Origin of the sequence: Akkermansia sp. RCC_12PD, assembly GCF_036417355.1 — a bacterium.
In the GTDB taxonomy this organism is placed as follows: Bacteria; Verrucomicrobiota; Verrucomicrobiia; order Verrucomicrobiales; family Akkermansiaceae; genus Akkermansia.
Window position 1 is genome coordinate 749,729 of the sequence record NZ_CP143889.1, and the last position, 115,343, is coordinate 865,071.

Below are 115,343 nucleotides of genomic sequence, written 5' to 3' on the forward strand. Positions count from 1 at the left end.
CTCCATCTTTGCCAGCCGCACCTCCCCCATCAACTACATCGGGGACTTTCACGACGGCGTCAATGACACGGGCTGGATCGTCAATCCCCGGAAAAACCTGCCCGTCGGCACCAACGTCACCGTCACCATCTCTCAAAAAACGGTCCAACCCAAACAATAACCATCATGTTTAAATCCGTACTTTCATTAACTCTGGCCGCCGCGCTGGGCACGGCGGCATTGGGGCAAACCACTCTCACGGCAGTTCCGGGAGAAGCGGCCTCCGCCAAATACGCCTCCATCAAGCAGGAAATCCTGCGCGCCATTGAAAAAGGGAATGAATACCTGAAAAACAAACAGAATCCGGAAGGCTACTGGGCCCAGCCCTCCTACCCGGCCCTGACGGCCCTGGCGGTCACCGCCTATATGCGCGATCCGGAAAACCAGGGCAAGCCCCTCCCAGAATACATCCGGAAGGGATACGACTTCATCCTGAAATCCCAGAAAGAGGACGGCTCCATCTTCAACCGCGGCATGTCCTCCTACAACACGGCCGTGTGCATGATGGCCCTGCTGGCCGCCAACAAGGAGGAATACGCCCCCGCCATCCTCAAGGCGCGCGCCTACCTCATCAAGCAGCAGAACCACTTCGCTCCGGACAACCCCTACAACGGCGGCATCGGCTACGGGGACAAAAAGGCTCCCCCCATTGCGGACCTCTCCAACACCTCCCTGGCCCTGGAAGCCATCTACTACTCCCAGAAACTCGCCAAGGACGGCAAATACGGCGAACAGCCCGACCTGGACTGGAACGCGGCCACGGAATTCATCAACCGCTGCCAGCAAAACCCCGCCGTCAACAAGGAACCCTGGGTATCGGATGACAAATCCCAGCTCGGCGGCTTCGTGTACCGCCCCGGCGTAGCAAGCGCCAAGGATGCGAAAAGCGCCGCCTTTGACAAGGCGGAACCGCCCAAGGCCTACGGCAGCATGACCTATGCGGGCATGCAGTCCCTTATCTACGCCAACGTGGACAAAAACGATCCCCGTGTCAAGCTGGCCCTCAAATGGCTGGAAAACAGCTACAACCTGGATGAAAACCCCGGCATGGGCGTCCAGGGCCTTTACTACTACTACCAGGCCATGTCCAAGGCCCTCAGCGCCCTGGGCATCGACTACCTGACCCTGGAAGACGGCCGCAAGGTGGACTGGCGCGACGAACTGGCCAACAAGCTCATCTCCATCCAGAAAAGCGACGGCTCCTGGGTGAACACCAACAACCGCTGGTGGGAGGCGGACCCCGTCCTGGTCACGGCATACTGCGTCCTTTCCCTGGAGCAATTGTACCACTCCATCCCCAAATAGACGTCCCTTGACGGCTTCAAGAGCCGGGAGGAATTCCATTCCTTCCGGCCTTTTTCATTTCTGGAAATGAACGCCTAAAACAACAAAAGGGTCTTTACTGAATCATTCCCCTTTCATGAACAGCATTGATTCCATCACCATCGCCGCGGCAGGCTGGGGCCTGCTGGTCCTCCGCCTCACCCTGGCCCTGATCCTGTGGCCCCACGGCGCCCAGAAAGTGCTGGGCTGGTTCGGCGGCGCGGGATGGGACGGAACCTACCGGACATTTACGGAAAAAATGGGCATTCCGCCGTTCCTCACCAAGGTGGCCATGCTCACGGAATTCTGCGCCCCCATCTGCCTGGTCCTGGGGCTGTTCACACGGGTAGCGGCGCTGGGAGTCATGATCATGATGATCGTTGCCATGACCAAGCACCTCAAAAACGGCTACTTTGCCAACTGGTCCGGCAAAAAGGCTGGGGAAGGAATTGAATTCCATGTTCTTTACGCCGGAGCGGCACTGGCTCTTCTGCTGACCGGACCCGGACCCTGGTCCATAGACGCGTGGTTCATGAACATCGTGCACGCCATCTTCGGCTGACGGGCATGTCCCCTCCGGGAAGCATAGGACATACTTTCCTGTTCTCAACGCCGCCGCACTCTGGTACTCATAAGGGAGAGGCCGCCCATTTGCGGGAGGCCCTTCCTTTTTTGCCTTCCATCCCCGCCCGCTCATGACCAGCCTGAAAAGAACCAAACTCCGGCAATGCACCAACTGCCTATGCGTTATCAACGGCGTCTGGGAATGGGTGGAGGAATGCGCCCGGGAAGCGGCGGACGAGGAACCCGCCATGCGCGGCATTCTGGACGACGTCTGCCTCTCCCGCAACTCCCTGGCCACCTCCATCTCCGCACGGCTGGCCCGCAAGCTCTCCCGCCGGGACATGCCGCGGGAACTGATCGAGCCCCTCATCAGGGAAGCCCTGGCGGATGAAGAAAGCATTCTGAGCCAGATCGCCCACGATCTGATCGCCATCGTGGACCGTGATCCGGCCTGCCGCACCCCGCTGGAACCCCTGCTGTTCTACAAGGGGTTCCACGCCATCACCACCTACCGCATTTCCCACTGGCTGTGGAAACACGGCCGCACGATCATGGCCCTGCAATTCCAAAGCCTTGCCAGCGAAGTATTTGCCGTGGACATCCACCCCGCCGCCTCCATCGGGTGCGGCATCCTGCTGGACCACGCCACCAGCTTCGTGGTGGGGGAAACCGCCATCATCCGCGACAACGTCTCCATCCTGCATGAAGTCACGCTGGGAGGCACCGGGAAAGAGGAAGGGGACCGCCACCCCATCGTGGAATCCGGCGTTTTGATCGGCGCCGGAGCAAAAATTCTGGGCCGTGTCACCATCGGCCAATGCGCAAAAATCGCGGCCTGCTCCGTCGTGCTGGAAGATGTCCCGCCGCACACCACCGTGGCAGGCGTTCCGGCCGTCATTGTCAATGACTCCGTTCCGGATAATCCCGCGCTGGAAATGAACCAGTGTCTTTGCGACTGACGGCTAACGGATTACGAATTCGCAGCATCTCTCCGAACCAACGCGAAAGTGCCCCTGTTCCTTGATAATGGAGGAGAGAGATATATGACTCAAAAAAAGACCAGCCGTAACGCAACATCCTTCATTTCAATATATTAAAATTTGTAATACTTTGAACGTAAGAATTTTGGATTGAGGCCGGATTCGTAATTCGCATATTCATAAAATATGCATCCAAGATTACCCCTTTCCCTGAAAGCCGCGCTTCTGGCTTCCTGCATTTTCTGCCCCTTCATCACCTCCGCTTCCGTATCTGACGGCAGCCTCGGCAACGTCATGTATGTGGGGGACTCCATCACACACGGCATCAACAGCGGCTCCTACCGCTGGGCTCTGCACAAAATCTTCGCGGACAACGGCATTTCCTACAGTGCGGCGGGCATCAACACCGGCAACTACTCCGGCGGCGTGGCGGCGGGTATCTCCTACGGCGGCCGCGTATTCAACAACGCCCATTCCTCCCAGGCAAGCGCCCGCGCCTATGAAATCGCAGGACGCGCAGATGGTGCCAATTACGGACGCTTCAACGGTTCCAACATTAACAACTGGCTGGGCCTTAGCACGGAAAAAACAAAAGGAGGTACTTACACCGGACAAACGTTCACCGGCACCGCCGCCCCAGGCACCTTCTTCATCCTGGCCGGCACCAACGATCTTCTTTCCGACGGCAACAACGGCACGCTCAACGACCGCCTCTCCACCGTCACACAAAACCTGCTTGGAGACATGGATTCCATAGTGGGAGCCATGAAAACCGCCAATAGCAACGCGGAAATCATCGTCCTTTCCATCCCGTGCTGGACCCAGCACTCCAATGGCAATTCCAATGCGACCCACCAGGCCGTGGCCGACTACAATGAATCCCTTAAAAACTGGGGCCGGGACAAGGACGGCGTTACGGTCATTGACGTCAACCAGGGCATCATTGACGTGGCCTCATCCACCCCCTTCTACGGAGTCAGGTCCATGTTCAACAATCCTGCGGGGGACGGCCTGCATCCAAACGCCCAGGGCGATTTGCTGATGGCGGGAAACCTGGCCAAAGGCATGGGCTACGCGGGACGGTCAGCCGGACAGGAAAGGAAAGCCGCCCACGAGCTGGGCGTCAACTTTGGCCAGACGCCGGCTATCACCCAGCAGGAGCTGACGGCCAAGGGCTTTACTGCCAATAACGTCACCATCTCTAATAACACGATCAACTTCAACAAGTCCGGCAGCAGCACCCTGACCTACAACTGGGGTGCCTCCCAGGGGCAGGACAAAGGCTACACGGTGGATTTCACCCTGCGCCTGGGCAACGGTGCCACAGGCGGCTGGGACACCACAAACAACTTTTCCCTGAATCTGGGCAACGGAACGCTGAACGTCAATGAAGCGTACATCCAGTGGGGCAGCACCATCCTGTACTCCAAGGACATGTCCGCCAACGCGGACTCCATCCGCGTAGCCTACGTAGCGGGGGACAACGCTCACGGACTCAGCGCGGGCTACTACGTCTGGCTGGGAGACGTCCTGATCGGGGAAGCGCAGACGGCGGCAGGGGGCAGCTCCTCCGGCCTCACCTTCAGCTATTCCGGCACGCTGGATGCCATCCTGTCCAATCTGGCATTGGACGGCTCTCTCTCCTACGCTCCCTCCTCCAGCGGCATTACCGGGCCGGAAGCCATTTACCTGGCTCATGGGGGAGCCTCCGCCCTGAAACCGGGCATGATTGAATGGACCACGGACACCGGCGCCACAGCCGTAGCGCCGGCGGGAGCCGACAACACGTACAATGTCCGCAACAGCGCCAACTCCAACATTGCCGTCATTACGGGAACGGGAAGTACCAGACTCATTCATGCCAACAGCGGCGCGTACGGTACTGCGGAAAACCGCCAGGACCTGTGGGTAACGCTGGGGGAAGGCGTCATAAGCGATAACGGCTGGATAGGCGGCCACACGTCAGACGACCTGTACGGGGACATCAACTTGCGCTTTGCGGAAGGTTCCATCGGCAAATCGACCGTCTTCGGCACGGTTAACGCCGGAACCGTCCACGGGGACATTTACCTGGAATTCTCCTCTTCCACCGGAAACTTTGATACCTCCTTCACTGCCGGGGAGGCGGACCGCACCTCCGTAGCGGGAGCCTATGCCACCGCCGTGAACGGAGACATTACCATGGTGTTCAATGACGGCATTTTCTCCCACCGCATCTTCGGCGGGGTTTACACGGGGAGCAAAACCATCTCCGGCTCCACCTCCCTTTACATCAACGGCGGCACGTTCATGAATGAAATTTATGCCGGGAACAAGACGCAGGGAACGATTGCCCAGGGAACCAGCCTGACCATCACGGGCACGAACGCCATTCTGGGCAAGGCTGACGGAGACAACTGGGCGTGGACGCTCCTGTGCGGCGGCAACAAAACCAGCGGCACCATCAACGGAGGCACCACCATCACCCTGAAGGACATTGCCGCCACTGCCGGAGACGGATCCGAACACAAATTTGACAAATACGCCGGCACGATTGACGGCAAGGGTGGCGGGACGGTGAACGGGGAAAAGAAGCTCGTCTTTGACCACTACACCGCCGGCTTCCTGGGAACGCTCCAGAACTTTGACAAGGTGCAGGTCACCGGCAACTCGGATCTCGCTCTGGACAAGGCGCTGGGCGATACGGTCGCCTCCCTGACGGTGGATGCAGGCTCCACCCTCCGGTTCAACCAGGACCAGGGGGCTACGCTGGAGATTACCAACAACGGCACGATTCGCACCTCGCACAACCTGACCCTCAAATCCGCAGACACCGGGGCCGGCACCTACCGGGTGGAAGGAGGCACGCTGGACCTGGCCGGACAGGCCGTCTCCGGAAACATATCCATCTGCGAGGGCGCTCTGGCCAACACGGCAGGTCTGGGAGCCGGCAGCGTCTCCATCTCCGGCATCACCGGAAACATAAGCCTGGGCGGGCTGGAGGGCGGCAAGCTGGGCTCCATCAACATGGGCAGCGGCACCGGCACCATCTCCGGCCTGACGGGCCATGCGGACCTCTCCGGCTCGGACACCCAATTGAGGCTTTCCGCCGCCAACATGGGCGCGGAGGGCACGGGAATCATCCAATTCAATAACGCGGACGGTTCCAGCCTCACGCTGGGAGAACTCACCCTGACGCTGACGGCGGATGCCGTGGCCCGGCTCACCGCTCCCGGAGACTATGCCTTCCACATCACCAACGCCGCTCTTCATGCAGACCCCAACAACATCACGCTGAGCGAATACAACGGCATGGCCTGGGACATTACCCGGACGGAAGGCGGCCGGGTGATCATCTCCTTTGGTCAGCTGGACGCCATGGTCATTGACAGCAACACCGTCAAAAACGTCACCTCCGCCGCCACCCTGGGAGCAACGCCCAGCGTCACCAACAACGGAACGCTCAACATTGACTTGTCCCAGGGGACTGCTCCCCAGGACAAGGCAACCACCATCCGCTACCTGGCCGGCACGGAAGCCGCTGCCCTTCTCAACACGGGCACGGACCATGATGTAATCATCACGCTGCTCAATGAAACCTCCGCAGACCCGGACAAACCCGGCAACACCGCTTACGCAGGCTCCATTCTGGGAAGCGCCCAACTGGTCAAGGACGGAGAACGGAGGCTGACCATTGACGGCAGAATCACCGCCTCCGCTCTGAACGTGCAGCAGGGGGAACTCGTGCTCCAGAACACAAAGGAAAGCTCCATCATCTCCGGCGCCCTGAACGTGGAGCAGGATGCCGCTCTGACGCTCAACTCAGCCTCCCTGGCCGCCGCGGACCTGACGGGCTCGGGCTCCATCACCCTGGCCGGGGGGGGCCCTGCTCACCATCGCCAGGGACACGCTTTCGGACCTGACGCTCAACGCGGCCATCTCCGGGACAGGCACCCTGAAGCTGGACAACTGCAATCTGGTTCTAGGCACGGGCAGCAATCTGGGAGAAAACGTGCTGCTCCATCTGGGCGGCGGCGGCCTGCGCCTGCAGGACGGCTCCACGATCGCCCTGGAAGGCCTGCACCAGGAGCAGGAAAACGGCACGCTCCACCTGGGGGCAAACGGACGTCTGGAACTGGCCTCCAACGACGGGAAAACCTACTCCTTCAAGGGAAACATCACCGGTACGGGCGCCATCGCCCACCGTGGGGAAGGCACGCAGATCATCCTCTCCTCCGGGAACGGCAATGTGGACGTCAGCCATACCCAAGTGGGCGGCCACCTCGTGCTGGGAGACAAGGATCTGGCGGCGGAGGGCACCATCGCCTACAGGGACATCTCCATAGGCAGCAACACCCGGGACGCCTCCGGACTGGACGCCACGGCGGACCTCTCCCTGATGAACAACACCACGGCCAACACGCTCTCCATGGCCTCCAACGGCAAACTCTACCTGGGCGGCAACCCCAGCCAGAGGGCGGTCCGGCTCGTGCTGACCGGCAGCAACGGCGGCGTGGCGGCGGACCTGGCCTCCGGCGCATCGCTGGACCTCACCGTCAACACGGAAACCGTCTCGCACAGCGCCGATGCCCGCTGGGCGGCCATCCAGGCGGAAAACGGCTCCATCCGCATCAACGGAACCTCCCCGTCCATCAACGTCAACATTTACGGCCTCGGCTCCGCGGGGGACTGGGCTATCCTGCCTCAATTCACCATCAACGCCCTCTATGCGGAAAACGGCCTGGTCACGGCGGACGGGGCCAGCTGGACGGCGGACATGGTGAACCTGACCTATGCCGGCTTTGCCAACCTCGTCTATGACATCGGCAAAGTGCTCTCCGGCGACGGCAAGCTCTTCCAGGTCCAATTCACCAAACTGGGGGACAGCCCGCTGAAGGGCTACGCCTCCACGGACAACCAGAAAACCGCCGTGGACAGCCTGTGGGCCGTCACCTCCGCCCCGCAGGACATCAGCCCCGCCATGATGGAATTCCTCAATGCCGTGGGGAACGCCCAGGCCGCCGGTGACACGGGAACCATTCAGTCCGCCCTCTCCTCCTATGCGGGCAGCGGGATTACCGCCCTGCACTCCGCCCAGAAGGGAGCCCTGAAGGACCAGGTGCTGCACCTGAGAAACAGAATCACGCACATGGGAGCCTCCCTGCAATACGTCAACGACGACCTTCCCCGCTTCAACACCTGGATTGAAGGGGAGGGCGGCTACCGCAAGCTGGATGACCGAATGGACGAATCAGGCTACAAGCTCAACACCTGGGGGGGCACCTTCGGCTTTGACGTCACGTGCAGCGACAGCTTCGTGTGGGGCGCGGCCTTCTCCGCCAGCTACGGGGATCTGGACGCCTACAGGGCCAACGGAAACCTGGACTCCTACTACGGCAACCTGTTCTTGCGCCTCCAATCCGGCCGCTGGGCCCACAACCTCATTCTCACCTACGGATGGAATGACGCCACCCTCAACCGCACGGCGGGCGTGGCGGGAACCGACATGTACTCCATGCACGGCAGTACCAGCGGCAGCAGCTGGGGCGCGTTCTATGAAGGCACGTATGACCTGTACCTGAACGAAAACAGGACTTCCGTCTTCCAGCCCCTGGTGAATGGCTCCATCTACAAGAGCCGGATGGACGGCTTTACGGAAACCGGAGGCCTGGGCATGAGCGTGGAGGACATGGACTCCACCTACGGCACGGTGGGGCTGGGCGCCAGGCTCCGCGGGGAACTCTCGGAAAGTCTGATGGGAAGAGCCTCTATGGGCGAACTGCGGGTGCAGGTTGTCCAGAACCTGGGCGACCGGAAAACCACCGCCGCGCTGGCGCCCGTCGGCGCGCCGGGAGCCGGCTTCCGTGTGAACGGGGCCAGGGAAGGCTCCACCGGCGTGCAGATAGGAGCCGGCCTCACCATTCCGGTGGGTTACACCGGCTCGCTCTTTGCGGATGTCAACGCCGACTTGCGCAGCCGTGCCAACAGCCTCAACGGAAGCATCGGTTACAGACTGACCTTCTAATTTAAAAATCTTCGGGGTGTAATTGCAACCGGGGGCATCGCAGTCTTGCTGCGGTGCCCCCCTCTGCATCAGGAAATCTCCTCCGGGCCGGAGCGGACTTCATCCGGCATCCGGGAAGGGTCCTTCACCTGCCCGGTGCCTTCAATCACGTATTTGTAGGAGGTCAGCTCCCGCAGGGCCATCGGCCCCCGGGCATGAAACTTGTCCGTGCCGATGCCTATTTCCGCGCCGAATCCAAACTCTTCCCCGTCGCTGAACCTCGTGGAGCAATTGTGGTACACGCACGCGCTGTCCACGCGGCTCATGAAATAATCGCGGGCCTTCCCGTCCTCCGTCACAATGGAATCGCTGTGGTGGGAACCGTAGCGGTTGATATGCTCCACGGCCTCCCGGACGCCGTCTGCCACCTTCACGGACAGGATGAGGTCTTCATACTCCGTGGACCAGTCCTCCTCTGACGCGGGAACGGCTTCCGGCCCGAAAAACGGCATGCTCCGCCCGCACACGCGGCACTCCACACCACGCTGGCGCATGCGCTCCGCCACCATCGGGAGGAACCGTTCCGCCACGGCAGCGTCCACCAGCAGGGTTTCTGCCGCGTTGCAGACTCCCGGCCGCTGGGTCTTGGCATCGTCCAAAATATTGAGGGCCATCTTCAAATCCGCGGCGGCGTCCACATACACATGGCAAATGCCGTCCAGATGCTTCAGCACCGGAACCCTGGCATACTCCATTACGGTGCGTATCAGCCCCTTCCCTCCCCTGGGAATAATCACGTTCAGGCAGGAATCCAGCTCGCACAACTGCTTCACCTCCTCCCGGCTACCCGAATCAAGAAGTTGGAGGGCGTCCGCCGGAACGGCAGACTCCGCAAGGGCTTTCCGCAGCACTGCCACAAGAACCCTGTTGGTCCGCAGAGACTCGCTGCCGCCGCGCAGAATAACGGCATTCCCGGATTTCAGGCACAGGGAGGCGGCATCACAGGTGACGGAGCCCCTGCTCTCGTAAATAAACCCGATGGCCCCCAGAGGAACGCGCACCTGGCGAATATGCAGTCCATTGGGGCGCGTCCATTCCCGGATGCACTCGCCCACCGGATCGGGAAGGGCCGCTACCTGCTCCATGCCGCGCGCCATATGTTCCACGCGCTCCGGAGTCAGCAGCAGCCTGTCCAGAAACGCGGCATTCCGCCCGTTCTTTCCCGCCTCTTCCATATCCAGGGAATTCTCCCGGATAATTCTCTCCGCGGCTCCCCGGACGCCTGCGGCCATCAGGAGCAGGGCAGCCGTCTTCTCCTGCGGACTCAGGGCTGCCATTTCACGGGAAGCGGCCACTGCCGCGCGTCCCAAGGCTTCAAGAGGATTCTCCATATTCATCACTTCATCCCTTCCTGGCAGGTGCAAAAAACGTTCCTGCGCCCTCCCTGCCGCCTTCCAACAGCAACCCGATGCGTTCCGGATGACGGCCATTCATCATGTAGGTGCCTACCCCGGCATTCACAGCTTCCCGAATGGCCTGGAGCTTGGCGCTCATGCCGCCCATGGAAAAACGGCCCCGGTCCTCCTCCGCAAACGCCAGAACGGCATCCACATCCTCCACCCTGTGGATGATGGCCTCCCGGCTTTCCCCCGGCGGATACAGGCCGTCCACGCTCGTCAGGATGAACAGGGCGTCCGCTTCCAGCATGCGGACAATGTGCACGGAAAGAATATCGTTGTCCCCGAACTTCAATTCCTCCACGGACACGGTGTCATTCTCGTTCACGATGGGAATAATCCCTCCGTGCTCAAACAGGCGCATCACCGTGGCCTGAACATGGTGGCGGCGGCTCTTTAAATCGTCCGCCGTCAGCAAAAGCTGGGCCACATCCACGTCAAAATGGTTGAAAAGATTCTCATACGTCTGCATCAGCCGCGTCTGCCCCACCGCGGCACAGGCCTGCTTGAGGGACAGCTCCTGCGGATAGGACGGAAGCCCCAGTACGGAAACCCCCGCCCCGACCGCGCCGGAACTCACCAGCACCACCTGGTGGCCCTGCTGCATCAAATCCGCCAGGGCGCTCACCAAATGCACGATGGAAGAGCCGTCCAACGTTCCGTTCTCACGGGTCAGCACGCCCGTTCCTACTTTCACTACGATCTTCATGCGTCTGCCGCCACTGTACACCAGACGGTCTTCCCGAGAAAGGAAGAAAAAAACTCCCCCCGGATCGTCTCTCCCTCCAAATGATACGCTGTGGCAAAAGAGGAAAACCGCGCCCTCCTCCGCATCCGGACTCAGGGAAGCGGCAGCATCCTTTCACCGGAACACGCAGGACAATCTAAAATAACTTTTGAGTAACAACGCCTTTTGAAAACGGACTTTCATTGACCCGTGACGCATGCCGCGCCATAGTGGCCATATGATCAGATTCGTCCTTCTTCTCCTGTGCCTGGGCATAGCCGGACTCTCCCCCGTCTTCGCGGAGGAGGGCGCCGCCCCGGCGGACTACGACAAACAGGAAAGAACGAGAACCCTGGCCGTCGGTCAAGACGACACGTACGGCCAGTTGGAGAACAGCATGATCTCGTTCATGGAACGGCATCGCGACGTCCTCCCCTTCCGGATGCAGCCTCGATTCCGGGGAGAAAGCTTTTACTGGGAATTGCCCGCATGCCAGCCCTGGCTTTTCCATGCTCCGTGGCAGGACCAGGACGATCCCCGCGGAATGCAGGAAAATCCCCGCTACATCCTCTTTCCGGTCATTCTATTCCCCAGTGGAACATGGATGGCCGGCCGTTTTTATCCAAAGGGCACGGAACAGGAAATGTACGATGTCCTGAAGCCTGAAGAAGGGAAAAAGAAAAAATGCGTGAACATCTGCATTCCTCCACAAGCCTTCATGAGCTTCGTCCGGGACAGGTTCAGCCATCTGGCGGGGCTTACGCAGAGCAGAATCACGCTGGCCCCCTATCAACCGGAACCGCGGAAGGAAATGCACATCCAGCGTCCGGAACACCCCGTCAACATCCTCCCGGCATTGCCGGATCCGGCGCCCCAATACCAAAAACCGGGCGGAAGCTCCGCATCTGAGGAACTTCCGCCCGGAAAAGGCCAACCGACTACCCCTTGAACATGCCCAGGGCCCTGGCGACGCCCTCCCCGTACTCGGGATCGCACTCCATGCAGTGGTCAATATGGCGCTGCTTGATGAAATCCGGCGCATCACCCATGGCCCGCGCGGTATTGCCGTACAAAGCTTCCCTCTGTTCCGGCGTCATCAGGCGGAACAGGGCGCGCGGCTGGGAATAATAATCGTGGTCGTCTTCATGGAAATCCCAGTGCCAGGCCGCTCCGTCCAACTCAAGCGGCGGCTCCCGGAACTCCGGCTGCTGCTTCCACTCTCCGTAGCTGTTCGGTTCATAACCCAGCGTACCGCCTGCGTTGTCGTCCACACGCATCATGCCGTCACGGTGGTAGCTATGGAATGGGCACCGGGGTGCGTTCACGGGAATCTGGTTATGATTCACGCCCAGCCTGTAACGCTGCGCATCACCATAAGAAAACAGACGACCCTGAAGCATTTTGTCCGGAGAAAAGCCGATGCCGGGCACAATATTGGCCGGATTGAACGCCGCCTGTTCGATCTGGGCGAAATAATTGTCCGGATTCCTGTTGAGCTCCAGCACGCCCACTTCCATGAGCGGATAATCTCCATGCGGCCATACCTTGGTCAGGTCAAACGGATTGAAGGAACACGCCTTCGCCTGCTCCTGGGTCATGACCTGAATGTACATCGTCCAACGCGGGAAATCCCCCTTTTCAATGCTTTCATACAAATCGCGCTGGTGGCTTTCACGGTCCTTCGCGACAATAGCCTCCGCCTCTTCATCCGTGAGGTTCCTGATGCCCTGCTGGGTCTTCAGGTGGAACTTCACCCAGAATCTCTCGTTATCCGCGTTCAACATGCTGAACGCATGGCTGCCGAAACCGTGCATGTGCCGGTAGGAAGCTGGAATGCCGCGGTCGCTCATAACCACGGTCACCTGGTGGAAAGCCTCCGGAAGGGAGGACCAGAAATCCCAGTTGTTCCGGGCGCTCCGCAAATTGGTGCGCGGATCGCGCTTGATGGCGTGGTTCAAGTCCGGAAACTTGAGCGGGTCCCTCAGGAAAAACACGGGCGTATTGTTTCCTACCAGGTCCCAGTTGCCCTCCTCCGTATAAAACTTGATGGCAAAACCGCGGATATCCCGTTCCGCATCCGCCGCGCCCCGTTCCCCCGCTACCGTGGAAAAGCGGACCAGGAGATCGGTCTTCTTGCCCACCTCTGAAAACAGGGCCGCCTTCGTGTACCGGGTGATATCATGCGTTACGGTAAAGGTGCCGAAAGCTCCGGAACCTTTGGCGTGCATGCGCCTCTCCGGAATCACCTCGCGGTCGAAATGGGCCAGCTTCTCCAGAAACCAGACGTCCTGCAGCAGCATGGGGCCGCGCGGACCGGCCGTTAAAACGTTCTGGTTGTCCGGAACAGGAGCTCCGGCTTCGGTAGTTAAATTTTTCGAATCACTCATGCAATATTTTTTATTTAGAATAATTAAAACAAATTTCCAAACCATGTCAATGACCGAATCCCCGGGAAACTGGAAAGAAAAAACCACAGTCCCCAATTTCCCTTTTTCCGGGCTGCCGGATCATCCGGAAACCCTTGCCGGAGACGCATTTTAGACTTTCCATGCAGGGCGGTTCTCGTCATATTGCCCTGGCATGAATCTTGACCTTCTCCAAAAAGCCGCCAACCAGGCGCGGGGCCTTGCCATGGATGCCGTTCACGACTGCGCATCCGGCCACCTGGGCCTTCCCCTGGGGTGCGCCGAAATCGGGGCCGTCCTGTTCGGTGATCTGCTCAACGTCTGCCCGTCCCAGCCCCGCTGGCTCAACCGCGACCGGTTCATTCTCTCCGCGGGCCACGGCTCCATGTTCCTTTACGGCTGGCTGCACCTGTCAGGATTCAACGTCGGCGTTGAGGACCTCAAAAACTTCCGTCACAAGGGCTCCATTACGCCCGGCCACCCGGAATTTCGGGATACCGAAGGCGTGGAATGCACCACGGGACCGCTCGGCCAGGGTATTGCGAACGCCGTCGGATTCGCCCTCTCCGCCAGGCGCGCCTCCGCGCGGTTCAACAAGCCCGGCATGGACATCTTCACCCAGAACATCTTCTGCCTGGCGGGAGACGGCTGCCTGCAGGAAGGGGTGGCCCGCGAAGCGCTCGCCCTGGCCGCCGTGCTGAAGCTGGACAACCTCATCCTCATTTATGACTCCAACGACATCACGCTGGATGCCCCTGCGGAACGCACCCAGCTTGCCGACCCGCGCGCGGTGTATGAAGCCCTGGGCTGGGAGGTGCGCCAAATTGACGGGCACGACTTGAAAGCCGTTGCGGAAGCGGTGGAAGCCGCCAAAGCGGCCAAAAATGGCAAACCCCAGCTCATCGTCGCCAAAACCGTCATCGGCAAGGGCATCCCCGGCATTGAAGGCACCACCAAGGGCCACGGCGAAGGCGGGGCCAGGCTTCTGGAAGAAGCGCATGCCAACTGGGGCATCCCCGCCGGGGAACGCTACTATGTTTCCGAAGACGTCCGCGCCTACTTCAACGACCTCAAGGCCCGGCGGGAAGCCGCCTTCTCCGCCTGGAACGCCATGTACCGGGAATGGCGCCAATCCTTCCCGGAACTTGCCGCGGAACTGGACGCCGGAATGGACGCCTGCGCCAGGGGCGTGGACCCCTCCGTTTCCGACAAGGACATCCCCGCCTTCTCCCCGGACTACAGCGACGCCACCCGTTCCTCCGGCTCCGTGGCCATCAACGCCATCGCGAAGGCCGACCCCTGGTTCCTGACTACCAGCGCGGACCTGTACAGCTCCAATAAAAACTACCTCAACGGCGGCGGAGACTTCTCCGCGGAAAATCCGGAAGGCCGCAACTTCTGGTTCGGCATCCGGGAACACGCCATGGCCTCCATCTGCAACGGCATCGCGTACGACGGCCTGTTCCGCGTGAGCGCCGCCACCTTCTGCGTATTCGTGGACTACATGCGCGCCGCTATCCGCGTGGCCGCCCTGAGCGGACTGCCCGTCACCTACATCCTGACGCACGACTCCGTGGCCGTGGGTGAAGACGGCCCCACCCACCAGCCGGTGGAAACCGTCTCCGGCCTGCGCGTGATCCCCAATCTGGACGTCATTCGCCCGGCGGATCCGGAAGAAACGGCCGGAGCCTGGATGGCCGCCCTGCAAAGGGCCGACGGCCCCACCGCCCTGATCCTTACCCGCCAGAAAGTGGCCACGTTAAACGACATCCCCGTGGAAACGCGCCGCCAGGGCGTGCTGAAAGGCGGCTACGTAGCCCGCCGGGAACAGGACAAGCTGGAAGCCGTCATCCTTGCGTCCGGTTCCGAACTGGAACTGGCCCTGAAGGCCGCGGAACGCCTCGGCAGCGGAATCCGCGTGGTCTCCATGCCCAGCTTCTTCCGCTTTGATGCCCAGCCTGCCGAATACCGGGAAAGCGTGTTGCCCCCCTCCTGCATGAAGAGGGTCTCCGTGGAAGCCGGCGTAACGGGACTGTGGTGGAAATACCTGGGCTGCCAGGGTGAAGCCGTGGGCATCAACCGCTTCGGCTTCTCCGCCCCGGGCAATCAGGTCCTGGACGAACTCGGCATGAACGTGGACAACGTCGTCAACGCCATTCAAAACGTGCTTGCCAGATAAGACGGACGGAATTGCTTCCGAATGCAATTGTCAAAGGCTGTCCTGCCGATGCAGGGCAGCCTTCTCTTCATCCATCCGGCCCATGCGAGCAAACAAGGCAGCCTCCCGCGCCATTCGCAACGGTTCCGTCTCGCCGCCCCGCTTTGAAAAGCTCCAGCCTTCCGTGGCCGGAACCGCAACGGAGAAACACTTTCACGGAAGGCGGAAATGCGCCGCATGAAAAGCCTTGTGCCGCTTACAGCTTGTGCCCGAAGGAATCGCCGGGCTTCAGGGACTTGATCAGCTCCACCAGCAGCTTGATGGTATCTTCCACATCGCTGAGGGCGGCGGTTTCCACCGGGGAATGCATGTAGCGCAGCGGCAGGGAAACCAGCGCGGACGCCACCCCGTTGCGGGAAACGTAAATGCTGTCCGTATCCGTCCCGGTGCGGCGGCCCGCAGCTTCATGCTGGAGATTGATCTTATTCTTGTCAGCCACGATTTCCAGGCGGGCCACCAGATTGGGATGGTTGGCGGTTCCGTGAATGACGGCGGGGCCCTTCCCCAGCTTGATATCCCCGAACTTCCCCTTGTCCAGGCCGGGAGAATCCGTAGCGTGCGTCACGTCTATGCAGATGGCGGCCTCCGGCTGGATGCGGTGGGTAATCATCCCGGCACCGATGCAGCCCACTTCTTCCTGGACGGCGTTGACCAAGGCTACGTTCCAGGCCAGGGGCTTCTTCTGCTTGCACAGGCGTTTGGCTATCTCCGAAAGAACGAAGCCGCTGAGGCGGTTGTCCAGCGCGCGGCAAACCAGCTTGTTCTCATTCATCAGCATGGGGCCGTCGCAATAAACGCCCACGTGCCCCACGCGCAGCCCCAGGTCGGCCACCTCCTTGTCGGAGGAAGCGCCCACGTCAATGTAAATTTCCCAGATCTTGGGCTCCTTCTCCCCACCTTCGCGCAGGTGGATGGCCGTATTCCCCGTAATGCCCATCACTTCCCCCTGGCTGCCCAGGAAGCGCACGCGGCGCCCGCGCGCGATGGCCGTATCCGTTCCGCCCACGCGTTCCACGTACAGGAAGCCCTCCGGCGTAATGTGGCGGATCATGAAGCCGATCTCATCGGCATGGGCCTCAATCATCAGGGTGGGAGCGTTCTCCTTGTCCGCATGGAAGGTGGCCCACGTATTCCCGTAAGTGTCGCACTGGACATCCTCCGTGTACTTCCGCATCTCATCCGCCCAAATGCGCTGGGCGTCTATCTCAAAACCGGAAGGACTGGGAGTCTCCAGAAGTTCCGTTAAAAACTCAAGGCTGTCGTCGCTGATCTTCATATCCCCGTTTATAGCACCGTTCCGGATGCCGCTCAACCGGAAAGAAGGATGGATGCTGCATCTTCAGCAGGGGAATGTACACACAGAAAAGCCCGCATGCCGGGCAGGGCACGCGGGCTCTCATAAATGGGCAAAAATCAGGCCTGAAGCCCCCGGGAAATACCCTCCAGAACGTCAGCCTTCCCCATGATGTATCCGGTGTCCGGATCATGGTACTGCGTGGAATGCACGGAAATTCTGCCGCTTCCGTAAGGATCCGCCTCCTTCGCTATCGGAAGGCGCCCCACGAGGGAAGGAAAGCATGCTTCCGCCAGTTCAAAGGCAGTGACGGGTTCCGGAACCAGATTGACGGCAAAAAGGCCGCATTCCCATGCTTTTTCCACATCATTTACGATGCGGCACATGGGGTAGAGCTGGTGGCGTTCCAGCAGGGCCACGTCCAGTTCGTCCTTTCCTTCCGGCGCATTTGCCAGCAGATCCGCCACGCTCATATCCGCACCCGTTCCGGTGACTTCCGGCAGGTACACGTTGAGCACGCGGCCGAATTTGAGGTTGACGTAATCCCTCAATTCCGCCAGGGCTGAGAGGAAGGCATCTTCAAACTCATGAACCAGCGGGGAATCTTCATTCCCCGTCTCCGGCTGGGTATCGATGCTGGTGACGTAAGTCAGGCGTTCGATTTTCACCTCGTGCAGAATGTCTATCAACTGCCGGACATGGGAAATGAATGCCTCCTCATTCCTTCGGATGGCACGGCGGCCTTCCCACAGGGACGGACAAATGAGAACAGCCTGGCCGAATTCCCGGCCGCGCAGGAGCGGCAGATTCGTTTCGTCAATCAGGTAGTCGAAATACCGTTTTGAGGTCCAGAAAGAACCCAGGGCGTTCGAGGAGCTGATGAATACCGTATCTGTCATGTTGAGGAGGAAGGGTGCTAGGTTGTTGCAGACTCCCGGAACTTATTTCAGGGCGTCAAAGGCGGATTTGAAAAGGAAATAACCCCAGCCCCAGTCTTCATGGGCCGCCCAGTCCTTGTCGTAATGGTGGCGGGGAAGCAGGAAGCGTTCCGGGTGGGGCATCAGGCCCATGGCACGGCCGGTGGCGTCCTGGAGCCCGGCAATGCTGCAGGCGCAGCCGTCGCGGTTGTCCGCATACTGCAGGGCCACATACCCGGCGGCCAGATACTTTTCCGCATCTCCGGGCCTGGTGACCAGGCGGCCTTCCGCGTGGGCGGAGGGCAATTCAAACTCGTCCGGAAGCCCCTGCAGGAACGGGGAATCCTTTGCCACCTTCACCAGCTTGGCCCACAGGCATTCAAAGCGTTCGCTCTTGTTGTCAATCAGGCTGGAGGAAGGAAGGATGCCGAGCTTGGTCAGAATCTGGAACCCGTTGCAGATGCCCAGGATAAGGCCCCCGCCGGCGTGGTGCCTGTGCAGGGCGTCTCCCAGGAAACGTTCCGTTTCCAGCTGCGCCAGGCGTCCGCTGGTAACGTAATCCCCGTAGCTGAAACCGCCGCTGATGACGACAAGCTGGGACTTGGCCACGTGTTCCGGCGCGGCGGTGGCGATGGGCTGGACCTGGGTGGAAAAGCCGACCGTGCGCAGGGCGCGTTCCGTTTCCACATCGCAGTTGGTGCCGGGGTATTTGAGTAAAAGTGCGTGAGGCATGTGAGTAAGTGTCAAATCGTTGTAGGTTGAATGCGGGACTGTTGAAATCAATAGTAGGGGGTGAGTCCGTCCTTCCAGAGTTTCTTGAGTCTGGCAAGTTCGCAGTCCAGAACCTTTTCCCCGCCGCAACAGGTAACTGCAAGGCGTTTTTCCGGAGTTGCGCGCCCGATGCAGGCACAGGGGAAGCCCTCCATGGCCGCCTCAAAATCCGCGGCGAACTCGGGGTCCACCTCCACCAGGATGCGGCCCGTGCTTTCACTGAACAGGGGAATGGCCGGGGACTTCCAGCCGTTCACGGTAGGAATCTTCGTCAGGTCAAGCTGGACGCCGCCCTTGCCGGAAAAGGCCATTTCAGCCGCCGTGACGGCCAGGCCGCCTTCGGAAACGTCGTGGGCGGAAAGAACCAGGCCGGAAGTCAGGGCATTGTAGTACGCCTTGTACAGCTGCATGTTTTTCGCGCAGTCCGTCTGCGGCACCTTGCAGTCGTTCACGCCGTGCGTGCGTGCAAAGACGGAGCCGCCCATTTCATCTTCCGTATTGCCGATGAGGTACAGCAGGCTGTCGTCCCGGCGCATGGAGGAGCCGATGGCGTGGTCCGGGCTTTCCACCACGCCGAAACCGGAACAGAGGAACGTGACGGGCACGTTGATGGGGCCGTCTTCCGTCTCAAAATAATTGTAGAAGGAATCCTTGCCGGAAATGAACGGGGCGTTGTAGGCGTCCGCGGCCCTGGCGATGGCTTTTACGCACTCCACCAGGCGGCCGAGCTCCTCCGGATCTTCCGGATTGCCCATGCAGAAATTGTCCAGCAGGCCGATCTTGTCCGGGTTGGAGCCTACCAGGATAAGCTGGCGCACACACTCGTCCACGGTGCCGGTACCCATGGCGTAAGGATCCGTCTTGCCCCATTCCGGAAGAATGGCGCAGGCCATGGCCATGCACTTGTCCGAGCCGTCGATGTCCACCACGGAACCGTCCTGCGGTGCGTCCGCCGTGGCGCCCGCGAGGGGCTTCAGAATCGTGTTGCCCTGCACTTCATGGTCGTATTCCCGGATGATGGGTTCGCGGGAAACGATGGCGAAATCGCTCATGACGGTTTCCAGGGACTTGCCGAGGTCCTCGTCCGGCATCGGCTGCCCGGTGAGTCCCTGCCCGCTGGTGAACACGGAAGAAAGCTTCTTGACTGGGGCTTCATGCAGCTTGGAATTGTCCAGGCAGCACACCAGTTCCCCCTTGTGCCAGACCTTGAGGATGCCCGTATTGTCCGAATGGCCCAGGACGGTCAGCTCCGTCTGGAAAGTATCCGCCAGCTTCTGGAGTTCCGGCAGGTCTTTTTCCTCCACGGCCATCACCATGCGTTCCTGGGACTCGGAAAGGAAAATCTCCCAGGAAATCAGGCCCGGCTCCTTCAGGGGGGCGTTGTCCAGGAAAATCTCTCCGCCCGTGACGGAAAGCATTTCCCCGGCGGCGGAGGAAAAACCGCCCGCGCCGCAGTCCGTGATGAACACGATCAGGCCGCGTTCGCGCGCTTCCAGAATGAAATCCAGCGTCTTCTTCTCTTCAATCGGGTTGCCGATCTGCACGGCGGTGAAATCCTCCTCATGGGAGGCCTCATCCAGCGCGGCGGAAGAAAAGGTGGCGCCCTTCAGGCCGTCGCGCCCGGTCCGGCCGCCGATGACGATCACCTTCAGGCCGGGGCGCATTTCCTTGAGGATGTCCCCGCGGGGAATGACGCCGGCGGTTCCGCAGAACACGAGCGGATTGTAAATGTAAGTGGGGTCGAACTGGATAGCCCCGTTCACCGTCGGAATGCCCATGCGGTTGCCGTAATCGCGCACGCCGCGCACCACGCCGCGCATGATGCCCAGCGGATGAATGACATCCGGGGCGGTGATGGAGGCGGGGTCCGTGTCCGGAGCGCCGAAGCAGAACACATCCAGGGAGGCGATGGGCTTGGCCCCCTTCCCTGCGCCCAGAATGTCGCGGATGACGCCGCCCAGGCCGGTATTGGCCCCTGCATAGGGTTCAATGGCGGAGGGGTGGTTGTGCGTCTCCGCCTTCAGGCAGACGGCCAGCTTGTCGTCCAGGGCGATGAAGCCGGCGTTGTCATCAAACGCGCTGAGCACGAAGCCCGGCTTGCGTTCCATGATCTTCTCGGAAGGCTTCTTGATGTAAGTCTTGAACAGGCTGTCCACGGTCTCCGGCGCGCCTCCGTTTACGCTGTGGCTGATGGAGGCGGAGAAAATGCGGTGCTTGCAGTGTTCCGACCAGGTCTGGGCGATTACTTCCAGTTCCACGTCGGTGGGGTCGCGGTCCACTTCGCGGAAAATCTGCTGGACGACTTCCATGTCCTCGCGGGACAGGGAAAGCTTCTGCTGCTTGCTGAGCTCAAGCAGCTCGTCGCTGCTCAGGTCTCTCACGGGAACGGTGCGGTAGGTTTTGGCGGACATATTGCTGGGAAAAAGTAGGCGTGAGGGGGAAAAATCAGGCGATGGTCCAGTTGTGGATGGCGGGATTGCAAACGTCCTTGGCGAAGCGTTTGGAAAGGCTCTCCCGGTCCCCCTGGCCGAAAACATACACGCGCTGCGTGATCTTCAGCCCGTCCAGGGTAAAGCCCATATTCTTGCGGCCACGGTAATTCTGCAGGATGGCCTCCTTCTCCAGATCCAGGGCCCCGGCCTTCATGCCGTAGTCGATGGTGAAAAGGGCTCCCGTCAGAATGGGGGCGTCCTGCTCGCTGCATTCCTGGGCAATGGGGTCAACCAGCACGCTCAGGAGGTAGTCGCGGGCTTTCTGCTCGTCTCCGGTGATTTCCACCGTGTACACGCGGCTGCGGCGGAAAGTGAGGCCGGCATTCAGAGGGGTGTAAAGCAGGGCGTCTGCATTGGCTGCGGCCTGGAATCGGCTGATAACTTCAAAATGGAGGGTCATATGGCTCAGAAATGTGGTAAAATGAAAAATGGGGGCCGGCTGGCCGGCCGGCTCCCATGGGGAAAGGCTTGCGGATCAGGCCTTGTGCTGGAGGCGGGAAAGGACTTCCTCATACGCTTCCATCACATTGCCCAGATCCTGGCGGAAGCGGTCCTTGTCCATCTTCTCGCCGGTCTTGATGTCCCACAGGCGGCAGGTGTCCGGGGAAATCTCGTCCGCCAGCACGATCTGGGAGGGATCTTCCGCCAGGCGGCCGAACTCAATCTTGTAATCCACCAGCGTCAGGCCTACCTGCTTGAAAAAGTCGATCAGCACGTCGTTCACGATCAGCGCCTGCTTCTTGAGGAAGGCGCACTCCTCTTCCGTGGCGGCGCCCAGTTCCCGGGCATAATCGTCATTGATGAAGGGGTCTCCCAGATCGTCGTCCTTGTAGGAAAACTCCACGATGGGTTTCTTGAAGGGGGTGCCTTCCTTGACACCCATGCGGCGGCTGAAGGAACCGGCGGCAATGTTGCGCACGATCACTTCCAGCGGAAGAATGGAAACCTTCTTGACGTCGATGTTGATGTCATCCACGTCGGCGACCAGATGAGTCTTCACACCCTTTCCCTCAAGCATTCTGTAAATGAGCAGGGTGATGGCCTTGTTCAGCTTGCCCTTGTTCTCGAACTGGGCTTTCTTGGCGCCGTTTCCGGCAGTGGCGTCATCCTTGTACTCCATGCGGAGGACATTGGGAGTATCGGTCATATAAAGTCTTTTGGCCTTGCCTTCGTAGATAGGTTCCATGATACGTTTTACGCGGGGTTGAATGCGTGCGGGGATGTTACGCCAGACGGTACGCAGGGTCAAGCCGCAACTGGCTGAAGAACACCCCTCCGGCCCGGCCGGGGAAAGGCCGCGCAAAAATGCGGACGGGCGCAGCGGGAAGTCATTTGAAGAAAGTCATTTGAAAACAGCCTGCCGCAAGACAACTGCAGGGTGGAAAACCGGAAAACACGGAACTCCCGGGAATGAACGACAGGTACAGATGCGGAACCTTTCCCAATGAGGTTTGAAAACAGCTCATGAACCTATGAATCACCGGGGCGCCGCAACATGGCTTGACTATTCTTAATCATCTTGACGCGCTCTTTTCTTCTTGTTAGGAAGCCTATTGATGTTCAGGATATTTGCATGCGCCTGGCTGGTATTGGCAATTCCATTTTTCGGACTGGGGGAGGAACCCGAAGATGAAACCTATGTCGTCCTGCGGAGTCCCGCCCAGTATTTTGCAGCGGGATATCATGATTCCTACTATTGGACAGTCCTGTTTCCGGACAATCCTTCATTTTCCTATGCGTGTATCTATCTTCCCTCGTTTAATCGCGAATTTGGTTTTTATCTGGAGGGAAACGATTTGATCTGGGCCAGGGCAGTCGGGCCCTCCAGTGTGCAAATGCTCTCCCAAACGCCCATTGTGGACTTGCAAAGCCAGGGAGCGGACCGCTGCGCCGTTCTGCTGATGTGCCTGCAATTTCCAATTCTGGGGAACATGCTGGAAGGGTGGGACGGCATGACAGGCGGAAGGGAGGAAGATATATTCAGCACCTCTTCCGAAAGGAAGGGCTTGCTTTCCAAATTGCCCCAATACGGGGAATGGCGCATGTTCGCGGCCCGATGGATGGAATCCATGATCAACCCGTTTCTCTACCGGCATCTGTACGTCAAAAGAGGGAAAATAACCTTGAATCCGGCCTTGGCCGATGCTTTGCGGAAAACCTGGGATGAGGCGGTTGAACGGAAAACTTTCGCCATGGACATGTACAGGCAGCTTTTAACCAGGCTTGACGGGGATTATTTCTATTTCCGCGGAGCTTCCGGTCCGGTAGGGGAAGACCTGTGTGAAGGAGAAGGAATGCTGAGGCCCGCGATGAGGGAGCTGGCTTTTGGAATCGTGGACATGGCCATGATGGAGGATTGGAATGCGGAAACGGAGCAATGGCTTATGAATCAATGCGCCAAAATCCGGTGCCATGCCTCGGATTTGGGAGAAGCCCCGCCCCCCATGGTTTCCGAATCCTGGGTGAAAGACTTCTATCGACGGCTTGATGATCAAATGGAAAAGGAACGTGCAGAAGAAAAAATACGGAAGGAGAAAGAGGCCTCTTTGAAAGAGCAGGCGAAAGAGGAAAAGGAAAAAGAACCGGAGGCCGATTCTCCTGCCCATCGTACGAAAGAAGAATATGTACGGGGATTCCGGGAGCGTTTTTTGAAGCCTCTGGACCGGAATCCGCTTTGGAGGGATTTATTCCCGAACGGAACTCAGGGAAAACCGGGAGCATGCTGGGTGGGAAGCAGGGGAATCAGCGGTCTTTACCTGGACGGAACACTCATGGGACGTGCGGAAACCCTGATCAATACCCCCCTGGACATTTATGACGAGTGGTTTTACAATCAAGTCCCGGAAAGGGCATTGTTCCCCTACGACGGCATTCGGGAGCCTGCAGGATATGGCGAACCCAGAGTAAGGCGGGAATGGATCTCCCTGGGAAGGGACTTGAGCCGTTTGCTGGAAGAAACGCTTACGGACATTGCCAAAGGGAAAATGGCCGGCGGAAAAGGAAACAACAACGAGGTGGAGGAAACGAACGGGATGTACTTCGCTCCCTTCTGCATCGTGCGCGGGGCTGACGGAACGGAAAGAATCATGTCTTCTGCCGATGCGGACTTGAAAACTGTAGTCGAATTGATGGAACTGTGGTACACGGCGGATCTCCTGTTCATCGACGAAGACTATCTGCAGGGGATTTTTGAGACGCGCGCCGTCCTGCAGGGAAAAACAGCCCGGGACAGAGCGGCTGAATGTCCCAGGGCAAGCGGCATCTGGAACAGTTGGAATAACCGTTTTCTGTGGAATTGATTCCGCACTGGCGCGCGTATTCAGCCGGTTCACTCTCTTCTGTGCATACACCGGGAATATTAGTCTTGATACCCGTAGGGGCTGGCGTATCATGTGCTTCAGTATGCACGCCGACTTGGAGAAATTGTTGTCTCTGGGGAGAATTACCCCCGCTCTCGCTGAAAAACTTGATTGTATCTCACCTGGCCATTACTGCTTCCACTCTACCTGGGGAGCCGGAAAAGTCATTTCCTGGAACCTGCCGGCCAAAAAGCTGGTCATTGATTTTGAAGAAAATCCGGAACATGAAATCGCGCTGGAGTTTGCTCCCCGCATTCTGGAATTCATCGGTGACGACCACTTCCTGGCCAAGCGCTATGAAGACCCGGAATTCCTGATCTCCCTGGCAGCAGACGATCCTGTGGAACTGGTCCGCCTGACGCTGAAGGGCTACGGCAATTCCCTCACCCCGGAAAAGCTGGAAGCCGCCCTGAAAGGCACCGTTATTGCGGAAGACAAATGGAAAAACTGGTGGGACAAGGTGCGCGCCATGCTGCGCACCAACGTGCAGTTCATGATGCCGACCCGCAAGGGGGAACGCATCACCCTGCGCACCAACACGCTTTCCCGCGCCCAAGCCGCCCTGGAAGATTACGGCAAGGCCGCCGACCTGAAAGCGAAAGTGCGCGTGCTGGATAGCGTCAAAATGGAAAACGTGGTCTCCGAACCGGATGCGGTGAATACCCTGATCCAGGCCGTAAACGCCGACGTATGCAACGGCGGCAGCCTGGCCCTCCAGCAGGTGCTGGAACTGGCCATTCTGCGGGACGACCTGATCGCCGCCGTCAAGAACGCGGAAGCGGCGGAAACTGCCTGCTCCCTTCGCTCCCTTGTGGAAACCGGCATTGAAGACGTGGAGCGCTTCGCGGAAGTGCTCAATTCCATGCCCGCGGTGCGCCAAAAGCGCGTGTATGCCGTGCTTCCGGAAATCTTTGGCGACTCATGGACGGAAAAGGCCTTGGAACTATTTGACGCCAGCGGAGCCCGCGCCGTGGGGGAAATCGCCAAATTCCTCATTGAACAGGGACAGGAAAAAACTTTCATCAAGCACTTGAAGCATTCCCTGCTGCGGCAGACCCTTCCCGCGGAATCCCTCATCTGGATTTGCCGCCAGCGCAATGATGCCTCCAAACCCCTCTTCGGCCTTCCGGTAGGCATTGCCATGCTCTCCCTGATTGAGCAGGACCACATGGATGGCGGCCCCAACCGCATGTTGCGTCTGAAAAACCTGTTCATGGAAGACAAAAACATGATTCAGGAAATGATCAGGAAGCAGGACGTGGCGGAAGTGCGCCAGTTCGCCAAAATGCTGTACAACACATCTGCCTTCTCCGAACAGGACCGCGGCGCACTGATGGCCCGTGTGATCAGCGTGTTCCCGGACCTTCACTCCATCGTACTGGATGCAATGGTGGACACCTCCGACAAACCGGAACCGATCTTCGTCTCCTGGGAAAGCCTGGAAGCGCGCAAGAAGGAACTGGAAGAACTGGTGAATGTGAAAATTCCGGAAAACCTGCACAACAAGAAAATTTCCCGTGCGGAAGGCGACCTTCGTGAAAACGGCGGCTACCAGGACGCCAAGGAAGTGGAAAAAGTCCTCAACCGCCGCCGCGCGGAGCTGGAACATGCTCTGTCCCTGGCCCGCGGCACGGACTTTACCGTAACGGACACCTCCAGGGCGGCCATGGGAACAAAAGTGACGCTCCAGCCACTCGGCGGCGGAGACCTCGTGATATACACCATTCTGGGAGCGTGGGACACAAACCCGGAAAAACACATCGTCTCCTACCTTTCCCAGGTTGGCAAGGAACTGACCGGCAAGAAAGTGGGCGATCAGGTTAAAATCGTTCCCATGGACGGCGACAAAAAGAAGGTGTTCACGATCACCGCCATTGAAGCCGCCTTTTAAGAACGGTCATTCGCCAATTTTCTCCTTCAATCCTCCATGTTTCATGGAGGATTTTTTGTGATATTTTGAATTATATATTGAAAATAAAAAAGTTGGGCTGAAGAAAAAAGTTGGCGCGAATTTGGAATCCGAAGTCAATCTACAATTTTAAGGGGAAGGCTATTGAATAGATTTCTGCCGCTTCTGCGAGCCTCGCAGGCGGGGGAGTGTATGTTTCCCGGCTTCCACAAATAGAGTTATTCCTGAAGCATGGAGAAGGGAAATCCCTCTTCCTTTTTTTATCACCGCGGTTTTCACAAGTGATGCTAATGACCTATTTCCAGAAGATTGTGCTTATCGGCAGAAGAAAATGATTTCGTTGCTTCACCAGGATATGGAATACTGGATCAGCCGGGAGAAACTGGATTGCCTCTCCAAAGAAAACCTGCCGGATTCCAAATTCGTTATAGGGATGTACAGCAAGTAGCTTATTTGTTGTTTTTCATTGATTATCCCCTGCATACTGTGAAGAAGACATTATTTATTTTGACTGCCATGGCTGCGGCAACTGCCGTTGCGGAAGCATCTACAGTCCTGATATCGTTCGGCATCAATTCAGGCAATGACACCTCCGTTGTGAACGGAACCTACCGCGGAGAAACCGGGCAAAAAGTAAATAAAATTTCAACAGGAAGCTCAAATTCCTACACTTCCGGAGCATTGTCAACCACCGGAGGGGAAACTACCGCCATCACCGTCACGACCGGCGGTGTTTGCTGTGGATCAGGTGGCGTGCTGACGGACGTTACCGCAAAAGAATCCGCCCTGGCGGGCCATGACAACAAGTTCTATGATGTCTTTGGCCAGGACATGTCCATAGGCAATCCCATGGGGGGCGTTGTCAACACTGCCGGTTCTGCCAATGGCAACTTCACCATGTCCCTGAACAATCTGTCCGCAGGTACCTACACGCTGACAATGCTGGTAGGCCGCGGAAACGATTACGGGGCAGGCAATACTTCTTCCTTCAGCCTCAGCGGCGATGGCATAGCCAACATTTCGGCCATTCTTGACGATTATTCCACTGGTTCCGGCGCCACGCTGAACGGCTCCACCGTCACAGCCAATACACATACCGGAGACTGGGTGCTGATGACTTACACGTTTGACGTGACGGCCGACAATACCCGGCTTGACATCCTCTCCGAGGGCGGTAGCGGCAGCATCAACACTCTGGCGCTAACCTCCGTTCCGGAACCGGCTACGGCATCCCTGAGCCTTCTGGGGCTTTCCGCCCTGCTTCTGCGCCGCCGCAGAAACTGACTCTGGTTCATCCCATTTTCCGAGAAACAAAAACTCCGTATCTCCTTATACGAGGTACGGAGTTTTCCGTTCGGGACAGAGAATGATACGGCGATTTTTCCGGAAAATCCCCACAGAAAAAATCGGCATAGCCTGCCGGAGACACCGTGTACCGGGAATGGTACCCTGCCTCTCTGCTTTAATATTATCCCCCACAGCCCTCTGCATGCAGGAAAAGGCGCCCCAATTCCAGCAACGGTACAGAACGATAAAACAAAACCGGAAACTCACGATACCCTGCCGCCTTCACGGAAAGGCGGAAAAACAATTCCCTCAATTTTTTGCGTCCAGCGGCCCCCTTTTTCATTGCGGTCCTGCTGCGTATTGACCATGATACGGGCTACCCGGCTCCCTCATGCAGAACCAACGCTTCCAGTACGAAAGAATTATCATCACGGGCGCATCGTCCGGATTCGGGAAGGCTTTTGCCCAGATGCTGGCCTCCTGCACCGGTGAACTGATTCTCGTCGCCCGGAATGAAGAGGCGCTTCAACAACTTGCCGCCGGGCTGGAAGAAAAACATCCCGGACTGAACGCCGCCGCCCTTCCCTGCGACCTGGCGGACGAATCCGCCTTGGGCGACCTGGCTGGCCGCCTTCTGGAACTGCCTGCGGCAAAAACCCTTCTGATCAACAACGCCGGAGCAGGAGACTACGGAGAATTCTCGGAAGGCTCCTGGGACAGAATTCGCACCCTGCTGCGCCTGAACGTGGAAAGCCTCACGCGCCTGTGCCACGCCATGATACCGGGATTGAAAAAAAACGGCGGGGACATCATCAACATCAGCTCCCTGGCGGCTCTGCTCCCCATCCCGGACTTTGCCGTTTATGCGGCCACCAAGGCATACGTTTCCAGCCTGTCGGAAGCCCTGCGGTTGGAACTGAAGGAACACGGCATACGAGTCCTGGCCGTTTGTCCCGGCCCCGTCTCCACGGGATTCGGGAAAGCGGCGCGCCGCCCCGGCTTCACCGGCAACATGATGCCGGGCAGAAACGCCTTTGACACCCCCACGGAAACCGTCGTGAAAGACAGCCTGCACGCCCTGTCCCGCGGACGCGCCAGAGTCTTCCCCGGCGTGAAAATACGTTTGGCGGCCCTGCTGCTGAATGCGGCTCCCCTGGGGCTGATCCGCTTCTTCATGGGCAAACGCCCCCGGAAAGTCCAGCCGTCTCCAACCGAAACCCTCCCTCCCGCGCCATGAAACCCCACCGCCGCGGAATCACCCGCATCACCTGGTTCAAGCTTACGGTCTGCGCCTGCCTGGCCGCCATGGCGGCTTCCCTCTTCACGCCGTATCCGGCCCAGATTATCCGCGCCCTGAAAGGAGAGCCGGAACCGGCGACGGATGCCCCGGACGCCTACCCGCCCCACACTTCCCTGCCCCCGGAACAGCCGGACCAGACGCAAACGGCCGCCCCGGATACTGCCGGACGCCCCGGCACGGCCACGGAAGATGCGCGCCTGCTGTCTCCCTGGACGCCGGAGCGCACCATCGCCCTGCCCCCCGTGCAGTATCCGCCGTTTCCACCAGTTCTGCCCACCAGGCCGTCCACAGGAGCGCTCACGAACATTTACGAGCTGGCCCGTGGCCTGAACTTGAAAACCCAGGCCAACTTCCTGCCCGGCACGCTGGCTTCCAGCGACAAGGAAATCAAAAGCAATTACCAGATGACGCTCACCCTGAACGTCAAACAGCCCCAAGCCCTGACGAAAAAGGAAGATATCCTGAAGCTCAACCCCAAACTGGAGGCCATCCTCCCGGATCTGTCCACCCTGTTCAGCCACGCTCGCATCTCTCCCTACTACGGGCAGATCTACGCCCGCAAACAAACGGAAATCCGCAAAAACCTGGCCTCCCTGACCAAGCTGTTTGACCGCCACAACTTCTATGATACGGAAACCATCCTGGAAATAACCCACCCGGAAACCCGTAGAAAACTGCTGTGGCTTCAAAGTGAAATGGACGTCGTTTCCGACGGGTCGGACGGTGACCGGCTGTCCACCATGCCGGACAAAATCCTGAAAAGTTCCTTCTACCAGCCCAGCACCTCCTACCGCTGGAAAAAGCGCACGGACAAGCCCAATCCCCTGCTCAAGCCCTGGCAGCAGAGGCTGGCTGCCTACAAGGCAAGCCTGGCCAAGGCCCCCGCCGCGGAAAAAGCCGCCCTGCGCAGCAAAATAGACCATGCGGAACGGGTCATTGCGGAACTGAAAAGGTACAGCTTCCTGATCTCGGAATACGATCCCTTCATCGTAGTCCCTCTGGGCGTCGTCAACCAGTCTTCCCCGTTCTCCCCGCAATTCGGCGATTACGCCGTCGTCATTGTGGACGGCAAATTATACCCGGCCCTGGTGGGGGACGCCGGCCCCCGGTACAAGACGGGGGAAGGCTCCCTGCGCCTGAGCCGGGAAATCAACCCCAAATCCGGACCTTACAGCCGCCCCGTCTCCGATCTGGTGGTGAGCTACCTGATCTTCCCCGGCACCGCGGAGCCGGAAGCCGGACCGCCCGACTATGAAAAACTCACGGCGAAATGCCGGGAACTGCTCAACGACATAGGCGGCATGGGAGACGCCTTCAAACTCCACCAGTGGGAAGACCTGCTTGCTCCCAAGCCGCCTCCCTCTTCTCCCTCTCCCTCCGCTTCCGACAAGGAACCGGAAACCACGGCAAAAGACGGAAAAACGGCTGCGGACAAACCGTCGGAAACTCCTTCTTCCACATCTTCCCCCACGCCTTCCTCCACATCCGCACCTGCGGCCCCCTGACGTGCAGGCCGCCCGGACTACAAGGCTTCCTTCCAGGAAAACAGAAACGCCTTCCACATCCGGGAATACACCCTGCCGCGCGTAATCTTCACCTTTCCGGAAGAGGGAATTTCCCGGTGTTTCAACAAATCCAGCGTATCCAGCCCCAGCCACGCCGGAAGCACCGTGGAAAAACGCAATCGTCCGTTATGCAGGGACTCCGCATAAAACACGCCTTCCTTCAGCCACAGCTCCGCCTTTTCCAGCCACGTTTCCGCATCGTCTCCGGGCAGATAGCTTCTCCCGCGGGAGAAATCCTCCTCCCGGTCGCGGAGAATATTCACCAGCTGCAGCCCCATTCCGTAATGGACTCCCCACCGCAAAAGCACCTCTTCCGGCTGGGTGCTGAACGCATCGCCAAGGACAAGGAGGCCCAGCCTGGTCCAGAACTCGCCCACGCATCCGGCCACCATGTAGGCGTAATGTTCCAATTGTTCCGGACAAATGACGGAGGGATGCTCCACAAAATATTCCAGGTCCCACGCCTGTCCCTCCACAATCGTAGCCAGAACGTTCCGCACCAGCATCTGCTCCCGCGGCGGCAGGGCTTCCAGCAGGGCCAGACATTCGGGAAAGCGCGCTAGAAGTTCCCCCTCCCCCCGGTGCTTCTGCACGGAAGACAGCACGCCCAGCCGGCCGAAGCAGGTTGCGGCCGCCTCGTGGGAGGCATCCCCTGCCACAGCCGCGCCCATCATCTTCAGCAGGGCCAGCCTCTCCTTCAAATCCATATCCACCGTGTCCGCCACCGTATCCGTGGCGCGCGCCAGCAAATAGCCCACGGCCACGCCGGGCCGCATTTCGCAGGGCAGAAAGCGCATGCTCAGGTAAAAGGACCGGGAAACGGCGGATAAAAGCTGATGGAGGCCCTTCATAACTTTTGCAGGCCCAGCCTGTGCATCTTGTAATGGAGTACCCGCGGAGAAATGCCCAGTTCCCGGGCCGCCGCGGACATGTTGCCCGGGGAGCGCTTCAGCGCGGCCACAATCAATTCCCGTTCAAAGGAATCTACCATCGTAGGCAAATCAGCCTGTTCCTCCCCTCCGCGGGAATTCGGAGCGTCGCTGCTGGGCATCTGGAGGGAGGCGGGCAGATTGTAGCCGTAAATGCAGTCGTCCTGCGCCGTGATGACGGCGCGCTCCACGCAATTCTCCAGCTCCCGGACGTTGCCCGGCCAGTGGTAGGCCATGAGCATGTTGATTGCCGGGGTGGAAAGGCGCGTGATATGCTTGCCGTACTTGAGGTTGAACTTGGAAAGGAAATGCTCCGCAAGCAGCATGATGTCCCCCTTGCGCTGGACCAGGTCCGGCATCACGATGGGGAAAATATTCAGGCGGTAATACAAGTCTTCACGGAATTTGTTTTCCGTCATCAGCTCTTCCAAATTCCGGCTGGTTGCGGCAATGAAGCGCACGTCGGAATGCAGTTCCCGGTTGCTGCCCACGCGGGAAAAAGTCTTCTCCTGCAAAAAGCGCAGTAGCTTCACCTGCATTTGCAGGCTCAAATCCCCGATTTCATCCAGGAAGAGGGTTCCTCCATCCGCGGCCTCCGCGCGGCCAATGCGGCGGCTGGTGGCTCCTGTGAAAGACCCTTTTTCATGCCCGAACAATTCGCTTTCCAGCAGATTCTCCGGCATGGCGGCGCAATTCATCGTAATCAGCGGCTTGTCCTTCCTGGCGCTCAGATTCACCACGGCGCGTGCCACCAGTTCCTTCCCCGTTCCGGAACTGCCGCGGATCAATACCGTGGCGTCGCTGGGGGCCACCTGCCGTATCTGCTCATACACCTGGAGCATGGGGCGGCAATTCCCTATCAGCTCGCCGGGATTGCTCGTCAGCAATTCGCGCAGCTTTTCGTTTTCCGCCATCAGGGCCTCCCTTTCCTCGTGGGCCTGGAGGCATGCCGCCAGGGCATCCCCTACAATGTTCCCCACAATCTGCATCAGCTTCAAGTCCCGCTCCAGATCCGTCTCCGCATCAACGGAACGGTCAATGCTCAAGGTACCGATCACCTGCTGCAAATGAATAATGGGCACGCAGATGAACGCCACCTTTTCCCCGCTTTTGCGGGTGCGTGTGCGGTTCAGGAACCTGCGGTCCCGGGAAATATCCTCGATCACGTGGGGGCGGCCCGTTTCCGCTACATGGCCCGTAATGCCTTCGCCCACGTGGTAGTGGCCACGCTTCATTTCCTGTTCGTCCAGCCCGTGGGAAGCTTCGATCATCAGGTTGTTCCCGTGGCGGATGGTGAAGGTGCCGCGCAGCATCTTCATGCGGCGGTAAAGAATATCAAGGATATGCTGCAACAGAACCGTTCCGTTGCGCTCGTTGACGATTGCAGAACTGATCTCCTGCAACACGATCATTTCCAAATCGGGAGACTTGTTCATGCCATTCATGCAGCCCGTAGCTGTCCGGATATTAACCGGGCGCATGCGTTCAACCAACCTTTTTTCGTGCAACGGGTTTCCCGTGAAAGGGAAAAATAAAATCAATTATCACATTCATTATTGAACATCAACATGGAATAATACCGTCACAAGCATGACAACATAATTACAAAATTGTAATATTGCGCTCCGGCACCACCCCGTGTCAAATAGGTTCCGCCCCGGAAGACTCCCGTTTCATCATTTCCGTAATCACCTGGAACAGGGCCGTACGGTACAGCACGCCATCCAGATGGCCGTCCGCCTGGCACACGACGGCGGCAGCGGACAGATGGTCCTGCTCAAACAGCTTGAGGGCATCCGTCAGGTGTGTATTCCCGTCCAGCACGGGAGCGCCCGGACGGATCAGGTTCCCCGCGGACGGAAGATTCCCGCCAGGACCGGGGTTCCACTTCTTCCGGATACCCGGCACATCGCCCGGATAAATGGTCCCCAGGTAGGTACCGTCCTGCTTCACCACGAAAATCAAATCCCCCGGATTCTTCAGCATCAGGGAGGAAACTTCTTCCAGAGAAGCTTCCGGAAGCACCTGCGGCACCACATGCCGCGCCAGATCATGCACATGAACCTGCGCCATGGGCAGGTTCACCACGGAGGCGGTGCTTCCGGACAGGCTGGCGGCGTACATGGAACGCGCCCGGATCAGTTTGCTGGTTCCGTAGGCGCTCACCACGCCAATCAGCAGCGGGTAAATCATCTGGCCGCTCATGGAAAACTCCACCACCATTACCAGCGCCGTCAGCGGGGCCTGGGCCGCCGTGGCAAAAAAGGCAGCCATGCCCACCATGGCATACGCCACAGCGTGATTGCCCTCCATGCCCATGAGATTCATCAGGGTGCTGAAAATAAACCCTACCATGCTCCCGACAAACAGGGTGGGCGTCATCGCCCCGCCCACGGTACCGCAGCCAAACACCACCGCCACGGCGCTCACCTTCACCGCCAGCAGAATCAGCGCCTCCTGCGTCCCGTAATCCTCATGCACCAGTCCCGTAATCAGAGCCTGCCCGTTGCCCACCACTTCCGGGTAAAAGCAGGCCAGAACGCCCACCAGCAGCCCGGCGGCCAGCAGACGCACGGGCAGCAGGGACTGGCGTCCGTTCAAATACTTGTTGGACACATCCAGCAGGGCCACCCAGCCCTTGGCCGCCACGGCGGCCAGCACTCCCAGCGCCACGCACCACAGGGACTGGGAAAACATCGTGAAGCTCTCAAACGGAGAACTGTAAAGGGGCGAGGGATCTCCCAGCAGGTGCAGCATCAGGAAACCGGTGCAGGAGGCAATCAGAAGAGGGGCCAGAATATCCATGCTCACCGTTCCAATGATGATCTCGCTCACGAACAGGCAGCCGGAAAAAGGAGCGTGGAACGCCGTGGTGAAACCAGCCGCCGCGCCGCACCCCACCAACAGGCGCAGACGGGGAATGGAAACATGGAGCTTCTGTCCCACAGCGGAGGCGATCAGGGCGGAAGACTGGATAATGGGACCTTCCTTGCCGATAGCCGCTCCGGAAGCAATGCTCCATGCGGCGGACAGAACTTTCAGGGAAGAAGCCCTGACCTTGATCAGCCCGTTTCCTATGGCCAGGGCCTCCATGTATTCCATGGCCTGTCCCGGCATTCTTCTCTTCACGAACAAAAGAATGAACCCGGCTACCAGACCACCGATGGCCGGAACGGCAATCCTCCATTCCGGTTCCAGAAGGGAAAAAACGCCCACCCTGGAATCCGACCAAATGCCCGTGAGAAGCCATTGAATAAACTCCACCAGCCATTCAAAGCACATGGACATGCTGGCGCCGACGATCCCTACCAGCACCGCCCACATGAAAGTCACCTGGCTCTCCCCCACCTTCAAGTGATGGAACAAGTTTAAAATCCATCCATACCAGACTGTACCGGGAGGAGCCTGAGGATCGGAGGAAGACGGTTTCATGGGCAGGAAAACAAGACTGTCCCGTTAAGACATGAAATTCCGCCCGGACGTTCGAAGCAGGCGCAGATACCTCCGCAGCCTTATGTTTCCCCGTCCGCCGCATTCCGTACTCTGCGGACAAAAGAAGCCCGGAAAAGAACGACTTGAAAAGACCTCCCCGTCAAATACCTTGCACCGGAAGGGAAACCTGATACACCGGTATTGTCACCCTCTATACGAAAACGGACATGCCTTCTTCCCCCCAGCCGCAAAAACAAGTCTCCACCCGCCTCCGGAGGCTGGCATTCCTGCTGATTGCCTGCACAGTATTCGCCGTACTGGCGCATGATGTGAAACATCCCGCTTCGGCATGGCCCTCGGAACGGGAAGTACTCTCCGGCAGATCCATCTTCGGAAAACCGGGAGACGCGGGTTCTCTGGTCACGGTCAGCCTTCCCTACCCCTTGAGGCCCTCCTGGGCTCCCGATACGGAAATCTTCTCCATTACCTGCCACAGGCTGGTTGCCGGCGCCCTCATCAATATCTTTCAGAAAACGCTGGATCACTACGGTCTGGAACGCATCAGGGAACTGCACCTGGACGTTTACGGCGGCTGCTTCAACAACCGGCCCGTCAGGGGAGGCAGCAGGCCTTCCCTGCACGCCTGGGGAATTGCCGTGGATCTGGACCCTTTGCGCAACGCCATGCACATGCGCGCTCCGGAGGCTGCATTCTCCGGTCCGGAATACGATGAGTTCTGGTCCATTGTGGAAGGGGAGGGAGCATTCTCCCTGGGTCGGGAACTGGGATATGACTGGATGCACATCCAGTTCGTCCGCCCGTAAGGCGCTCTGGGTTGAAAACCCGTAAAAGGCGTCAGAATGTATACTTCAGGTTGATGCCGTAATAAAAATCGTTCCCCAGGCCTTTCTGGCTGATGACAGTCAGCGCCTGGCTGAAATTGGTAAACAGCTCCACCGTCAGCCGGGAAGTGGCCCGGAACGTAAAACTCAAATTGTAATCCAGCGCATTGGAACCGTGATGAACCACCGGTCCCACATACCCGCCGTTATAGCCGTAGCGGATTGTGGCGTCCACACGGACGCAGTCCGCTATCTCTTCATGCAGTCCGGCAAACGCCGCATAATAGCCGCGGAACGTATGATTGTTGTACTGCCAGTACAGATCCGTTCCAGCAAACCAGCGGTCGGAAAAACGATACGTCGTTTTCAGTCCCGGACGCGGAATCCCCTTGTCTCCGGGAAAAACGAAGCTGTGCTCATACCACGGCATGACCGTCCAATTCCCCAGTTCCTTCACGTAATCCAGCCGGTACTTCAGTTCCGCATGGTTCTGGTGGTCCGTGGAAACTCCGTACCATATCTTCCCTACCCACTCCCTGTACTGAATTTCCGGCACGAACGTGCACAGGCTGCCGTCCCAGAGGTCCAGGCCCTCGCACTCGTACTTGCTGGCCCATCCTGTCTGGAAGCGCAGGTATACCCTGTCTTCCGCAGGTTCCGCCAGGGACAGGGGATGAGAACATCCAGTCTTCAAGTAATGCGCCGGATTCAGGCAATTCGTCGTGGACGCCAGGGCGCCGCTCCATGAAAAAACGGCGCAGGCCGCCAGCAACACTCCTGTTCCAGTTCTCGTCTTCATATCATTCCGGTATTGAAAAAGCGTTTCCAGGGCGGCAGGCCCGGACGGGAACCGCACTCCTTCAAGTTATACGTCCATCTTCTTTTCCCCTGCAAGTCAATAATCAGGGAGCCCCTCCCGAAAAGACGGGCACCGGAGGAAAAAAGAGTCATCCATGCGGAGAAATGCCAAAAAGGGAAGCCGTGAAAGATTGCGGACCTCATTCCGGTATGTACCTGTAGATTTTCATGCAAAAACAAATGAAATTAACCCTGCCGGCCTGCATTCTGCTCTTCTGTCTTCCCTCCGTCTTTGCGCAGGAGCAGATCATCCCGAAACCGGCGGAAATCACGCTTCAAAAGGGTTCCCCGGCCATGCTGACCCGGAATTCCGCAATCGTACCCGACGTCCGGGACAAGGCGTTCCTGAACAGGGCCATGCAGCTGCAACAAATATTGAGCGAAGGAACAGAACTTCCCCTTCCTCTGAAAACGCCGCAGGACGCGCCAAAAAACGCCGCCAATATCATCATTAAAAAAGACTCCTCCCTGGCATCGAAAGGAGAGGAAGCCTATTCCATCCAATCCTCCCCCCGTGGAATCATTCTTTCTGCGGCAGATCCGAAAGGCATTTTCTACGCCACCCAAAGCCTGGTCCAGATGATGCCCGTCATTTTCCACGACCGGAATGCGGACAAATCCTCCGTGCAATGGAACATTTCCCGGACGCCGTTCGGAATCGTGGACTATCCCCGCTTCTCCTGGCGTGCGCTGATGATCGACGAGGCCCGCCATTTCTTCGGTGAAAAAGCCATCAAGCAAATCATTGACCAGATGGCCCTGCTGAAAATGAACATTCTGCACTGGCACCTGACAGACGATGCTGGATGGCGCATTGAAATCAAAAAATACCCGCGCCTTACCTCCGTCGGTTCCAAACGCAGGGAAACGGAAACAGGAACGTGGAACAGCGGCAAATCGGACGGTACGCCGCATGAAGGATTTTACACCCAGAAGCAGATCAGGGACATCGTGCAGTATGCGGCCCGGCGCAACATCACCATCGTTCCGGAAATCGAAATGCCGGGGCATGCCAGCGCGGCTGCCGTCGCCTATCCCTTCCTGAGCCTGAAAACTCCCGCGGAAGTGCCCACCACCTTCATCGTCAACACGGCTTTTGACCCAACCTCGGAAAAAACCTATGCCTTCCTGTCCGACGTACTGGACGAAGTCGTCTCCATGTTTCCCGGTAAAATCATCCACATCGGCGGGGATGAAGTGCGCTACGACAAGCAGTGGAAAGGAGTGCCGGAAATTGAGGCGTTCATGAAGAAAAACAAGTTGAAAAGCCTTTCCGACGTCCAGATGCACTTCACCAACCGCATGTCCGGCATCATTGCCAGCAAAGGACGCCGCATGATGGGCTGGAATGAAATCTACGGTCATGACGTCAACGGGGACGGCGGAGGCAAAGCCAGCTCCAAGCTGAACACAAACGCCGTCATCCACTTCTGGAAAGGCAATACAGACCTGGCTAAAAACGCCATCAAAGACGGGCATGAAGTCGTCAATTCCCTCCACAGCTCCACTTACCTTGATTACAGCTACGGCAGAATTTCCCTGCAAAAGGCATACGGCTTCGAGCCTATTTTCCCCGGCCTGGAGGAAGAATACCATTCCAGGGTCAAGGGACTGGGGACACAGGTATGGACGGAATGGATTGCCAATCCCGAACGCCTGCACTACCAGGCATTCCCCCGGACCTGCGCCTTCGCGGAGGTAGGCTGGACACCTTCCGGTAAGAAAGACTTCCGGGACTTTAAAAAACGCTTGAAGGAATATAGCAGGCGCATGGACCTGATGGGCGTCAAGTACGCTGGAGATGCCATCACCCGAATAGACAAGTCCGACTTTTTCAATACGCCGCACATCGGCACATGGACGCCTGACACCCTGCATGGGCAGGAACACTCATTCGACGTCACCAAACTGGTCAAGACTCCCGGAAAATACACCGTCACCCTGCTGTATGACAAGGGCGCCCACGCCATTGAAATCAAATCCGTGGCCCTGTATGAAGGCGAGAAGGAAATTGTCCGGGACGCTCATGTAGGCAGGAGCGGCTCCAAGCAGGAAAACATCCAGTACATCCTGAATGTTCCGGAAGCCAGGCAGGGGGCTTCCTACACGGTCAAAGCCAGATTCAAGGGCACTGGAGGCAATGACTCACACGGCACAGTTTACCTTGAGGCTCCCTAAAATCCCGTTATCCTTCCGGAACAAAAGCCGACGGAACCTGACGTTCCGCCGGCCTCCCTATTTCAGAATGAACCCTGCTCCTTACTTGCGGCGGCAGACGACGGAGATGAAGTTCATGTACTTCCCTGCCCCGGCCTCCATGGCCCGGCGGTCGCCGACGGCATAGGAATTATCACAGGCAAGCCAGTCCGCCCAGCACTCGTCAAAAGAGTCCATTTCCCGCACGGACAGGAGTTCCACCTCACGGGATTTGGAAAGGAGCTCCGCCCACCAGCCGGCGCTGCGGATGGTTTCCATGTCCTCTTCCGTCCAGGAAAGGACCATTTCCGGAGGAAGCCCGCCCGTCAGTTCCTTCTTCAATCCGGGCAAAGCCAGGGCAATCAGGCCGCCGCGCTTCACCAGCGGAGCCAGGCGGGAATCCATATACTTCTCGTCGCGTCCGAAGTAGTGGTAGGAATCGATGCTCACCACGGCGTCAAAATACTCTTCCGCAAAAGGCATGTTCCAGGCATCCCCATGCAGGGGAATGATGCGGGAATCCAGTCCAAGCTCCCGGAAACGGAGATAATTCTCCGTGGCCGGAATCCACAAATCCAGGGCAAAAACCTGGACTCCGAACGTATCTGCCAGATACGCGGACGTCAGCCCGCGGCCGCATCCCAGGTCAAGCACGCGCATGGAAGGCTCAAGGGGGATCTGGCAGCTCAACTCCCTGAGAAGAGTGATGGCGTTGGGCCCCATCATGTTCTCCTTCAAATATTGCTGTTCAAGGTATGTTTTCAATGTCTTATTTCCTTTCAAGGTATGTAATGCATTTATATTAGAGGGCGCAAAAGGCCCTTTTCATTCAATCAAATGTTGCCCGGACGGGGCGGCAGGGAAAATCCGGCTTGAGCAAATGGAGCAAGTCGTACCTGGAACGTTCCTGAAGAGAACAGGAAACGCCGGAAAATCAAGGCACGGGTATCTTCAGGGGGCCTTTCCCTGAAAAATACCGCATTCAGCAAACAACAATCTTCATACCTTCGGCGGTATCTATCGGAATTATCCTTCCCCTGTCAACAACGTCCGCCGTCATGGCGTTGTCTTCCACCCTTCCTCTGTCACTCCGGAAAGCCCGACTGAAAAGGCAAAATTTAGCGGATTATGAATTCGGAGTCAATCCGAAAGTCTAAATAAAAACAGGTTAAGAGAACTTTAATTAAATGAAATTTAATAAATAAAAAATAAAAGCGAAAGTGATGATAACTATAATCAATTCATTTTCTTAGTATTCTCCATTTTTCCATATAATCCGAATTCATAATCCGCTACGAACGATTCATTCCGTATTCTGGAGCCGGTTCAATTTCATCCATCCAAATTAACAAAACAATTTATGCAACCTCATTTACCGCATAAACTCGCCGCATGGGTTCTTGCAGCCTCCGTCTTCGGGGCCATGGCCTCCCAGTCTCAGGCCGCCGGAGAAAGCATCAGCATCAACTTCGGCTCCAATGAAGGAACCATCCCGGATTCTTCAACCGCCGGACTTTCCTCCGTTACGGGTTCCAACTGGAATCAGTTCAGCGACGCTTCCCAGTCAACCAGACAGGCCCTGAAAGACAACAACGGAGCCGCCACGGGAGCCGACGTCACCTGGTCCAGCAAAAACATCTGGCAGACCAGCGCCGCCCCCACTACCGGGGACGGCCAGTTGCTTAAAGGCTATCTGGACGACGGCAACGGCATCAATATCACGGTCAGCGGCCTCGATTTTCTTACCTACGGTGTCTACATTTACTGCAACACCGACAACGGCACTGACTTTTCCGCCAAAACCGTCAACGGCATCTCCTACACATGGAACGGCTCTTCCACAGTAACCGGCTCCTCGGGCTGGGGCGCCACCGGCACCACGGACCAGCTGATCGAAGGGACAAACGTCCTCTACGTTGATGGACAAACTGCATCCAGTCTCACGATCGGCAGCACGGGCAACAGTTCCGGCACCGGAACGCGCGGATGCATTTCCGGCATCCAAATCGTCAATACCTATGACGGCGCCAAAATTGCCGCCACGCTTGACGGAGGAACTTCCGCCTGGACGGATTCCCTGCTCGGAACGGCCGCCTGGACGGACTCCACGGCCTCTGACGGCACTTATGCCTCCATAGACGTCACCAACGGCCCATCCACGCTCACCATTGCCGGCGGGGAAACCCGCAGCACGGACGCCCTTGTCGTTTCCGGCGGCAATTTGACCATCTCCGGCGGCAGCCTGAATTTGACCGGCCCGGGCATTCTCCGCGTGGCGGAGGGAACAACGCTCACCCTGTCCACTAGCCTGACGGGGAACGCCGCCCTGGACGGAGCAGGCACCGTCATCATGAACGGGACCAATTCCCTGACAAGCCTGTCGGGAGGCGGCAACCTGATGCTGGGCGACAATGCCTCCCTTTCCATCACGGGAGATGCGGTCTCCCGCTATACGGGGTCCCTGACTCTGGGAGAAAACGCTACGATCACGGCATCCAACCCCAACTGGACCTTCGGAGGCGCCCTGACCATGGCCGCCGCCAACTACAATGCCAATGACTCCTGGGCCCACAACGCCTCCTCCCTTACCCTTACCGGCGCCGGGGACGTGGAATACACGTTTGAAGGCGGCACGCTCATCCCCATCACGCATGCGGACAGCACACTGACGGTCCGCAAGACCACGGACAGTACAGGCTCCATTGGTGCCAACCACGTCTCTGACATCGCCCACCTGATGATTGATGCCGGCACGGTCAACCTGACGGAGGAAAACACGAGCTATACATTCCAGACCATCACTATCGGCCAAAATGCAAAGTTGAGCTTGGCGGCTTATGGAACTGTATTCGAGAATACCCCCTCCATCCTGATGAAAAGCGGTTCCATGTTTGAAATGCTTAACAGCAAAAGCTGGAACAACACCCTGGTCAACGCCAACATCACCGTTGACGCCGCAGACTCAGGCATCACGGTCGCAGGCTCTCTGTACGGGGATGGCACCGAGCTGGGAGGCACCATCACGGGAGAAGGAGAAATCCTGTTCACTCACAGTTCGTCAGGCACCAACGGCTACACGGTCTCTTCCGTCATCTCCGACAAGGACGCCGACCACAAACTGAGCGTAAGAGTCAACAAGACGGGGTCTGTCACCCTGTCCGGCAACAATACATACAGCGGCGGCACCACCATCACAGGCGGCACGGTCCAGACCAACTCCGCCACGGCGCTGGGCCAGGGCTCCGTTATCATCAATGGCGGCACGCTGAACGCCAACAGCCAGTCTCTGGCAAACGCCATCACCCTTCAGCAGGGCGCCGTGCAGAACTTCGGCAATGCATCCGCTCCGAAGGACATCTCCGTCAGCCTGACGGGGAACGCAACCATCAACAACTCCACGGTTGTCCTGAACAACGCGGGCAATGCTCCCATGATCACCACCGGGCAGGTCCTGACGATGACGGGAGCCACGACGGCCACGCTGAACAACGCTTCCCTGAATCTCACCAGCTTCAATACGGCGCTGGTCGACCTGCAGGGCACGTCATCCCTCACCCTGACCGGAGGCCTGACGCTCAACCTGGGCAGCGACCTGGTTTTCGATTCCCTCTCCCAGACCATTGACCTCTTCACGCTGGGAACGGGAACCTCCTTCACGGAACCCGCCGACTGGGACTCCCTGCTGACCCTCACCCAGGACGGGCATCGGCTTGTCTGGGACGGCGTCACCTTCAACGACGGCAGCCTGACTTTCACCGGTCTTGCCGTGCCAGAACCCGGTACAGCCACGCTGGGCCTTCTGGGGCTGGCATCCTTGCTGATGCGCCGCAAACGCCGCGCCTGACCTTTACCTTGTTCTATTCAAGAGGCATTCCCCGCACGCCGGGGAATGCCTCTTTTTGCAGGTCTTTCCCGCATCAAAAAACACATTCCCTATCTTCCCTATCCTCCCGCCCCCTCCGCGGACCCACGCCATGCACCCAAGAAATAAACGCGTCCGGCAGGGAGCATGAACATGCCATGCCCCGCAGCCGGACGGAAAGAAGGCGGAAAGTTAAAATTCCACCAGCAATTTTTCAAGATACTGGAAGAAGATGCTTCCATCCTCTCCGCTGATGCCACGGTCCCCTTCCGCATCAATGTCCGTATTGGTAAAGCGCGCTATCACGTGTACCCAGGTATAAATGATGCCCCATTCTCCGTAATGTTTGGGATCGAATACGACACGGTGCTCGTAATTCTGCTCAAAATAGATGGTTCCTCCGTCATCGGGATCGGAAATCGGACCGCAATACTTGACGATGATGTAATAGATACCCTTGTAATACCACTCCTCCTTCGTCTTGGGCTTCTTGGAAAGGGTGGTGCTCATCTTGAACTTCACGGGGGTGATGTCGTATGCCGTACTATCCACGTCATGGCGCCTGATACCCGCTTGCGGAAGAGGGACTTTATTCACGATGGAAACGCCCGTGTAATCAAGGTATTTGCCATACCACGAAGTTTTTGGCGGAGCCAGCTCCGCGTTCAGCAGGCATGTCCCCGACAAGATCAGCATTAGTATACATGCAATTTTATTCATCGTTCTCTTCTTGATTTTTGTTGTTTCAACAATTCCTGTTTCAGGTATTCCTTCATCTCTTGGACGGATTTTTCAGGAAGGGTTTTGGCATCGTCCCGGTATTGCCTCCAGTCGATGCGCAGTCTCGCCATGAGCATGACCTCCTGGAGCGAGAAGGGAATGGTTCCCGGTGCATTCGGCATAAATTCCCTGGACCGGTTGCACGGATAGTAAATCTGGCTCTGGTGCCATGAGCGCTTCATCGTCTCGTCAAATGACTTCCGCACCTGTTCGTCGCTGATCCTGGCCTCCCACTGCAGGCCGTCCACCGTGTATTTATCCTGTTCCTCCTGCCGGGAAGCCTCCCGCCACAGGGCAAGAAGATACCTGTTCTGCAGACTGCACCCTTCCGGAGTCAGGTACTTGCGATCATACTGCAACTCATACAGCGGCTTGAACAGGGCCTTGTGCTTTTCCCCCGGAATGGATGAGTTGACTTTCCCCGGAGTAGGAATGATGCCGGCAAATTCTCCGGGCACATAATAGGGCAGTTCTTCCGGTTGCCGCGTTTCCCACGGAATTTTTTCACTCACAAACACTCCGTTCAAGATAGTATTGAACGATCCGTTCCTGCGGACATGGAACAGATACAGGCCACCCCGCCTGCACATGAACCGCTCGTAAACGCCGGACCCGGCAAAGCGTGAAACGCGCGCGCGCGCCTCCACAGGAAAGGACTGCCACTGCTCCATGGACTTGGCAAGCGCCAGCCCATTTTTGCTCTTCCTCCCTATTTCAATATCTCCTATATTGTTGAACTGAAACTGGATGAAGGAGGTGGTTGGGTGCCGCCTGGCTTCAATCAGGTAATCCCGCCTGGACTCGTTCCGAAGGTAGCCGTTGGGATTATAAAAATACAGGGCTATTTCATGAACCCCTTCCGGCACTTCCACAGCCACCCAGATATCCGGCCCGTCTACATAATGCGGATACACTTCTCCGTGGTCGTCCCATTCCGCTTCAGTCCGGACGGAATCGGTCGGATCAAAAAGAACATTCCGGTTCCCGTCGTCCTTCACCTTCTCCACCCACCACCGCAGCGCATCGTTCTTGTTGCGGTTCAGGCCCATGATTCCCTGAATCCAATAGGTAGACACCGCTCCGGTAACGCCTGGAAATCCCGGAACCGACGTCAGCGTGCGGAAGGGAACCGTCTTGGCCATGAACTCGGAATTGCTCATGGGGGCATTCGTGGCGCACAGCGTGGCGCGCGTCATTCCATACTTGCCGCCCCAGTCACCCTTGGTGGACCAGTCCTCTCCCTTGAAAACAATACTTTTCCCCTTGTCGCCGCGGCGTCCCAGATCCTCCAGGCTTTTCAACACTTTTGCGGACTCTTCCATCCGCGCCTCCGCGGGAAAGCCGGGCTCCTTTTCCCGCTCCGGCGCATCCAGGTTGTAGGATGAGGCGCCCGCCTGCACCATAACCAGACCGCCCCCATAGGTCCCCGCCAGCACGCTGCCGTCCCCCAGGACCAGCAAATCGGAAATATGGGTCCCTTCCAGTCCTTTCCGCAGTCTCTTTCTAACCTTCATCGTATCGGCATCCAGCACATCCACCCCCTGTGTCCGGAAACCGACGAAGATTTCCTTTCCGTTTCCGGCAAGGGCCGACACAAAGTCCTCCGACAACAGGCGCGTATCTCCCTGGGGAGGAATGGCGGTCTTTCTTGCAGCGGCTCCATACAGGCTGTTGTTCTTGCGGGCATAATCCCTGCCGCGCACAAAATTCCAGGAACTGATGCCGTTGCTGAAAGCCAGCCCGGAGCAGGTTCCCGTCAGTATCCGGTCCTTATCCATGCAAACCAGAACATTGCAGGCATTGGAAGGCAGCCCGTCGCCAAGCGGCTGATACGGCTGGCTGACAAACTGGTTCTTGTCCCAGAACCATGGAGCCTGCACCACCTTCCATTGGGAATATCCGGACTTGCGGGAAGCGCAGGCTACACCGCCAAACCCGTACGCCAGCCACAGGTTCCCTCTGGAATCAAAACCGGCGGAAGCCGCCTGGTCTTCCGTCATTCCGGTGGAGCGGTCCAGCATTTGCCATGAATCGCCGGCGGGATCGTACAAGGCCACGCCTCCGGAAGTGGCCACGGCCACTTCCCCGGAAACAGGGGAAACGGCAATGGCATACACATGCTCTCCATTCAGGGCGTTGCTGCGGTCATACATTTTCCATCCCTGCCCATTGAAAACGGCCACGCCGCAATCGTCCGTCCCCACCCAGACCCGGCCCTGCCGGTCTTCCGCAATGCAGGTGAAATTGGCTTTCCGCGGAAAGCTGGAAGAATAATTCACGTTCACCCATGACTTCTCATAAGCCCCGTTTTTAACATCCAGACGGTAGATGCTCTCGCGCTCCCCCACCGCCCAGATGGCTCCCTGGCTGTCCGCCAATATTCCCCGGATGAACTTGACCGGACATTCGGGTAATTTTTCCGGTACATTGACAGAGGCGGCCTGCACATGCATTCCAAAAAAAGAAAAAACAACTGCCGCCATTCCGATAAAACGAATAATGCTCAATAACATACATTAAGTTTATTATGATTTCTAATGATATAAGGTATTTTTCATTAAGACGAATAATATTCAACTTATTTCCAAACAAATACAGCAATTTATCCCTATCTAAAAATATAATAAATTTACTGTCTGTCAGTTCCGATAAGCTATACGAAAAATCCTTCATGTCCAGATCGAAGTGCACGAACCCCATCAATACCGTGAACGGCATCAGAATTGCCTCTTCCATTTCCCCATCATTTCTTTATTTATTCTCATTATTTTATAAAAAATATATAAATCATTATTTTTCATTATTAATTCCACATCTCGAAAGAATAGCTTTATATATATTATATAATACTAATAATCAACAAATTATAAAACTCATCAAATAATCATTCCCCACCTTTCCGCCTACTCAAAAACTGATATTTCCAAGAAAAATCTACCTATTTCTGAGATGAAATAAATTCCTCCAACACCTTCCACGTACCGATTCCATGCTAAACCTCACGTTTTCTTCACTTTTCCCAAGCAGCCGGAACCGCGCTCCCTTCCCCATTCGCCCCGCCGTGAATTCTTCCCTTTCGAAGGATAGCGGCCAGCCACACTGAACCTCTCCAGCTTCAACACGGCGCTGATCGATCGTCCACGATGGACGTGACCGGCGGCCTGACGCTGAACCTGGACAGCGCTCTAATGTTTGATTCCGCCTCCCAGACGATCGACTTGGTCACCTTGGGCTCAGGCACTTCCCTGGAGCATTACATCGACTGGGACGCCCTTCTGACGCTCACCCAAAACGGCCAGAACCTGATCTGGGACGGCGTCACCTACAACAATGGCAGCCTGACCTTCACCGGTCTCGCCGTACCGGAACCCGGCACGGCCGCATCTAGCCTGCTGGGCCTTACGTCCCTACTGATGAGACAGCGGAAAAACTCTTAAAGCCAGCTTATAGCACGACTCTCCCGGGGCTGTTCCGTTACAAGAGTATGCGGAACAGCCCCTGCTTGCTGAAAGGGGGATGAAAAAACATTTTCCCCTTCCCTTCGCGCGGTTCCGGGAACATACCGCAACCGTCGTTCCGCTTGTTGAAAACGGTTCCCATGACGGGAATAATATGAGCATCGCCCTTCTGGAAATTGCCATAACCTGTTCAAGAGAGAACCATCTCTCCCGGCCGGTTCACGCCGGCCGTCAACCAAACTCATGAAACCAATGACGACGAGCAATAAACACATCGGCCTGAAAAAATCAGACCTCAACAAAGTAATCGAGTCCCTGCAGGAACTCCTGGCGGACTATCAGGTTTACTACGCCAATGTCCGCGGACTGCACTGGAACGTCAAAGGACCGAATTTCTTTGTCCTTCACCTCCAGTTTGAAAAACTCTATCTGGACGCCGCCAAAAAAGTCGACCAGCTTGCAGAACGCATTCTGGCCCTGGGTGGAACGCCGGAAAGCAGATTCAGCAAGTACCTTTCCCAGGCCCATCTTAAGGAAACGGGAGAAATCTCCGACGCCAAGAAAGCTATCCAGACTATCCTGGAAAGCCTGAACCACTTCATTGAAATGGAACGCAACGCCATTGACGTGGCCGAACGGGCGGAAGACGAAGGCACGGCCGACCTGCTCACCGCCTTCCTTCAGGACCAGGAACAACTCGTCTGGATGTTCATGGCTTGCGAGGCCCGTTGACGTGCCGTTGGCAGTTGTTTAGAACAAATATTTTCACTAGGGCATTCCTCCTGGAGCCGCCGGAGTTTCTGCACATACGGAAACTCCAGCTTTTCATCTTACCGAAAAAGACCGCCTGTCCAGTTTTCAACATATTCCCTAACCGGGATACAAATATTTGACGACGGGGTTCCAAAGTTCAAAAACCAATCGGACAGGCAAACGCACCCCTTTAAATTCGGAATAGGCGACGGGGAAGGAACAATACTTGCTTTCCCAAGGCACCGTTCCGGCCAAGCTTCTCCAAAAGCGCCCGGTTTGAAGCCATGAACAGGGTGTTGGCAAAAGAACCGGGCATTCCCATGCATGGAATGGTCCGGGCGTTATTCCAAACAGCAGAGAGCCCTGCATTCTTCTTTTAAAAATGCATGACCGGAGCAGGCAGGCGTTTTACCGGGAAAGCCCCTGACCAGCTTGTTCCGCTCCTCCGGCCCGTAGTGCATCAGGCCGTCTCATTCCCCTTTTAAATTTTAATGGGCGAACGGCCATTGCTCTAGAAATCCGCCTCTCTTCTCTTTTAGAGGGTAATCAGCAACAGGCCATCATGTTCTAAATTTTCCTTCATCTTTCCCGGAACGTCAAAAAATATATAGACAACACACATTAAATTTTAGATGATAAAGTATCTCTTTATGAAGGGTTTTATTCATTTGTGCTTCCTTGGAATCGCTGTTTCTACATGTTTCATTACTGTGAATAAAGGAATTGCAGGACCGCTTCCCCATAGATCCCGAACGGACATTACCCCGATGTCCCTGCTTCAGGATTTGAAAAACGGCACCAGAACCAAGGCGCAACTTAAAACAGCCCTCCTCGAATACATGAAGAAGGAAGCAGGAAAAACCGAGGATAATGTCACTAGATACACTCCGGAAGCCGGACGCAACAAGAACGTCATCACCTACGTAGGCTTTGAAAAGGATTGGTCCGTCATCAACAAACGGTCCCTTGCCGTCCTCAAGGAAACCCTTCCAAAACTCCAGAGCCAGGACTCTTCCATCCGCCTGGAAGGCCTTGACGATCTCACCAACCTGATGCTGGCCTTTGAAATTACCACCACCCCGGAGAAGAAACAAAACAAGGCTTTAAGGCTCTTGCTTGGCCATTTCTACTTTTTCCCTAGCCTTTATTTCAAGGAGATCCGCACCGAGTCCTATCTTCCGGAACGCATGCTGCGCATCGGTTCTTTCCATGCTGCCGACTTTTTTGATATGGGAAAGAAGTTCTATCCCCTCGGCATTGAGGCATACAAGCGTCTTTTAAAGGCGTACGGAACGACTATGTCCGAGCAAAGCCAATACGTTTACTGGATTTCATGGGGATATCTCCAATTGAAACAATATGATGAAGCCATTACCTGGGCAAAAAAAAATGCCGCTGTGCGAAGGTATGACGGAGGCACCCGCCAGGCTGCAACAATGGGCCAGACAAGGAAAGTCCAAGCAGAAAAAAAAGAAATGAACCGTAGGTCCACCCATGACTACCCTATCCAAAACACTTTTCTTTATCCTCATTGCCGCATCAGCGGCAGCATTTCAAGAAGCTTCCGCCAAGGACGATATCAAGGTTGACGACATCTTCTCTAAACAGGATCAGCAGAAAATTGTCCACATTATTGAGCATCCCGCGGATGAAGTTGCAGCGCCCCTCATTCAACGCGCTCTACAAGGACATGTCAAAAAATCCAATTCGACCATCGTCACAGATCCTCACCAACCTCACAAGGAAAATTATTCCGTCTCTTTTACATTCAAGGAATCTCCCCATGCCCGTACACGCCCCAAATATCCTGACGACGACACCAACCTGGATTTCTCAGGGCAGCCTTGCGGCATTGGGTTGGTGACCTTGGTATCGGATGACGGCTGTACCATTTCCATTACAGGCGACAAGGGGAAAAAACAGGAATGGCTGAAAGAGAGCGGCAAAGGTCACGACATTTCCAAAGGCAGAAGGGATTATCCCAATGTCCTGATGCCCGGCACACATACATTGAACATTGAATATTCCCAGACCTACTACAATCCGGCACCGGGGAAAAGATCTGGATGGCATCACCCTTTTCGTCACTCCTATTGCTGTTGACATTTCCGTACGCAAACAAAATGCTCCCACGGAAAATCATCGGGTACTTCTGATCAAGGGAGAATCCGTAGAAATGGCGCTGAACAAGGATATGCTGGGACAAAAAAGCAAATTTGAAGACCGGACCACTTGGGAAATATGCCGGTTGGAGTGTGATACGACAGGAGAAGGAAATTACGAAACTCAATGGGCTAAAGTCGGGAATGGAACCACATGCACTTACCAGTGCAATACTCCGGGAATTTATCGTGTACGTGCTAACGTCAATGGTAAAATTTTTACATATACCAGAAGGGAAAAAGCCTTTGAAGCAAAAGAGACCAAGCTTCTACAAAAAGGACATCCCGACTGCATAGGAGTAGTCAACAGCCAATATGAAAAAAACCTTATCAATAGCGCTATGGAATACATGACCAAAAAGCATTTTGCCAAGGCAACGCCGTGGTACGCCGTGGAAGACCTGGAATTTATTTTTCAAACTTCCTCTCCACCCCTCACTCCTCCACAAAAAAACCTATCAGGAGTTCCCTCCTGAGAAGACAAATAAAAAATTACGGTCATAGCGATTTTTCAATAACCTGAAAGATTTGAGCAAATGAAATTTATTTATCTACTATCAAGCCCATTCCTGCGGCATGTAAATTCCAACAATTATCTACGGTACTTTAACGCCTCCTCTTGGGAAAGCATGCGCTCCCTTAGTAAAAGATTGGATAGATCCCGACAAAAAAATAGGATCCTGGAAATGAATGAATCCAACCAACACTCTACCGGAACCGGGATGGTTTGAATTCGACAAAGCTCATGCGGCCATCATAGACTACGGTGGGGCCGGCATCAGTGCAGGTACCACCGACGTCAATAAAGTGCTTTATCTTACCTTCCCTTCATCCTTTAGAAAATATGAATAAATCCATTTTCTGCCTTCTTTTCATTGAGTGCTCTCTATCAGGATATGCCGGGGAAATTCGAAATATAGACCATATTCAGGAATATCAGAAGCTTCGATATCAATACGCCAGACAGGGGAACCTGGAAAAAGCGGCGGAAACCGATGCTAAACTCCGCCGGATTATTCTCAGAACTATTCCTGAAATTATTAAAGAATTAGAAAGTATTTCCCACAACGAAGAAATTTCTCTTGTTAGTTATCTCCGTAAACTCCCGGATGAAGATTACTTAAAGATGGTCATGCAACTGGTTAGGCACGCAAACCTGAGGAATCCGGCACAACGTCAATTTCTAGAAAGCGTTATTTTCGAACCCTTTGAGGGAGAACGCGATAATCTGCTGGCAATGAATTGGAGAGACCAGCACGTTAGAGATCTCTGCTTTACTCTGAAAAAGAAACTTTCATCTGAAAGTCCACATCAGAAAACAATTTCTTCCATCCTTGATGGAGAATTGTATAAAAATATGATATACAATGCCTTTACGCATGGTGAACTTCGTATACCAAATCACCTGGGAAGGGGAGGATATGCCCCTCAATTCAAAAAATGGGGGGAGAACGAACAACAACAAATAAAAGCTGTCAAGGAGTTGCGCCAGGCATGGGACGCAGCATGCACCGTCCTTCTTGAAATGAAAGGAACGGAGGATATCGCCCGAGTCAATCAAGCCTGGGAAAACGCTGCTCAAAAAGCAAAAGCCGTGATGAGAATGCTCCCGCCAAATGAAGAAGATGCCCAGCAACGAGTTGGTAAGTTTTTCTACGACACGGCTTTCAGCCAATACTTTTTTCTGGCTCCCGCGTCAAGGGAGGCCAATTCAACCTATCAAAAAGTAATAAAAAAACTTGCTGAACTTTATAAGCTCCAGGAAAAACTTCCGTCACAGCTGACGGGTATCGGACAATTCCATGCAGAAATCATCAGCTCTGAATCGTACCTCAATGAGGAAGCGCTTTTGCTGTTAACCAAGGAGCTAGAGGAAAAACTCCGCAAAGCCACATCTTCACGTTCCGTTGAAGAGTAAGCCCCGGAATATTCCTTTTTCGCACTTTCTTTCAGGAGGGTCAAAAAACGGGGCCTCCGCACCCGCGGAGGCCCCAGCTTACCCAAACAACAGAAAATTGCTGCATGCATTCTTTCAGGAATGCATGGCCAGAGCATGCCGGTATTCCACCGGGAAGACCTTGATGAATTTGCCGCGTTCCTCCGGCCAGTTGTTTAACAGGTCGCAGGCCCGGCGGCTTTTCGTAGCCATGTAGTGCTCGTAAATGAGCTGGAGCAGTTCCGCCTCGTCGGCGGAGTGCGGCAGGACCGTTTCCAGGTCCACGCTGCCCAGGTTGCATTTCTGATCGAAGTCGTTGTCCGCATCATACACGTAGGCCAGGCCACCGGTCATTCCCGCGGCGAAGTTGACGCCCACCTTGCCGAGCACCGCCACACGGCCTCCGGTCATGTATTCGCAGCCGTGGTCGCCGATGCCTTCCACCACCATCTTGGCTCCGCTGTTGCGGATGGCGAAACGCTCCCCGGCCTGCCCGTGCAGGAAGATGCTGCCGGACGTGGCCCCATAGCCGATGACGTTGCCGGCAATGACGTTGTCCGACGGAGCGTAGGAGATGTTTTCCGGAGGCCTCACGATGATTTTGCCCCCGGAAAGCCCCTTCCCTACGAAGTCGTTCGCCTCCCCGGCGAGTTCAAAGGTAATGCCCGGCGCAAGAAAGGCCCCGAAACTCTGCCCCGCGCATCCGGTGAAGTGCACCGTGAGCGTATCCTCCGCCAGGCCGCGCGGGCCGAATTTCATCACCAGCTCTCCGGATAGCTCCGTGCCCACCGTCCGGTCCACATTGCGGACGTCGCGGAAGAGTTCTGTCTTTTCCCCTTTTTCCAGCAGGCCCTTCAAGTCCGGGAGCAGGCGGTTCCGATCGTAGTTGTCCAGAGGTTCCTTTTCAAAGGAGGGGTCAAACCTGCGTCCGTCCCCCTCCGCCGCATGCAGAATGGAGGAGAAGTCCAGATGCTGAGCCTTGTAGAAGTCAATGGCGCGGTTCACGGAGAGCAGGTCCGCCCTGCCGACGGCTTCATCCAGGGAGCGAAGGCCCAGGGAAGCCAGGATTTCCCGCGTTTCCTGCGCCACGAAACGAAGGTAGTTGATAACGTATTCCGGCTTGCCGCTGAACTTGGCCCTCAGAGCCGGGTCCTGCGTGGCGACGCCCACCGGGCACGTGTTTTCATGGCACCTGCGGAGCATGGCGCAGCCGATGGCGACCAGAACGGCAGTGCCGAAGCCGAACTCCTCCGCTCCCAGCAGGGCCGCCATGACGACGTCCCTCCCGGTGCGCAGCTGGCCGTCCACCTGGAGCCGCACGCGGGAGCGGAGCTTGTTGAGTACAAGCGTCTGCTGTGTTTCCGCCAGTCCCAGTTCCCACGGCAGTCCGGCGTGCTTGACGCTGGTGAGCGGGGAAGCGCCCGTACCGCCGTCGTGGCCGCTGACCACAACCACGTCCGCGTGGGCCTTCACCACTCCGGCGGCCACGGCGCCGATGCCTACCTCGGAGACGAGCTTGACAGAGACGCGGGCGTCTGGGTTGGAGTTCCGCAGGTCGTAGATCAATTGGGCCAGGTCTTCAATGGAGTAAATGTCATGGTGCGGCGGGGGAGAGATGAGGCTGACATTCGGCATGGAATGGCGCAGCCGGGCGATGTACGGGTCCACCTTGTGCGCCGGGAGCTGGCCGCCCTCTCCGGGCTTGGCGCCCTGGGCCATCTTGATCTGGAGCTCGGAGGCGTGGCGCAGATAGTTGATGGTCACGCCGAAGCGTCCGCTCGCCACCTGCTTGATCGCGCTGTAGCGCACCTCGCCCCTGGCGTTGGGTTTGTAGCGGGCTTCATCCTCGCCCCCTTCCCCGGAGTTGCTTTTGGCTCCGATTTTATTCATCGCAATGGCGATGGTTTCATGGGCCTCCGGACTGAGGGAACCCAGGGACATGGCCCCGGAGACGAAGCGGCGCAGGATGGAATCCGCGCTTTCCACTTCCTCCAGCGGGACGGCGTCCGCGGGAGCGAATTCAAACAGGCCGCGCAGGGTGCAGAGGTGCTGCGCCTGGTGGTTGCTGTAGTCCGCAAATTCCCGGTATTTCCGTTCGTCATTGTCGCGAACGGCGGCGCGGAAGGCCTGGAGCGTCTGCGGGTTCCAGAGGTGGTTTTCTCCGCCCTTCCTGTACTTGTACTGGCCGCCCGCATCCAGGCAGCCTTCCTTCCCGGCGTTTTGCGCGGCGCGCTGGTTGCATTCCGCAGCTATTTCCTCCAGCCCGATGCCGCCCACGCGGCTGACGGTGCCGGGGAAGAATTCGTCAATCAGTTCCCGGTTCAGCCCCACAGCCTCGAACAATTGGGAGGAGCGGTAGCTACGCAGGGTGGAAATGCCCATCTTGGACATGATTTTAAGCAGCCCCTTGTCAATGGCGTTGATGTAGTTGCCGGAGGCCTTCACCACGTCCAGCGGGCAGTCCTGAGGCGCGGCCAGGGAGGTGACCGTCGCCAGAGCCAGGTACGGATTGACCGCCGTGGCCCCGAAACCCAGCAACAGGGCGAAGTGCATCGTTTCCCGCGCCTCCCCCGTTTCCAGGATCAGGCCCACGTCGGAACGCAGTCCGGCGGCCGCCAGGGCGCGGTGCACCACGGAGCAGGCCAGCAGGCTGGGAACGGGAAGATAGCCGCGGCCTATGTTGCGGTCCGTCAGCACCAGGATGCGCACGCCAGACCTGACCAGCCCCACGGCGGATTCCGCCAGGCTGTCCAGCGTCTCCCGCAGAGCCTTTCCGTCCCCGCCTTCCGGGAACTGGAGGGGGAGCCTGGCGGAGGGGAAGCCGGCTTCCCGGATGTTGCAGAGGCGGTTGAGCTCCTCGTCCGTAATGACGGGGCGCGCCATCTTGATGAGCCGGGCGTGCTCCGGCGTTTCCTCCAGAATGTTGGGATGGTTGCCGATGTACGTGGTCAGACTCATGACGAGTTCCTCCCGGATGGGGTCGATGGGCGGGTTGGTCACCTGCGCGAACAATTGCTTGAAGTAGTTGAACAGGAGCGGCGCCTTTCCGGAGAGGACGGCCAGCGGCGCGTCGTTCCCCATGGAGCCGAGGGGTTCCGTGCCCTTCATCATCATCGGGCGGAGGATGAGTTCCACATCCTCCTGCGTGAAGCCAAACTGGCGCTGATGAACCGCCAGGTCCGGCATTTCCGCGGAGGCGGAAACAGAGTCGAACAGGGAGCGGACGGAAATCTTGTTTTGTTCCACCCAGCGGCGGTAGGGCATGCGCCGGGCCATTTCATTCTTGGTTTCCGCATCGGACACCAGACGGTGATTCACCAGGTCGCAGTAGATCATCTCTCCGGGGCGCAGGCGGCCCTTGCGGGCCACTTTTTCCGCGGGAATGTCCGCTACGCCCGTTTCCGAGGCCAGGATGAAGATATCGTCCGTGGTCAGCGTGTAGCGGGCGGGGCGCAGGCCGTTGCGGTCCAGCATGGCGCCCGCGTTGACGCCGTCGGAGAAGACGACGGCGGTCGGGCCGTCCCACGGCTCCATCAGGGCGGAATGGTATTCAAAGAAGCCGCGCACGTCCGGCCCCAGATGGTAGTTGACGCCCCAGGCCTGCGGCATGAGCATGAGCATGGCGTGGCGCAGGTCGCGCCCGGCGGCGGCGAGCAGTTCCACCATGTTGTCCAGGCAGGCGGAATCGCTCTGTCCGGGAGGAATGAGGGGCAGGAGCTTCTGCAAGTCATCCCCCAGCAGGGCGGAGGACAGGTGCGGTTCCCGCACGCTCAGGTGGTTCAGGTTTCCGCGCAGGGTGTTGATTTCCCCGTTGTGGGCCAGGTACCGGAAGGGATGGGCCAGGCTCCACGTGGGGAAGGTGTTCGTGCTGTAGCGCTGGTGGACGAGGGCCAGCGGAGATTTGAAACGCTCATGGCGCAGGTCTTCGTAAAATCCGTCAATTTGCGTGCCGAGGAACAATCCCTTATACACGATGCTGCGGCTGGAACAACTGCACACGTAGCATCCTTCCACGCGCCGCTCCATTTCCCGGCGCATCACGAAGAGCTTGCGTTCCAGTGCCGCCTGGTCCGCAAAGCCGCTGCCGTCGATGAAGAGCTGGCGAATCAGGGGGCAGGTGCGCCGGGCGTTCTCGCCGATGCTGTTCCGGTCCACGGGAACCTCTCTCCAGGCAATCACCCTGCCGCCGTTTTCCGTGACGGCGGCCTCCAGTTCCTCTTCATGGCCGCAGCCGCCGAACATCATGGCGACTCCGTATTTTCCTCTGGCGGGGAGTTTGTTGGGAAGGAGCAGGCGGAAGAATTCATCCGGCAGGGCCAGCAGAATGCCCGCTCCGTCCCCGGTATCGGGATCGCTTCCCACGGCACCACGGTGCATCAGCCTCTTGAGAACGGTGACACCCATTTCAATGATTTTGTGGCTCGGTTCATTCTTCAGGTCCGCCACCAGCCCCACGCCGCAGGCGTCCCTCTCCTGTTCAAAGTCATACAATCCCTGCGGCGCAGGAATGCCTGTCTCGAATTGATCACTATTCATCAGTTTGCTGTTTTATTTGAGTTAAGCTGATTTCCTTATAGCAAAAACCGTGCCAACATTATGCACTCCTTCCACCCTCCCTGTTTTTCGAACGCCGCTGCCCCGGTTTTATATGATTTGACAGGCCTTCCGGCACGGCAGAGGCCCCATGGCGGCAAAGGGACTTCCCTCTCCCAAGCAGATATTTTTACATTTTCGTAATTACCCCTTTACCGTGATTTTACATTTTTGTAATCAATGCTTTCACCTTTTTCATCCCTCTTCTTTCCACGGCTTCCTTTCACAATTTATATAATATATTTATAGTCAAATTTTTAAAACACCACACCACTCTGGCACAAGTTGATTCAAAAAGCTGGCACGGTTCTTGCTAGGAAAAAGATACAACAGTTAACCATGATGAGTGACTCGACAAGAACACAAGCCATCAGCGCCATCGCCTCCCTTCCCGTGAGCGGGGTGAGCGAGAGCGCTCCTGTCCGCATTGATTATTACGGCGCCGACGTTTTCAGTACGGAGGTGATGAAGAAGTACCTGCCCAGGGACACGGCAAAAACTCTCCTGTCCACCATCCAGGACGGCCTGCCGCTGAACGCGGACATTGCCGCGGATGTAGCCCACGCCATGAAGCAGTGGGCGCTGGAACGGGGAGCCACTCACTACACGCACTGGTTCCAGCCCATGACGGGTTCCACGGCGGAGAAGCATGATTCTTTCCTGGACCCCAAGGACATGGAGCCGATCATGAGCTTTTCCGGCAAGAACCTGATCGTGAGCGAGCCGGACGCTTCCAGTTTCCCCTCCGGCGGCCTGCGCTGCACGTTTGAGGCCCGCGGCTACACCGCGTGGGACCCCACCAGCCCCGCCTTCATCAAGAGGCACGGGAACGGAGCCACCCTCTGCATTCCCACCGCCTATTGTTCCTATACGGGAGACGCTCTGGACAAGAAAACCCCTCTGCTCCGCTCCCGGCAGGCATTGGGCAACGCCGTCAAGAGGCTGATGAAGTGCTTCGGGCTGCCGGACGAACGCGTGACCATCACGCTGGGGCCGGAACAGGAGTATTTCCTGATTGACAAGAATTTCTATCTGAACCGCCCGGACCTGGTCCAGACGGGCCGCACCCTTTTCGGCTCGCCGCCCGCCAAGCACCAGCAGCTGGAAGACCATTATTTCGGCTCCATCAAGCCGCGCATCCTCAATTTCATGAATGATGTGGAAAAGGAACTCTGGCGGCTGGGCATTCCGGCCAAGACGCGCCACAATGAAGTGGCCCCGGCCCAGTTTGAACTGGCCCCCCTGTTTGAGGACGTGAACCTGGCGATCGACCACAATATGCTGGTGATGGAAATCCTGCGCCAGCAGGCCAGCAGGCACGGGCTGGTATGCCTGCTCCACGAGAAGCCCTTCGTGGGCGTTAACGGCTCCGGCAAGCACAACAACTGGTCCATTTCCTACGGGGAAAAGAACCTGCTGGACCCCGGAAACGACCCGCAGCAGAACGCCATCTTCCTGACTGTGCTGACCGCCATCATTGAGGCCGTGGACAAACACAGCGACCTGCTCCGCAACTCCGTAGCCAGCGCGGGCAACGACCACCGCCTGGGCGCGAACGAGGCGCCTCCCGCCATTATCTCCATTTTCCTGGGCGACCAGCTTAATGAGGTGATTGAGAATATCATCAATGGGGAGGCCGGATGCGGCAGACGGAACGACACGCTCAAGATCGGCGTGGATACGCTGCCCGTCCTGCCCAGGGACGCCACGGACCGCAACCGCACCAGCCCGTTCGCCTTCACCGGCAACAAATTCGAGTTCCGCGCCCCCGGCTCGGCCCAGTCCTGCGCCGGACCGATGATGACGCTGAACACCATCGTGGCGGAAGCCTTCGACTCCCTGGCGGAGGAACTCTCCTCCTTCGCGCCGGAAACCTTCCTGTCCCAGCTCCAGGAGACGCTCAAGCGCAGGATTTCCGAACACAAGAGAATCATCTTCAACGGAGACAATTATTCGGAGGAATGGGTGAAGGAAGCGGAACGCCGCGGCCTTCCCAACCTGAAAAACACGATGACCGCCCTCCACAGCCTGGTGAATGAGAAGAATGTGGCCCTGTTCGAGAAGTACGGGGTGTTCTCCCGCAGGGAACTGGAATCCCGGTTTGAGATTTTCCTGGAGGAATACCACAGGCGCATCCGCATTGAAGGGCGCCTGTCCTGGGAAATGGCGGCCACCATCATCCTCCCTGCCCTGCGCAACGAATACAAGCAAACCGTTTCCGCGCTCTCCAGGGCGCTGGACGCCAAGCGGACCAACGGGACCGCCGCCCTACAAAAGCTGGCGGACAAGCTGGGCGACGCCCTGGATTCCGTCGTGTCCGACCTGGATACTCTGGAAACCGCGCTCACGAGCTGCCATGAAGACATCCTTGCCGCGATGTCCCGATTGAGAACCAGCGTCGATGCCGCAGAAACCCTGGTGAACGACCGGTCCTGGCCTCTCCCCAAGTACCGGGAAATGCTGTTCATCTATTAGGGTGCACCGACGAGCTCCGGAGCTTTGCCGGCCCCTTGCGGGGCAAGCCTCTGCCCGCAGAGGAAAAGGCACGGCTCCGGGGCCTTGGCGCCCCTGTCCCGGCCGCCCTTTTCCCACTGTTTTCCACCGACCACCACCCCCTGAAAAATCCGCGTCATTGGCTGTAAAAAAACTTTCCTCCGGAGCCCTGCGGGCACTTAATTCCCCCGGCGGAAATCCACGGTCCAGAACCACAGGATTCTTCCATCGCCATTATGCCTAAAGATACCTCTATCAAAAAGATTCTCGTGATCGGCTCCGGCCCGATCGTCATCGGCCAGGGCTGCGAATTCGACTACTCCGGCACCCAGGCCTGCAAGGCCCTCCGGGAAGAAGGTTATGAAGTAGTGCTGGTAAACTCCAATCCCGCCACCATTATGACGGACCCGGAGACCGCCCCGCGCACCTACATTGAACCGATCACTCCGGAGTTTGTGGAGAAGATCATCATCCGGGAGAAGCCGGACGCTCTGCTCCCCACCCTGGGCGGCCAGACGGCCCTGAACTGCGCCATGGAACTCCACCGCAGCGGCGTGCTGGAGAGGGAGAACGTGCGCATGATCGGCGCCAACGCGGACGCCATTGACCGCGGGGAGGACCGCAACCTGTTCAAGGAGGCCATGATCCGCATCGGCCTGGACGTGCCGCGCTCCGGCATCGCCCACACGATGGAGGAGGCGCGCCGGGTAGCCGGGGACATAGGCACCTTTCCCCTGATTATCCGCCCCGCCTTCACGCTGGGCGGCATGGGCGGCGGCGTGGCGTACAACAAGACGGAGTTTGAGGAAATCTGCGCCCGCGGGCTGGACCTCTCCCCCGTCTCGGAAATCCTGATTGAAGAATCCCTCATCGGCTGGAAGGAGTTTGAAATGGAAGTCATGCGGGACCGCGCGGACAATTGCGTGGTGATCTGCTCCATTGAGAATATTGACGCGATGGGCGTGCATACCGGGGATTCCATCACCGTGGCTCCCATCCAGACCCTGACGGACAGGGAATACCAGGTCATGAGGGACGCCTCTTTCGCCGTCATCCGGGAAATCGGCGTGGAAACGGGCGGTTCCAACATCCAGTTCGCCATCAACCCGGCCAACGGCCGCATGATCGTCATTGAGATGAACCCCCGCGTTTCACGTTCCTCCGCTCTGGCCTCCAAGGCCACGGGGTTCCCCATCGCCAAGCTGGCCGCCAAGCTGGCCGTGGGCTACACGCTGGACGAACTGCGCAACGACATCACGAGGGAAACGCCCGCCTGCTTTGAGCCCACCATTGACTACGTGGTGACCAAGGTCCCCCGCTTCACGTTTGAAAAGTTCAAGCAGGCGGACGAGCACCTGACCACCTCCATGAAATCCGTGGGGGAAGCCATGGCCATAGGCCGCACGTTCAAGGAATCCCTGCAAAAGGCCCTGCGCTCCCTGGAAACGGGCCGCTGGGGCTGGGGATTCGACGCGAAGGCGCCGCAGAAGCCCACCGCGGAGGAAATCACGCGGAAGCTTGCCGTCCCCACGGCGGAACGCATTTTCTGGATTCAGACGGCGTTCAGCAGCGGCTTCTCCCTGGACGAGGTGCACCAGCTCACCCAGATTGACCCCTGGTTCCTGGCCCAGATGCAGGACCTGGCGAAGGCGGGCGACCGCCTGGATACGCTGGACCTGCGGGAAGCCAAGAAACTGGGCTTTTCAGACAGGCAGATCGCGCTGGCCCGCGGAACCACGGAAGAACATATCCGGAAGGAACGCGTGGAACAGGGCATCATTCCCGGCTACCGCCTGGTGGACACCTGCGCGGCGGAGTTTGAAGCGTACACGCCTTATTTCTATTCCACTTACGGGGACGAAAACGAGGCGCGCGACACGGGCCGGAAGAAGATCCTCATCCTGGGAGGCGGCCCGAACCGCATCGGCCAGGGCATCGAGTTCGACTACTGTTGCGTGCACGCCTCCATGGCCCTGCGGGAAATGGGGTATGAAACCATCATCGTCAATTCCAACCCTGAGACCGTCTCCACGGACTACGATTCCTCAGACAAGCTTTTCTTTGAACCCCTGACGCTGGAAGACGTGCTCCACATCTGCGAGCAGGAGAAGCCGGACGGCGTCATCGTCCAGTTCGGCGGCCAGACGCCGCTGAACCTGGCCAACGCCCTGGAAGCCCACGGCGTGCCCGTCATCGGCACCAGCCCGAAGGCCATTGACCTGGCGGAGGACCGCGAACATTTCTCCGCCCTGCTGAAGGAGCTGGGGCTGAAGCAGGCGGACGCGGGGACGGCCACCAACGTGGAGGACGCCGCCGCCATTGCCGCCCGCATCGGCTATCCGGTGCTGCTGCGCCCGTCCTTCGTGCTGGGCGGACGCGGCATGATCATCGTGTATGAGGAGCAGGAGCTGCGCCGGTACATGAACGAAGCCGTGGAGGCCTCCGAGGAACGCCCCGTGCTGATCGACCGCTTTCTGGAAAATGCCGTGGAGATTGACGTGGACGTCATCGCGGACCGGGAGCGCGCCGTCATCGGCGCCATCATGCAGCACGTGGAACCCGCGGGTATCCACTCCGGAGACTCCGCCAGCATGATCCCGGCCATGGGCATCTCCATGAAAATGCACAAGGAAATCACGCGCGCCTCCAAGGAGCTGGCGAGCCGCCTGAACGTCTGCGGCCTGATGAACATCCAGTTTGCCGTGAAGGACGAACAGCTTTACGTGATTGAGGTCAATCCGCGCGCTTCCCGCACGGTGCCCTTTGTCTCCAAGGCCATCGGCAAGCCGCTCGCCAAGCTGGCCGCCCAGATTATGGCCGGAAAGACGCTGGCGGAACTGGGCTTCACCCGGGAAATCACGCCGGAATACCATTGCGTGAAGGAGGCCGTCTTCCCATGGGGCCGCTTCCCGGGCATCGACGTGGTGCTGGGACCGGAAATGAAGTCCACCGGGGAAGTCATGGGGATTGACCCGGACCCGGACATCGCCTTTGCCAAGTCACAGGTCAGCGCCTTCAACCCGCTGCCCACGGAGGGCAAGGTATTCATCTCCGTGAATGACCGGGACAAGGAACGGGTGCTCCACATGGCCCGCCAGCTGGCGGACATGGGCTTCATCCTGTGCGCCACGCGCGGCACGATGATCCACCTGCTCCAGCACGACATTGAGTGCGAACGCGCCTACAAGGTGAACGAGGAGCGCCGCCCCAACATCGTGGACCACATCAAGAACGGGGAGATCAATTTCATCATCAACACCCCCGGCTCCCATGACGCCCGTGCGGACGACATCATCATCCGCTCCTCCGCCATCGCCACCAAGACGTCCTACTGCACGAACCTGGCCTCCGCCCAGGCCTGCGTAAACGCCATCGAGGCGCTGAAAAACAGGACCCTCCAGGTCCGGATCATTCAGGAATACCACGCTGAAACCCTTTAACCCCGCACCATACAGAATACCCATATCATGAGAGCCATTCTCGCACTGGAAGACGGCAGCGTCTTCATCGGTTCACACTTCGGAGCCACGGGCACGGAAGTGGGGGAAGCCTGCTTCAACACGTCCATGACCGGCTACCAGGAAGTCCTGACGGACCCGTCCTACAGCGGCCAGATTGTCACGATGACCTACCCCCTGATCGGCAATTACGGCGTCAACCCGGAAGATTACGAGTCCGGCAAGGCGCAGGTCAGCGGCTTCGTGGTGGCGGAGCTGGCGAAGGTTCCTTCCAACTGGCGCGCCACGGAAGCCCTGGGCCCGTGGCTGGAAAAGCAGGGCGTCATCGGCATTGAAGGGGTGGACACCCGCAAGATCGCCAAGCACCTGCGCTCCGCGGGCGCCATGCGCGCCTGCCTCACCACGGAGCTGACGCCGGAGGAAGCCGTGGAAGCCGCCAGAAATGCCCCCTTCATGGAAGGCTGCAACATCGTGGACAAGATCGGCTCCCACCCCATGACGCCGGAGGAAGTGGACGCGCTGGTGACGGAAGGGGAACTGCCCCCCCACGGAGTACGACATCGTAGCCTTCGACTTCGGCATCAAGTACAACATCCTGCGCCAACTGAGGGAAAACGGCTTCCGTGTGACCGTGGTTCCCGCCCACACGACGGCGGAGGAAGTGCTTGGCATGAAGCCGGACGGCGTTTTTCTTTCCAACGGTCCGGGGGACCCCGCCACGCTGACGGACATCCACCGTGAAGTAGCCGCCCTGATCGGGAAGGTTCCCATGTTCGGCATCTGCCTGGGGCACCAGATCATTTCCCACGCGCTGGGGGCGAAGACCTTCAAGCTGAAGTTCGGCCACCGCGGCGCCAACCATCCGGTGAAGGACCTCCGCACGGGTAAAATCAGCATCACGTCCCAGAACCACGGTTTTGCCGTGGATCCGGACACCGTGCCGGACGACGTGGAAATCACGCTGATGAATCTGAATGACAATACCGTGGAGGGCATCGCTCACAAAACGCTCCCCATTTTCAGCGTGCAGTACCACCCGGAAGCCGCGCCCGGCCCCAGGGATCCCCAGTACCTGTTCCAGGACTTCAAGCAGATGATTGCCTCACGCGGGCTGTAGGCGGAGCACAAAAAAAACGAACGCCTTTCATGCCGCCGCATTTTTCCTCGTCACTTCTGGAAAAATGCGCTATTTCTTCCTGCGGCTCTGAATGAACGGAGCCGGTTTTCCGGTTCATAAACGTTCCGGCGAACGTACCCTGAACATACACTTACTTCCATTCATGAGTAAAATTGCATTGATCTCCGGCATCACGGGGCAGGACGGCTCCTTTCTGGCTGAATTCCTGATTGACAAGGGCTATGAGGTGCACGGCATCCTGCGTCGCTCCTCTTCCTTCAATACGGGCCGCATAGAACACCTGTACCTGGACGAATGGGTGAGGGACATGAAAAAAAGCCGTCTGGTCAACCTGCATTACGGAGACATGACGGACTCAAGCTCCCTGATCCGCATCATCCAGACTGTCCAACCGGATGAAATCTACAACCTGGCTGCTCAAAGCCACGTGAAGGTCAGCTTTGACGTGCCGGAATACACGGCGGAAACGGATGCCGTGGGTACCCTCCGCATGCTGGAAGCCGTCCGCATCTTGGGCATGGAGAAAAAATGCCGCATTTACCAGGCCTCCACGTCGGAACTCTTCGGCCTGGTGCAGGAAGTCCCCCAGAAGGAAACCACCCCCTTCTATCCGCGCTCCCCCTACGGCGTAGCCAAGCAGTACGGATTCTGGATCACGAAAAATTACCGGGAATCCTACGGCATGTTCGCCGTCAACGGCATCCTGTTCAACCATGAAAGCGAACGCCGCGGGGAAAACTTCGTCACCCGCAAGATTACGCTGGCGGCAGCCCGCATCGCCCAGGGGATGCAGGACAAGCTCTACCTGGGCAACCTGAACGCCCTGCGCGACTGGGGCTACGCCAAAGACTATGTGGAATGCATGTGGCTGATTCTCCAGCACGACGTTCCGGAAGACTTCGTCATCGCCACGGGGGAAATGCACACCGTCCGCGAATTCTGCACGCTGGCCTTCCGGGAAGCGGGAATCGAGCTGGAATGGGAAGGGGAAGGCGCGGAAGAACGAGGCCGGGACACAAAAACGGGCAAAATCCTGGTGGAAGTGGACCCCAAGTATTTCCGTCCTGCGGAAGTGGAACAGCTCCTGGGCGATCCCACCAAGGCCAGAACCCTGCTCGGCTGGAATCCCACCTCCACGCCGTTTGAAGAACTGGTGCGCATCATGGTCCGCCATGATATGGAATACGTCAAACACGTTGATATCCGCTGACCATGGACAACGACAGCAGGATATTTGTGGCCGGGCACCGCGGGCTGGTGGGGTCCGCTATCTGGAAAGCGCTGGAAAATAAGGGCTATTCCAACCTGATCGGCCGGACGCACCGGGAACTGGACCTGGAGGACCCCGCAGCCGTCCGGGAATTCTTTGACCGGGAAAAGCCGGAATACGTCTTTCTGGCGGCGGCGTTCGTGGGCGGCATCATCGCCAACTCCCTCTACCGGGCGGACTTCATCTTCCGCAACCTCCAGATCCAGCAGAACGTCATCGGGGAAAGTTTCCGGCACGGCGTATCCAAGCTTCTTTTCCTGGGAAGCACCTGCATTTATCCGCGGGAGGCGCCTCAGCCCATGAAGGAGGACGCCCTGCTTACCTCCCCGCTGGAATACACCAACGAACCCTACGCCATCGCCAAAATAGCTGGGCTGAAAATGTGCGAAAGCTTCAACCTTCAATACGGCACCAACTACATCGCCGTCATGCCCACGAACCTGTACGGACCCAACGACAACTTCCACCTGGAAAACAGCCATGTGCTACCCGCCATGGTGCGCAAGATTCATCTGGCCAAGTGCCTGATGGAAGGGAACTGGGCCGCTGTCCGGAGAGACCTGGACGCCCGCCCTGTGGAACAGGTGGACGGAACGGCGGCGGAAGAGGCCATTCTGGCCGTGCTGGGCAAATACGGCATCTCCCCCGGTTCCGTGGAACTGTGGGGAACGGGAACTCCCCTGCGCGAATTCCTGTGGAGCGAGGATATGGCGGACGCCTGCGTCCATGTGATGGAACAGGTAGATTTCAGCCAGTTGAAGGGAGAGGATAGGAACGTGCGGAACTGCCATATCAACATCGGCACCGGGAAGGAAATCTCCATAGGCGATCTGGCGCGGCTCATTGCCGCTACGGAAGACTACCGAGGAAAACTGGTGTTCAACGCGGACAAGCCGGACGGCACCATGCGCAAGCTGACGGACGTCTCCAAGCTGCACTCCCTGGGCTGGCAACACCGCGTGGAACTGGAAGAGGGCGTGGAACGCATTTACAGGTGGTATCTGGGCCGGACGGCAGAAGCCGGCAACTGACCCTTCCGCCAGCTCCGCGCAGCCCATGACCCGCCTTCCGAACAGCCAGGATACGCCCCCCGCCAAACCCAGCCTGTGGGCGCTGAGCCCTCTGCTGGTGTTCTTCCTGCTCTACCTGGTTATTTCCGTGGCGGTGCAGGACTTTTACGCCGTGCCGGTCACCGTGGCGTTTACGGCGGCGGCCATCTGGTCCGTAGCCATCACGAAAGGGAAAAGCATCACGGAACGCGTGGACCTGTTCTCCGCCGGAGTGGCCAACCGGAACATCCTGATGATGGTCTGGATCTTCGTGCTCGCGGGGGCCTTCGCCCAGTCCGCGCGGGACATGGGGGCCATAGACGCCACAGTCCGGCTCACGCTGCACCTCCTGCCGGACAACCTTCTTCTGGCCAGCGTTTTCATCGCTTCCTGCTTCATCTCGCTCTCCGTCGGAACGTCCGTGGGAACCATCGTGGCCCTGGCCCCGGTAGCCGTGGGACTGGCGGAAGCCACAAACGTCAACACGGGCATGATGACGGCCATTGTGGTGGGAGGCGCCTTCTTCGGCGACAACCTCTCCTTCATTTCAGACACCACCATTGCCGCCACCCGCACGCAGGGCTGCGCCATGCGGGATAAATTCCGGGCCAACGTCAAGGTGGTCCTGCCCGCCGCCCTGCTCGCCCTGGCCTGCTACATGGCAGCGGGGTGGAGCGTCCAGGCGCCGGCGGCAGGCGCGGACGTGCAGATAGAATGGCTCAAGGTGCTTCCTTACCTGCTGGTGCTGGCCGCAGCCCTGGCGGGCATCCACGTGATGGCCGTGCTGACTCTGGGTCTGCTGGCCGCGGGAATGGTGGGCATGGGCATGGGCTACTTCTCCTGCATGGACTGGTTCCGTTCCATGGGCGACGGCATGACCGGGATGGGGGAACTTATCATCGTCACGCTATTGGCGGGCGGCGTGCTTGCCATGATCCGCTTCAACGGCGGCATCGCCTATATTATTGAAAAAATCACGTGCCATATCCGGGGAAGGCGCGGAGCGGAATTCAGCATTGCCGCACTGGTCTCCCTCGCCAACCTATGCACGGCGAACAACACCATCGCCATCATCACGGCGGGTCCTATTGCCAAGGACATCAGCGACCGCTTCAACATTCCGCCCAGGCGCAGCGCCAGCATCCTGGACACCTTCTCCTGCCTGGTACAGGGAGTCATTCCCTACGGTGCCCAGATGCTGATGGCCGCGGGAATCGCCCAGATCTCCCCCCTGCAGATCATGAAATACTTGTATTACCCCCTGATTCTGGGAGTGTGCTCCGCGGCGGCCATTGTCCTCGGCGGAAGGGCAAACCGGAAACATGCCTCCGGTCCGGAAAATCCGGCCTAGGCATTCGGAGGGCCTTCCTTCTTGAAACGAGAGGGAATAGGGTCTTTGTTACCGACATGTTACTCTTGTTATCCGCATGTTACTCAACATATGGGGCAAACATGTTATCATACATGCATGAGCCTTCATATAGAACCCACAGAAGAAGCAGTAGAAACCCTGCGCAAGGAAAGGCGAAAAAATTACATTGCCGCACTGGCAACATCCATTCTCTCCGTAGTCCTTGCCGGGGCCATCCTCTACTCCCTGACCATCATCATCGCCGCGCCAGAAGAACCCAAGGTCGTAGGCTACATCACGCCTGACGACGCGCCGCCGTCAGATACGCCGCCCCCGCCGGAAGTGCAGAGGGAAACCTCCTCCCCCTCCCATGCGGAAACTCCCGTCAAGGTAGTGGTGGCCGCTGCGGCAGCCCCGGTGAACCTGCCCAAGATCGACATTGACCCTCCCGACGAACCCGTCATGCTGGAAGAAGGGAACATGCTCGGCATGGGGAACGGATTCGGACCGGACCTGGGAGACTCCACATCCGCCTTCGGCTCCAAGGAACCCGCCGGCAGCACGCTGGTAGGCACCTTTTACGATACCAAGCAGACGCAGGGCGGCCGTCCCACCGACCTGTCACAGGAACAATTCTGCTCCATTCTTTCCCGCTTCGTGAACCGGGGCTGGAATGAAGCCGACCTGAACCGGTTTTACAAATCCCCGCAGCAGCTTTACGCGGCGCAGTTCTACGTTCCCAGAACCTCCGCCAGTGAGGCGCCCAAAGCCTACGGCTGCGCGGACAAGGTGAAGCCCAGCCGGTGGATCGCCATCTACCGGGGGAAGGTGCGCGCACCCAAATCCGGAACGTTCCGCTTTGTGGGTGCCGGGGACGACGTGATCGCCGTCCGCTTCAACAACCAGAACGTATTCGACTACGGCTGGTTCCAGGCCTCCCTGGGCAAGATGACGGCGGCGCAGGACATGAAATGGATCAATGCCATGCAGAACAAGCCCGGCAACGACGCCCTGAAAAAGGAACTCCGGGACGCCGGAATCAACGTGCCGCCCTCCACCTTCTACAAATACTCCACCACCAAGCACTGGAATGACACCATGGGCGGTGTGGTCGCCGGGAAAACGTTCACAGTCAAGCAGGGGGATGTCTATCCCATTGAAATCCTGATCAGTGAAATCCCCGGCGGGGAATTCGGCATGACCCTGCTGCTGGAAGAAGTAGGCATGGAACCCATGAGCAAGGATCCCAAGACGGGCGCCCCCATCCTGCCGCTGTTCCGAACCAATTACGGCGTGCCCAAGCCGGACAAAAACAAGGAACACGTACCTTTCGACGAAATCGGCATCGTCTGGGAATCCGTGAAATAACGCACGGAAAACCTTTCTTTCCCCCACATTCATGCCCGCAGGCCTCCTGCGGGCATTTTGCTTGCCTGGGAAACAAAGATATCCTAGCCTCCGGACATGATGCAGCCTTTCCGCTTCCATCCGATCTACCAGCCCCGCATCTGGGGCGGACAGCACATGAGAACCCTCTTGGGACGGGAACTTCCCGACCGGGAAACGGCCTACGGGGAAGCCTGGGAAATCAGCGACAGGCCGGAAGCCATGAGCATCGTGAAGGAAGGCGAATGGGAAGGCATGCCCTTGCACCGGCTGTGGGAGGAACACCGGGAGGAAATCTTTGGCCCCGGTTATGAACACTTCCCGCGTTTCCCCCTGTTGTGCAAGATACTGGACGCGCGCGAAAACCTTTCCGTCCAGGTGCATCCTCCGGAACGTACGGCGCAGGCATGGGGAGGAGAAGTGAAAAATGAAGTCTGGTACGTCCTCCACGCGGAACCGGACGCTCTAATCTACGGAGGCATGGAGGAATCCGCCACGGAGCAGGACATATACCGTGCGGCGGACGCGGGCCGGATGGAACAGCTTATCCGCTCCGCCCATCTGAACGCCGGGGAACACCTGTACATTCCCGCCGGGCTGGTTCACGCCATCGGCGCGGGCCATCTCATCGCGGAAATCCAGCAAAACAGCGATACCACCTACCGCCTCTACGACTGGAACCGGACGGACGACTCCGGACGGGGAAGAGAACTGCATCTGAAACAGGCCCTGGACTCCATCCGTGAATTCAGGGAACTCAGCCGCGATCCACGCTATCTGTCAGACACGCCCCACTTCACCTCCCGGGAATACCGCCTGGACAGAGGGGAACGGTTCATCCCGCAGGATGCTTCCCGCTTTGCCGTCCTGACGGTGCTCCAGGGTGGCGTGGGCTGGGACGGGAGGAAAGCCACGCAGGGGGAATTCATTCTTTCTCCCGTCCGGTCGGCGGCCGTAACAGCCACCGAACCGGACACGGTTCTCCTCTCAACAACGGTTTGAACAGGTCAATATGACAAAAAGGGTAAAGAATTCCGCACAAAGCCGGGGCTTTCACACTTTTTCGTTGCAAAGAAACAGGGCGGCTCTTAGTTTGGACTAAACTTTTTCCTGTACCAGTCTCCCATTCCTTGCCCTTCGACTGTCGTATGAACAACCTTTTCACCATCGCCACGTATCTTTCCCGTGTTTCCGGCCAGCTCCAGCCCATGCTGGAAAAAGTCCAGGGCATGGACCGCAGGACATTCCTGCTGGAAGCCGCCGCCCTGCTCGCCCTGACAAGCTGCGCTGAAACCTCCGGCAAGGCCGGCCCGGCGCCCATGATCTCCTTCACACCCTCCAGCGTTCCACTGGTGAAGCGTTCCCCGCGCCAGCTCCTCGCGGAATGCAACGTGCAGCCGTTGTTCATGCCCAAAACCTCCCCCCTACGCCGGCGTTCCTCCCGCATGAAGCCCCGCTTCATCACCATGCACAACACGGAAAACCCGTCCGCAGACGCCATGCAGCACGCCCGCGCCCTGAACAACGGAGCCCTGCGGTGCAACTGGCACTACACGGTGGACCCGTACGTGGCCATGCAGCACCTCCCTTTGAACGAAACCGGCCGCCATGCGGACCGCGGCGGCCCCGGAGACATGTACTCCATCGGCATTGAAATGTGCGAAAAGCGCGGACAAAGCATCGTCAAAACCTTCGACCGCGCCGCCAAGCTGGCCGCCTACACGATGTACTCCCAGAACATCCCGCTGCGCAACGTGGTGCCGCACTACTACTGGACGGGCAAGCGCTGCCCCCATCTGCTGCTGGACAACGGCAAACCCGGCTTCAAATGGTCCTGGTTCATCTCCCGCGTGGACTACTATAACCGCTGCATCAGTTGAGTTCCCGTGCTCTGCCGCAAACCGGCAGGATGAGTCCCCAGCGAATCCCGGGGAAAAAATCCTGAAGGCGCGCCCATTGCCCCTATCCGCAGGTACGGAAAATTGACCCGTCCCTGATCCGGCCGCACCGCAGAATCCATCCTCCTGCTTCCGGATGGAGCGCTTCCCATCATCCCGGTTTGAGGCCGCGTCTTCTTGATGCCCTTAATGAATGACCCGGAAAGAAATACCCTGCGGGCCAACCCGCAGGGTAATGATGAGAACCGGAAACCGGACAAGGAAATCCCCGGCGCACCGCGCCGTCAATTCTCCACGCGCCGCTTCGGCCTTTGCTGAAATCCCAGATTTTAGCCCTTCCTGTCTGCGGCGGGCGCTGCTGCCGCCTTGGGTTGCAGCGGCAGGGTCTTCATGCGGGTTACGCTTCCGTTGACGCGCACGGGCACCACCCTGGGCTGCTCGGAATAAAGCTTCACGTTGCCCACCTTGCCGTTTTTCCAGGAGAAATCCACGGTAATGTTGCCGCGGGCCTTCAACCCCTTCACAGAACCGGACGGCCACGCATCCACGGGGGAAGGCATGATTTCAATGCCGCCTGCGTGGGATTGCAGCAGGATTTCACACACGCCACCCACGATGCCGAAGTTGCCGTCCATCTGCATGGGTGGGTGCGTCGTCAGCATGTTCGGAAGAGTATTGTACTTGAGCAGGCCCTCAAACATTTCATGAGCCTTGTTTCCGTCCCCGAAGCGCGCCCAGAGGGCCGTGCGCCAGGGCCACGTCCAGGAACGGCGGCTGTCGCCGGTCGTGCCGCGCCATTCCAGGGACAGGCGGGCGGCCTCCGCCAGCTTGGGCGTCTTGAGCTTGGTGATCTGGTTGCCGGGAAAAACGGCAAAGAGGTGGGACGTATGGCGGTGGTCCGTCTTGGGAATGCGGTCGATCATCCATTCCTGAAGGTTGCCCTCCTTGCCGATCTTGTTGCCGGCCAGCCTCTTCAGCTTGCCCTCCAGACTCTTGGCCCAGGCGGCATCCTTGCCCAGAATGCGGGCGGCCTTGATCGTGTTGGTGAAAAGTTCCGCAATCAGCTGCTGGTCATGCATCACGCCGTCTTCACGGGGGCCGTGTTCCGGGGACCATCCGTCCGGAGCCACCAGGGTGCCGGCCTTGATGTCGGCCAGTTCCTTCTGCTGCTCTTCCTTCAGGGGCTTGCCGCCGGACAGGAAGCCTTCGCCTTTCGCGCCCAGTTCCTTTAAATGGTCTTCCCAGAAATGGCAGATCTCCTTCATCAGGGGATAGGCCTGTTTTTCCAGATACTTCCTGTCTCCGGTGAAGGCATAATGCTCCCATATGTGCAGGGCATACCAGGCATTGCCCGGAATGTTCCAGGCCCACCCGTTGCCGCCGAAGATGTTCTGGGAAGTGCGCACCGTCCAGCCGCGCACCGGCTTGCCGTCCTTGGTATTGAATTTTTTATTGGCCTGGGAGGCGTCCCGGCAGCCGGGAGCCATGGCTTCCACGTAATCAATCAGCGCCTGGTGGCATTCGGAAAGATTGGCGGGTTCCGCGCCCCAGTAGGCCATCTGGACATTGATGTTGTTGTGATAGTCGCAGGCCCACGGCGGACTCACGTATTCGTTCCAAAGGCCCTGGAGGTTTGCGGGAAGGGTTCCGGGCCGGGAGCTGGAAAGCAGCAGATAGCGGCCGAACTGGAACATGGTCTCCTCCAGGTCGGGATCGGACGGCTTATTTTTGTAGGATTTCAGGCGTTCCGGAATGGGAAGTTTGGCCACTTCCGGCTCAGTCTTGCCGAAGTCCACTTTCACGCGGTCAAACATGGACTTGTACTGGGCGATGTGCGCCTGTTTCAGCGCGGCATAATCCGTAGAGGCGGATTTGGCCGCATAACGGTCCAGCTTCTTGGAAGGGGCCTCCCCCTTCCAGTCTTTCTTGTAGTCCATCAGGTAGTCCGTCTCCATGGCGACGACAACCGTGCAGGAATCTGCGTCTTTCACGGAAATCCTGTCCCCGGAGGCGGAAACGGTGCCCCCCTTCGCGCGTACCAGGACGCGGCCTTCAAAATTCATGCCGTTCTTCAGGGTACCTTTCCACGTAAGTACGGGGCCTTTGGCGGAGATGTCCGCATCCACCTGGCAATTCACGGAAAAGTCCGCGTTGAAACTGCCGGGCTTGCTGGCGCGGTAGTTGATCACCAGGACATTGGCGGGGGTACTGGCAAAAGCTTCACGGTCGTAGGTCACGCCGTCGGATTTGTAATTCACCTTGTAAATGCCGTCGCGCAGGTCCAGGGCGCGGGTGAAGTCCTCCACGGACACGGAGGCGGGCTGGTCCCCTTTCTTGAAGTCCACGAACAGGTCGCCGAAAGGCATGTAGTTGCCGAACTGGTTGGTCCCCGCATTCGGACCGTAGCCGTAGCCGCCCCCCGGATTGGGACCGCCGGACCAGAGGCTGATCTCGTTCAGGGCAAAACGTTCACGGTTGGGGGCGCTGAAAATCATCGCGCCCACGCGGCCGTTGCCGATGGGATAGCCTTCCGCTTCCCATACGGCGGAGGGCTTCTTGTATTTGCCCAAGCTGCCGTCAGGGTTTTTGTCCGCCTGTGGATAGACGACCACGGCAGGCTTGTCGTTCCAGATCAGGTTGGAGGCGGAAGGCTTGTCCAGAGCGCTCCAGCCAAGCGATACCGCACTTACGGATAAAGCGGAGAAAAGAAGGGATTGAAGATGCATTGCTTTAATAAGACTCTCATAAAAATACCCCTCCTGCAATCTCTATCTTTCAGTCTTCTTTATTATCCATCCAAAAAAGACCAGGACCGCAGCGGGAAGCAATATCCAGTCTCCGGCATCTTCAAACGCGCCTGCCCTTCAAAAAGGAGGACAATAAATTTCCTTGCCTTTCCCCGGAGGCTTCATACCGTTTTCATCATGTTGAAACGGTTTGCTTCCATTCTTCTCTCCCTTCTCTTTCTCGGAGCTTCCGCCGGACTGGCCGATAGCAAGGTCACAGTCCCGGATATTTTGAAAAACCGCATTCCGTTGAAAAAAACGGAGCATCAACTCAACATCGTTTATTTCCTGGGCAGCGATACGGACCCCGTGCCGGACTACGAACGCCGCATCAGCGAACTGATGCTTTACCTCCAGCAGTTTTACGGAAAGGAGATGCAGAGGCACGGCTACGGAGCCAGGGCCTTCGGGATGGACATCAAGTCGCCCGGCCGCGTCAACATCATTGAATACAAGGCCGAGAATCCGGCCAGCCATTACCCCTACGAAAACGGCGGCGGATGGAAGGCGGCCCAGGAAATTGAAAAGTTTTTCAAGGCCAATCCGGACAAAAAGAAAAGCCAGCACACCCTGATCATCATGCCCACATGGAACGACGACAAGAACGGCCCGGACAATCCCGGAGGCGTTCCCTTTTACGGCATGGGCCGCTATTGCTTCGCCCTGGACTACCCCGCCTTCGACATCAAGCACCTGGGACAGCCGACCAAGGAAGGGAGGCTGCTGACCAAATGGTATGGCGGCCTGGCTCATGAACTGGGCCACGGTCTCAACCTGCCCCACAACCACCAGACCACGTCCGACGGCAAGAAGTACGGCACCGCCCTGATGGGAGCGGGCAACTACACGTTCGGCACCAGCCCCACGTTCCTGACCCCCGCCAGCTGCGCCCTGCTGGACGCCTGCGAGGTGTTTTCCGTCACGCCCGGCCAGCAATACTACCAGGGCAAACCGGAAGTGGAAGCCAAGGGCATTTCCATCTCCTTCAAGGGGGACCAGATCCTGATTTCCGGAAACTACAAGAGCCCGCAGACCGTCAAGGCCCTGAACGTTTACGTACAGGACCCTCCCTACGCCGTCAACCAGGATTACGATGCTGTCTCCTTCTCCGAACGCCTCGGGAAAAAGAGCGGAAAGTTCTCCATGAAGATCGACAGAAAGGAACTGGATGGGCTGAAAGACAACGAATTCCGCATTTCCCTCATGTTCGTGCTTGCCAACGGCCAGCAAATACAGAAGCACTTCAAGTTCCTGCGGGACGCCCTCCAGGACTACAAGGACACGGACAAATCCTGATTAAATCCTGGTTCCTGCGCCCTCCGTATGGGCGGACGGCAAGCTGAATCAAAGAAAAAGATTCCTTCTCCGGGCACTCATTCTCCCCGGCGGACTCCGGATACCCGTCTCATCCTTTCACCAGACAGGCATATGCACCCGGCGGGGAGGAACGTTATCAGAAACCATCCATCTCCGGAAAGCCAAGCGGTCATCCCGGCACACATCAGGGGAATCAATAATTATTCCTTCAGGTGCTTCCGCCAGTCGGAAGCGTTCTGATAATAATAAATCGCTTCCTTTTCAAGCTCCTTCATGCGGTCGTCCGGGGCCACTTCATTCCCGTCCCGGTAGAATTCCGCGCCGCGCTGGGGCTTGAGCACCACCATGTCGTCCCCCCGCAGGTAGCCGATGTACTGGTAATTGCTCACGAAGTAACGGGAACGGTACGAGGGTTTCAAGGCATCCTTGCCGTAGAAGGAGGCGTCATAAGGCCATTTCAACAGGCCCAGAAGCGTGGGAAGCACGTCTATCTGGCTGATCGCCGTCTCCCGCCGTTCCGGCTTCAGCAGGGCCGGAGCGTAAAAAATGGAAAAGATGCGGTGCGTTTCCGGATTGAGCGATTTTTTCCCGGCGCTCCCGGCGCCGTGGTCGGCCACAAAAACGAACAGCGTGTTGTCAAACCAGGGCTTGCTCCTGGCTTCCTCCACAAAGGCCCCCACGGAATAATCCGCGTATTTCACGGCTCCCAGGCGTCCGGTGTGGGAGGGAATGTCAATGCGGCCCTCCGGATACGTATAAGGCCGGTGGTTGGATGTCGTGAACACCACCTGCAGGAACGGCACTCCGCGTCCGCAGGACTCATCCGCCTCACGGATGGCGCGGCGGAACAGGTCTTCATCACAGACACCCCAGATGGTGGAATGGGTCACCTCGGAATCATCCATGGAGTTGCGGTCCATTACCTGGAACCCGTTGTTCCCGAAGAAATAATTCATGTTGTCAAAATAGCCGTACCCCCCGTAAATCCATTTGAGGTCATATCCCTTTTCCTTGAAAATGGAACCGATTGTCCGGAGGTTTTCATTGCCCTCCCGCCGCACGATGGACATGCCTGGCAGCGGCGGAATGGAGGTGCTCACCGCCTCCAGCCCCCGCACGGAGCGGGTGCCCGTAGCATACGTGTTCGGGAAAAAGATTCCCTCCCGGCCCAGACGGCTCAGGCATGGGGTGATGTCCTCCCCGTCCTTCCGGCATTCATTCAGGAATTCCGCGCCCATGCTCTCCATAATGACCACCACCACATTGGGGCGGATGGCCTCCCCGGCGGGGCGTACCAGCCTCTTCACGCTTCCGGCGGCGGCATCCGGCACGGAAGTATCGTCTGCCGTGAATTCCGCGGCCAGAAATTCCGCGGCGTCCTGGTCCGGCAGGGTCTTGTAATAGGTCCGGTAATCCAGTTCATTCTTGATAAAGGCACTGAAAAGGCTGTAAAGGCCGTCCTTGGCCATTTCCGAATTATAGCGGTTGCCTACGGAATCCGCGTCCTTAATGTCCACCAGCCAATAACCGCCTGTGACGCAAGCCAGCAAAGCGGCCACCACGCAGCCTCGCTTCCATCCGCGGGGGGCCTCCGCATTCCCGGGAACCAGGAAGCGGCGCATGGTCCAGGCCGCGAGCACGGAGACGGCCAGAATGCCCAGCAGAATAGGAACAATGGGGTAGGATTCGTAAATGTTCCCGATCACCTCCTTGGTGTAAATAAGGTAGTCGACCGCAATGAAATTGAAACTGGCCTCGAACTCGTTCCAGAAAAAGGCTTCCGCCACATCTTCAAACAGGTTGGCCAGCGCAAACAGGAAAAACCACGCCAGGGTAATCCAGCGGTCCGCCCTGCCTCCGGCCTTGCTGCGGGGCAGAAGCCACAGGTAAATGGCATAGGGCAGAAGCCAGTAGCACATCGTGATCAGGAACTCCGTTATGAAAATATACCCCGTTTTCAGCAAAGGCAGAAAACCGAAATCCATGTTGCGGTATTCAAAAAACACCGTAAACAGGTTTTCCACCACTTCAATCCCGAACGCAAACAGGAGAAACGGCCAAAACCTGCCCCAATAATAACGAATCATGGCCTCCATGAAATATAGTGGAGGAAACAAGTCGTCAATGTCACATTACAGCATCAGGACAACAAGGCTGTCATCCGGTTTTTGAGCGGAACGCGTCTCCCCTCCCGGCAGGGAGGAACGTCCGGCAGGCGTCTAGAAAATTCCGGGATCAAACCACGTCCAGCCCTGAATCCCAATCCTTCCAGACGGGTTCCAGCCCGGCGCCCCGGATGGCGCAGACCACCTGTTCCGGAGAACGCTGGTCTGAAATTTCAAACTGTTCCGTCGCCTTGCAGCGGCCCTTCTTTTCTTCGGGCAAATCCACCCTGTTCCCCCGCACCGTCAGGTGGGCCGTGGCCGTTCCCACCCCCGTGTAGCCGCCCGGCTCCGTCCGGGCAATGGCGGACATGTGGGTCATGCCCAGATGCATCAGCGCGTTTCTCATGGGCTCCGGCTCACGGGTGCTGACGGACATGCCTATCCTGGGGAAGCAGATGCGCAGGGCGGCCATAAGCTGGACAAAATGGCGGTCGTCCAGCATCAATTCCGGATCGGGTTCATACTCGTAATTCCCGGCGTAGGGACGCATGCGCGGGAACGCCACGGAAAGCGCGGACTTCCAGCAATGCTTCTGCAAATAGTCCAGATGGGCGGCGAGCGCCATGGCCTCCCGCCGCCAGGGGGACAGGCCGAACAGGGCACCTATCTGAATGCGGCGGAAGCCGCCCTGGTAGGCGCGTTCCGGGCAATCCAGCCGCCAGTTGAAATTCTTCTTCATGCCCGCCGTATGCAGGGTTTCATACACCTCCCGGTTGTAGGTCTCCTGGTACACGGCCAGTTGTTCCGCCCCATGGTGGACGATTTCCGCATAGCGGTCGTCCGGAAGCGGTCCTATTTCCAGCCCCAGCGAGGGGATAAAGGAATGCAGCGCGTCCAGGCATTCCTGCATGTACCCGTCTGAAACGAACTTGGGATGCTCCCCAGCCACCAGCAGGATGCTGCGCAGGCCCAGCCCGTACAGGTAGCGGGCCTCCTGCACCACTTCATCCACCGTCAGGGTGGTGCGGATGATGGGATTGTCCCGGGAAAAGCCGCAATACTTGCAATTATTGATGCACTCGTTGGACAAGTAGATGGGGGCGAACAGCCGGATCGTCCTGCCGAAATGCAACCGGGTCAGCCGCCGGCTCTCCTGCGCCATCGCCTCCAGCCGGGCGTCGTCCACAGGTTCCAGCAGGGACATGAAACGGCGCACGAGGGGAGAGGGATGGGCCGTCAGTGTGCTTAATTCTTCAGAGAAGGGCATAAGGATAACTAATCAGGAATGAGAGAGGACCGATCCCTGTGCGGAATCTCCGCACCGTCGCCGGGAGAGCCAATTTGCTCCTTTCTGCACCGGGGATTCCATCCTTTACCGTGTCATTTCCCGGTACGGCGGGATTCCGGGAGAAAAAGGGAAGCTGCAAATCGTCGTGACAGACGGCCTTCCGTGGACTAATCTGGCCTTATCCTCCCATGACCTCCACGCCGAACAGCCTTTTCCGCCATTACCTTGATTCCCTGATCCAAAGGGGAACCACACGCGCCAGCCTGACGGAGGAGGCCCGGGACGTCCTGAGAACATGGTATGTAACCGCCAAAAAGGGAAGCCGCGCACATTCCCCGTCTTCCCCGTCTTCCCCGTCTCCGCGACCAGAACCGCAACCCACAAAAACACCGCCCCCAAGTACAAATCCGGAGCTTTTCCCGGAAGAGCGGAAACCGTCTTCCTCCATCACGCTGCCGGAGGGAACAATGGAAGACAAGCTGCAATACCTCAGGGACCTGGCCCAAAACTGGAAGCCTGCACGGGACCTCAACTCCCTGCGGGATACCATGGTCTTTGCCACGGGCAATCCCCATACGCAGCTCATGCTGATCGGCGAAGCTCCGGGGTACTATGAAGAAGTGCAGCGGGAACCTTTCGTGGGACGGGCCGGGGAAAAACTCAACCAGATTCTGAAAGCCATGGGGCTTTCCAGGGACATGGTTTATATTTCCAACATCGTCAAATTCCGGCCTTCCCTGCCGAACCAGAGAACCAACAACCGCGCCCCCACGCCGGAGGAAATAGAAGCCTGCCTTCCCATCATCATGCATGAAATCCAGGTCATCCAGCCGAAGATGATCATTGCCCTGGGAGGCACTGCCGCAGTCGGCCTGCTGGGGGAACAGGGTTCCGTCAGTTCCATGCGCGGCAGGTTCCACGATCTCAACGGCATTCCCGTGCGCGTCACCTACCACCCAAGCTACCTGCTGAGGTCGGACAATCCGCGGGAAAAGCGCAAGGTATGGGAAGACATGCTGGCCGTGATGGAACGGATGGGCATGCCAGTCTCCGAAAAGCAGCGCGGCTATTTCCTGCCCAGGGAATAAACTCCCTGCTCCCTTTTACACATGCCGCAGCCAAACCGGAAGAACCCGGCGGCCTGCCCCTGATGCGCGTCAGCGTGCCGAGCGCCATTTGCAGAAACCGTGGGAATTCCACCGCAAGACGCCATGCGCCCCGGCTTTCATATTCCCTCCCGCGCCGTGTCCGAGCCGGGTACCATGAAGAAACGGCAAAAGCGTCCGGAACAGTCAGGCTTCCCTATCCATGGAGTTCCTCCTTTTCCGGCACTTCCCAGAACAGAGCCGCCCTCTCACGGCTTACTCCCTCCATATTCAAGTACCGTGCGCGCAGCAGGGCGGAGGAACGGTGCCCCATTTCCATCTGAAGCAGGGGGAAATCCCTGAACCATTTGGCATGGAAGGAAGCGTAGGTATGCCTCAGGACATCCGGCCTCCATGCCCCGAACCTGCCGCCGCTTCCCCACCCTGCTTTTTTCCTGAGCTGCCTCCAGCGCAGAAGCCAGTTCGATGGACATAAAATCCTGTTCCCTTCCGGAATGCCATACCCCGTCAAAAGCCGTTCCAGCACGGGCTGAACGGTAACATGGCGCGCGCCGCCCGTCTTGCTTGCCAACGGTCTTACGGAAATCACCCTTTCTTCCAAATCCACATCCCGCCACCGGAGGCGCGCCACCTCTCCCGGACGGATTCCGGCATACATCATGATCCAGACAGCAGGAGCGCAATCACGGAATTCGGGAGATTCCGCTGCGTTCCTCAGGCATTTTATCTCCTCAGGATTCAGTACGGCAATGACCTGCTCACGGAAGGAAGGAACATCCACCCGGGCCAGAGGATTTTCTCCGCACCACCCGCGCCGCAGTGAAAGACTCAAAACCCCGCTCATTACAGCCCTCGCCTTGTAACGCTGCCTCCCTGAAGAAAAGGCGGATTCCAGAAAACGCGAACAATGCTCCGGAGTCAGTTTCCTGACCGGGAAGTTCTTTAATTCCGGGCATCTGCGCATCAGCGCGCCGGTAAAGTACCTGATATCCCGCAGGGTGGCGGGGCGCCGCCCGCACTTCACTTTCAGCGTTTCATCCACGGCGGCCGCAAAGGATACCGTCTGTTCTCCGTTTTTCAGTTCCTCCGCTCCCAGCTCAATGGCCTTTCTGGCACGGCGCATGCTGCATCGGGAACCGCCGCAGAGCTGCACCAGCTCCAGAGCCAGGGTAGCCGCCTCCACTATATTCAGCCCGCTCTCTTTCAACAACATTTCCGCCGCCAAATATTCGGCGCGATTTTCGATATGTTCCCTCATTCGAGTAATGTAATTGTAAAATAATGTTTTATGCCTCACAGGATTGCCAATCCTGATAGCAAGTAAAAAAACTACAATATTTCATATTTTATGGCGGTTTTAGAATTAATTCATCATGTACAAATTTCAATCTATTTGTTAGATTAAAAACATCGACGCTCCCGTCCGGGAAAAAGGAAAGAGGACTTTCTAACAATATGTAAACGAGACAAATGCATTCACGAACACAGGATTGGCAATCCTGTATGTAGGTGTTGGGAAGAAAAAGGCATTTCTATCCTTTTTCTTCCCGATGAACACAAACATACCAAATCATGAATCCTCGTTTACCACTACCTCTGCGCCGGGCTTTACTGACAGCCATGTGCGCCCTTGGCTGCCAGGCTTTCGCAGCCGAATACACCGCTTCCAATCTGGAAGAATTCAAGGAAGCCTGGAACCAGCTTGCTGATGGAGATACGCTCAAGATCACCGGAGCCATTGACTTCCAGGGAACGGACCTGACGGCATTGCCCGCAGACGCCCGCATCACCCTTGCCTCGGACGGCCATGGCACCGTCTCCAATTTCAACTACGGGGACATGTCCTCAGTCTCCATGCAGAATGTGAATGTAGCAGGGACGGGAACCGTCCGGGTCGGCAACATGACGGACGGCATGCTCAGCGGAACGGATGAAAGTGGAATCATCCTTTCCATAGAAAGCGGCTCCACCCTGGACGGCACATGGTTGTTGCTGGAAAACAACAAGCTGGTAGCGGGAGACGGCGTCTTTCTTGACGGCAACAATGTCACCACCGGACATTCCACCTCCATAGAGACAAGAATCGACCCCGAAACGGGAGCCTTCATCTCCACGGTTGTCACCAATACTCCGGGAGAAATTGCCATGGAACTGGGAAAGGATGTCTGGATTGATGAAATGGACTTGTCCATGGACGACGGCGTCCGCGGTAAAATTGTCTCCCATGGAGATATTTCCCTGTCCGATTCCACTCTCATCTCCACTGGGGCCGTCAACACGACATCCGTTTATGAAGACGAAGATTCCAAGATCCTGATCGGCAAGTCGGAATCCGTGGGAGCCACGGGGGGCATCGATTTCAGTGCCGGCGCCGTTACGATGACTGATACCGATCTGAGTACGGCAGGAGACGGCGACCTCTATACCGGCGGCGACATTCTCCTGGGAGACGGCAGCGACATTTCCGCCACGGACCGGGCGGAAATCACCACGGGAGCCCTGGTGCTCGCGTCCGGCATTTCCATCCAGGACAACCAGGGCCGCTACCAGCCCGGAACCAGCATTCAGGAATCCATGGGGCTGTCCGGCGACATATTCATCGGCAGCAACAGCTCCATCGAAAATTATGATCTGGATGCCGAAGGCTCCATCTTCATAGGAAATGGCGCGGAACTGACCTCTGTCACGCTGGACGCCATTTCCGTGGAACTGGATTCCGTCTCCATCTTTGAAAAGGAAGACGGCTCCCGAACCGTACACATGACCACTGCCGTGGGCGACCAGGCCACTGTTTCCATCGGCGACCATTCCACGCTGAATGACGTGGACATTTACGCAGAGGGCGGAGACATCTACATTGGCAGCAACACCACCATCACCGGGGACAACGACCTTTCCGGCAGCCAGATGGCCGACATCTGGGCGGCGGATACGGTGGGAGATATCGACGATGAAGGCGTTTCCACCCGCGGGACCATTTCCTTTGAAGGAACGCTCAAGCAGGATGCGGAGGGCGACTACGTTCTGGCCTCCGGAGAATACAGCGAAGGCACCTACGGGGGCAGCATCGTCATCGGCAACAACGTCACCCTGACCATGACCACCGTCGCGGCGGAAAATACCATCACGCTGGGTGACAACGTCACCTACCAGGGAACGGAAGATGCCTCCGTTTACCACATGAGCGCCTTCAGCGACTCGGACAACAGCCTCATCCAGGCCAGCATCAGGGACACGGATGAAAATGGAAACATCCTCAACGGGACCGTCACCATTACGGAGCGTGAGAACAAAATCACCACGGGCCGCAACAATACGTTCATGAACAGCACGGCTCCGGGCAGGTCCGCCGCCATGGATATTTCCAGAGGGGGAGCCCTGTATGCGCATGGAGACATCGTGATCGGAGAAAACAACCGTTTCATTGACAACTCGGCCTCCGGGTCCGGGGGCGCCGTTTTTGCCCAGAACAACATTGCCGAGACAATGACCTACGTTGACGGGGAACGGACCTCCAAACTGACCACGGAAGTTCTGGACATCGTCGTAGGCAACGGTTCCGTCTTCTCCGGCAACCGGGCCGGAGTCAACGGAGGCGCCATCGCCTCCGAACTGACGGCCAACCTGGCCTGGCAGGAAGGCGACAATGTGGACGACCTTTTCGAAAACGAAGGAGCCAATATCTGGCTCGGTAAAAACACGGTTTTCACGGATAATACCGCGGGCAGCCTTGGCGGCGCCATTCACCTGATGGAAGACCGCCTTCTGGTCATCGACTCCGGTTCCTTCTTCGACGGCAACATGGCGGGAGGTGAAGCCAATGACATTTTTGCCGAAGATGGAGCTGCCATCGTAGTCAATACCGACGCGGACGCAACCACCGTCATCAACAGCGGCATTTCCGACGCCGACTATTTCACCCTGGATGACGATCCGGAATGGGTCCGCGGATCCGCCAGCCTGGTCCAGCTGGGAGGCGGCAACCTGCTCTATGGCGGCAGAGACCAGGAAGACAACGGATTCGGCGGCGACTTCCTCCAGTATTCCGGAGCCGGTTCCCTGATCGTGGGCCATGTGGCCGAAATTGACAACGAACTTGTCGTGGAAGGCGCCCAACTGGGCGTTGAAGACCTGACGGACTATGAAATCAACGGCAAGGGCATCATCCTGACGGACAATTCCACCCTGGCCGGCGATACGCTGGAACTCAACGGGAATGCCGTGGTGGAAGTGGGGGAAGGCTCCTCCCTGCTGCTCAACGACATCACGTTCAACGGCAATTCCTCCGTCAAGCTCTGGCACACTGACGAAGCGGGCAATGGACGGGATCTTACCCACACGGCCTCCGGCATCTCATCCGTGGACAACGTTACCATTACCGGGGCGGATGCGGCCGGGCTGCCCCTGTTCAACTCCGCCTTCGTTTCCACAACGGCCGCCGCCAATGAGGACGGCACCATCCGGCTGTCCCAGAACATGAAAGGCGTGGCTTCTCCCATGCAGGGATATTCCGGCAACGTTTCCGGAGTGGCGGCAGGCATGGAGCAGGTCCGGATGAACGTGCGGGACGGCTCCGCCGCCCACAGGTTCTTTGAAAACCTGCTGGGAACCTCCAGCGCGGATGCCGCGGCAGCCATGATCCAGTCCGTCAGCGGAGAAACCGTAGTCAATGCGGCCTGGGCCTCCAATGACGCCCTCAAGGGCTTTGCGTCCCTCGTCCGGACGCAGGGGGCACTTTCCGCAGCCCAGGGTCTGAACAGCCCGGCTGCCAGGCCCATGCAGGCCGTGGATGCCAAGGGTTCCCCCATCGCCATGGCTCCCGTAGCCTCCGGCCGCGGCTCCGTATGGGTTGGCGGACTGGGCTCCTGGACGGACCAGAACGCCCGCCACGGCATTGACGGGTACAAGTACGATGCGGGCGGCTATGCCGTCGGCGCGGACTTCAAGCTCTCCTCTTCCGCCCTGGCGGGGGTGGCCGTCGGCCAGTCTTTCGGCACTTTCCAGGACAAGGGAGGCTTCTCCAGCTATGATGCGGATTCCTTCATGGCCATGGCCTACGGCCGCTATACTCCCTCCCGCAACAAGAAACTGACCCTGGACGGATACGCCGCCTTCGGCACCACCTCCTTTGACGGAAACGCCCGCGTAGCAGATACCTCCGCCCATGGGGAGTTTGACGCGGACTCTTTCGGAGCGGCTGTTTACGCCACCTGGACGGAAGAGCTGGAGAACAAGCTGGTTATCGCACCCTTTGCCGGGCTGGAATTCATGACCGGGAAGACGGACAGCTTCACTGAAAGCGGCGACCTGGCACGCACCTTCAGCGGAGCCCGCGCCCAGAACTGGACTCTGCCCGTAGGCATTACCGTGTCCCGTACCTTTGCGGTAGGTACCAAGACCACCCTGACACCCGGAATCACAGTGGCTGTGGCACAGGACCTCAGCCGCATCAATCCCAAGGGCACGGTCGGCAGCGATCTGGGATCCTGGACGGCACGCGGCATCAATAAGGGGCGCACGGCCCTGCGCGTCAACGCCGGAGTCAGCGCCACCTTCGGCAGCCGCTGGAGCGCCCGCATCGGGTACTCCCTGGAAAGCCGAGCCGGCCTGACAGCCCAAGGCATCAACGGCTCCGTCAGCTACTCGTTCTAACGGAAAGCCGTTCCCGCCTTCCCGGTCTGCTACCCGGCCGGGAAGGCAATTTTTTACTTGGACATATTCTTTTCCATGAACTCATCAACCTCAATCCGCCCCGCCATTCTTCTGGGCTGCGCATGTCTGCTGGCTTCCTGCGGCGGCGGTGCCGGCAAATCGGACTCATCCGCCGTGGCCCCTCCGCAGACGCTGGAAACAGACAGCACCATCGTGATGACGGACGGCCACGGCGTATCCTACAAAATCACCTCGTCCAGCACCCTGGAAACGGGTGACGGCATCTTTTCCGGAACATACACGTATGCGCCCGGCGCCGCTTCCGCCCGGTTTTCCATGACACTGACCGAGAAAGACCGCGAACATCCCCGGACCGTTAAAAGTTCCGGAGAAATGACCTTTACCTCCGCCACGGAAGGAACTTACAAGGTAACAGACTATGATTCCTCCGCCATGTCTCCGGTAGGCCTGGGCGGCCCCTTCAGGATCACCAGGTAATGCATGCTTTTTCGGTATTATGTTGATAGCGGAGCCGCTCCCCCCGAAAGGGAGCGGCTCTCTTTGTGAGGAGAATTCCGTGCAAATACAAAGCCGGGCGGAAATAAAAAACCGCTTTCCCCGGAGGAGGAAAGCGGCCGGAAATAAAACGGATGGCATTTATTCACCGCTCTGGAGAACGGCGCCGCGGCTGGCGTTGGTAGCCAGCTTGCGGTACCGGCTGAGCCAGGAGGAGGAAACCTTGTTGTACGTGGGCTTCCACTCCGCACGGCGGCGTGCGATCTCATCCTCCGTCAGACAGGCGTTCAGCGTGCGGTCCGGAATGGAATACTCAATGATATCCCCGTCCTTCAGCAGGCCGATGAGGCCGCCTTCCGCAGCTTCCGGGGAGATATGGCCGATGCAGGCGCCGTGCGTGGCTCCGGAAAAACGGCCGTCCGTGATGAGCGCCACTTCCGCGCCCAGGCCCTGCCCCATGATGTAGGAGGTGGGAGCCAGCATTTCCTGCATGCCAGGGCCGCCCTTGGGCCCTTCATTGCGGATGACGACCACGTCGCCGGACTTTACCTTCCCGGCAAGGATGCCTTCACAGGCATCTTCCTGGGACTCGAAAATCACGGCAGGTCCGCGGAAACTCATCATGTCCGGGTGCACCCCGGCTTTCTTCACAACCGCGCCCTCCTCCGCCAGATTGCCGAACAGGATAGCCAGGCCGCCGTCTTTGGAATAGGCGTTTTCCAGCGGATGAATCACGGTTTCATCCGTGATTCCGCATCCTTCCACGGTTTCTCCCAGCGTCTTGCCGCTGACAGTCATGGCATCCAGATGAAGGGAGCCGGGAATCCTGGAAATTTCATGGATGATGGCGCTCACGCCGCCGGCGCGCAGCACGTCCTGCATATGGAAGCGGGAGGAAGGCGCCACCTTGCAGATGTTCGGGGTGCGGCGGGAAATGTCGTTGATGCGCTGGAGGTCATACTCCACTCCCGCTTCCCGGGCGATGGCCAGCGTGTGAAGCACGGTGTTGGAACTGCCGCCCATGGCCATGTCGATCGCAAAGGCGTTGTCAATGGCGTCACGGGTCACGATGTCCCTCGGCAGGGGGCCGTCCGCCTTCGCCATTTCCACGGCGCGGCGCGCGGTCTGCTTCCAGAACTCCTTGCGCTCCTCGGACGTCGCCAGCAGGGAGCCGTTGCCGGGGAGAGCCAGCCCGATCACTTCGCTCAGGCAATTCATGGAATTGGCCGTGAACATGCCGGAACAGGAACCTGCGCCCGGACATGCGCGGCATTCCAGGGAATGGAGTTCCGCCTCATTGATCTTGCCTGCCTTGAAGCGGGCCACGGCTTCGAATACGCTGTTCAGGTCCAGCACGGTGCCGTCTTCCGCCATGCCTGCGGCCATCGGGCCGCCGCTGCAGAAAATGGTGGGGATATTGCAGCGCAGGGCGCCCATGATCATGCCGGGAACGATTTTGTCACAATTCGGAATGCAGATCATGGCGTCAAACGCATGAGCGCTGAGCATCGTCTCCACGCTGTCCGCAATCAATTCTCGGCTGGCCAGGGAAAACTTCATGCCGCCGTGCCCCATGGCAATACCGTCACAGACGCCGGGCAGATTGAATTCCACGGGGGTGCCCCCCGCCTTGCGCACTTCTTCCTTGATCAGCGCGGCTACCTTATTCAGGTGAACATGGCCGGGAATCACTTCATTGAAGGAATTGCAAATGGCGATGAACGGGCGGCTCAAATCCTCATCCGTCATCCCCGTGGCGCGCATCAGACTGCGGTGCGGCGCACGCTCGAAACCTGCTTTAACTTTATCGCTTCGCATGGCAATATATTGTGGTGCGGGGCAAGTGTACCACATGACGGCGGGAAGAGAAGTTGAATCTAGGCCAGTCTTGCAAAACGGAAGCGCTTCCGTTACAATCCGTTCACGGAAGGAGCGGGCGCCCTGCTCCGATTCCCGTCCGCGGCAGGGAAATGTGAACAAATCGTCACACCTATTCTCAAGACACGGCAGCGCCTTCATCCTAAAAAAACAGCCATGGCAACCATCCTTATCGCTGAAGACGATCACGCCATTTCGGACCTCGTCGCCTACAACCTGGAACGTGCCGGACATGCCCCGGTGACGGCCTACGACGGCCTGACCGCTCTGGAAGTGGCCCGCAGGGACAAGCCGGACCTCATCCTGCTGGACCAGATGATGCCGGGCATGGACGGGCACGGCGTGCTCCGGGAACTGCGCCGCGACAGCCGCACCCAGGGCATTCCCGTCATCTTCCTGACTGCCAAGGCACAGGCGGAAGACCGCATTCAGGGGCTGGAACTGGGCGCGGACGACTATGTAACCAAACCGTTCAGCCCCAAGGAACTCGTGCTGCGCGTGGCCAGCGTGCTGAAGCGGTGCGAACACACGCCGGGCAGCGTCATCGCGGAATACGGCCCCTTCACTTTTGACAAAAACGCCCTGAAATTCTACATCGACAAGGAAGAAGTGGACCTGACGGCCACGGAATTCAAGCTCATGATCTACATGATTGAGCGCGAGGGGCAGATCCTGAACCGCAATGATCTGCTCAGCTGCGTGTGGGGGTACAGCCACCAGGCCCAGAGCCGCACGCTGGACACGCACATGAAGCGGCTGCGCCAGAAGCTGGCCCTCTATGCGGACTGCATTGAAACCGTCCGCAGCATCGGCTACCGCTTCCTCCTGCCCGGACGCCGCCCTCCGCAGGAGCCTGCCTAACGTCTTCACGCCATGTCGGCCGTTGACTACATCCTCATCCTCCTGCTGCTGGCCTCCCTGTACCTGAACTGGCACCTGGCGCAAACATGCCGGTCAGCCATGAAAGCCAGGAAAAAAGCCCTGAGGGACGCCCAGCGCCTGCTGAAGCGCGGGGAGGAGGCCCAGGAACAGGCCATTGCGGACAAACGGCGCTTTCTGGAAGCGCTGGGGGAGGCCTTCCTGCTCATCGGCCCTTCCGGACACATCGTGCTGGCCAATACGCTGGCGCGCGAACTTTTCCAGGAAGAACGCCTGGAAGGCCGCAAAGTCGGCTCCCTGGTGTGCAACCAGGAACTTCTGGGCCACGTGCAGGAAGCCTTTGACACGGACGGCCCCGTCGCCAAGGAATTCACCCTCAGCGCCGTCAACTCCCCAGGCGGAGTGCAGAACGGCATCACCGCCTGGCATCTGGACAGCGCCGTCACGGACTCCCCCATCAGGGAAAAGCGCATCCTGCTGCGCAACGTCACGCAGAACTACCTCACCAACCAGATGCGCCGGGACTTCGTGGCCAACGCCTCCCACGAACTGCGCACGCCGCTCACCATCATCGTGGGATACCTGGAAAATCTGATGGAGGACGACTTGGTGGAGGAAAGCCCGGCCCTGGCCCGCAAATTCATCGGCATCATGCACCAGAACAGCCAGCGGCTCATGAACATCATTGAAGACATGCTCATGATCTCCAAGCTGGAATCAGGCCACAAGGCCATCCTGAAAGAGCAGTGGTTCCATATCACCTCCTGCGTGGACGACGTCTTCTCCCGCCTGGACTCCATCCGGGAGAAAAAACAGGCCGCCCTGCACATGGACATTCCGCCGGACTGGGAACTCTACGGGGACCCCTTCTACTGGACGCAAGTCCTGTTCAACCTGGTGGAAAACGCCCTCAAGCAGAACACGGAGCCGGGCCTTTCCGTCACTGTGGCAGCCGCCAAAACGCCGGAAGCCTGCGTGATCACCGTGACGGACACGGGCGTGGGCATTCCCGCGGAAAGCCTTCCCTTCCTCTTCAACAGATTCTACCGGGTGGAAACCCACCATTCCTCGGAAATCAAGGGAACGGGACTGGGCCTCTCCATCGTCAAACGGGCTGTGGAAGCCCATGACGGCACCATCACCGTCACCAGCGTCCCCCATCGGGAAACCGCCTTCACCATCACCATTCCTCTGAAACGGTTCCGGGAAGAAGCAAAGGCATAATAAAAGCACAGTCAAAAATATTTGACTCCAACTCCGGAAGACAAGTTAATAATTACAAAATCTTTGATCCATTTTCTAGTCTAAGAGAGAATAGACTATCGTCCACCAATTTCTCTATTTAATGTTCAGCATGGACTTCCGCATAACGTACCAGCGATTTTTTGTTTCCCAGCTGGTCGGCCACTTTCAAACCTATTTCCGCCATTTTCTTGCGTACGGAAGCCTTGTCCGCCTCTTTCAGCCATGCAGTCAGGCAAGCGTTGGCCCGCGCCGAAAGCTGTTTGTCTTTCCACAAGTCAAGCACCTGACCATAAAATTCAAGAAATTGAAGAGCCGTTTTTTCATGGTTCAATAACGGAGGAAGCGCCTTTTCCAATACGGCGCAAGTCTGAACTCTCACCTTCCGGTCTACCTTATTCTGCTGGTAAAATTTCAGCCAGTTCTTGAAAAAGATTCTCTTGGTTTTCACTTCATAAGGCAACTTTCCAGCCATGTCCGGAATATCCTTCCGGGCTAAAGCACAAAAATTACGCATATAGGCATCCACGGAATCCCACGATTCATTTTCTGCCAGCAATCCGGGATAAATGGCATAACCATTCGCCTTTTTCCAATCAAGCCCCAGTTCTTTTTTCAAAAAATACTCCCACAAAGTGGGATTTCCGGGAAAGGCCTCTTTGAACTCTTCCAACAAAGCCAGCTTGTCTTTCTCCGCCAAACGGCCATTCCTCCTCATTAAGGCCTGCCATGCGGGATAATTGGAAGCATTCCGTTTCAGCGCTTCCCTCAACAGAGCTTCCGCCTTCTGGGGATCGGCAGCCAGAAGAGATAAATAATAACATAAATTGGAAGCGGAGGCATCCTCTCCTTTCCAAAAACGTGGAAGCTCCGTGATGGTGGAAACAGCACCCTTCCACGGCCCCCCGGAACCGCCCTCCGACCATATCCAGCCATAAATATTATTACCTATCTTCCATTCTCCGTCTGCCCCTTTCCACACAAAGGCGCAATGCCCTGGCTGCCCGATCGTGTAGGAAGGAATCCCCTTCGCCTTCACAAACCCGGCCGCCCCCTTGGAAACGGCGCCGCACACGCCTCCATACTCTACATAAATCTGTAAGGAAATCGGTTTGTGGTCGTAAAACGCTCCACCCGCATGCACGCTGATTCCCTGCTTGTTCTTCATCCGGTAGGGGATCAGGCTGCAACTGGCATACCCTGCATTCCCCGCCTTAATCTTCTTTTTACCAGCCAGATAATCCTGAGCCCATGCAAGTTCCTCCAGGCTTTCCCTCCCACGGAAGAGAATGCCGAATTCCCATGGCTCCAGTGTAATGAACTGCGGAAACAATTTCTTTTCCGCAAAAGACTTTTTGTAAAAATCATACCGGGCCTCACATGCTTCCGGTTCCCGAGATGTGGAAACCAGCGCTGCTCCCAACGCCATATTGAAACCGACTCCGGAAAGTTCCTTCCCTTCCCTCACCCAAATATTTCTCAATACAGCCAGCGTATCCTTTCCTGATGACTTGGCAAACGTCAGTTTCTCAAATACCTCCGGATGATCCAGGAGCCATTTCACGAATCCCCTGTCCTTCAATTCATGAAGGATATAAGTCCTCTCCTTCCCGACCAACGCAAAGAAATGGGCCATATAGCAAGCCTGCGCCAGCTCCCGGTCCTTCAACAAGGATTCTACGGAAAACGTTTTTTCCGCCTCCAGTTTCTTTTGAACATATTCCCGGCACAGCCCGGCAATATTCCGCACATCCCCTGTTTCCATTCGCCACGCCAGACGCTGGGGAGACAGATCTCCAGCAACAATTGCTGGCAAGAAAAACAAATAGAGGAATAAGAGCTTAAACATAAATAGGCTAAATAAGAAAGCTATCTATGAGAATATTTTTTCCAATTATTTTCTGCGCTTGGAAAAACCCTTGTACAAGTAGGAAGCTTGAGGAACTCGTCCAATTGTTCTATCCAATAAATCAGGAATTTCATCATCCCCATACCCTGCCAATTTAAGATATCTTTTCACATGTACAGCTTTAGTCGGATAAAATTTGACTAATATCCCTACAAAATCCTCTTCCATATTATTGATGATTGAATTCAATTTTCTTTGCCTCCCAATTCTAACATTCATGTAATTACAATATTTTGTAAATTTATCTCTATTTTGCCTAAGATCCATATTATATAAATATAAAAATCTATTATATTTATAAGTATAAAGAAAAAGAGGATTTGATTCCTGTCGAAATTGTTTTAATATTTTGGAAGAGTATATTAAAAACAATTCCCTCAGCATCAGCAATTCCGGTTGAATTTTAACCTCATTGGACTGTATGAACTCTTTCGGAAAAAATGATAGAATCATTTTTTCCTTCACCCAATAATCCAGATCCGAATTGGCTCTCAACCATTCTCCATTACTTTCTACAGTATCATTAACAAGAGGTACGGCAGCAACCAGATAAAAAAGCCGCATTCCTTTTTGTAAATCATTAATTGCATCCGGCAATATTTTTGAAACTTGTTCATAAAATTGAAAAATATTTCCTTCTACTGCCATTTTTTCCGCCTGTGATATTACAGTATCCAGAGACTCGCCAGTTCTATGAAGAGGGGGTTTCCTTAAAGCTTTATCAAACATTTCAGCTCTACTAATCGACAATAAAACTAAAATTAAAAATGATGTTATATATATTATTTTCATGCCATGATTATTTATTTAATTAATTTATCAATGCACTTTTAGATCAATCATTTTCTCTAGTTCCAGTATCTATATGGATCGCTTCCCCAGCTGTACTTCTTTCAACGGAACATCTAAATTTACGAATTTTAACTTTGAAATTTTCCAATCCATCAATCCGTTTCCCATCATAACTTAGATCAAATGTCTGTAGATATACTACATCACCTATCAAGCAACATTCTTTTCCATTGGCAACAGTATAATATCCACATCGATAAAAATAAAATACCGGCAATGGAAGATTCTGAAATAATAATATTGAGTTTTCTCTATACTCCTTGGGTGGATAACTCCCAATTAAGTCACTCATATGTCCATTATACTCATCAATTCTTAGAGGAACTGGGCTCGGTGTATGAGGATTTACCCAGTCAGGTACATCTCCTGATCCATCCAATGATTTTTCTATGAAATCTACATTTGAAAAACTGACCGTACGAGGAAAAAATGATAAAGCTAATTTTGTTGAAGCCCCAACTTCATTCACTTTTCCATCACGAGGGCCATCAGGACTTCGCTCAGAAAGATTTATCCCCTCAATCTTATTTGGCACTAAAACATTAAATTTTTTAGGCTTGGGCTTATCTTCCAAATTAGTTTTGACATCCACACATACTTCACCTTTGATAACAGGATCATTTTTAGCCGTTAAAACTGCTTTATATTTATCCTTGTTGTTAACAGTCAATGTTGCCCATTTTTCACTTCCTTCGGAAAGCTTCCATTCTATTTTGTCCTTATCTACTAGAGAAAGCCATTTCCCTTCTAACTTCAAATCCACCACTTCTCCAATTCCTATATTTTCTCGTTTTCGATCTTCATTTTCGTCTAAATCAAAAATTTCACATTCGGCAGAAATATTACGTGTCTTGGAACTGATATATAAATCTTTTACTTCTTCCGAACTTTCATCTCCAGCCCACCCAAAAGAAAATACTCCAATCGTTATACAAAAAAGATTTCCCCATATGAATAATTGTTTCATAGCTAATAGATACGGTAATATATCAATACAGAACCATGTATTATAAAAAAGTCAAGTTATTTCAAAAAATGTTCTCAAAATTATAGGACTATACCTTTTCACGGATAGCTAAATTTTCTTTTCATACCTAAATTCTTAAGAATTTTCCCGTTTTATTGGTAAGTCTTCTCATCTCCACTCTTCCTTTACATAAAAAACGGCGTCCTTCCGTAATACGGAGGACGCCGGGATTTTCCGGAAATCGGATTGACTGCCAGTTTGAGCAGCGAAGCGCACAAACCTTAGGACTTGTAACGCAAACGCTTCTTGTGACGGTTCTGACGCATGCGCTTGCTGCGCTTATGCTTGTTGATTTTTGCTTTACGGCGTTTTTTGAGCGATCCCATGATTGTGGTTCGTTTGTTGTTTTACTGTGGTGAGAAAAGGTTAATAAACCAGTTTGTTGAGCGGGTATTCAATGATGCCTTCCGCGCCCAGGGCCTTGAGCCGGGGAATGATATCCCGTACGGCGGATTCGTCAATGACCGTTTCCACGGCCAGCCATCCTTCTTCCGCCAGATGGGAGATGGTGGGGCGCCGCAGGGACGGCAGGGCCTCCACCAAGCCGTTCAGGGCGGCGGCGGGAAGGTTCATCTTCAAGCCCACCTTCCGGCGGGCTTCCAGAGCCCCCTTGAGCATGAGCACCATGGCTTCCAGCTTCTGCCTCTTCCATTCGTCCTTCATCGTTTCCTTGTTGGCGATGAACTGAGGATAGGAGGTCATCAGGGTGTCCACGATGCGGAGCTTGTTGGCCTTGATGGAGCTGCCCGTTTCCGTGATGTCCACGATGGCGTCCACAAGTTCCGGCACCTTCACTTCCGTGGCGCCCCAGGAGAATTCCACATGGGCCTTGATGCCTTTTTCCTGAAGCCAGCGTTCCGTAATGCCCACGCCTTCCGTGGCGATGCGCTTGCCCTGCAGGTCTTCCACACAGGTGATGGGAGAGTCTTCCGGAACCACCAGCACCCAGCGGGTGGGTCTGGAGGTGGCCTTGGAGTATTGGAGGTCCGTCAGCACTTCCACATCCGCGCGGTTTTCATAGATCCAGTCGCGTCCGGTGATGCCGCAGTCGATGAAACCGTCGTTGACGTAGCGGCCGATTTCCTGGGCGCGGATCAGGAAGAGCTCCAGATCGTCGTCATCGGAAGTCGGGCGGTAGCCACGGCTGGATACATAGATGTTGTAGCCAGCCTTGCGGAACAATTCCACGGTGGAGTCCTGCAAACTGCCTTTGGGAAGTGCTATTTTGAGTTTCTTCAACATGATGGGACGAAAATGAAAACCCACGCGGGCCTCATTGTCAAGTTCAGAACCTCATCCCGGTTAATTTAACGGGCCATGAGCCGTTCTATGTCATCCGGCAGCAGGGGCACGTCCCCCAGCAGGTCCGTGTTTTCCGTCTCGCCGATCAAGATGTCGTTTTCCAGGCGGATGCCGATGGATTCCTCCGCGATGTAGATGCCCGGCTCCACGGTAAAAACCATGCCCGGCAGCACGACGGGGTTGCTTTCCCCGACGTCGTGCACGTCCAGTCCTAAAAAGTGGGAACATCCGTGCATATAATATTTGCGGACGATGGGGGGATCAGCCGGGTTCTCCGCCACCTGGGCCGGAGTAATGAGGCCGAGCTTGACGAGTTCCCCTGCGGCGAAGACGCGCACCAGGCGTTCGTACTCGGATTTGAGGATTCCGGGCCTCAGGATGCTTTTGGCGTAGGTCATCATGTTCAGCACGCTTTCATATACGGCGCGCTGGCGGGGCGTGAACTTCCCGTTCACGGGAACGGTACGGGTCATGTCGGAGTTGTAGTTGCCGTATTCCGTGCCTATGTCCATGAGCACCAGGGCGCCGTCTTCACACCGCTTGCTGTTCTGGATGTAGTGCAGCACGCAGGTGTCCTTGCCGGAGGCGATGATGGGCAGGAAGGAGAATTTGCGGGCGCCCCTGCCGATGAATTCGTTGGAGAGGAAGCCTTCTATCTGCCATTCCCCCCGTCCCGGCCGGATGAAGCCGAGTAGCGCACGGAATCCTTCATTGGTGATTTCACAGGCTTTTTTGAGCGCTTCAATTTCCTCCGGCTTCTTGATCTGGCGCATCAGGGAAAGGATTTCATAGACGTTTTTCAAAACCACGTCCGGGAATTTTTCCTTCAGCTCCTTGGTCATGCGGGCATTGCGCGTTTCCACCGGGCAGGTGCAGCGGGGATGCTGGTTGGCCTCCACAAAAACCATTCCGGCGGACGGTACCAGGCGGTCCAGCAGGGAGTCGTATTCCTTCGTCCAGCGCACGTCCTGAATGCCGCTCAGTTCCTGGGCCTGTTGCTGGGAGAGCCGCGCGCCTTCCCAGATGGCGATCTGTTCGTTCGTCTCCCTCAGCAGCAGGATTTCATCCCACCCGTTTTCCCGGATGGTCATGATCAGCACGGATTCCTCCTGGTCGATGCCGGTGAGATAAAAAAGGTTGGCATTCTGATGCAGGGCGAAGGTGCCGTCGGCATTGGTAGGGAATACGTCGTTGGCGTGCAGGATCAGCATGCTGCCGGCAGGCAGCCGGGAGGCCAGTTCCTTACGGTTGCCGGAATAGAAGGAGGAGGGAAGCGGCTCGTATCTCATACCGACAGCATGCTCCGCTTTTCCGGCTTGTCAATCATGCATCGGGACAGGCGCATTGCATGGATTCAGCGGCCTTCCGCAAGAAAAGAAGAGCGTTCGGAAGGAATCGGGTCATACCCCCTAACAGGAGTCTTTCGAATTCCGTCACACCCTGCATGTCCGGAACGGTTTCACGATTTTTTCTGCTGCTGGGCGCCGGACTGGCGCTTTCCTGCTCCAATTCCCAGAAGCTGCCTTCCTCACCCCTGATCACCCATCCCCTGCACCCGGATTCCAGGCAAAGCTGCTTTGAAGGGGTATGGTACAATCCCACGGAACAGGCCATTTGGAGCACCCCAAAATTGAACGTGTATGTAGCGCCCGTCAATATCAATTACATCAAGACACAGTTCCCGAAGGAAGCCCCGGCGCTGGCGGAACAGTTCAGAACGGAACTCCAGAAGGACATCGCCAAAGTCCTGGAAGAAAAGAACAGACAGACCGGCGGCAAAATCAACTGGAAACTGGTTTCCCGCCCCACGGAAGGCTGCATCATTCTGGACGTGGCCATGGTGAAGCTGAAAGCTACGGACGTGGGCGGCAACATCATGTCGGACCTGGTTTCCCTGGTTTCCCCCCTGCCGGGAACATCCCTGCTGCTGGGCAGCTGCATGAGCGGGGACGTGGGTATTGAAGGGCGTCTTGTGGACACGCGCACGGATGCCGGCATCATGGAGTTCAAAGCCTATAATACGGACCCCATCACCCTGTTTTCCGTCAAGGAATTTGAACGTTTTGCCTTTGACAAGCGGAACCTCCGGCTTTTCGCCAGCGGAGTTTCCTCTATTTTCAAGGATGGCCCTTCAAGCTACATTCCCAAGACGGGCCAGATTGATCTGAACCCATTTTAAGCGGATTTCTTCTCCTCGTCCGCGGCAGATTTTTCCGCGGGATCATAGAAAACGCAGTCCTGCACCGTCTTCCGGGTTTTGAAAGCATACACCAGAAAGGCAAGGCCCACGAAAATAAGGAATACGGAAAGGAACTGGCCGCGCGTCATTCCCATGGAGAACGGGGAGTCAGGTTCCCGGAATTCCTCGCAGACGATTCTGCCGATGGCATAGACAATGGCGAATACGCCGCAAAACACGCCGTTCCAGGCACGCGGGAATTTCACCCGGATGAACCACAGGATGGCAAAGAGTACCACGCCTTCCGCAAAGGCCTCATATAACTGGGAAGGGTAGCGCGCATGGTCCTCCATCACCTGGGCCACGATTTCCTTGACGGCAGGGGTATCCCTGACCCTGTCCGCCACCCAGGCGGCATTCATTTGCTCCGGCACGGAGATGCCGGAAAGGTGCATCTTGTCCAGCAATCCGGGCTCCTCATAAATGCGGGAGGCCACCCGCACGAACAAGTCCGGGTCCTGTGCGAGTTCCGCCGGAAAGATCATGCCGTGGGAAGAGCCGGGAGGGACAATGCGCCCGTATAGTTCCCCGTTAATGAAGTTGGCCATGCGTCCGAAGAACAGGCCGACAGGGGCGACAATCGCCAGGCCGTCCAGAAGCGCCACCCATTTGACGCGATGCTTCCAGGCATAATAGAATGTGTAAAGCCCCACACCGATCATGCCGCCATGGCTGGCCATGCCGCCCTCCCACACGCGCAGGACCATGAAGGGATCCTCCAGTAAATGGGCCCACCCGTGATTGGGTAGATGGTAAAAAAGCACATAACCCAGCCGGCCTCCAAGGAGCACGCCGAAGATCGCCACATAAGTCACGAAATCGGCCAGCCTGTCCTGAGGAACAGGATACAGCTTCCTGCGGGAGAGCCAGGAAAGCAGGAAGTACCCGGCAATAAATCCCAGCAGGTAGGCAACGCCATACCAGCGCAGGGCGATGGAGTCCGTAATCTGCCAAATGACGGGGTTCAGATCGTGTATATAGGGAGACGCACTCATGAATGTTCCTTTCCGGGCAGGTATTGGGTAAGGCTTTCCACAGCTTCATGGTCCAGGGCGCGCACCAGGGCCACCGCCAGCTCCGCTGCAGCGCAGTAATCACGCAGGTCAAGCACCCCGTTATGGGAATGAATGTACCGGGTGGGGATTCCAAGCACGATGCAGGGCACTCCCTTTCCGGAGAGATGAAGCGCTCCGGCATCCGTACCGCCGGAACGGCGCACGGTGAGCTGGAAGGGAATGGATGCCTTTACGGCCACTTCCTCCGCCAGCGCGGCCAGCCGGGGATTGGTGATCGCCGTAGGGTCAAACAACCTGATCTGCACGCCATCGCCCAGAGCCCCCTGGGAGTCGCCGGGAGCAAATCCCGGGGTATCATCCGCGGGGGGAGCCTCCAGCACAATCACGCAATCCGGCTTCATGGCGGCGCCCGCCGTTTTGGCGCCACGGGTTCCCACTTCCTCCTGCACCGTCGCGGCGGCGATGAGCGTATTGGGGTGCCCTTTCCGGCACAGTGCCTTGAAAGCTTCCACCATGACGGCTAAACCTGCACGGTTGTCAAATGCCTTGCCCATGACGCGGAACTGATTTTCCAAGCGGGAAAAGGCTGTGTCCGGCACCACGGGATCTCCCAGGCGGATGCCGAATTCGTTCCTCACCTGCTCCGCGCTTTCAGCACCCACATCTACAAACAGGGCATCCATGGCCATGACGCTGTTGCGCTGGCCTTCCGGCAAAAAATGGGGAGGCCGGGAGCCGATCACTCCCTGAACGCTGCGTCCGGAGCGGGTTCTCACCAGAACGCGCTGGCTCAGCAGGGTATGCGGCCACCAGCCGCCGATGCCCACCAACTGTAAAAAACCGCTAGCCGTAATGTTCTGGACGAGAAAGCCTATTTCATCCATATGGGCCGCCAGCATGACTCGGGGGCCGGAATCCCCGCTGGTGCAGAACAGGCAGCCGGAGCCGTCTGCGGAAAATTTCCCATATCCGGAAAGTTCCTGCGCCACAAGCGCCCTCACTTCATCCTCATGCCCTGAGATACCGTGGGCTTCCGAAAATTTTTTCAGCAGATCCGAATCAATCGCCATGGGCCGAGCATGTGAAAACGCCCTCCCCAGGTCAAGCCCGCAGCCGTGCCTCATGATTTTTTCTTGACCGGATGCTTGCAGCCCCCAAATACTGCAAGCAAATTTTTCCTGCCATTTTCATGAAAGAAACAAGAGATTTTTGCTAGCCACAACCCGGTTTTTGGTGTAACTAATCAGGGAATCGAATTGTGCTATGAAATCCATCCTTACTTTCATCACGGCTATGCTGGCTGTCGTGCTTCTTGTTCCTGCGTCATCCGCACAAAGCACGAGCAATCCAAAAACGCAGGTGCGCGTTACGCTGGACAAGTTGTCCCTGTACATGCGCCAGTCCCCCAACGTGACCACGCAGGACGATCCGCGGCCCCTGCCCAAGCCGAAAAGATGGGCGGATTTTGAAGTGCCCTTCAAGGTGGAAGCTTCTCCGATGCCCAAATCCGGCTACATTGATTCCCTGACTTTCAAATTCTATATTGCCGTGGTCAATCCGGACCGCGCGCGCCAGTACCTGAAACTGTACAAGGAAATCAAATACGTCAACGTTCCGGTCGGTGAATCCACTTACGCCTCCGTCTACCTTTCCCCCTCCTCCGTCAAGCGCATCACCGGCTCGGAAGGCGGCCGCGGCAAGTGGGTCAAGTATGAAGGCGTTGTCGTGGAATACAACGGCAAGGTAGTGGCCACCTATTCCTCCGAACGCGGCAAGATGGAAAAATGGTGGACCATCCAGTCTCCCAGCATTGTGGAAACCACTTATTATCCCCTGCTGAACAAGGATGAAACACCCTTCTCCGTGTACTGGTATGACCGTTATCCGGAAATCATGAAGCCCAATCTTCACCAGGGAGGCTCTGCTCCGGAACCTTCCGGCTTCGGAACACCGACGCCTCCGGAAACCGACGATCTTTAATCGTTCCGCTCCGATTCCTCCAAGACTGTACACATTTCACTTTTTTATTTAACAGAAATCACCCATGGCTAATTCACGACAAATCGTCGCATTAAACGTAGGTTCCCAGCGAGTATCGATGGGCGTCTTTTCCAAGACGAATAAGAACGCTCTCATCCTGGACCGCTACGCTACGCGCCTCATCGTACTGGATCCGTCCGCAGAAGGCATGCGCCTGACAAAGGTGGGGGAGGCCGTCGCCGACCTCGTTCAGGAGCTCCGCGTCAAAGGCGGCGTTGCCAATTATTCCGTATCCGGACAGTCCGTCTTCATCCGCTTTGTCAAACTTCCCGCCCTGGACGACACGGACGTTGAACAGCTCATCAGGTTTGAAGCCCAGCAGCATGTTCCCTTCCCTCTGGACGAAGTCGTCTGGGACTACCACCTTCTGCCGGCCAACGGGCTGGAACGCGAGGCCGTCCTGGTCGCCATCAAGGCGGAAGACCTGGATTCCCTGAATGATGAAATCACCTCCCACGGGCTTTCCACCGGCAAAGTGGACTGCACGCAGACTTCTCTGTACAACGCATACGTAGACAGCTATCCGGAAGAAAAGGAGCCCGTCATGCTCATTGACATCGGCGCCAAGTCCACCGACCTGATTTACAGCGAACAGGGACGTTTCTTCACCCGCAGTATTTCCGCAGGGGGCATTTTCGTCACTTCCGCCATCGCCCGTGAATTCAATCTTCCCTTCGTGGAAGCCGAACGTCTGAAGATCACCAGCGGACTCGTTTCCATGAGCAACGGACAGACGGAAGGGCTGGACCCGGCCACCGCCAATCTGGCCACCATCATCCGCACGGCCATGACCAGGCTGGCTTCCGAAATCCAGCGCACGACCAACCACTACCGCGCCCAGATGAAAGGGAGTGCGCCAGTGAAGGCCTATTTGTGCGGCGGGGGTTCCTCCCTTCCGTACACCAAGGAATTCCTGGAAGACAAGCTGGGCATACCAATTTTCTTCTTCAACCCCATGCACAACGTGGGCGTAGGTTCCGGTGTGGACGTGAACACCATTTCACGTGAAGCCTTCACCTTGGGCGGCATGATCGGAACGGCCATCAACGCTGTAGACCGCGCTTCCCTCAACATTGACCTGGAGCCCACTGCAGTGGCTAAAAAACGGGCCAACCAGAAGAAGATGCCCGCCATCATCACCGGAGCCGTCATCGCCATGCTCGGCGCGGCCGCCTATGCGGTCACGGGTTACATGGGCGTGGAAAAGGCCAAGCAGACCCTTTCCGGCGTATCGCCCACCGTCAGCGCCATCAAGTCCGAACAATCCGCCCTGCGCCTCAAGGAACAAGAATTGAAGAAGATGGACGCCACCCTCGCCTCCTACCAGCAGCTGACCCTCCAGCGGTACGGTTATGCGGACATTATCAAACATCTTCTGGAACAATCGGAACACAAGAATTACCCCTACTGGTTCACGGATTTTGAACCTGTGGCGCATTTCAACCCGGAGGACGCCACCCAGATCACTGGCTACTCCGTCATCAAGGATTCCTTCCTTTCCGACAAAAACACCTCCCTGGTGGAGAACATCAGGACGGAGACGGCAGCAAACTCTGCCAATGACGGAGAGGAAAATGCCGTTTACAGTGTCAATGCCATCCGTCTGACCGGCCTCGCCAAACGCTCTGAAGGCGGCCAGAAGCTTATTCAGGATCTTCAGGCCAAAATGGATGCGAACAAGGATTCCCTGTTCACATTCAAGGACGGAGACAGAAAGCTGGAAGTCCGCCAGATCATGGAACTGGGCGCCAAGGATGCCAAGGTAGACGCTGCGGCCGGGGCTTTCATTCCCTTCAAGCTGGTGCTTCCGCTGAAAACCCCCATTCCCGTACATTTTAACAAGTAATACCTACCCAACACCAACAAGATACATTTTATGAGCAACTGGATTACAGACAACAAGCCTGCCGCTACGGTAGCGGGTGTGGGGCTTCTCTTATTCCTTGGGCTGTCCGTGGCTGGGTACATGGCTAATTCCGAACGCAGCGACCTGGACAAGAAGATCAAAACCGCTTCTCAGGAAATCAAGTCGGCCAACGCCGCGCCAATTACACCGAGCCGCACGTCCAACAAGGAACTGGAAAAGGAATTGAACCGCTATGCCAAGGCCATCGGCAATCTGGAAACGGCCTACAAACCCTTCATGGCTTCCTCCGTGCTGACGCCCACCACCCCCACGGCGTTCCAGAATGAACTGAAGGCCTTCCGGGAATCCCTGATAGCCTCCTGCAAGAAGAAAAACATCCAGATTACGGATACTTCTTCCTGGCTTGGCTTCCAGCTTTACAGCACCCAGGCTCCCTCCGTGCAGGCTACGCCCACGCTGACCTTTGAAATGAAGGCCATCAACAGCCTGGTCAACAAGCTCACGGATTGCGGACTGACCAAATTCATCAAGGTTTACCGTTCCCAGCTTCCCATTGAAAACCCGGCGCGTAACTTGGAAGAGGAGGAAGATTCAGATCTGAAGGCTCCCTGGACGGGCATGCCGCTGGAAATCGCCTTCCAGGGAGATCGGGGAAGCGTCCTGAAAGCCATGAACGCCATTACGGATTCCCAGGAATACCTGTTCACGGTCAATTCTATCAGAATCCGCAACGAACGGATGATGCCGCCGCCCATCACCAATCCGGCAGCCGCACAGCCTGCCGCCGCACAGCCCCAGACGGGAGTGGCGAGCCTGACGCCGGCAGGGGAAACGGCTGCTCCGGCGGAACCGCCCATCCAGCAAATAATCAAGCCCTACATGGGCAAGGAACAGGTCATGGTCCAGGTCTCCCTGAACCTGGTTCACTTCGCACAGCCCAAGGTGCAGGAACCGTCTGAAGACTAATTACGGCAATCAATTCGCAGAAAACAATTTCACCATGTCTGAAAAACAAAACTACGACAAGATCCTGATGGTCTCCGGCATCGTTCTGGGTCTGGGGGTAGCCGCCTACGGCGCCTGGACTTTCCTGAAGCTGGATGACCAGTATAAATTTACCACCCGTGTTTCGGAAAAGCCCGTGGAACCGCCCTCTGGCATCAAGAAGGCGGAAACCGTCAACCAGGAAATTTCCGCTTCCCATGAACTGAAACCCATCATCCAGGAAACTCAGGAATATGTGGGGTTCGTCGCCCCCAACCTCTGGATCAAGTCAGGAGGGACGGAACCCTTCGACATCGTGTCCGGACCGCCCATTCATGGAAACATCCCCAATAAATGGTTCCTGGACAACGGGCTGGAAGATATTTTCATTTATTCGGACGTCCTGACACGGGACCCGGACAATGACGGCTTTACCGTCCAGGAGGAATACGAAGCCAAAACGCATCCCAACGATCCGAACAGCCACCCGTCCCTCATTAACAAGCTGTATGTGGACGAGATCAAGCAATTCGGCTTTTACCTGGTCTTCTCTCAGGCGGACGGCAACGACTTCACCTTCAAGGGACAGAATCGCGCCCGGCAGGACCTGTGGAGAAGCACTGTCCAGCTCAACGGCCAGTTCGGAGCCAGGAAAAACACGAATGAGAAGCCAAGATTCGAGCTTGTCAGCGTGGCCAACAAGGAATTCAAGAATGAAAGCCTCAACATGGTGGAAACGGACCCCGAAGCGACCGTCAAGGATCTGAAACCGACCAAGAATGGACAGACCTACACGATCAGAAGGGGAGCCAAGTATTTCATACCCATCATTGATAAGAAAGTAAACCTTACTATTGCCGCTGGTCCCAAACGGGATACCAGCTTTGAAGTAGAGGAAGGTGCCGACTTCCAGATACCAGGTGACACCAAGCAGACTTACACGCTGAAAACCGTTGATAATGCAACACAAACCGTAACCATTGCCAACAAAACAACAGGAGAACAAACAACACTGAACAAGAAAAAATAGACCCGGATTTTCACTTTTCTAAAAAAAAAGCTTCACAAATCCGAAAAACATGTAAAAAGAAGAACCTAACTATGGACCACGCACCACTTTATCAATCGAAGCGTTCTCTGATCGCGCTGATGGCTATTGCCGCGTCCTGCCCTTTTGCGCAGGCCGGTGATTACGGCAGCGTCGGAGCCTCCAGCGCCTTGGGTACCTCCTATGCTGGATACTATTCTGCGGGCCAGTCAGACGCGGCACACCGCGCCATGGCGCGCCGCGAGGCTCAAACCCAGGAAGCGATGCAGCTCCTTTCCGAAGGCCGTGAGCTGTACCGCGAAGGCAAGTACAAGGAAGCCCTGGATAAATTCAATGCCGCCTACAGCACGCTGCCCGCCGCACCGATCAATGACCAGCGCAGGCAGGCCATCGCCAACAATATTGGCGACGCCAGCATTGCCGTTGCGCAGGAATACATCAAGGTAGGCCGCTATGATGAAGCCGACAAGCTCCTGCAGGACGCCATCCGGCTTAATCCCAAGAAAGCTGCGCTTGCCAAACAGACGCTCGAATACATGAAGGACCCGATTCGCACGAATCCGGCGCTCACTCCCGAACACGTCAAGAACGTGGAAAAGGTGAACACCCTCCTTCACATGGCCTATGGTTACTATGACCTCGGCGAATATGATAAAGCCATCGCCGAATTCAACAAGGTTCTCACGATTGACCGCTACAACGTGGCAGCGCGCCGCGGCATGGAAACGGTAAACCGCCGCAGGTCCGCCTACTACCGTGCTGCGTATGACGAAACCCGCAGCACCATGCTGGCGGAAGTGGACCAGATCTGGGAACGCCCCATTCCGGTTGAAATTCCGGGCGATGCGGATACTATCGGCACCGCTCCTGACCCCGGAGTCAGCGGCGCTACCGCCAACCTGATGAAGCTCAAGAGCATCATCATTCCCTCCGTTTCCTTTGAAGACACCACGGTGGAAGATGCCATCGACTACCTTCGCAGGAAGTCCGTGGAACTGGACCGCACCGTAGGCCCGAATGGAGAACGCGGCATCAACTTTGTCATCAATGACGCCCAGCCCGTGGGCACCACTCCCGTGGCTACCGTTCCGGCGGATGACCCCGGCTTTGGTGAAGACAGCATGGAATCCACGGAACCCGCTCCGGTAGCAGCGGCTCCCCAGGAAAGCATCCGCACCCGCAAGATCGGCCAGTTGAAGCTCACCAACGTTCCGATGCTGGAAGTGCTCAATTTCATCTGCCGCAATGCCGGCCTGCGCCAGAAGGTGGAAGACTATGCCGTCACCATTCTTCCCGCCGGGGGCAATGATGTGGACCTGTACCAGCGTACGTTCCCCGTACCTCCCGGCTTCCTTCGCTCCCTGTCCAGTTCCCTGGGCGGCAGCGACGACGTTAGCGACACCGATCCCTTCGGAAGCAGCGACAGCTCCTCCTCCGGCATCAGGCCCCTGCCTTCCGCTTACAACCTGCTCAAGAAGGCCGGCGTGCAGTTCCCGGACGGGGCGTCCGCCATCTTCAGCGCCAGCAACGGCACCCTCATTGTCCGCAACACACAGGGCAACCTGGACCTCATTGAACAGCTTATTGAACAAACCCGCGGTGAATCCCAGCAGGTGCGCATCATGACCAAGTTCGTGGAAGTGACCCAGGAGAACACGGAAGAACTCGGCTTTGACTGGATTGTCACTCCGTTCTCCGTCAGCAATGACCGCAGCACCTTCCTGGGCGGCGGCACCAGCGAAGGTTCCGGACTCAATTCCAGCGACTTCACCCAGTCTCCCGGCGGCGTCAGCGGCTGGCCCGTGAACAGCAGCAGCACGGATTCACACGGCAACGGCCTGGTGAACGGCCTGGTGGGCGGCAACCGCACGGGCGACTTCGCCATCTCCAAGAACTCCGTGGACAACCTGCTTACCAGCACCAACCGTTCCGAAGCGACTCAAAAGAGCCCGGCTCCCGGCATCATGTCCCTCACGGGCATTTATGATGAAGGCTCCTTCCAGATGCTGATGCGCGGCCTGTCCCAGAAGAAGGGTTCCGACGTTCTCACCGCTCCGAGCGTTACCGCCAAATCCGGTGAAACAGCCAAAATTGAAATCATCCGCGAATTCTGGTATCCCACCGAATACGAACCCCCGGAACTTCCCAACAACGTCAGCAGCTGGGGCAACAACAACAACCGGAATAATGTTCTGGATGATGTTCTCAACAACAATCCGGCCCAGGTAACCAGCTTCCCCGTCACTCCCGCCACTCCCGGCGTGTTTGAAATGAAGCCCGTTGGCGTTACCCTGGAAGTGGTGCCCACTATCGCGGAGAACAAATACATCATTGATTTGAGCTTCAAGCCCAGCATCGTGGAGTTTGAAGGCTTCGTGAACTACGGCAGCCCGATTCAATCCACCGGCGTGGGTTCCGACGGCAAGCCGATGTCCCTGACCCTGACGGAAAACCGCATTGAGCAGCCTATCTTCTCCAAGCGCTCCGTTGAAACGTCCCTGTTCATCTACGACGGCCATACCGTGGCAATCGGTGGTTTGATCACGGAAAACGTCCAGACAGTGGAAGACAAGGTGCCGATCTTCGGTGACCTGCCCCTCGTTGGCCGCTTCTTCCGCAGCAATTCCGACAACCACATCAAGAAGAATCTGATGATCTTCGTGACTGGTCAGATTATTGATGCCACCGGACAGCCTGTCCGCGGGAATTCCCTCCCGACGACGGCCGCCGGAGTAGAAACCGCATTGCCGTCCGCTGATGCAGCCCTGCTGCCTCCTATGTAGTCAGTGTGCGTAAAGTCCATACCGGAGCGGGTGAAAGGGTGACCTTTCACCCGCTCTTTGCATCCCAACCCAACGTCTTTCCTCCTTGCCCGCCATGAAAACACTCGTCGTTACAGGCGGAATCGCCGCAGGCAAATCCACAGCCATCCGCCTGCTCATGGAAATGGGCGGTCCGCATCTGCGCCTGTTTGACTGTGATGCGGAAACAGGCAGGCTGCTGGACAGCGGTCTTCTGAAAGACGCCCTTATCCGGGCATTCGGCCCTGGCAGCGTGGACGGCGCGGGACGGGCGGACAGACATTTCCTGAGGGAGCTGGTCTTCCGCAATCCGGAAAGCAGAAAGGTTCTGGAAGGGCTTATTCATCCCCTGCTGCACCAAGAATGTCTTGCGCAAATGCAGGCGGCGCGGCAGAATGCGGCGGTAAGCGGGCTTGTCATCGACGTGCCGCTGTTTTTTGAAACATCGGCGCGCTACCATCAGGATGCCGTATGCGTGGTAGCTGTTTCCCGGGAAACGCAAAAGGCCCGCCTGGCCCTCAGGAACGGATTCCGCGAGGATATGATTGAGGCTATCCTGGCCGCACAGCATCCTATCATGGAAAAGGTGGCCAAAGCCGATTTCGTGATCTGGAACGAAGGCCCTCCATCCCTGCTCCGCCAGCAAACCCAAAGATTTTATCAACACTTTTTCCATGACTGAAGAACGCGAAAACCAGCCGCCCCCTGACAAAGACACTCCCCAGGCCGACTCCGCACAGAATGCCTCCTCTCCGGAACAGGCTCTTCCGGTCCTGCTCCCTGCCCCGGCGGAAGAGAGCGCCCCGGATTCGCCTTTCCTCCCGGAATCTCCGCAGGAGGAACCGGAATCCCGGCCCGTTCTGGAACAGTTCGACATCAACGAGTTGCGCCGCCGCCCCCTGAACGACCTCCAGGAAATGGCGGAAGCCCTTCCCATAAGGAACGCCTCCTCCCTCACCAAGTCACAGCTTGTTTTTGAACTTGGCAAGCAGCTTCTCGCCAAGGGCCATGAAGTAGTCGTCTCCGGCGTCATGGAACAGGCCAAGGACAATTACGCGATGTTGAGGGACCCGGTCAAAAGTTTCCGCACCTCCCCGGACGACATTTACCTGGGCGGCAACCTGATCAAGCCCCTGCATCTGCGCGTGGGCCAGTTGATCAAGGTCAGGCTGCGCAAGCTGAGGCCCCATGACAAATACCTCTCCGCCTCCGCCGTCATCAGCGTGGAAGGCATTCCCGCGGAAGAATACAGGGCGGCCCAGGATTTTGAACGACTCACCCCCCTCTTCCCCAAGGAGCGCCTGCTGCTGGAAAACAAGGAGGTCAATTCCGCGGCCATGCGCGTGCTGGACCTGATGACACCCTTCGGCAAGGGGCAGCGCGGACTCATCGTGGCGCCTCCCCGCGGCGGCAAGACCGTTCTCCTGAAAACGATCGCGCGCTCCATCAGGGCCAACTATCCCCAGGTGGAACTGATCGTTCTTCTTCTGGACGAACGCCCGGAGGAAGTGACCGATTTTGAAGAGACCGTGGACGCCCCGGTCTATGCCTCCACCTTTGACGAACCTTCCCGCCGCCATGCCCAGGTCTCCGACCTCGTCATTGAACGCGCCAAGCGTCTGGTGGAAATGGGCCGGGACGTCGTCATCCTGCTGGACTCCCTGACCCGCCTGGCACGCGGCTACAATGCCAATCAGACGGGCGGCCGCATCATGTCCGGCGGCCTCGGCTCCAATGCCCTGGAAAAGCCCCGCAAGTTTTTTTCCGCCGCGCGCAATGTGGAGGAAGGCGGCAGCCTGACCATCATCGCCACCTGCCTGGTGGACACGGAATCCCGGATGGATGAAGTGATCTTCGAGGAATTCAAGGGTACGGGCAATCTGGAAATCCGCCTGGACAGGGAACTTTCCGAACGGCGCATTTATCCGGCCATTTCCCTTTCCCAAAGCGGCACCCGCAATGACGACAGGCTGTATAACGAACAGGAGTTCGTCAAAATCATGCAGCTCCGTCGCCAGCTTGCCATGAAGCCCGGCTGGGAAGGCCTTCAGGCCCTGCTGCAAAATATTTCCAAAACCCAGAACAACGCGGAGCTGCTTCTGACCGGCCTGCGTTAAAACCCAGCATTCACGGGCTTTTCATTCCTCCAGCCTCCGTGCCGCATCCCGGCACGGAGGCTTTTTGATGAATCAAGGGCAAAAATGAAGAAAAAACCTTCATCCCTTCCTGCCCGGATTCCATGCTACCGCTTGCTGCGCATGAATAGCGGGAGGGCAGGAAAAGGCATGAATTCCCGTCACACGGCCCGCAAGTTGCCATGTCTGCCAAAGTGCCGGAAGGGACAGGGAAACCGCCTTTATTTCTTCCCCTGCCGGGTTTTTACGCGGAAAATGCGCATGGAGTTGCCGACGGCAAGCAGGCAAACGCCCACGTCCGCCATCACGGCAGCCCACATGCCGGCCAGCCCCAAAATGCCGAGAACCATGACCAATACCTTGATTCCCAGAATCATGACGATGTTCTGGACAATGATGCGCTCTGTTGCCATGGAAAGGCGGATGGCTTCCGGGACGGCCGCGGGATCACCTTTCATCAGCACCACGTCCGCCGCCTGAAGAGCGGCATCCGATCCCACGCCACCCATGGCAATGCCTATGTCCGCCCCGGCCAGGGACGGCGCGTCATTCATGCCGTCCCCCACAAAGGCTACCAGTCCGTTTACGCCTTTCAATTCCTGGATATGTTCCAGTTTCTCCGTCGGCATCAGGCCGCTGAATACTTCATCCAGTCCCAGCCTGTCCCCCACTTCCCTGCCGGCGGAGGAAGAATCCCCCGTCAGCATGACCAGCCTGTTTACGCCCAAATCCCTCAATTCCCTGACGGCCAGGGCCGCTCCGGGCTTCACCTGGTCGGACATGCGCAGACGCCCCAGCAGCACTCCGTCCATGGCCACGTAAATCGTTGCACCGCGTTCCTCCAGGTCATCGACCGCCACACCGGCATCCTTTAAAAATGCCTTCTTGCCCGCCAGAACGGACCTGCCCTCCACCCGGGCGGAAACGCCTCCGCCCGTCACTTCCACCATATCCGCCACACGCTCCGGAAACAGGGCGCCTCCATACGCTTTCACAATGGAACGGCCCAAGGGATGGGAAGCGGCGCTTTCCGCGTGGGCCGCCCAGTACAGCAGGCTTTCCGGGGATACCCCGGCGCACGGCAGAACTTCATCCACGGCAAACGCGCCTTCCGTCAGCGTCCCCGTTTTGTCAAACACCACGGTCTTCACCTTGCGTAGCGCATCCAGATAGCTGCTGCCCTTCACCAGGATTCCGTTGCGCGCCGCCCGGCCTATCCCGGCAAAGAAACCCAGGGGGACGGACAGCACCAGGGCGCACGGGCAGGAAATCACCAGCAGCACCAGGGCGCGGAAAAGGCCGTCTCCCCAGCTTCCGCCAGTCACAAAGGGGTAGCACAGAAACACCAGAACGGCAATGGCGATAACCAGCGGCGTATAAATGCGGGAGAACCTGCTCAGCCTTCCCTCCATGCGGGATTTATTGCCGGAAGCGGCTTCCACCAGTTCCTGCACCCGCGCCAGGGCGGAGTGTTTCCAGTCACGGTCCGTGCGCACATACAGTACGCCCTGGCCGTTGATGTATCCGGCCATGACGGCGGTTCCCTCCCCCGCCTCCACCGGCAGGGATTCCCCGGTCATGGCGGAAGTGTCCAGCACGGAACGGCCGCCCACGATCACTCCGTCCAGAGGGATGCGCTCCCCGGCCCTCACTTCAATCAGGGTGCCCGGCTTCACGTCAGACGGAGGAACGTCCCGGACGGCGCCGTCCTCCCTTACATGTACCGCATCCGGCCTCAATTTCATCAGTTCCCTTACGGAACGGCGGGAACTCCCTACGGCGCGTTCCTGGAGGTATTCCCCCACCCGGTAAAAAAGCATTACCCCCACCGCCTCGGAATAATCCCCCAGGAACATGGCTCCCAGGGAAGCGATGCTCATCAGGAAGTTTTCATCCATGGCGCGCCCGTGCCTCAGTCCGATAAAAGCCGTTTTCAAGACATCCCACCCGATCAGCAGATAGGCCCCCGCATAAGCCGCCAAACCGAACCAGGTATCGCCCCCCGCCACCAGAGCCGCGGCAAACAGGGCTATCCCCAGGACGGCGGGTACGGGCCTAATTGCCCCTTCCGTTCCGCAGGAACCTCCGGAGCAGCAACACCCGGTCCCGCAGGACATTTCTTCAAAAGCGTGTTCGTGGGAATGTTCCTTGCTCATGATCTGTTCCGCTTGTACGCCTGCTCCGCCACTATGGCAAGCCTCATGTTAGTTATATCTAACACAAGGCTTGGCAGTCTTATTTCCGCTTAAACCTTTCCAGAACGCCATGCCCCATGAATTCATCCATGGCCATGGCTCCGGCTCCCAGCAACCCGGCTTCCGAGCCAAACCGTGCAGGCAGGATCACCAGGTCCTCCATCAATAGCGGAAACATCTGCGCCCTGAGCTTAGCCATCAGAGGCTTCATCAGCAAGTCCCCGGCCTTGGCCACGCCACCGCCAATGATGAAGGCGTCCGGCACCAGCGTGTACATCAGGTTCATGATCAGGCAGGCCAGTATTTCCGCGGTATCCTCCCACAATTGCAGGGCCACGGGACACCCGGCGCGGGCGGCGACGTCGAGGTCCCGCGGGGTGCACTCGTCCACTGTTTTGTCAATGCCCGCCCCCGTGTACCGTCGGACGGCCTCCGCCGCCAGTTCATTGTTGCCGATGTATTCCTCAATGGCGCCGCGGTTGCCGAAGGGACCCGTCTTCCCCTGGTAATGGATGCTCGTCTGCCCGACCTCCGCCGCGGAAAACCGCCTGCCCCGCAGAATGCGGTCCTGCAACACGATCCCCCCTCCTATGCCCGTTCCCATGGTGAGGCACACCAGGCTGGACATGCCGCGGCCGGCCCCCAGCTTCCATTCCGCATAGGCCATGCAGTTGGCGTCGTTGTCCAGCACGACGGGAAGCCCCACCGCGCGTTCCATCATTTCCTTGACAGGGATCTCATGGTCCCACACCTTCACATTGGTAAGCTGGTAGAGCACCCCCTTGTAATAATCGCACCATCCCGGCATGCCCATCCCCATCACGCAGGCGGTTGGGAATTGCTCGCGCAGGACCAGTGCCGTCGCTACCATGGCGTCAATGATTGCCTGGGGACTTTCAAACATGGTTGTCGGAATGCGGTCGGCAGTTGCCAGAATGCGGTCGCCCGCCGTAACGCCCATCTTGATGCTGGTGCCGCCGAAGTCCACGGCCAGTGCGCAGGGTTCTGAAAAGCTCATGGTTCATACTTATGTCAGCAACCTTCGGGAATCAACGCAAAAACGCATTCGCAGCCATCCTATTCCGTCCTATGGGCCACTTCTTGTATATAGTACAATAAATATCCCTTAAAAAGGACTTGCCAGACGGCCTTCGCACAGGCCATGATAAAGGCCGCAATGATGGAAATGCCCGGTTCGGACGAGTGGTTCATGCGCCAAGCGATGAAGGAAGCCAGAAAAGCCTTGGCCAGGGGGGAAGTGCCCATCGGGGCCGTCGTGGTCAGGGACGGCCATGTGATCGCCCGCGGCTGGAACCAGGTGGAAACGCTGAAGGACGCCACGGCGCATGCGGAAATGATCGCCCTGACGGCCGCCCAGGAAGCCCTTGGGGACTGGCGGCTGGAAGGCTGCACCCTGTACGTCACGAAAGAGCCGTGCCCCATGTGCGCAGGAGCCATCGTGCACTGCCGCCCGGACCGCGTGGTATTCGGCTGTCCGGACGCCAAGACGGGAGCCGCCGGAGGGTGGATCAACCTCCTGGACTCCAATCCCCCCCTCAACCACAGGTGCGAGGTGCAGTCCGGAGTGCTGGGGGAGGAATGCCTGTACCATCTGCAGCAATTTTTCCGGGAGGCCCGCCTGCTGGCCAGGGAGAAAAGGAAACAGGCCGGAGAACTTCCCCCCTCCCCGCAGGAGGATGGCGGGAAAGCCCCCGAATAAACCACTTTGCATTTGCCAAAAAGGCCGACTCACGGCAAGCTAACGGCTCTATGGAACCCCGGTACGACAACGAAACTACGGGCGACACGGAACGCAAGCCCTCCTGGATCAAGGTACGCCTTCCCAACGGCAGGGAATTCTGGGACGTCAAGCAGCTTGTGGAAGGCAAAAACCTGTTTACCGTCTGCGAGGAAGCCCATTGCCCCAACCGTTACGAATGCTGGAACCAGGGCACGGCCACGTTCATGATCGCCGGGGAGCGCTGCACGCGCGCCTGCGCCTACTGCGCCGTCAAGACGGCCAAACCTTTCCCCCTTGATCCGGAAGAACCCCGCCACGTGGCGGACGCCGTCGTGCATATGAAGCTGCGCCACGCCGTCATCACCATGGTGACCCGGGACGACCTGCCGGACGGTGCGGCCGCCCATTTCGCCCAGGTCATCCGCGCTGTCAGAAAGGCCAGCCCGTCCACCATCATTGAAGTTCTGGCGTCAGACCTGAATGAAAAGACATCCTCCATCCAGACACTGATGGCTGCGCGTCCGCATATCTTCGGCCACAATCTGGAAACGGTGGAACGCCTCACCCCCATTGTGCGTTTCCGCGCCCAGTACCGCCGCTCCCTGCGCGTACTGAAGATGGCCCTGGACTGTGTAAACGGAAAAGTAGCGACCAAGAGCGGCATCATGCTGGGTCTGGGAGAAACGGAGGACGAAGTGTTCCAGTCCATGGATGATCTGCTGGAGCACGGCGTTACGGTACTGACCCTGGGCCAGTACCTGCGGCCCACACGCAATCACCTGCCGGTGGTCAGGTACATCCATCCGGACGACTTCGCACGGTATGAGGAAATAGCCCGTGCCAAAGGATTCAGGCATGTGGCGTCCGGTCCGCTTGTCCGCAGTTCCTACCACGCCGCCAATTTCAAGCCGGAGGCGGACGTCCTGGAAGCCATCAACGAAGATTTGAGAAAGGCGGGAGAACTTTAGAATAAATCTTGATTTCCCTCATCCACCCTTTACCATACAACCAATTCCTGCAACCGCGAATCTTATGAGCAAAACACGTTCCTTCCTCCAGGCCGGAGCCATTCTGGGCGGCACCGTCATCGTGACGGCCGCCGTCGCACCGCTGTTCCTGCCCAATCAGAACACGAAAGATTTGACGTCCGCCGAGGCGGCGGAAATTACCGCACATACCATGGATACCAAGTGTGCGGACTGTCACAAGCCCGGGACCGAGGTTCCTGGACTGGTGAATACCCTTTCCGGCGGCCTTCTCGCCCGCCACATGAGGGACGGCCAACGCAGCTACAACATGGAGGAACCGCCCTCCGCCGTCACCCTCTCCAAACTGGAGCATGTGCTCCAGACCGGCTCCATGCCCCCCACCTCCTACACCATGGTTCACTGGGGCAGCACGCTCACCCCCCTGGAAAAAGCGGCCATGCAGAAATGGATCAGGGACGAGCGCCTGAAGATCTTCGGCGACATGGTGGGCGCGGAATACGCCATTTCCCCCATCGCGCCCATTCCGGACAAGTTGCCCGCGGACCCGGCCAAGGTGGAACTGGGCTACAAGCTGTTTCATGACGTGCGGCTCTCCACGGACAACACCGTTTCCTGCGCGACCTGCCATTCCCTGGAAAAGGGCGGCACGGATAACCTGGCCACTTCCACAGGCGTACGCGGCCAGAAGGGCGGCATCAACGCTCCCACAGTCTTTAACGCCGCCTTCCACACCAAGCAGTTCTGGGACGGCCGCGCCGCCAACCTCCAGGAACAGGCCGGCGGCCCTCCCCTGAATCCCGTGGAAATGGGATACGAACATCCGGACGACTGGAACAAGATCGCCGCCAAGCTGAATGCGGACACCGCCTTTGCTGCGGAGTTCAAGAAGGTTTACCCCCAGGGCTTCACTGGGGAAACCATCACCAACGCCATTGCAGAGTATGAAAAAACTCTCATTACGCCGAACAGCCCATTCGACCGTTATTTGAAGGGTGATGAAAACGCCATCAGCGAGAACGCCAAGAAGGGCTACCGCCTGTTCCTCAAGCTCGGCTGCCAGACGTGTCATACCGGCCCCGCCATGGGCGGCCAGTCCTTTGAATACGCCGATCTCAAGGGTGACTTCTTCAGCGGACGCGCCAAGACCAACGACGACAACGGCCTGATGAACTTTACCAAGAAGGAAACGGACAAGCACAGATTCCGCGTTCCCACCCTCCGCAACGTGGAGCTCACCTGGCCCTACATGCACGATGCTTCCGCGCAGACGCTGGAAGAAGCCATCACCAAAATGTACCACTACCAGCTTGGCTACGACAAACTGGACAAAAACGAAGTGCGGCTACTGGTAGCCTTTCTGAAAACCCTGACGGGCGAATACCAGGGCAAGCCCGTACAGGGTGAGGTCTGTCCTGCTCCATAAGGCTCCCTTTCTCCTTTTCAGCCGCGCCATGAACATTCATGGCGCGGCTTTTTTGTTTTCCCGCTCCGCGGAAAAGAGACACGAGAGTCGCCCGCCGGGGTTTCCCATTCAAAAAGGGAAAGGTTCTTAATTCTCCCTTTAATCAGATGTCGTCAAACTTAGAAGCAACTAATCCATAAAATTCTAATAATGAACCAATAAAAAAATCTACAGTAAAACAGGCGCATAATATTATTGACTTATTGTTTGATAAGACTAACTTTCTCTTCGGATTTGATTCAATACCATATCATGCCACTCTCCATGCTCAATATCGGCGATATTCGCCACGTCAACAAGATTCACGGCAAGGACGACACCAGGCACTTTCTGGAAAGCCTGGGGTTCGTAGCCGGTACTACGGTCTCCGTCGTCTCCGAATGCGACGGGAACCTGATCGTCAACATCAAGGAATCCAGGATAGCGCTCAGCAAGTTGCTTGCCAGCAAGATTTTCGTCTCCTGAATTCACATTCATTCACCACACATCATCTATGACAACGCAACGTACATTACGGGATGCAGCCATCGGGG

Annotated in this window: 85 protein-coding genes and 1 pseudogene (2 of these 86 running past the window's edge); 53 read left to right on the forward strand and 33 right to left on the reverse strand. The window is 57.3% G+C overall.

Features of this window, described 5'->3' with window-relative positions; genetic code table 11:
- From V3C20_RS03125 to V3C20_RS03150, 6 genes are all read left to right on the forward strand, one after another.
- Positions 1 to 160 carry the 3' end of a YdjY domain-containing protein gene (locus tag V3C20_RS03125; protein WP_130083557.1) on the forward strand. 626 nt of this gene lie to the left of the window's left edge, so only the last 160 of its 786 coding nucleotides appear in the window; its start codon lies beyond the left edge, outside the window; it ends in the stop codon at positions 158 to 160.
- Between the two features lie 5 nt (positions 161 to 165).
- Positions 166 to 1,344 carry a prenyltransferase/squalene oxidase repeat-containing protein gene (locus V3C20_RS03130; protein WP_130083558.1) on the forward strand — a complete coding sequence of 393 codons (1,179 nt, stop codon included), beginning with the start codon at positions 166 to 168 and terminating at the stop codon, positions 1,342 to 1,344.
- 115 nt (positions 1,345 to 1,459) lie between these two features.
- Positions 1,460 to 1,924 carry a DoxX family protein gene (locus V3C20_RS03135; RefSeq protein ID WP_130083559.1) on the forward strand — a complete coding sequence of 155 codons (465 nt, stop codon included), beginning with the start codon at positions 1,460 to 1,462 and terminating at the stop codon, positions 1,922 to 1,924.
- A gap of 133 nt (positions 1,925 to 2,057) precedes the next feature.
- Positions 2,058 to 2,885 carry a serine O-acetyltransferase gene (gene cysE / locus V3C20_RS03140; protein WP_130083560.1) on the forward strand — a complete coding sequence of 276 codons (828 nt, stop codon included), beginning with the start codon at positions 2,058 to 2,060 and terminating at the stop codon, positions 2,883 to 2,885.
- 207 nt (positions 2,886 to 3,092) lie between these two features.
- Positions 3,093 to 7,706 (forward strand): GDSL-type esterase/lipase family protein, encoded by a 4,614-nt coding sequence (locus tag V3C20_RS03145; RefSeq protein WP_330935419.1) that lies wholly within the window; start codon positions 3,093 to 3,095, stop codon positions 7,704 to 7,706.
- A gap of 328 nt (positions 7,707 to 8,034) precedes the next feature.
- Entirely contained in the window at positions 8,035 to 8,910 is an 876-nt protein-coding gene (locus V3C20_RS03150; protein ID WP_330935444.1) for an autotransporter outer membrane beta-barrel domain-containing protein, read from the forward strand.
- Positions 8,911 to 8,978: 68 nt separating this feature from the next.
- Here the strand turns inward: V3C20_RS03150 and V3C20_RS03155 are convergent, their stop codons facing one another.
- Complete coding sequence (locus V3C20_RS03155) at positions 8,979 to 10,280, reverse strand: glutamate-5-semialdehyde dehydrogenase (protein WP_238623800.1); 1,302 nt, start codon at positions 10,278 to 10,280, stop codon at positions 8,979 to 8,981.
- A gap of 10 nt (positions 10,281 to 10,290) precedes the next feature.
- Positions 10,291 to 11,055 (reverse strand): glutamate 5-kinase, encoded by a 765-nt coding sequence (gene proB, locus V3C20_RS03160; RefSeq protein ID WP_130083563.1) that lies wholly within the window; start codon positions 11,053 to 11,055, stop codon positions 10,291 to 10,293.
- 256 nt (positions 11,056 to 11,311) lie between these two features.
- Here proB and V3C20_RS03165 point away from each other — a divergent pair, with 256 nt between their 5' ends.
- Entirely contained in the window at positions 11,312 to 12,022 is a 711-nt protein-coding gene (locus V3C20_RS03165) for a hypothetical protein (RefSeq protein WP_130083564.1), read from the forward strand.
- Here V3C20_RS03165 and V3C20_RS03170 read toward each other — a convergent pair.
- Positions 12,012 to 13,460, reverse strand: a complete 1,449-nt coding sequence (locus V3C20_RS03170) for a catalase (RefSeq protein ID WP_130083565.1) — start codon at positions 13,458 to 13,460, stop codon at positions 12,012 to 12,014. The genes V3C20_RS03165 and V3C20_RS03170 overlap by 11 nt on opposite strands.
- 193 nt (positions 13,461 to 13,653) lie before the next feature.
- On the opposite strand from V3C20_RS03170, the gene tkt reads away from it, so the two are divergent.
- Positions 13,654 to 15,657, forward strand: coding sequence for a transketolase (gene tkt / locus V3C20_RS03175; RefSeq protein WP_130083566.1), 2,004 nt, complete (start codon positions 13,654 to 13,656; stop codon positions 15,655 to 15,657).
- A gap of 235 nt (positions 15,658 to 15,892) precedes the next feature.
- Here tkt and V3C20_RS03180 read toward each other — a convergent pair whose 3' ends face one another.
- The 6 genes from V3C20_RS03180 to purC form a co-directional block, all read right to left on the reverse strand.
- Positions 15,893 to 16,972, reverse strand: coding sequence for a M42 family metallopeptidase (locus V3C20_RS03180; protein ID WP_130083567.1), 1,080 nt, complete (start codon positions 16,970 to 16,972; stop codon positions 15,893 to 15,895).
- Between the two features lie 137 nt (positions 16,973 to 17,109).
- Positions 17,110 to 17,889 (reverse strand): hypothetical protein, encoded by a 780-nt coding sequence (locus V3C20_RS03185; protein WP_130083568.1) that lies wholly within the window; start codon positions 17,887 to 17,889, stop codon positions 17,110 to 17,112.
- Positions 17,890 to 17,931: 42 nt separating this feature from the next.
- The gene (locus tag V3C20_RS03190) at positions 17,932 to 18,639 is read right to left on the reverse strand and encodes a phosphoribosylformylglycinamidine synthase subunit PurQ (protein WP_130083569.1); all 708 of its coding nucleotides are present in this window, start codon (positions 18,637 to 18,639) and stop codon (positions 17,932 to 17,934) included.
- 47 nt (positions 18,640 to 18,686) lie between these two features.
- A complete protein-coding gene (gene purL / locus V3C20_RS03195) occupies positions 18,687 to 21,089 on the reverse strand; it encodes a phosphoribosylformylglycinamidine synthase subunit PurL (RefSeq protein ID WP_130083570.1) in 2,403 nt (800 codons plus the stop codon).
- Between the two features lie 34 nt (positions 21,090 to 21,123).
- Positions 21,124 to 21,570: a hypothetical protein gene (locus V3C20_RS03200; RefSeq protein ID WP_130083571.1), complete on the reverse strand. Its 447-nt coding sequence runs from the start codon at positions 21,568 to 21,570 to the stop codon at positions 21,124 to 21,126.
- A gap of 75 nt (positions 21,571 to 21,645) precedes the next feature.
- Positions 21,646 to 22,356 carry a phosphoribosylaminoimidazolesuccinocarboxamide synthase gene (gene purC, locus V3C20_RS03205; RefSeq protein ID WP_130083572.1) on the reverse strand — a complete coding sequence of 237 codons (711 nt, stop codon included), beginning with the start codon at positions 22,354 to 22,356 and terminating at the stop codon, positions 21,646 to 21,648.
- Between the two features lie 370 nt (positions 22,357 to 22,726).
- Here purC and V3C20_RS03210 point away from each other — a divergent pair, with 370 nt between their 5' ends.
- The 5 genes from V3C20_RS03210 to V3C20_RS03230 all read left to right on the forward strand — a co-directional run bounded on the left by V3C20_RS03210 (position 22,727) and on the right by V3C20_RS03230 (position 30,530).
- Positions 22,727 to 24,469: a hypothetical protein gene (locus tag V3C20_RS03210; protein WP_130083573.1), complete on the forward strand. Its 1,743-nt coding sequence runs from the start codon at positions 22,727 to 22,729 to the stop codon at positions 24,467 to 24,469.
- A gap of 103 nt (positions 24,470 to 24,572) precedes the next feature.
- Positions 24,573 to 26,420: a GreA/GreB family elongation factor gene (locus V3C20_RS03215; protein WP_161981321.1), complete on the forward strand. Its 1,848-nt coding sequence runs from the start codon at positions 24,573 to 24,575 to the stop codon at positions 26,418 to 26,420.
- 534 nt (positions 26,421 to 26,954) lie between these two features.
- A complete protein-coding gene (locus V3C20_RS03220) occupies positions 26,955 to 27,722 on the forward strand; it encodes a PEP-CTERM sorting domain-containing protein (RefSeq protein ID WP_130083576.1) in 768 nt (255 codons plus the stop codon).
- Positions 27,723 to 28,116: 394 nt separating this feature from the next.
- Entirely contained in the window at positions 28,117 to 28,962 is an 846-nt protein-coding gene (locus V3C20_RS03225; protein ID WP_238623801.1) for an SDR family oxidoreductase, read from the forward strand.
- The gene (locus tag V3C20_RS03230; protein WP_130083577.1) at positions 28,959 to 30,530 is read left to right on the forward strand and encodes a glycoside hydrolase family 75 protein; all 1,572 of its coding nucleotides are present in this window, start codon (positions 28,959 to 28,961) and stop codon (positions 30,528 to 30,530) included. Before V3C20_RS03225 ends, V3C20_RS03230 begins: the two co-directional genes overlap by 4 nt.
- Positions 30,531 to 30,547: 17 nt before the next feature.
- Here V3C20_RS03230 and V3C20_RS03235 read toward each other — a convergent pair whose 3' ends face one another.
- The 3 genes from V3C20_RS03235 to V3C20_RS03245 all read right to left on the reverse strand — a co-directional run bounded on the left by V3C20_RS03235 (position 30,548) and on the right by V3C20_RS03245 (position 34,951).
- Positions 30,548 to 31,441 (reverse strand): squalene/phytoene synthase family protein, encoded by an 894-nt coding sequence (locus V3C20_RS03235; RefSeq protein ID WP_130083578.1) that lies wholly within the window; start codon positions 31,439 to 31,441, stop codon positions 30,548 to 30,550.
- On the reverse strand, positions 31,438 to 32,955 hold the full coding sequence (locus V3C20_RS03240) for a sigma 54-interacting transcriptional regulator (protein ID WP_238623802.1): 1,518 nt from the start codon (positions 32,953 to 32,955) through the stop codon (positions 31,438 to 31,440). The genes V3C20_RS03235 and V3C20_RS03240 overlap by 4 nt, the downstream gene beginning before the upstream one ends.
- A gap of 205 nt (positions 32,956 to 33,160) precedes the next feature.
- The gene (locus V3C20_RS03245) at positions 33,161 to 34,951 is read right to left on the reverse strand and encodes a chloride channel protein (protein WP_130083579.1); all 1,791 of its coding nucleotides are present in this window, start codon (positions 34,949 to 34,951) and stop codon (positions 33,161 to 33,163) included.
- Between the two features lie 227 nt (positions 34,952 to 35,178).
- Here V3C20_RS03245 and V3C20_RS03250 point away from each other — a divergent pair, with 227 nt between their 5' ends.
- Positions 35,179 to 35,775: a hypothetical protein gene (locus tag V3C20_RS03250; protein WP_130083580.1), complete on the forward strand. Its 597-nt coding sequence runs from the start codon at positions 35,179 to 35,181 to the stop codon at positions 35,773 to 35,775.
- Between the two features lie 31 nt (positions 35,776 to 35,806).
- Here V3C20_RS03250 and V3C20_RS03255 read toward each other — a convergent pair whose 3' ends face one another.
- On the reverse strand, positions 35,807 to 36,592 hold the full coding sequence (locus V3C20_RS03255) for a hypothetical protein (protein ID WP_130083581.1): 786 nt from the start codon (positions 36,590 to 36,592) through the stop codon (positions 35,807 to 35,809).
- A gap of 239 nt (positions 36,593 to 36,831) precedes the next feature.
- Between V3C20_RS03255 and V3C20_RS03260 the strand changes: the two genes are divergently transcribed.
- Positions 36,832 to 38,829 (forward strand): beta-N-acetylhexosaminidase, encoded by a 1,998-nt coding sequence (locus V3C20_RS03260; protein ID WP_130083582.1) that lies wholly within the window; start codon positions 36,832 to 36,834, stop codon positions 38,827 to 38,829.
- 81 nt (positions 38,830 to 38,910) lie between these two features.
- Here V3C20_RS03260 and V3C20_RS03265 read toward each other — a convergent pair whose 3' ends face one another.
- A complete protein-coding gene (locus V3C20_RS03265; RefSeq protein ID WP_202975649.1) occupies positions 38,911 to 39,612 on the reverse strand; it encodes a methyltransferase domain-containing protein in 702 nt (233 codons plus the stop codon).
- Between the two features lie 595 nt (positions 39,613 to 40,207).
- On the opposite strand from V3C20_RS03265, the gene V3C20_RS03270 reads away from it, so the two are divergent.
- A complete protein-coding gene (locus V3C20_RS03270; protein WP_130083583.1) occupies positions 40,208 to 42,691 on the forward strand; it encodes a PEP-CTERM sorting domain-containing protein in 2,484 nt (827 codons plus the stop codon).
- A 210-nt stretch (positions 42,692 to 42,901) separates the two neighbouring features.
- Here the strand turns inward: V3C20_RS03270 and V3C20_RS03275 are convergent, their stop codons facing one another.
- Positions 42,902 to 43,396 (reverse strand): hypothetical protein, encoded by a 495-nt coding sequence (locus tag V3C20_RS03275; protein WP_149873740.1) that lies wholly within the window; start codon positions 43,394 to 43,396, stop codon positions 42,902 to 42,904.
- A gap of 29 nt (positions 43,397 to 43,425) precedes the next feature.
- A complete protein-coding gene (locus V3C20_RS03280; RefSeq protein WP_161981320.1) occupies positions 43,426 to 45,936 on the reverse strand; it encodes a two-component regulator propeller domain-containing protein in 2,511 nt (836 codons plus the stop codon).
- A 696-nt stretch (positions 45,937 to 46,632) separates the two neighbouring features.
- Between V3C20_RS03280 and V3C20_RS03285 the strand changes: the two genes are divergently transcribed.
- The 7 genes from V3C20_RS03285 (at position 46,633) to V3C20_RS03315 (ending at position 51,780) form a co-directional block, all read left to right on the forward strand.
- Positions 46,633 to 46,926 (forward strand): PEP-CTERM sorting domain-containing protein, encoded by a 294-nt coding sequence (locus tag V3C20_RS03285; protein ID WP_130083586.1) that lies wholly within the window; start codon positions 46,633 to 46,635, stop codon positions 46,924 to 46,926.
- Positions 46,927 to 47,190: 264 nt separating this feature from the next.
- Positions 47,191 to 47,679, forward strand: a complete 489-nt coding sequence (locus V3C20_RS03290) for a DNA starvation/stationary phase protection protein (RefSeq protein ID WP_192907201.1) — start codon at positions 47,191 to 47,193, stop codon at positions 47,677 to 47,679.
- Positions 47,680 to 48,332: 653 nt separating this feature from the next.
- Positions 48,333 to 49,289, forward strand: a complete 957-nt coding sequence (locus tag V3C20_RS03295) for a hypothetical protein (RefSeq protein WP_149873741.1) — start codon at positions 48,333 to 48,335, stop codon at positions 49,287 to 49,289.
- Positions 49,195 to 49,803, forward strand: a complete 609-nt coding sequence (locus tag V3C20_RS03300) for a hypothetical protein (RefSeq protein WP_130083589.1) — start codon at positions 49,195 to 49,197, stop codon at positions 49,801 to 49,803. Before V3C20_RS03295 ends, V3C20_RS03300 begins: the two co-directional genes overlap by 95 nt.
- A complete protein-coding gene (locus V3C20_RS03305; RefSeq protein ID WP_130083590.1) occupies positions 49,718 to 50,338 on the forward strand; it encodes a hypothetical protein in 621 nt (206 codons plus the stop codon). Before V3C20_RS03300 ends, V3C20_RS03305 begins: the two co-directional genes overlap by 86 nt.
- A 214-nt stretch (positions 50,339 to 50,552) precedes the next feature.
- The gene (locus V3C20_RS03310) at positions 50,553 to 50,714 is read left to right on the forward strand and encodes a hypothetical protein (protein ID WP_153812538.1); all 162 of its coding nucleotides are present in this window, start codon (positions 50,553 to 50,555) and stop codon (positions 50,712 to 50,714) included.
- Positions 50,707 to 51,780 (forward strand): hypothetical protein, encoded by a 1,074-nt coding sequence (locus V3C20_RS03315; RefSeq protein WP_130083591.1) that lies wholly within the window; start codon positions 50,707 to 50,709, stop codon positions 51,778 to 51,780. The genes V3C20_RS03310 and V3C20_RS03315 overlap by 8 nt, the downstream gene beginning before the upstream one ends.
- Positions 51,781 to 51,894: 114 nt before the next feature.
- Here the strand turns inward: V3C20_RS03315 and gltB are convergent, their stop codons facing one another.
- On the reverse strand, positions 51,895 to 56,334 hold the full coding sequence (gltB, locus tag V3C20_RS03320; RefSeq protein WP_130083592.1) for a glutamate synthase large subunit: 4,440 nt from the start codon (positions 56,332 to 56,334) through the stop codon (positions 51,895 to 51,897).
- 396 nt (positions 56,335 to 56,730) lie between these two features.
- Here gltB and V3C20_RS03325 point away from each other — a divergent pair, with 396 nt between their 5' ends.
- Positions 56,731 to 58,866, forward strand: a complete 2,136-nt coding sequence (locus V3C20_RS03325; RefSeq protein ID WP_149875695.1) for a glutamine synthetase III — start codon at positions 56,731 to 56,733, stop codon at positions 58,864 to 58,866.
- Here the strand turns inward: V3C20_RS03325 and V3C20_RS03330 are convergent.
- Positions 58,863 to 59,024, reverse strand: a complete 162-nt coding sequence (locus V3C20_RS03330) for a hypothetical protein (protein ID WP_153812536.1) — start codon at positions 59,022 to 59,024, stop codon at positions 58,863 to 58,865. The genes V3C20_RS03325 and V3C20_RS03330 overlap by 4 nt on opposite strands.
- 96 nt (positions 59,025 to 59,120) lie before the next feature.
- Between V3C20_RS03330 and carB the strand changes: the two genes are divergently transcribed.
- The 10 genes and pseudogenes from carB (at position 59,121) to V3C20_RS03380 (ending at position 70,752) form a co-directional block, all read left to right on the forward strand.
- Entirely contained in the window at positions 59,121 to 62,324 is a 3,204-nt protein-coding gene (gene carB, locus V3C20_RS03335) for a carbamoyl-phosphate synthase large subunit (RefSeq protein WP_130083593.1), read from the forward strand.
- 27 nt (positions 62,325 to 62,351) lie between these two features.
- A pseudogene (locus tag V3C20_RS03340) lies at positions 62,352 to 62,681 on the forward strand (carbamoyl-phosphate synthase domain-containing protein); the annotation flags it as partial.
- 265 nt (positions 62,682 to 62,946) lie between these two features.
- The gene (locus V3C20_RS03345; RefSeq protein WP_330935445.1) at positions 62,947 to 63,459 is read left to right on the forward strand and encodes a carbamoyl phosphate synthase small subunit; all 513 of its coding nucleotides are present in this window, start codon (positions 62,947 to 62,949) and stop codon (positions 63,457 to 63,459) included.
- A gap of 163 nt (positions 63,460 to 63,622) precedes the next feature.
- Entirely contained in the window at positions 63,623 to 64,690 is a 1,068-nt protein-coding gene (gene gmd / locus V3C20_RS03350) for a GDP-mannose 4,6-dehydratase (protein WP_130083595.1), read from the forward strand.
- A gap of 2 nt (positions 64,691 to 64,692) precedes the next feature.
- Complete coding sequence (locus tag V3C20_RS03355) at positions 64,693 to 65,781, forward strand: GDP-L-fucose synthase (RefSeq protein ID WP_130083596.1); 1,089 nt, start codon at positions 64,693 to 64,695, stop codon at positions 65,779 to 65,781.
- Between the two features lie 25 nt (positions 65,782 to 65,806).
- Positions 65,807 to 67,150: a Na+/H+ antiporter NhaC family protein gene (locus V3C20_RS03360; RefSeq protein ID WP_130083597.1), complete on the forward strand. Its 1,344-nt coding sequence runs from the start codon at positions 65,807 to 65,809 to the stop codon at positions 67,148 to 67,150.
- Positions 67,151 to 67,267: 117 nt separating this feature from the next.
- Positions 67,268 to 68,518: a hypothetical protein gene (locus tag V3C20_RS03365; RefSeq protein ID WP_130083598.1), complete on the forward strand. Its 1,251-nt coding sequence runs from the start codon at positions 67,268 to 67,270 to the stop codon at positions 68,516 to 68,518.
- Between the two features lie 96 nt (positions 68,519 to 68,614).
- The gene (locus tag V3C20_RS03370) at positions 68,615 to 69,538 is read left to right on the forward strand and encodes a type I phosphomannose isomerase catalytic subunit (RefSeq protein ID WP_130083599.1); all 924 of its coding nucleotides are present in this window, start codon (positions 68,615 to 68,617) and stop codon (positions 69,536 to 69,538) included.
- A 146-nt stretch (positions 69,539 to 69,684) separates the two neighbouring features.
- Positions 69,685 to 70,416 (forward strand): N-acetylmuramoyl-L-alanine amidase, encoded by a 732-nt coding sequence (locus V3C20_RS03375; protein WP_130083600.1) that lies wholly within the window; start codon positions 69,685 to 69,687, stop codon positions 70,414 to 70,416.
- A 207-nt stretch (positions 70,417 to 70,623) separates the two neighbouring features.
- On the forward strand, positions 70,624 to 70,752 hold the full coding sequence (locus V3C20_RS03380) for a hypothetical protein (RefSeq protein ID WP_275124785.1): 129 nt from the start codon (positions 70,624 to 70,626) through the stop codon (positions 70,750 to 70,752).
- A gap of 11 nt (positions 70,753 to 70,763) precedes the next feature.
- Here V3C20_RS03380 and V3C20_RS03385 read toward each other — a convergent pair whose 3' ends face one another.
- Entirely contained in the window at positions 70,764 to 73,160 is a 2,397-nt protein-coding gene (locus V3C20_RS03385) for a glycoside hydrolase N-terminal domain-containing protein (RefSeq protein WP_130083601.1), read from the reverse strand.
- Positions 73,161 to 73,358: 198 nt separating this feature from the next.
- Between V3C20_RS03385 and V3C20_RS03390 the strand changes: the two genes are divergently transcribed.
- Entirely contained in the window at positions 73,359 to 74,516 is a 1,158-nt protein-coding gene (locus V3C20_RS03390) for a hypothetical protein (RefSeq protein ID WP_130083602.1), read from the forward strand.
- 221 nt (positions 74,517 to 74,737) lie between these two features.
- Here the strand turns inward: V3C20_RS03390 and V3C20_RS03395 are convergent, their stop codons facing one another.
- Both V3C20_RS03395 and thiH read right to left on the reverse strand, forming a co-directional pair.
- Positions 74,738 to 76,624, reverse strand: coding sequence for an alkaline phosphatase family protein (locus V3C20_RS03395; protein WP_161981319.1), 1,887 nt, complete (start codon positions 76,622 to 76,624; stop codon positions 74,738 to 74,740).
- A 148-nt stretch (positions 76,625 to 76,772) separates the two neighbouring features.
- Positions 76,773 to 77,909: a 2-iminoacetate synthase ThiH gene (gene thiH, locus V3C20_RS03400; protein ID WP_130083604.1), complete on the reverse strand. Its 1,137-nt coding sequence runs from the start codon at positions 77,907 to 77,909 to the stop codon at positions 76,773 to 76,775.
- Positions 77,910 to 78,118: 209 nt separating this feature from the next.
- On the opposite strand from thiH, the gene V3C20_RS03405 reads away from it, so the two are divergent.
- Positions 78,119 to 79,018 carry a uracil-DNA glycosylase gene (locus V3C20_RS03405; protein ID WP_130083605.1) on the forward strand — a complete coding sequence of 300 codons (900 nt, stop codon included), beginning with the start codon at positions 78,119 to 78,121 and terminating at the stop codon, positions 79,016 to 79,018.
- 214 nt (positions 79,019 to 79,232) lie between these two features.
- On the opposite strand, the gene V3C20_RS03410 is transcribed toward V3C20_RS03405, so the two are convergent.
- On the reverse strand, positions 79,233 to 80,294 hold the full coding sequence (locus V3C20_RS03410; RefSeq protein WP_130083606.1) for a tyrosine-type recombinase/integrase: 1,062 nt from the start codon (positions 80,292 to 80,294) through the stop codon (positions 79,233 to 79,235).
- Between the two features lie 314 nt (positions 80,295 to 80,608).
- Here V3C20_RS03410 and V3C20_RS03415 point away from each other — a divergent pair, with 314 nt between their 5' ends.
- Both V3C20_RS03415 and V3C20_RS03420 read left to right on the forward strand, forming a co-directional pair.
- A complete protein-coding gene (locus tag V3C20_RS03415; RefSeq protein WP_130083607.1) occupies positions 80,609 to 84,688 on the forward strand; it encodes an autotransporter outer membrane beta-barrel domain-containing protein in 4,080 nt (1,359 codons plus the stop codon).
- 75 nt (positions 84,689 to 84,763) lie between these two features.
- Entirely contained in the window at positions 84,764 to 85,186 is a 423-nt protein-coding gene (locus V3C20_RS03420; protein ID WP_130083608.1) for a hypothetical protein, read from the forward strand.
- 159 nt (positions 85,187 to 85,345) lie between these two features.
- Here V3C20_RS03420 and ilvD read toward each other — a convergent pair whose 3' ends face one another.
- Positions 85,346 to 87,022: a dihydroxy-acid dehydratase gene (ilvD, locus tag V3C20_RS03425; protein WP_130083609.1), complete on the reverse strand. Its 1,677-nt coding sequence runs from the start codon at positions 87,020 to 87,022 to the stop codon at positions 85,346 to 85,348.
- A gap of 216 nt (positions 87,023 to 87,238) precedes the next feature.
- On the opposite strand from ilvD, the gene V3C20_RS03430 reads away from it, so the two are divergent.
- Both V3C20_RS03430 and V3C20_RS03435 read left to right on the forward strand, forming a co-directional pair.
- Positions 87,239 to 87,943 (forward strand): response regulator transcription factor, encoded by a 705-nt coding sequence (locus V3C20_RS03430; protein ID WP_130083610.1) that lies wholly within the window; start codon positions 87,239 to 87,241, stop codon positions 87,941 to 87,943.
- A 12-nt stretch (positions 87,944 to 87,955) separates the two neighbouring features.
- On the forward strand, positions 87,956 to 89,185 hold the full coding sequence (locus V3C20_RS03435; RefSeq protein ID WP_130083611.1) for an ATP-binding protein: 1,230 nt from the start codon (positions 87,956 to 87,958) through the stop codon (positions 89,183 to 89,185).
- A 118-nt stretch (positions 89,186 to 89,303) separates the two neighbouring features.
- Here the strand turns inward: V3C20_RS03435 and V3C20_RS03440 are convergent, their stop codons facing one another.
- From V3C20_RS03440 to V3C20_RS03460, 6 genes are all read right to left on the reverse strand, one after another.
- On the reverse strand, positions 89,304 to 91,019 hold the full coding sequence (locus tag V3C20_RS03440) for a hypothetical protein (protein WP_149873743.1): 1,716 nt from the start codon (positions 91,017 to 91,019) through the stop codon (positions 89,304 to 89,306).
- 78 nt (positions 91,020 to 91,097) lie between these two features.
- Positions 91,098 to 91,904 (reverse strand): hypothetical protein, encoded by an 807-nt coding sequence (locus V3C20_RS03445; protein ID WP_130083613.1) that lies wholly within the window; start codon positions 91,902 to 91,904, stop codon positions 91,098 to 91,100.
- 43 nt (positions 91,905 to 91,947) lie between these two features.
- Complete coding sequence (locus tag V3C20_RS03450; RefSeq protein ID WP_130083614.1) at positions 91,948 to 92,931, reverse strand: hypothetical protein; 984 nt, start codon at positions 92,929 to 92,931, stop codon at positions 91,948 to 91,950.
- Between the two features lie 281 nt (positions 92,932 to 93,212).
- On the reverse strand, positions 93,213 to 93,317 hold the full coding sequence (locus V3C20_RS13420; protein ID WP_012420149.1) for a hypothetical protein: 105 nt from the start codon (positions 93,315 to 93,317) through the stop codon (positions 93,213 to 93,215).
- Positions 93,318 to 93,357: 40 nt separating this feature from the next.
- The gene (hisG, locus tag V3C20_RS03455) at positions 93,358 to 94,233 is read right to left on the reverse strand and encodes an ATP phosphoribosyltransferase (protein WP_130083615.1); all 876 of its coding nucleotides are present in this window, start codon (positions 94,231 to 94,233) and stop codon (positions 93,358 to 93,360) included.
- Between the two features lie 65 nt (positions 94,234 to 94,298).
- Positions 94,299 to 95,582 carry an aminopeptidase P N-terminal domain-containing protein gene (locus V3C20_RS03460; protein ID WP_130083616.1) on the reverse strand — a complete coding sequence of 428 codons (1,284 nt, stop codon included), beginning with the start codon at positions 95,580 to 95,582 and terminating at the stop codon, positions 94,299 to 94,301.
- A gap of 155 nt (positions 95,583 to 95,737) precedes the next feature.
- Here V3C20_RS03460 and V3C20_RS03465 point away from each other — a divergent pair, with 155 nt between their 5' ends.
- A complete protein-coding gene (locus tag V3C20_RS03465; protein WP_130083617.1) occupies positions 95,738 to 96,472 on the forward strand; it encodes a hypothetical protein in 735 nt (244 codons plus the stop codon).
- Here the strand turns inward: V3C20_RS03465 and lgt are convergent.
- Positions 96,469 to 97,527 (reverse strand): prolipoprotein diacylglyceryl transferase, encoded by a 1,059-nt coding sequence (lgt, locus tag V3C20_RS03470; protein ID WP_130083618.1) that lies wholly within the window; start codon positions 97,525 to 97,527, stop codon positions 96,469 to 96,471. The genes V3C20_RS03465 and lgt overlap by 4 nt on opposite strands.
- The gene (locus V3C20_RS03475) at positions 97,524 to 98,618 is read right to left on the reverse strand and encodes a M42 family metallopeptidase (RefSeq protein ID WP_130083619.1); all 1,095 of its coding nucleotides are present in this window, start codon (positions 98,616 to 98,618) and stop codon (positions 97,524 to 97,526) included. The genes lgt and V3C20_RS03475 overlap by 4 nt, the downstream gene beginning before the upstream one ends.
- 193 nt (positions 98,619 to 98,811) lie before the next feature.
- Between V3C20_RS03475 and V3C20_RS03480 the strand changes: the two genes are divergently transcribed.
- The 7 genes from V3C20_RS03480 (at position 98,812) to rho (ending at position 108,405) form a co-directional block, all read left to right on the forward strand.
- Positions 98,812 to 99,528 carry an Amuc_1102 family pilus-like protein gene (locus V3C20_RS03480; RefSeq protein WP_130083620.1) on the forward strand — a complete coding sequence of 239 codons (717 nt, stop codon included), beginning with the start codon at positions 98,812 to 98,814 and terminating at the stop codon, positions 99,526 to 99,528.
- A 64-nt stretch (positions 99,529 to 99,592) separates the two neighbouring features.
- Positions 99,593 to 101,434, forward strand: coding sequence for an Amuc_1101 family PilM-like pilus complex protein (locus V3C20_RS03485; protein ID WP_130083621.1), 1,842 nt, complete (start codon positions 99,593 to 99,595; stop codon positions 101,432 to 101,434).
- Between the two features lie 30 nt (positions 101,435 to 101,464).
- Complete coding sequence (locus V3C20_RS03490; RefSeq protein WP_130083622.1) at positions 101,465 to 102,421, forward strand: Amuc_1100 family pilus-like protein; 957 nt, start codon at positions 101,465 to 101,467, stop codon at positions 102,419 to 102,421.
- A gap of 34 nt (positions 102,422 to 102,455) precedes the next feature.
- Positions 102,456 to 103,469, forward strand: coding sequence for an Amuc_1099 family pilus-like system protein (locus V3C20_RS03495; RefSeq protein WP_130083623.1), 1,014 nt, complete (start codon positions 102,456 to 102,458; stop codon positions 103,467 to 103,469).
- Positions 103,470 to 103,540: 71 nt separating this feature from the next.
- Positions 103,541 to 106,270 carry an Amuc_1098 family type IV pilus outer membrane protein gene (locus V3C20_RS03500; protein ID WP_130083624.1) on the forward strand — a complete coding sequence of 910 codons (2,730 nt, stop codon included), beginning with the start codon at positions 103,541 to 103,543 and terminating at the stop codon, positions 106,268 to 106,270.
- Between the two features lie 94 nt (positions 106,271 to 106,364).
- A complete protein-coding gene (gene coaE, locus V3C20_RS03505) occupies positions 106,365 to 106,970 on the forward strand; it encodes a dephospho-CoA kinase (RefSeq protein ID WP_130083625.1) in 606 nt (201 codons plus the stop codon).
- Complete coding sequence (rho, locus tag V3C20_RS03510; protein WP_130083626.1) at positions 106,963 to 108,405, forward strand: transcription termination factor Rho; 1,443 nt, start codon at positions 106,963 to 106,965, stop codon at positions 108,403 to 108,405. Before coaE ends, rho begins: the two co-directional genes overlap by 8 nt.
- 239 nt (positions 108,406 to 108,644) lie before the next feature.
- Here rho and V3C20_RS03515 read toward each other — a convergent pair whose 3' ends face one another.
- Together V3C20_RS03515 and V3C20_RS03520 are read right to left on the reverse strand one after the other, a co-directional pair.
- A complete protein-coding gene (locus V3C20_RS03515; protein ID WP_130083627.1) occupies positions 108,645 to 110,579 on the reverse strand; it encodes a heavy metal translocating P-type ATPase in 1,935 nt (644 codons plus the stop codon).
- A gap of 79 nt (positions 110,580 to 110,658) precedes the next feature.
- Positions 110,659 to 111,636, reverse strand: a complete 978-nt coding sequence (locus tag V3C20_RS03520) for an ROK family protein (RefSeq protein ID WP_130083628.1) — start codon at positions 111,634 to 111,636, stop codon at positions 110,659 to 110,661.
- Positions 111,637 to 111,780: 144 nt separating this feature from the next.
- On the opposite strand from V3C20_RS03520, the gene tadA reads away from it, so the two are divergent.
- The 5 genes from tadA to V3C20_RS03545 all read left to right on the forward strand — a co-directional run.
- Positions 111,781 to 112,338 carry a tRNA adenosine(34) deaminase TadA gene (gene tadA, locus V3C20_RS03525; protein ID WP_130083629.1) on the forward strand — a complete coding sequence of 186 codons (558 nt, stop codon included), beginning with the start codon at positions 111,781 to 111,783 and terminating at the stop codon, positions 112,336 to 112,338.
- Between the two features lie 50 nt (positions 112,339 to 112,388).
- The gene (gene lipA / locus V3C20_RS03530; RefSeq protein ID WP_238623804.1) at positions 112,389 to 113,327 is read left to right on the forward strand and encodes a lipoyl synthase; all 939 of its coding nucleotides are present in this window, start codon (positions 112,389 to 112,391) and stop codon (positions 113,325 to 113,327) included.
- Between the two features lie 64 nt (positions 113,328 to 113,391).
- Positions 113,392 to 114,771, forward strand: a complete 1,380-nt coding sequence (locus V3C20_RS03535) for a cytochrome c peroxidase (RefSeq protein ID WP_130083630.1) — start codon at positions 113,392 to 113,394, stop codon at positions 114,769 to 114,771.
- Positions 114,772 to 115,062: 291 nt separating this feature from the next.
- The gene (locus V3C20_RS03540; protein ID WP_192907202.1) at positions 115,063 to 115,275 is read left to right on the forward strand and encodes a FeoA family protein; all 213 of its coding nucleotides are present in this window, start codon (positions 115,063 to 115,065) and stop codon (positions 115,273 to 115,275) included.
- Positions 115,276 to 115,303: 28 nt separating this feature from the next.
- Positions 115,304 to 115,343, forward strand: the start of a protein-coding gene (locus tag V3C20_RS03545; protein ID WP_130083631.1) for a FeoA family protein. It continues 191 nt past the right edge of the window; the window shows 40 of its 231 coding nt (coding positions 1-40); it begins with the start codon at positions 115,304 to 115,306; the stop codon falls past the right edge of the window.

What these genes read in the sequence shown, in the direction of transcription:
- V3C20_RS03130 (WP_130083558.1), top strand. Translation starts at nt 166, where the DNA reads ATGTTTAAATCCGTACTTTCATTAACTCTGGCCGCCGCGCTGGGCACG.
- V3C20_RS03135 (WP_130083559.1), top strand. Translation starts at nt 1,460, where the DNA reads ATGAACAGCATTGATTCCATCACCATCGCCGCGGCAGGCTGGGGCCTG.
- cysE (WP_130083560.1), top strand. Translation starts at nt 2,058, where the DNA reads ATGACCAGCCTGAAAAGAACCAAACTCCGGCAATGCACCAACTGCCTA.
- V3C20_RS03145 (WP_330935419.1), top strand. Translation starts at nt 3,093, where the DNA reads ATGCATCCAAGATTACCCCTTTCCCTGAAAGCCGCGCTTCTGGCTTCC.
- V3C20_RS03150 (WP_330935444.1), top strand. Translation starts at nt 8,035, where the DNA reads ATGGGAGCCTCCCTGCAATACGTCAACGACGACCTTCCCCGCTTCAAC.
- V3C20_RS03155 (WP_238623800.1), bottom strand. Translation starts at nt 10,280, where the DNA reads ATGGAGAATCCTCTTGAAGCCTTGGGACGCGCGGCAGTGGCCGCTTCC.
- proB (WP_130083563.1), bottom strand. Translation starts at nt 11,055, where the DNA reads ATGAAGATCGTAGTGAAAGTAGGAACGGGCGTGCTGACCCGTGAGAAC.
- V3C20_RS03165 (WP_130083564.1), top strand. Translation starts at nt 11,312, where the DNA reads ATGATCAGATTCGTCCTTCTTCTCCTGTGCCTGGGCATAGCCGGACTC.
- V3C20_RS03170 (WP_130083565.1), bottom strand. Translation starts at nt 13,460, where the DNA reads ATGAGTGATTCGAAAAATTTAACTACCGAAGCCGGAGCTCCTGTTCCG.
- tkt (WP_130083566.1), top strand. Translation starts at nt 13,654, where the DNA reads ATGAATCTTGACCTTCTCCAAAAAGCCGCCAACCAGGCGCGGGGCCTT.
- V3C20_RS03180 (WP_130083567.1), bottom strand. Translation starts at nt 16,972, where the DNA reads ATGAAGATCAGCGACGACAGCCTTGAGTTTTTAACGGAACTTCTGGAG.
- V3C20_RS03185 (WP_130083568.1), bottom strand. Translation starts at nt 17,889, where the DNA reads ATGACAGATACGGTATTCATCAGCTCCTCGAACGCCCTGGGTTCTTTC.
- V3C20_RS03190 (WP_130083569.1), bottom strand. Translation starts at nt 18,639, where the DNA reads ATGCCTCACGCACTTTTACTCAAATACCCCGGCACCAACTGCGATGTG.
- purL (WP_130083570.1), bottom strand. Translation starts at nt 21,089, where the DNA reads ATGTCCGCCAAAACCTACCGCACCGTTCCCGTGAGAGACCTGAGCAGC.
- V3C20_RS03200 (WP_130083571.1), bottom strand. Translation starts at nt 21,570, where the DNA reads ATGACCCTCCATTTTGAAGTTATCAGCCGATTCCAGGCCGCAGCCAAT.
- purC (WP_130083572.1), bottom strand. Translation starts at nt 22,356, where the DNA reads ATGGAACCTATCTACGAAGGCAAGGCCAAAAGACTTTATATGACCGAT.
- V3C20_RS03210 (WP_130083573.1), top strand. Translation starts at nt 22,727, where the DNA reads ATGTTCAGGATATTTGCATGCGCCTGGCTGGTATTGGCAATTCCATTT.
- V3C20_RS03215 (WP_161981321.1), top strand. Translation starts at nt 24,573, where the DNA reads ATGCACGCCGACTTGGAGAAATTGTTGTCTCTGGGGAGAATTACCCCC.
- V3C20_RS03220 (WP_130083576.1), top strand. Translation starts at nt 26,955, where the DNA reads ATGGCTGCGGCAACTGCCGTTGCGGAAGCATCTACAGTCCTGATATCG.
- V3C20_RS03225 (WP_238623801.1), top strand. Translation starts at nt 28,117, where the DNA reads ATGCAGAACCAACGCTTCCAGTACGAAAGAATTATCATCACGGGCGCA.
- V3C20_RS03230 (WP_130083577.1), top strand. Translation starts at nt 28,959, where the DNA reads ATGAAACCCCACCGCCGCGGAATCACCCGCATCACCTGGTTCAAGCTT.
- V3C20_RS03235 (WP_130083578.1), bottom strand. Translation starts at nt 31,441, where the DNA reads ATGAAGGGCCTCCATCAGCTTTTATCCGCCGTTTCCCGGTCCTTTTAC.
- V3C20_RS03240 (WP_238623802.1), bottom strand. Translation starts at nt 32,955, where the DNA reads ATGAACAAGTCTCCCGATTTGGAAATGATCGTGTTGCAGGAGATCAGT.
- V3C20_RS03245 (WP_130083579.1), bottom strand. Translation starts at nt 34,951, where the DNA reads ATGAAACCGTCTTCCTCCGATCCTCAGGCTCCTCCCGGTACAGTCTGG.
- V3C20_RS03250 (WP_130083580.1), top strand. Translation starts at nt 35,179, where the DNA reads ATGCCTTCTTCCCCCCAGCCGCAAAAACAAGTCTCCACCCGCCTCCGG.
- V3C20_RS03255 (WP_130083581.1), bottom strand. Translation starts at nt 36,592, where the DNA reads ATGAAGACGAGAACTGGAACAGGAGTGTTGCTGGCGGCCTGCGCCGTT.
- V3C20_RS03260 (WP_130083582.1), top strand. Translation starts at nt 36,832, where the DNA reads ATGAAATTAACCCTGCCGGCCTGCATTCTGCTCTTCTGTCTTCCCTCC.
- V3C20_RS03270 (WP_130083583.1), top strand. Translation starts at nt 40,208, where the DNA reads ATGCAACCTCATTTACCGCATAAACTCGCCGCATGGGTTCTTGCAGCC.
- V3C20_RS03285 (WP_130083586.1), top strand. Translation starts at nt 46,633, where the DNA reads ATGGACGTGACCGGCGGCCTGACGCTGAACCTGGACAGCGCTCTAATG.
- V3C20_RS03290 (WP_192907201.1), top strand. Translation starts at nt 47,191, where the DNA reads ATGAAACCAATGACGACGAGCAATAAACACATCGGCCTGAAAAAATCA.
- V3C20_RS03295 (WP_149873741.1), top strand. Translation starts at nt 48,333, where the DNA reads ATGATAAAGTATCTCTTTATGAAGGGTTTTATTCATTTGTGCTTCCTT.
- V3C20_RS03300 (WP_130083589.1), top strand. Translation starts at nt 49,195, where the DNA reads ATGACTACCCTATCCAAAACACTTTTCTTTATCCTCATTGCCGCATCA.
- V3C20_RS03310 (WP_153812538.1), top strand. Translation starts at nt 50,553, where the DNA reads ATGAATCCAACCAACACTCTACCGGAACCGGGATGGTTTGAATTCGAC.
- V3C20_RS03315 (WP_130083591.1), top strand. Translation starts at nt 50,707, where the DNA reads ATGAATAAATCCATTTTCTGCCTTCTTTTCATTGAGTGCTCTCTATCA.
- gltB (WP_130083592.1), bottom strand. Translation starts at nt 56,334, where the DNA reads ATGAATAGTGATCAATTCGAGACAGGCATTCCTGCGCCGCAGGGATTG.
- V3C20_RS03325 (WP_149875695.1), top strand. Translation starts at nt 56,731, where the DNA reads ATGATGAGTGACTCGACAAGAACACAAGCCATCAGCGCCATCGCCTCC.
- V3C20_RS03330 (WP_153812536.1), bottom strand. Translation starts at nt 59,024, where the DNA reads ATGACGCGGATTTTTCAGGGGGTGGTGGTCGGTGGAAAACAGTGGGAA.
- carB (WP_130083593.1), top strand. Translation starts at nt 59,121, where the DNA reads ATGCCTAAAGATACCTCTATCAAAAAGATTCTCGTGATCGGCTCCGGC.
- gmd (WP_130083595.1), top strand. Translation starts at nt 63,623, where the DNA reads ATGAGTAAAATTGCATTGATCTCCGGCATCACGGGGCAGGACGGCTCC.
- V3C20_RS03355 (WP_130083596.1), top strand. Translation starts at nt 64,693, where the DNA reads ATGGACAACGACAGCAGGATATTTGTGGCCGGGCACCGCGGGCTGGTG.
- V3C20_RS03360 (WP_130083597.1), top strand. Translation starts at nt 65,807, where the DNA reads ATGACCCGCCTTCCGAACAGCCAGGATACGCCCCCCGCCAAACCCAGC.
- V3C20_RS03365 (WP_130083598.1), top strand. Translation starts at nt 67,268, where the DNA reads ATGAGCCTTCATATAGAACCCACAGAAGAAGCAGTAGAAACCCTGCGC.
- V3C20_RS03370 (WP_130083599.1), top strand. Translation starts at nt 68,615, where the DNA reads ATGATGCAGCCTTTCCGCTTCCATCCGATCTACCAGCCCCGCATCTGG.
- V3C20_RS03375 (WP_130083600.1), top strand. Translation starts at nt 69,685, where the DNA reads ATGAACAACCTTTTCACCATCGCCACGTATCTTTCCCGTGTTTCCGGC.
- V3C20_RS03380 (WP_275124785.1), top strand. Translation starts at nt 70,624, where the DNA reads ATGAATGACCCGGAAAGAAATACCCTGCGGGCCAACCCGCAGGGTAAT.
- V3C20_RS03385 (WP_130083601.1), bottom strand. Translation starts at nt 73,160, where the DNA reads ATGCATCTTCAATCCCTTCTTTTCTCCGCTTTATCCGTAAGTGCGGTA.
- V3C20_RS03390 (WP_130083602.1), top strand. Translation starts at nt 73,359, where the DNA reads ATGTTGAAACGGTTTGCTTCCATTCTTCTCTCCCTTCTCTTTCTCGGA.
- V3C20_RS03395 (WP_161981319.1), bottom strand. Translation starts at nt 76,624, where the DNA reads ATGATTCGTTATTATTGGGGCAGGTTTTGGCCGTTTCTCCTGTTTGCG.
- thiH (WP_130083604.1), bottom strand. Translation starts at nt 77,909, where the DNA reads ATGCCCTTCTCTGAAGAATTAAGCACACTGACGGCCCATCCCTCTCCC.
- V3C20_RS03405 (WP_130083605.1), top strand. Translation starts at nt 78,119, where the DNA reads ATGACCTCCACGCCGAACAGCCTTTTCCGCCATTACCTTGATTCCCTG.
- V3C20_RS03410 (WP_130083606.1), bottom strand. Translation starts at nt 80,294, where the DNA reads ATGAGGGAACATATCGAAAATCGCGCCGAATATTTGGCGGCGGAAATG.
- V3C20_RS03415 (WP_130083607.1), top strand. Translation starts at nt 80,609, where the DNA reads ATGAATCCTCGTTTACCACTACCTCTGCGCCGGGCTTTACTGACAGCC.
- V3C20_RS03420 (WP_130083608.1), top strand. Translation starts at nt 84,764, where the DNA reads ATGAACTCATCAACCTCAATCCGCCCCGCCATTCTTCTGGGCTGCGCA.
- ilvD (WP_130083609.1), bottom strand. Translation starts at nt 87,022, where the DNA reads ATGCGAAGCGATAAAGTTAAAGCAGGTTTCGAGCGTGCGCCGCACCGC.
- V3C20_RS03430 (WP_130083610.1), top strand. Translation starts at nt 87,239, where the DNA reads ATGGCAACCATCCTTATCGCTGAAGACGATCACGCCATTTCGGACCTC.
- V3C20_RS03435 (WP_130083611.1), top strand. Translation starts at nt 87,956, where the DNA reads ATGTCGGCCGTTGACTACATCCTCATCCTCCTGCTGCTGGCCTCCCTG.
- V3C20_RS03445 (WP_130083613.1), bottom strand. Translation starts at nt 91,904, where the DNA reads ATGAAAATAATATATATAACATCATTTTTAATTTTAGTTTTATTGTCG.
- V3C20_RS03450 (WP_130083614.1), bottom strand. Translation starts at nt 92,931, where the DNA reads ATGAAACAATTATTCATATGGGGAAATCTTTTTTGTATAACGATTGGA.
- V3C20_RS13420 (WP_012420149.1), bottom strand. Translation starts at nt 93,317, where the DNA reads ATGGGATCGCTCAAAAAACGCCGTAAAGCAAAAATCAACAAGCATAAG.
- hisG (WP_130083615.1), bottom strand. Translation starts at nt 94,233, where the DNA reads ATGTTGAAGAAACTCAAAATAGCACTTCCCAAAGGCAGTTTGCAGGAC.
- V3C20_RS03460 (WP_130083616.1), bottom strand. Translation starts at nt 95,582, where the DNA reads ATGAGATACGAGCCGCTTCCCTCCTCCTTCTATTCCGGCAACCGTAAG.
- V3C20_RS03465 (WP_130083617.1), top strand. Translation starts at nt 95,738, where the DNA reads ATGTCCGGAACGGTTTCACGATTTTTTCTGCTGCTGGGCGCCGGACTG.
- lgt (WP_130083618.1), bottom strand. Translation starts at nt 97,527, where the DNA reads ATGAGTGCGTCTCCCTATATACACGATCTGAACCCCGTCATTTGGCAG.
- V3C20_RS03475 (WP_130083619.1), bottom strand. Translation starts at nt 98,618, where the DNA reads ATGGCGATTGATTCGGATCTGCTGAAAAAATTTTCGGAAGCCCACGGT.
- V3C20_RS03480 (WP_130083620.1), top strand. Translation starts at nt 98,812, where the DNA reads ATGAAATCCATCCTTACTTTCATCACGGCTATGCTGGCTGTCGTGCTT.
- V3C20_RS03485 (WP_130083621.1), top strand. Translation starts at nt 99,593, where the DNA reads ATGGCTAATTCACGACAAATCGTCGCATTAAACGTAGGTTCCCAGCGA.
- V3C20_RS03490 (WP_130083622.1), top strand. Translation starts at nt 101,465, where the DNA reads ATGAGCAACTGGATTACAGACAACAAGCCTGCCGCTACGGTAGCGGGT.
- V3C20_RS03495 (WP_130083623.1), top strand. Translation starts at nt 102,456, where the DNA reads ATGTCTGAAAAACAAAACTACGACAAGATCCTGATGGTCTCCGGCATC.
- V3C20_RS03500 (WP_130083624.1), top strand. Translation starts at nt 103,541, where the DNA reads ATGGACCACGCACCACTTTATCAATCGAAGCGTTCTCTGATCGCGCTG.
- coaE (WP_130083625.1), top strand. Translation starts at nt 106,365, where the DNA reads ATGAAAACACTCGTCGTTACAGGCGGAATCGCCGCAGGCAAATCCACA.
- rho (WP_130083626.1), top strand. Translation starts at nt 106,963, where the DNA reads ATGACTGAAGAACGCGAAAACCAGCCGCCCCCTGACAAAGACACTCCC.
- V3C20_RS03515 (WP_130083627.1), bottom strand. Translation starts at nt 110,579, where the DNA reads ATGAGCAAGGAACATTCCCACGAACACGCTTTTGAAGAAATGTCCTGC.
- V3C20_RS03520 (WP_130083628.1), bottom strand. Translation starts at nt 111,636, where the DNA reads ATGAGCTTTTCAGAACCCTGCGCACTGGCCGTGGACTTCGGCGGCACC.
- tadA (WP_130083629.1), top strand. Translation starts at nt 111,781, where the DNA reads ATGATAAAGGCCGCAATGATGGAAATGCCCGGTTCGGACGAGTGGTTC.
- lipA (WP_238623804.1), top strand. Translation starts at nt 112,389, where the DNA reads ATGGAACCCCGGTACGACAACGAAACTACGGGCGACACGGAACGCAAG.
- V3C20_RS03535 (WP_130083630.1), top strand. Translation starts at nt 113,392, where the DNA reads ATGAGCAAAACACGTTCCTTCCTCCAGGCCGGAGCCATTCTGGGCGGC.
- V3C20_RS03540 (WP_192907202.1), top strand. Translation starts at nt 115,063, where the DNA reads ATGCCACTCTCCATGCTCAATATCGGCGATATTCGCCACGTCAACAAG.